Origin of the sequence: Paracoccus sp. S3-43, assembly GCF_029027965.1 — a bacterium.
GTDB lineage: Bacteria > Pseudomonadota > Alphaproteobacteria > Rhodobacterales > Rhodobacteraceae > Paracoccus.
In genome coordinates this window covers 2,850,626-2,960,146 of sequence record NZ_CP119082.1, presented here as the reverse complement: position 1 = coordinate 2,960,146, position 109,521 = coordinate 2,850,626, and the positions used below count along the sequence as shown (strand labels likewise).

Genomic DNA, 109,521 nt, shown 5'->3' with positions numbered 1-109,521 from the left:
ACACCCGCCGCGCCGCCAGCCAGGCGCCCGCGCGGCCCGCGCCCAGCCGCGCCAGCAGCCAGGCCAGCAGCCGCGTCAGCAGGAAGACCGGCGACAGCATCACGTTCAGCGGCGCGCGCAGCAGATCCAGCCCAAGCGCCGCGCGGTGCAGCCGCCACGTGCCGCGCGGCCCGTATCGGTCGCGGACGAATCGCGATACGGCGGCGCGGCGGCGGGCCATCGCCGTCTCTGTCAGGGTTGCGGGCACGCGGACGCCTTTCTATAGAGGTCGGCATGGAATTTCTGGCGTTCGGATCCCGAATTAGCAACCCGGTGGCGTGAGGTTTCGCGCCGCCGGGTCATGCCTGTCCGAAGCTCATCCCCGAAGGAAGCCCCGATGGCCGCCGATACGCCCGCCGATACCGCCACCTCCGCTGCCCCCGACTACCGCGACACCGTGTTCCTGCCGCAGACCGATTTCCCGATGCGCGCGGCCCTGCCGCAGCGCGAACCGGAATGGCTGGCCCGCTGGGACCGGATCGGCATCTATGACCGCCTGCGCGAGCGCGCCGCTGAGAAGGGGGGCCGCGCGCCCTTCATCCTGCATGACGGCCCTCCTTACGCGAACGGCCACCTGCATATCGGCCACGCGCTGAACAAGACGATCAAGGACATCGTGGTGCGCAGCCACCAGATGATGGGCCGCGATGCGCGATACATTCCCGGTTGGGACTGCCACGGGTTGCCGATCGAATGGAAGATCGAGGAGAAATACCGCGCCGAGGGCCGCGACAAGGACGCCGTGGACGTGGTCGAGTTCCGCCAGGAATGCCGCCGCTTCGCCGCCGACTGGATCGACATCCAGCGGGACGAATTCAAGCGCCTGGGCGTCACCGGCAAGTGGGACGATCCCTATCTGACGATGGACTTTCACGCCGAGGCGGTGATCGCGGCCGAATTCATGAAGCTGGTGATGAACGGCGCGCTGTATCAGGGGTCGAAGCCGGTGATGTGGTCTCCGGTGGAAAAGACCGCCCTGGCCGAGGCCGAGGTGGAATACAAGGATCACACCAGCCACACGATCTGGGTGCGGTTCCGGGTGGAATCCTCGCAGGGTATTTGGGCAAAGAAGCCCGCCAACGTGGTGATCTGGACGACGACGCCCTGGACCATTCCGCAGAACCGGGCGGTCGCCTTCAACCCGGCGATCGGCTATGGGCTTTATGAGGTCGGCGCGGTGGCCGAGGGCGCAACCGCCGTGGCGGGCGAGGTGCTGGTGCTGGCCGATGCGCTGGCCGAAAGCGTCATGAAGGCCGCGAAGGTCGAGGAGTTCAGCCGCCTGGGCGACGTGGCTGCGGCGGATCTGGAGGGCGTGGTGCTGGCCCACCCGTTCCGCGGCGTCGAGGGCGGCAGCGGCGAGTGGGACTATGACGTTCCCCTCCTTCCCGGCGATCACGTCACCGACGACGCGGGCACGGGCTTTGTCCATACCGCGCCCAGCCATGGCGACGACGACTATCAGCTTGGGCTGAAATACAAGCTGCCGATGACCTATAACGTCGAACCGGACGGCAGCTATCGCGCCGACCTGCCGATCTTCGGCGGACAGGCGATCATCGACGCCGAGGGCAAGGACGGCCCCGCCAATGTCAGCGTCATCAAGCACCTGGCCTATGCGGGCGCGCTGCTGGCCAAGGGCCGGATCAAGCACTCCTATCCCCATAGCTGGCGGTCCAAGGCGCCGCTGATCTATCGCAACACGCCGCAATGGTTCGCGGCCATCGACAAGCCGCTGACCGACGGCATGAACGACTATGGCGACACGATCCGCACACGGGCGCTGACCAGCATCGACAAGCTGGTGACATGGTGGCCGCAATCGGGGCGCAACCGGATCCATGCGATGGTGGAAAACCGCCCCGATTGGGTGCTGTCGCGCCAGCGGGCCTGGGGCGTGCCGCTGACCTGTTTCGTGCGGCGCGGCGCGAAGCCCACCGACGACGATTTTCTGCTGCGCGATCAGCGGGTCAACGACCGGATCATCGCCGCCTTCGAATCCGAGGGGGCCGATGTCTGGTATCGCGACGGCTTCAAGGCGCAGGTGCTGGAAGGGGTGGCGGATCCCGACCACTACGATCAGGTCATGGACGTGCTGGACGTGTGGTTCGACAGCGGATCCACCCATGCCTTCGTGCTGCGCGACCGCGCGGACGGGGCGGCGGACGGGATCGCCGATGTCTATCTGGAAGGCACCGACCAGCATCGCGGCTGGTTCCAGTCATCCTTGCTGCAAGGCTGCGCGACCAGGGGCCGGGCGCCCTATCGCAACGTGGTCACGCATGGCTTCACGCTGGACGAGAAGGGCATGAAGATGTCCAAGTCGCTGGGCAACACCATCGTGCCCGCGAAGGTGATCGAGCAATACGGCGCCGATATCCTGCGGCTGTGGGTGGCGCAGGCGGATTACACCGCCGACCAGCGGATCGGGCCGGAGATCCTCAAGGGCACCGCCGACAGCTATCGCCGCTTGCGCAACACTTTGCGCTTCCTTCTGGGGGCGCTCGACGGGTTCACGGATACCGAGAGGCTGGACCCGGCGCAGATGCCCGAACTGGAACAGTGGGTGCTGCATCGCCTGGCGCAGCTGGATCACGCGGTGCGCAAAGGCTATGATCAGTTCGATTTCCAGGGCGTGTTCCAGACACTGTTCCAGTTCTGCACCGTGGATCTGTCGGCCTTCTATTTCGACATCCGCAAGGACAGCCTGTATTGCGACGCGGTGGACAGCCCGCGCAGGCGGGCCGCGCGGACGGTGCTGGACATCCTGTTCCACCGCCTTGTCACCTGGCTTGCCCCGATCCTGCCCTTCACGACCGAGGATGTGTGGCTGTCGCGCTTTCCCTCATACGACGACAGCGTGCATCTGCACGATTTCCCCGACACGCCCGCCGACTGGCTGAACGAGCCGCTGGCGGTCAAGTGGGACCATGTGCGCCGCGCCCGCCGCGTGGTGACGGCGGCATTGGAGGTGAAGCGCGCGGACAAGACCATCGGCGCCAGCCTCGAGGCCGCGCCGATCGTCCATGTCGAGGATCGCGACATGCTGGCCGCGCTGAAATCGGTGGATTTCGCGGATGTCTGCATCACCTCGGACCTGTCGCTGACCGCCGACCCGGCCCCGGCCGAGGCCTTCCGCATGGCCGAGATCCCCGGCATCGGCGTGGTCTTCGAACTGGCCGAGGGCCAGAAATGCCAGCGTTGCTGGAAGATCCTGCCCGATGTGGGCACGCACCGGCATCCGGGCCTCTGTGCCCGCTGCGACGACGTGCTGGCCTGACCATCCCGACCCGCGCGAGGGGACAGTCCCGCGCGGGTCGCCTGCTTGACGTGGCCGAGCCCTCGCCCCATCCTGCCGCCGCGTGAACAACCGGCAGGATCCCGATGTACAAGCCCGACCCCGACCGTTACGACCGGATGCAATACCGCCGCTGCGGTCGGTCCGGGCTGAAACTGCCCGCGATCAGCCTGGGCCTTTGGCACAATTTCGGGCATGACACGCCGCACCAGACCAAGCGTGACATCTGCCGCACGGCCTTCGATCTGGGCATCACCCATTTCGACCTGGCCAACAACTATGGCCCGCCCCCCGGCAGCGCCGAGGAAGCCTTCGGGGAAATCCTGCGCAGCGATTTCGCGGGCCATCGCGACGAACTGGTGATCAGCAGCAAGGCGGGCTGGACCATGTGGCCCGGCCCCTATGGCGAATACGGCAGCCGCAAATACCTGATCGCGTCCTGCGACCAGTCGCTGAAAAGGCTGGGCGTGGATTACGTCGACATCTTCTATTCCCACCGCTTCGATCCCGACACCCCGCTGGAGGAGACCATGGGCGCGCTGGACCGGATCGTGCGGTCGGGCAAGGCGCTCTATGCCGGGATTTCCAGCTATAACAGCGCGCGGACGCGCGAGGCGGCGGCGATCCTGCGCGACCTGGGCACGCCCTGCCTGATCCACCAGCCCAGCTACAACATGCTGAACCGCTGGATCGAACGCGACGGGCTGCTGGATACGCTGGACGACGAGGGGATCGGCAGCATCGTCTTTACCCCGCTGGCGCAGGGGATGCTGACCGGCAAATACCTGAAGGGCATCCCGCAGGACAGCCGCGCGGCGCAGGGCAAGTCGCTGGCGCAGGACTGGCTGACCGACGACATGATCCGCCGCCTGAACGGGCTGAACGATCTGGCGGCCGCGCGCGGGCAGACGCTGGCGCAGATGGCGGTCGCCTGGGCGCTGCGCGACGGGCGCGTGACCAGTGCGCTGATCGGGGCGTCCCGCGCCTCGCAGGTGGCCGATTGCGTCGGCGCGCTGGACCGGCTGGATTTCAGCGCGGACGAACTGGCGCGCATCGACGACCTGTCGGCGGGCGGCGACGTGAACATCTGGCGCGGTTCGACCGAGGGCGCGGGCGAGGAGTGACAGACAGCGCGCCGTGATCGTGCTAGGCTGGCAACAGTCAGCGGGGGGATCGCCATGCCTGTGGTCAGCGTCAGCCTGATGAACGTGCCGGGGACCGAGGCCGCCGTCGGCTGGGCGGGCGGCCATTGCCTGATCGCCGACCGGCCCCAGGGCAAGGCGGGCGGCATGGGCCTGGGCTTCAACGGCGCGCAGCTGCTGGCGCTCGCCATCGGCGGCTGCTTCTGCAACGACCTGCGTCACATCGCGCATCGGCGCGGGGTGGGCATCGCCTCGGTCGCGGTCAAGGTGCATCTGACGATGGAGGGCGAGCCGCTGATCGCCACCGGCGCGGACATGATGGTGCAATGCGCCACCGAGGACGGGTCGGACCCCGCGCCGCTGATCGAGGAGGCCAAGGCCGGTTCGATGGTCGGCTGTTCCCTGCCGCGCGGGATCCCTGTGCAGGTCTCGGTGGGGCAGGGCTAGTCCCACCACCGGCCGCTTCCCAGCCGCGCAGCCGTTTCTTGATCCGGTCGGGCGCGACGGCGGCTTCCAGCACCGCCAGCGCCGCGTCGGGTTCGCGGGCATGGCGCAGCGGCAGGTTGCGGTAATGGCAGGTCATGCCGCCGTCCAGCCCCGCAAGGTCGGGGCCGGGGTTCGGCGACGATCAGGCGGCCGGTGAAGCCGGGGCGGAATGGCGCAGGCCGGCCGCGAAGATGATCGCCTGGAGTTCCAACCACCCGCCTTGCGCGACGATCAGAAGGTTCGGCGTCATCACCCGCCCAACAGGTCGAAGACGGTTTCCTTGGGGCGGCACAGCCGCGCACTCTGGGGGCCGAAGACCACCGGGCGTTCGATCAGCGCCGGATGATCCGCCATGGCCGCGATCAGCGCGTCGTCGGACAGCGACGGATCAGCCAGCCCCAGGTCGTCATAGGGCGTGTTCTTCCGCCGCAGCAATTCGCGGGGCGTGACGCCCAGCCGGTCCAGGGCGTTGCGCAGCTCATCGACCGAAGGCGGCTGCGCCTGATAATCGCGCACCGTCACGTCCGCCCCCGCATCCCGCAGGGCTTGCAGCACAAAGCGGGATGTCGAGCATTTCGGATTGTGCCAGATCGTATAGTCGGACATGCGGCCTCCTGCGGTCGCCGCGACCCTAGGTGTTCAGTCCCGGCATCTGGTGGATCGGGTTTAGGATGAATCTGTCTGGCTCTGATGTCCAGATCTTGCAGATGTATTCGTAGGGCGTGAGGCCGCCGAGGGTCTTGAGCCTACGCGCGAAGTTGTAGGCTGCCATGAAGTCGGCGAGATGCGTGCGGAGCTCGTCGTGGCTGGTGTAGTGAAAGCGTTTGACGGTGGCGTCCTTGATCGTGCGGTTCATCCGCTCGACCTGACCGTTGGTCCACGGGTGGTTGGGCTTCGTCAGGCGGTGCTCAATGCCGTTGGCCTCGCAGATCATGTCAAAGCGCATAGGTCTGGAATAGATGGTGTTCCGGTTCCGAGGCTGCTCGGCGAACTGAATACCGTTGTCGGTGAGGATGGTATGGACCTGATAGGGCACGGCTTCGAGCATGTGCTGCAGGAACTCCCAAGCTGTCTTCCTGTCCGCCTTGTCGACGAGCTGGGTCACGGCAAACTTGCTCGTGCGGTCAATGCCGACGAACAGGTAAAGCTTGCCTTCAGCAGTCTGCACCTCGGCGATGTCGATATGAAAGAAGCCGATAGGGTAGCGCTTGAACTTCGACCGTTTCGGCTTGTCGCCTTCCACGTCGGGCAGTCGAGAGATGCCGTGGCGCTGAAGGCACCGATGCAGCGCTGAGCGTGTCAGGTGTGGAATTGATGGCTGCAGGGCATAGAGGCAGTCGTCCAGCGGCAAAAGCGTGTGCAGCCTGAACGCGACGATGGCCGCCTCCTCGGCTTCTGTCAAAACCGTGGAGCGTGGCTCCTTCGGCCCTGTCTTGAGATCATCGACCGTCGCTCGCTTGCGCCACTTCGCCACTGTCTTGGGGTTAATGCCGAGCTCCCGGCTCAGCGTCGCGAGCGAAGCTTGCGATCGTTGTATTGCAGCTCTGACGGCGTGCGTGGTCGTGGCGCTCCCGTGACGAACCTGGCCCATAATGCTTCCCTCCATCCCTGAGAAAGGATCGCACCATCAAACCGTGGGATCAAACACCTAGCGCCCCACTTCCGGGATGGGAAGCGCGCTTGTCGCCTTGATCTCCTCCATCGACAGCAGGGCGGTGACGTTGTGGATCTTCACCTCGCCGATCAGGGACTGGTAGAAGCGGTCATAGGCGCGCGCGTTGCGCACCTGCACCTTCAGGATATAGTCGATGTCGCCCGCCAGCCGATGCGCCTCGATCACCTCGGGGCGGTCGCGCAGGGCTTTCAGGAAGCGCGCGGCCCAGTCCTTGTCATGTTCGCTGGTGCGGATCAGGACGAAGAAACAGGCCTCCAGCCCCAGGGCCTCGGGGTCGAGAATCGCCACCTGCCTGCGGATCACGCCCGCCTCTCGCAGCTTGCGGATCCGGTTCCAGACGGGGGTCTTGGACGCCCCCACGCGGTCGGCGATCTGGTCCAGCGACAGGCTCGCATCCTCTTGCAACAGGGACAGGATTTTGCGATCCACCTCGTCGAGCCGGAAATTTGTTTTCGCTGCACCTGCAATCTGTGGAAGCTGTTCCGACATGTCCGACCATCTGGGCTGAATGTCCTTATTTTCCAGACCCTATCGCAAAGATCCAGAACAAAATTCTATATTAGAGAGACCAATCCGAAAGGGTCCGACCATGAGCAAAGCCTTCGTTCCGACGGCCGCCAAGCCCGGCGTCATCACCGCAAACGATCTGCGCGAAGGCCATAACGTCTGGATGTGCGAGGACGGCTGGACCGCCGATCCCGCGCGCGCGACCCTGTTCGAGGACGAGGCCATCGCGGATCTGGCGCTGCTGAAGGCGGTGGGGCAGTCGAACATCGTCGTCGGCCCCTATCTGGTGGAAGCCCGGCGCGGCCCCAACGGCCCCGAGCCGACCCATTTCCGCGAGGCGTTCCGCCAGCGTGGACCGTCCAACTATTTCCACGGCATCCAGACCCTGAAGCAAGCCAAACTGACCGAGGCCAGCAATGTTTGACGTTCGTCCCGTCGAGACCGACTATGTGCGCCACCGGGCGGCTCAGTTCCGCGCCCAGGTCGAACGCCGCCTGGACGGCAGCCTGACGGAAGACGAATTCCGCCCGCTGCGCCTGATGAACGGCGTCTATCTGCAACTGCACGCCTATATGCTGCGGATCGCCATCCCCTATGGCACGATCAGCCCCGACCAGATGCGCATGCTGGCCCATCTGGCGGAAACCTATGACAAGGGCTATGGCCACTGGACCACGCGGCAGAACATCCAGTTCAACTGGCCCCGGCTGGTGGACATCCCCGACATGCTGGACAAGCTGGCCTCGGTCGGGATGCACGCCATCCAGACATCCGGCAACACCATCCGCAACGTGACGACCGACGCCTTCGCGGGCGCCGCCGCCGACGAATACATGGACCCGCGCCCCTATGCGGAACTGCTGCGCAGTTGGTCCACCGACCATGCGGAGTTCCAGTTCCTGCCGCGCAAGTTCAAGATCGCCATTACCGGCGCCGCGCGCGACCGGGCGCTTGTCGCCGCCCATGACATCGGCCTGCGCCTGCGCCAGCAGGACGGCAGGACGGGTTTCGAGGTCTGGGTGGGCGGCGGCCTGGGCCGCACGCCGATGCTGGGCAAGGTGATCCGCGACTTCCTGCCCGAGGAAGAGCTGCTGGCCTATATCGAGGCGATCATCTCGACCTATAACCTGTCGGGGCGGCGCGACAACAAATACAAGGCCCGCATCAAGATCACCGTCCACGAACGCGGGCTGGACGTGTTCAAGGCCGAGGTCGAGGAGGAATTCCAGAACCGCCGCCGCGACTTCCACGGCGCCGACCGCGAGGCCCTGGCGATCTTCCGCGACCGCTTCGCCGCCCCCGCCTTCCGCAACGGCGCAACCGACACCTTCGAGGCCGAGCGGGCGAAGAACGGCGCATTCCGCAGCTGGACGGACACGAACCTGCATCCGCACAAGGTCGACGGCTATGCCAGCGTGATCGTGACCTTCAAGACGCATGGCGCGACGCCGGGCGATGCGGGCGCGGACCAGATGCGCCTGCTGGCCGACCTGGCCGAGCAATACGGCCATGCCGACCTGCGCGTCAGCCACGACCAGAACGTCGTGCTGCCCCATGTCCACAAATCCGACCTGCCCGCCGTCTATGCGGCGCTGCAAAAGGCTGGGCTGGCGACGGCCAATGCCGGGCTGACCAGCGACATCATCGCCTGCCCCGGCATGGATTACTGCACGCTGGCCACCGCGCGCTCGATCCCCATCGCGCAAGAGATCGCGACCCATTTCAAGGATAACGGCCTGGAAGACGAGATCGGCAAGCTGAACATCCGCATTTCCGGCTGCATCAACGCCTGCGGCCATCACCATCTGGGCCATATCGGCATCCTGGGCCTGGACCGCGCGGGGGTGGAGAACTATCAGATCACGCTGGGCGGCGACGGCTACGACATCCCGGCCATCGGCGAACGCGCCGGCGCTGGCTTCCCCTATGACCAGGTCGTGCCCGCCATCGACCGGCTGCTGCGGGCGTATCTGGAGGTGCGGGCGGACGCGTCCGAACGCTTCATCGACGCCTATCGCAGGCTGGGCCCCGCGCCCTTCAAGGCCGCCCTCTATCCCGAGCCTGCCCATGCTTGACGATACCCTGGACAGCCGCGCCGCGCGGCTGAACGACCGCTATCGCCATCATGCCGCGACCGAGGTTCTGCGCCGCGCGGTCAGCGACCCCGACCTGGGCCGGGTGACGCTGGTATCCTCTTTCGGCGCCGAATCGGTGGTGCTGCTGCATATGGTCAGCGTGGTGGCGCCGGGCCTGCCGGTGCTGTTCATCGACACGCAGATGCTGTTCCCCGAGACGCTGGAATATCAGCGCGACGTGTCGGCGAAGCTGGGCCTGACCAATGTGCAGATGATCCGCGCCAGCGAGATCGAGGTCGCCCGCCACGATCCCGACGGCACGCTGCACCAGGTCGACGCCAATGCCTGCTGCGATTTCCGCAAGACGGTGCCGCTGGAACGCGTCCTGTCGGGCTATGACGCCTGGATCACCGGACGCAAGCGGTTCCAGAACAGCGACCGCGCCGCGCTGGAATTCTTTGAACCCGAGCCGCCGTCGCGCCTGCGCATCAACCCGCTGGCCCATTGGCGCAGCGAGGATGTGCAGGAATACATGGCCGAAAACAACCTGCCGCGCCATCCGCTGGTGGCGCGCGGCTATCCGTCCATCGGCTGCGCGCCCTGCACCTCGCCGGTGAAGCCGGGCGAGGATCCGCGCGCCGGACGCTGGCGCGGGCAGGCCAAGACCGAATGCGGCATCCACTTCATCGGCGGCAAGATCGTCCGCGGAAAGGTTCCGGCATGACAGACCGGCTGAACAGCGAACGCGTCCTTGCGCGCGACGACGGCTTTCACCCGCTGGTCCAAGAGGCCGAGGAAACCCTTGCCTCGGACACGCCGCTGGCGGAACTGGCCCAGCATCTGGACCGCGAGTTGATCGCCATCGACTTTCCGTCCTTCACCGACGGGCGCGGCTTTTCGCTGGCGCGCCGCCTGCGGGAACTGGGCTTCAAGGGCCGGTTGCGCGCATCCGGGCGCCTGATCGCGGACCAATATGCCATGGCCCGCCGCGTGGGTTTCGACGAGGTCGAGGTCGCCCCCGACATCGCCGCCCGCCAGCCGCAGGACCAATGGATCGCGCGGGCCGACTGGAAGGCCTTCGACCACCGCGCCAAGCTGGCGGGCTAGGGGTTTCGCCCCGCCGCCGCATCGACTAGAACACGCAGGACCGCAGATGACCCTGGACATTCCCGTGGCCGACGCCGCCCCCAAGCCCGCCCAGAAGACGCTTCCCGACGCGCAGACGGTCATGGCCGTGAAGCACTGGACGGACAGCCTGTTTTCCTTCCGCGTGACGCGCCCCGCGTCCTTGCGCTTCCGGTCGGGCGAATTCGTGATGATCGGCCTTCTGGGCGACAACGGCAAGCCCTTGCTGCGGGCCTATTCCATCGCCTCGCCCAACTGGGACGATGAGCTGGAGTTCTATTCGATCAAGGTGCCGGACGGGCCGCTGACCTCGAAATTGCAGCATATCCAGCCGGGCGACCAGATCATCCTGCGCCCCAAGCCCGTGGGCACGCTGGTCCTGGACGCGCTGCTGCCCGGCAAGCGGCTGTGGTTCCTGGCGACCGGCACCGGCATCGCGCCCTTCGCGTCGCTGATGCGCGACCCGGAAACCTACGAACGATATGAACAGGTCATCATGATGCACACCTGCCGCACGGCGGATGAGTTGAGCTATGGCCGCGAACTGGTCGAAAACCTCAAGAACGATCCCCTGCTGGGCGAGATCTATGGCGAGGATTTCGCCAGCCGCCTGATCTATTACCCCACCACCACGCGCGAGGAATCGCCGCGCATGGGCCGGATCACGGACAATATGACCTCGGGCAAGGTCTTCGCCGATCTGGGCCTGCCGCCGATCTCGCCCGAGACCGACCGGGCGATGGTCTGCGGCAGCCTGGCCTTCAACGTCGATGTGAAGGCGGTGCTGGAAGGCTTCGGCCTGCGCGAGGGCGCGAATTCCGAACCCCGCGAATTCGTGGTCGAAAAGGCTTTCGTCGGCGACGGCGTTTAGGCCCTGACTGGCATGGCATTTCGGCAAGGGCGCGGCCTAGGTGTTCAGTCCCGGCATCTGGTGGATCGGGTTTAGGATGAATCTGTCTGGCTCTGATGTCCAGATCTTGCAGATGTATTCGTAGGGCGTGAGGCCGCCGAGGGTCTTGAGCCTACGCGCGAAGTTGTAGGCTGCCATGAAGTCGGCGAGATGCGTGCGGAGCTCGTCGTGGCTGGTGTAGTGAAAGCGTTTGACGGTGGCGTCCTTGATCGTGCGGTTCATCCGCTCGACCTGACCGTTGGTCCACGGGTGGTTGGGCTTCGTCAGGCGGTGCTCAATGCCGTTGGCCTCGCAGATCATGTCAAAGCGCATAGGTCTGGAATAGATGGTGTTCCGGTTCCGAGGCTGCTCGGCGAACTGAATACCGTTGTCGGTGAGGATGGTATGGACCTGATAGGGCACGGCTTCGAGCATGTGCTGCAGGAACTCCCAAGCTGTCTTCCTGTCCGCCTTGTCGACGAGCTGGGTCACGGCAAACTTGCTCGTGCGGTCAATGCCGACGAACAGGTAAAGCTTGCCTTCAGCAGTCTGCACCTCGGCGATGTCGATATGAAAGAAGCCGATAGGGTAGCGCTTGAACTTCGACCGTTTCGGCTTGTCGCCTTCCACGTCGGGCAGTCGAGAGATGCCGTGGCGCTGAAGGCACCGATGCAGCGCTGAGCGTGTCAGGTGTGGAATTGATGGCTGCAGGGCATAGAGGCAGTCGTCCAGCGGCAAAAGCGTGTGCAGCCTGAACGCGACGATGGCCGCCTCCTCGGCTTCTGTCAAAACCGTGGAGCGTGGCTCCTTCGGCCCTGTCTTGAGATCATCGACCGTCGCTCGCTTGCGCCACTTCGCCACTGTCTTGGGGTTAATGCCGAGCTCCCGGCTCAGCGTCGCGAGCGAAGCTTGCGATCGTTGTATTGCAGCTCTGACGGCGTGCGTGGTCGTGGCGCTCCCGTGACGAACCTGGCCCATAATGCTTCCCTCCATCCCTGAGAAAGGATCGCACCATCAAACCGTGGGATCAAACACCTAGGGTCGCGCCCTTTTGCATTGGGATTCCCGCCCATCACCACCGGGTCACGCGCATGTTTGGAACCGGCAACTTCGGCTGCTGGTTAAATGCGCGACAGATCAATCCGTTCGAGGCAAGGGGATCCCGATGCGCCGCATGATCAACAACACGACCGCCATCGCGGCCTGCCTGTCGCTGCTGCTGCCGCCCATGGCCCAGGCCCAAGGCGCGCCTGCGGAAGGTGAACAGCCGCCCCCGCCGCCTGTCCAGGAACAGCAGGCCGAGCCGGCAGCCCCCGAGGCCGAGGCCGAGGCAGCGCCGGCGGAACCCGCCGCCCCGGAACCGGCAGCCGAGACCGCGGCCGAGACTCCAGCCGAGGCAACAGCCGAACCCGAAGCCCCGGCACCCGAATCACCCGCTGCGGAACCGGAAGCCGAGGCAGCAGCCGAACCCGAAGCCCCGGCGCCTGAACCTGCGGCCGACGCAACCCCCGCGCCGCAGGAGGCCGAGGCGCAGGCTGAACCCGCAGAAAGTCCGGCGCAGGCCGAGGCCCCGGCGGATGCCGAAGGCAAGTCGCAGCGGGCCGAGGAGCGCGCCGAACGCCAGGCGGAACAAGAGCAATCCACCGCCGATGCCCAGGCCGAACGCCCGGCCGAAGCCCCCCGTCAGCAGGATGAGCAACCCCCGGCCACGGCCGGGGACGCGCGTCAGCAGGACCAGGAACGGCCCGCCCCGGCCGCCCGCGAACAGCAGGCCGACCGTCCCGAACCCGCCCCCACCGAACCCGCCCCCACCGAACCCGTCCCCACCGAGGCCGGGGAAAGCGCCGATCCCCTGAGCGACGCCGACGCCTCGCAGGCCGAACAGTCCGCCCCCAAGGGCGAGGCGGCCGAAGCGGAACCGGGGCAGGCGCAGACGGACACCCCTGCGACGCCGGATCAGAATGACCTGGGCGACGCCCTGGCCCGCGAACAGGCGGTCCCCGAAGCCGCCGCCGAAGGCCAGCCCCCTGCGGCCGACCCATCCGCCCCGCCGTCCGAAAGCGCGCCCGAGGCCGATGCCCCCGCCACCGAAGGCGCCCAGCAGGCCGCCGAGGAGACTGGCGCGGCGACGGCAGCCGCTCTTGACGACGATCAGCAGGGCGAGGTCGCCGAACAGCAGATCACCAAGGAGAACAGCCGTTCCTCGTCCGAGGATTTCGCGACCAGCCTGCGCGATGCCCTGGCGCCGCAGCAGGCGCAGACGGCCGAACGCGGCGATGATGACGACGACAACGACCTGGCCAAGGCGCTGCTGCTGGGCCTGGGTGCCGTCGCGGTGGGATCCTATCTCAACAACAACCGCCAGGTGGCGCTGTCGGCGCCTGACCGGGTCGTCGTGACCCGCGCCGATGGCAGCCAGGAGGTGATCAAGGACGAGGTGGCCCTGCTGCGCCAGCCCGGATCGACCGTCGCGACCGAGAATTTCGACGACGGGTCGTCGCGCACGGTGGTGTCCCGCGCCGATGGAAGCCGCGTCGTCACCATCCGCGACGCCGATCTGCGGGTGCTGCGCCGCACGCTGGTCTCGGCCGACGGCACGCAGACCCGCCTGATCGACGACACCGCAGGGGTGGAACCGGTCGATGTCTCGACCCTGCCCGCGCCTGCACCCGCGACCGCCACCGGCGTGTCCCAGGACGAGGCTGCCCTGCGTGCGGCCTTGCGGCGCGAGGTGGATATCGACCGCCGGTTCAGCTTGGGGCAGATCCGGTCCATCCCGCAGGTCCGCGCCCTGGTCCCGCCGGTGACGATCGACGCGATCACCTTCGACACGGGGTCTGCGGCGATCTCGCCCGACCAGGTCCGGCAGCTGTCCGCCCTGGGCAACGTGATCCAGGACGCGATCGCGAAGAACCCCCAAGAGGTGTTCCTGATCGAGGGCCATACCGATACGGTCGGCCCCGACGCGGCGAACCTTGCCCTGTCGGACCGCCGCGCGGAATCGGTGGCCCTGGCGCTGTCGGAATATTTCCAGGTGGCGCCGGAAAACCTGGTCGTGCAGGGCTATGGCGAACAGTTCCTGCAAATCCGCCGGGAGGGCGATGTGCGCGAAAACCGTCGCGCGGCGGTCAGGCGGATCACCGACCTGCTGCAAACCGCGCAGGGGCAATAAGGACAAGGCCCCGGCGCAGCGCCGGGGCCTTTTGCGACGCCTTACAGGTGGCGCGGGAATTCGATCTTGGGGCAGCGGTCCTGGATCACGGTGATGCCCCGCGCCTCGGCCCGCGACGCCGCCGCGTCGTTGCGGATGCCCAGTTGCAGCCAGATCGAATTCAGGTGGGGAAGATGTGCCAGGGCTTCATCCACGATGGGACCGACGGCTTCGGATCTGCGGAAGATGTCAACCATCTGCACGGGAATCGTCGTCGGAATGTCCGACAGGCGGGCATAGACGGTCTCTCCCAGAATCTTGCCGCCCGCCGGGCCGGGATTGACGGGAATAACGCGATAGCCGTTCGCTTGCAGATACCGCGCCACGCCCCAGCTGGGCCGCGCCTCGTTCGGCGACAGGCCCACAACCGCAATGACCTTCACGCCACGGGCAATCCGGGCGATATCTTCGTCGTCCTTGAAATCGACTTCCATGACGGGTCTCCCCTCCTCGTCTAAAAGTTGTGGGCACCATTACACAGAAAAGGCGCCCGGTCCAGAATTCTGGCCGGGCGCAAGTCGCGGAACGAGGGACAGTGATCTGAACATGACGGTTCCGGGGTCATGTTCCAAATGGTAAATGGGCAACACCCCCGAAAAGTTCCAGACATATCGCGAATTCGTGATGGAATTTCGCCCGCACCCGCGTCACCGTTCCCAGCGTTCCTGGGCGCGCGCCAGAATGTCGCGCGGGGCCTGCTGCAACTTGCGGGCTGCCTTGCCGGATCCCACCAGATATAGTCTGTTGCCGATGATCAGGACATGACGCGGATCGCCCGCCACCCGCCGTCCTTCGGCCAAGGCGACGGGGCAGAGACCGCCGAAGGCCGGGGCAAAGCTGCGCGGATCGGCTTCGAACCGGCTGCGGTTCTCCTCGGTCGCGAAATGCCAGACCTGGCCTTTCCACAGCGTCGAAATGTCGCCCCGTCCGGGGACCGGGCGGCCGCTTTCCAGAAAGCCCACCGCGTCCAGCCCGTCGATGGCCCAGTCCTGGGCGATCGCCGGCAGGACGGGGGCCGAGGTCAGGATCAGCGAAAGAAGCAGCGGTTTCATGGATCGGGCGGTTTTGTGGCGGCAGGATGCCTCATTGGCAGCACCGGACCCGATTCTCAACGCCGCCGCGCCGATTGTCGCAGGGATGTGATCCCTATGCCGTGCTGGCCGCATACAGCCCCACGGCCGCGGCGTTCGAGACGTTCAGCGACCCGAAATCGGCGGCAAAGGGAATCCGCGCAACGTGATCGCAGCTTTTCAGCGTCAGGTCGCGCATCCCCGGACCCTCGGCGCCCAGGACCAGGCACAGGGCGCGGCCGGGCAGGGTGGCCAGCAGGTCGGGCAGGGGGGTGTCGCCGGTCCCGTCCAGCCCGATCAGCGTGAAGCCCATGCCCTTCAACTGCGACAGCGCCTCGGCCAGGTTGGGGACGCGCAGATAGGGCTGCCGCTCCAACGCGCCCGAGGCGGTCTTGGCCAGCGCGCCGGTTTCGGGGGCCGAATGACGGGCGGGGGCGATGACGGCGCGGGCGCCGAACACCTCGGCCGACCGCAGGATGGCGCCGATGTTGTGCGGATCGGTCACGCGGTCCAGCGCGACCAGCAGCGGCCGCCGCTCGCCCGGCGCCTGCCGCAGCACCACATCGCTGAGACCGCCCCATTTCAGCGGCTTCACCTCCAGCGCGGCGCCCTGGTGGACGCTGTCGGGGGTCAGCGGCACCGCCTTGCCGAAGACGCGGGGATCGGTGATGTCCGGCACGACTCCGTGAAGCTCGCCCAGCCGGTCCAGGGCATTGGGCGTCACCACCAGCCGCAGCTTTTCGCGCGCCGGATTGGCCAGCGCGTCGCGCACGGCGTGCAGGCCGAACAGCCACACGGTTTCCGCGGCCCCCGCGCGGCGGGCGCGTTCCTTGTCGATCACCCAGGCGGGTTTCTTGGGCTTTCCCGGTCGCTCGGACATGCGCAGGATCCTTTGTCGCTGGCCCCTTCATCGCGCGTCCCGCAGCCCGGACGCAAGGCCCGGAAATCCGCTTGACGCCCCGGCCCCTGCCCGTTAATGACCCCCCACGCCGAATGGCTCGGCGGGCGACGTGCTGCAAGGTGCGGCAGCGGACTGTAACTCCGCCGGGGAGACCCATGCCTGGTTCGATTCCAGGGTCGCCCACCACTTCTTCTGAAAACTGAACGAAATCAACGAAATGGTGTCCTGCATTCGTGCAATGCGGCAGCATGCAAATCAATAGGTTATGACGCAGGTGTCCCGCAGTTTGGGCCTCGCCTGCACAAAAGAAAACCGCCGGAGGAGCTGGCACTCCATCCGACGGCACTGTCAAAGGTCTTCTGACAAAAGAATATGTCACAGCTTCCCGCCGCGCAACCCCGTGGGGAGATGCGGCATGAGTTGGAAGGTTGCGGATCTTTGCGCCGGGCGGCGCTTCGGCAGTCCGGTCCGAAAGCAGATCATCATGTTTCTGGCCGACAAGGCCAGCGATGACGGGTTGGGCATCTGGTGTTCCAAGGGAACGATCCAACGGCATACCGAGCTTGGCGAAACCACCGTCAAGCGCACGATCAACGAGTTCCTGAAGGAAGGCATCCTGATCGAGACCGGCCGCCGTGCCTGCAAGAACGGTTTCACCGTTGTTTATCGCATTTCCCTTGCCGCCGTCCGCACCCTGGAGGGTATTGCCGAACCCGATGATGACGGGGTCCACAGAGGACGGGGTCTACCGTGAACCCGGAACCGGGTCCGCTGCGGACCCGGTACCCCGTCCACAGCGGACCCCAAACCATCCTGAAACCATCCATAAACCACCTTCGCGCGCGTGCGCACGCGAGGGGGCGGCAGAGTCTCTGGAGATATTGAAGGCCTATCCAACCGACCGATGTCGCGACGAGGCATCCAGTCTGCGCCATGTCGAAGCCGCGCTTCAGGAGGTCGGGCATGAAAAGCTTCTCTCGGCTGTAAAGCGCTATGCGCTGGAGACCGCAGGCTATACGCGCTCAAAGGTCTGCTTCTCTGATAACTGGTTCAGGGCGGGCCGTTGGCGCGATTACATCGAGGACGAGCCGGAACCCGCTCAGGTGCCCACCCCGGCACATGCGGCCAAAACTGCCGACTGGATCCAAATCCCGTCATCCCCTGTGCCGGACCCTGAGCGTTGGGCAGGTCCGCATGGCGCTGTACCTGGAGCTGGTTTCCCACAGCCAAGTGCGCGCCGCAGGCTTCAGCGAGGGATTGCGTTATGTCTGAGCGTACCGGGAAATCCATCTTCGCGCACAAGCAGACCTATTCGCGCAAGGGTAACAGCAAGAGCAGGTCTGTCAGCGAGGTCGCGGATGAGGCCGAGCGGCTGGACGGGGCCTGCCCGCATGTCGGGAATCCACAGCCGCCGGCCATCCTCGAAGGCATCCGGCCCTCGGAGGTGGTTGCGTTAATCGAGCAGCGCATCGCCGAACAGAACAAGCAGTTGCGTCGGTTGCGCAAGGAGCAGCCGGATCGAAAGGAGGCGCTGCAGACCATCCGCTCGGACACGCATGTGATGATCGGCAGCGTGTTCAGTTTCCCCGACCCGGTCGAAGATATGGATGAGGCCGATTACCTGCGCTGGCGCAAGGACGTGATCGCCTTCGCCAAGGACGATGCGGTTCGGAACCAGGCCGAAGTGCTGAGCATCGTCGAGCATCTCGATGAAGCCCACCCACATGTGCATGTGCTGGCCGTGCCCCTATGCGCCCCTTGGGTGTGGAGAGCTTGATGATGACTTATCTGCTCAGCGATTATCCGGTTCTGGCGCGGATCGCGGCCGACAGGACCATGGCCACGCGGCTTGACGTCCGCGCCTGCTGCCGGCTCTACGCACTGGCGACAGCCGCCGATCTGGGTGCGATGGGGCCGAAAGAGCGCCGGTTTTACGACAGTCTGGCCGTGAGCGAGCCGGTGCCGAGCTCCGGCGGGCCAATTGCAGCGCTTCAGGCGCAGGTCAGAGCCGCTGGCTTCCGCCGTATGCCTGACGAACAGGCCTTCCTGGACGATCTGTCCGGGGGCATCTGACCGAGGCGGATGCGGGCAGCATTCTCGTCCAACGCATAGCCCAGAGTGGCCTACCTTTTGCGATTTCGCTAAATATTAGTGACGGACTATTATTTTGCGGGGCCCGGTACTTTCGTACCACCCGCAAAATGTCGGACCAAGTGCTGCGCCCCGGTACCCAGCTTTCTCCGCCCGTGAAGAAGATCGATCCCCCCATACCGCCCTCTGGGCGACCGCATTGCTTACGGATGAAGTGCCAACAGATCCTGCCCGAACTGGTGCAGCGACATGACCTCGATGCCGTTCGGCAGCGGGAAAGCCTCGTCCCCCGGATAGACCACGATCCGCCGCGCAGGTTGCAGGTCTTCGCAGGCCGAGTGGAAGCCGCGCTCGACCTTCGGCGCCAGATTGCGCTTGACCTCGACGGCCCAGACCGCGCCGCCCGGCAGGATCAGCACCAGATCGACCTCGGCTCCCGCGCCGCTGCGGTAGAACTGGGCCTGAGTGCCGGCAGGCATCACGGCATGGGCGGTCTCGATGATCAGCCCCTCCCAACTGGCGCCCGCGACAGGGTGGCCGAGAACGTCATCCAGTGTCGCCAGCCCCAGAAGGGCATGCAGGATGCCGGTGTCGCGGACATAGATGCGGGGGGACTTGACCAGCCGCTTGCCGATATTCGCGTGCCAGGGCTCCAGGCGGCGCACCAGCATCAGATCGACCAGCAGGTCGAGATAGGAGGCGACGGTCTTGGCATCGACCCCAAGCGCGCGGGCCAGCTCGGCGGCGTTCGACAGGCCGGATTGCCGATTCGCCAGCATGGTCCAGAAGCGCCGCAGCGTCTCGGCCGCGATGCGGGGGCCGAGCGCGGGAATGTCGCGCTCCAGATAGGTGCGGATGAAGTCGCGCCGCCAGCGCAGGCTGGCCTGATCGTCGCGGGCGAGGAAGCTGTCTGGGAAACCGCCCCGGAGCCAGAGCCGATCCAGATCGGCAGCGGAAACCTCCAGCGTATCGAGGGGGGCAAGCTCGGCATAGGCGATCCGGCCCGCCAGCGTCTCGCCGGATTGCCGCAGCAGGTCGATGGAGGCCGAGCCGAGCAGCAAAAACCGACCCGCCCGCAGCCCCTTGCGCCGACTCCGGTCGATCAGGCCGCGCAGGTTCTGGAACAGGTTCGGCACGCGCTGGACCTCATCGAGAATGACCAGCTTGTCCTCATGCGCCGAAAGGTAGAGTTCGGGGTCCGAGAGCTTGGCCCGGTCGGCGCTGGATTCGAGGTCGAGATAGAGCGACGGCCGCTCTTCCCTCAGCTCCTGCGCCAGCGTGGTCTTACCCACTTGGCGCGGCCCCAGCAGGGCAACGGCGGGGCTGTCGTCCAGAAGGGACTTCACGGTTGCGGTGATACGGCGCTCGATCAACATCCTTGCAATTATGGATATAAATTCCCGATTTGCAAGGTTAATTGGAAGGATGTTCCCATTTTCTGCGGGGCTTACTTCAATCAGCCCAGCTGCCGGAAGGCCCGCTCCATTTTCTGGGGCTTGTGCAGGACACCAACGGTGCAGCGCCAGCGCAGCCAAGCCGGGTTGGAGATGGGAGATTTTTGACCGGCGGCGGCTTGAAGGGTGCCGCCCGTTGGGCGGCCGCAAACCGCTTTCCGCCCCAGCCTCGTGGGGGCGGTCGGAATGCGGTTTGCGCGCAGCCTGGCCCCGGCCCGCTCGCATCACGACGGGCCGTAGGGACGGGGTCAGGCGAATTCGCTTTCCCAGCAGGCCATCCTCCAGCGCTCATCGCTGTCGGGCAGGTCGATACCGTAGAATTCCAGCACCTGGGTGAGGTCGTAGATGCGCTCTTCCTGCTCCGGTTCGGTCAGCGCGGCCCACCAGTTGCGTGCCTTGACCTCATCCGACTGGAAGATCGATGCGGGCAGTTCGCCTTTGAACAGTTGCAGGGTCATCATGATCTCCTGTCATTTGTCGCTGGGTCGTATCGAGCGCTGCCGCTGATCCGGCGAGGCGGTGGCGGTGGCGGTGGCCCGAACCTCGCCTGAGCATTTCTTAGGCGGAAACCCTCGTTCAGCGCATCAGGTTCCTGCCCTCAGCTCTTCCCACGGAAGCGCCCGGAGGTCCTGGAAGATATCGCAGGGCCGCCAATGCCATCTCTGCATTCACGCCCGCCGGCAGATCGGCGGTATCTCCTTCAGCGATATGCATCAGCCGCGCCCGTAACCTATTCCAGCTGAGGGGGCGGCCGATCGTCATCTTGGCCATCACGACCCGGCTGATGGTGAACGTCACCATGCCCGGGCTGTTCAGGTAGTCAGGCCCACTGCGCCGATATCCGTTGGTTGCGTGTATGGTCCCATGGGAGGTCACTGCTTGTCTTCCGTCATCCACGGCCGGATCGCGTCCAGCACTGCCGCCGATCCGGCGAGGCTGAAGCGGTGGCGCTTGCCGCCCAAGCCGATTTCGACCCATTCCGCCTGTCGGACGTTGTGGACGAAGAGGTTGGTCACACCCATCCCAGCCGTGTCGAAATTGCTCAGCAAGATGTCGCCACCGTCTGCCACGAAATCCAGATTCTCGCCATTCGAGAACAGGATGCTGACCCGTTCGCCCGCCTCGGCGCTGCGGCCGTCCAGCGTCGAGCGGCCCCACACCCCCCGGATCGCCCCGCAAGCTGGGCAGGTCTAGGCCTCGGCGTGCATCTCGGTCATGCAATGCGGACATTGGCGGGGCATCGGTTAGCTCCTTGATGTCGAATGAATGTTAAAACAGGTAGAATTAAAAGCGTCGACGCACAATAGCATTGTGTATGAAGACGACCCCCAGAAGCCCTCTGCGAGACATCGTGGCGCGCAACATGCGCAGGCTGCGGGCCGAGCGCGGCTGGTCACAGGAGTATTTGGCGCATGAATGTGGGTTGAACCGGACCTACCTCAGCGCGGTCGAGCGGTCAGAGCAAAATATCTCTATCGACAACCTATATCGCGTGGCACAGGGGTTCGGTGTGGAGAGCTGGACGCTGCTGAAGGCCGAGTAGTCGGTGGTAAGGGCGGAAGGACTAAACCCGGACACCGGTGCCAGACCCGATCATGCCGCCTCCATCAGCCTGACGGCGGTGTAGCATGGCGCTCGCGGCGACTCCGACGAAGCGGTCGTTGATGCGCGTTGCAGCGATCACCCTGCCTGCGTCCTCGTAACGGACAAGAAGCAGCCGGATGGCGGAGCGAGGAGCATCTCAATGACCATCGAGGCACAGGTCGTCGAGTTTGCGTTGGCTGCGCAAGTGTTTGCTTTCCTTTAGGCTCACCCTCGCCGTGACTTCGCGATCCATGGTTGCCGTTCCGCCCCCCCGTGTGCTAGCGAAGCCAATCGACGGGCGACCGGAACCGGCATCGAAATTTCCTCATCTCTCACCTCCCTGCCTGAATGATGATGTTTCTGCCCACTGGAAGAAAAGCATTAGAGCGCGTTGCTGCTTTCCCGATTCAGGATACCCCTGTGGCTTGATCTGTGATTCCCTGCCCACATGACAGGTGGAGGGATGATATGGGCAGATCGCATCCTATGGCACTCCGGGAACGCGTTGTGGCGTTTGTGGAGGAAGGGAACTCGCACCGTTCAGCCGCTGCGCGGTTCCGGGTTTCGGTGAAGTTCGTCAACGACATGGTGATCCTGAAGCGCGAGACGGGCGGGCTGGAGCCGCGCGCGCAGGGCAATGGTGGTGGTCATGGCAAATTGGTTGGCGTGCGGGACTGGATCACCGCGCGAATGCAGGCGAAACCCGATCTGACACTGAACGACCTGGTCGGCGAACTGGCGGATCATCACGGGACCGCCATTCACCGTGTCTCGGTTTGGCGGTTTTTGCGCGGTCTCGGGCTGACACACGAAAAAAGACCTGCAAGCCGTCGAACGGAAGCGGCCTGAGATCCGGCAGGCACGCCATTTCTGGATCGCACGACGCCAACCGTTCATGCGCAACGCCTTGACGCGCATTGGTTTCACCGACGAGACGTCGCTGAAGACGAACATGGCCAAGGCCACCGGATGGTCTCCAAAAGGCGCGCGCCTTGTCGACCATGTGCCCTTCGGCCACTGGAACACTCAACCCTTCATCGCCGCGCTGCGCCATGACCGGCTGGATGCGCCCTGGGTGATCGACGGTGCCATGAACCGCAAACTGTTCGAGCTCTATGTCGAGACCCAACTGGCCCCGACACTGCGACCGGGCGATGTGATCATTCCGGATAACCTGTCATCGCACAAGAGCCCCAAGGCAGCGGCGACCATGAGCGCCGTCGGCGCGTGGTTCTTATGCTTGCCTCCCTACAGCCCGGATCTGAACCCCATCGAGATCATTCGGGCGTTCACTCGGACCAATGGCGTTCACGCCCTCAAATTCGCGAAACTCAAGGCGCTGATCCGGAGAGCCGCCGCTCGAACCTACGAGGCTTTATGGCAAGCTGTCGGGCAGGTCTGCGAGTTCTTCACCGTTGAGGAATGCTACAACTTCTTCATCGCCGCAGGATATGAAACCGATTAAACGCAACGCGCTCTAGATCCGCAACCGCGACCCAGGCCTGTACCATGCGCATCATCCTTCCGAACCTTGTCCTGCTGGCTGCCGTCGCCTTCGTCGTCTCGCCCATGCCGGGTGGCTCACGGCGGCGACGGGCGCGTCCTTCGGGATGGAGGGATGATGCGCCTGGAACGGGCCTGGGCCGGGTCCAGGATCACCAGGGGGATCACCGGCCCCGCTTGCGCGGCGGCGGCAAGCGCGGCCCGGTCGTCCAGGCGCAGCACGCGGCGAAACCAGCGGATGACGGTCATTGCGCATCTTTCGTTCAGGTCGCGGAACCCGGTTCGCGGCGGCGAAAGTTTCGCCGCCGCAGATTGCCTGGCCCGGCATGGGTGGTATAGCGGGGAAACCCCGGACGAAAGCCGCCCCCTTGCCTGATCCCGCCGCCCATCCCGGTTTCGTGTCCCTGGTCTCGGCCGGGCCGGGCGATCCCGAACTGCTGACGATCAAGGCCGCCCGCCGCCTAGCCGAGGCTCAGGTGGTGCTTTACGACGACCTGGCATCCGGCCCGGTGCTGGACCACGCCGGCCCCCAGGCCGAACTGATCGCGGTGGGCAAGCGCGCGGGCCGCCCCTCGGCCCGGCAGGATCACGTCAATGCGCTGCTGGTCGAACATGCCCAGGCCGGGCTTCGGGTGGTGCGGCTGAAATCGGGCGATGCCGGGTTCTTCGGCCGGCTGGAGGAGGAGCTGGTGGCGCTGGCGGCGGCGGGCATCCCGTTCGAGATCGTGCCCGGCGTCACCTCGGCCAGTGCGGCGGCGGCGGCGGCGGGGATCCCGCTGACCCGGCGGCTGACCGCGCGGCGGGTGCAGTTCATCACCGGCGCCGACGTGACCGGGCAGTTGCCGGGCGACATCAACTGGGCGGCCATCGCCGATCCGGCGGTCACGACCGTGGTCTTCATGGGCCAGCGCAGCTTTCCCGAACTGGCCGCCGGACTGCGCGCCCATGGCCTGCCCGGCGACACGCCCGCGCTGTTCGCGCAATCCGTGGGCCATCCCCATCAGCGGCTGGTCCGCACGACCGTCGACGGGCTGGCGCGGATGATGCAGGCGGCCGAGGTGTCCCAGCCGGGCCTGATCCTGTACGGGCCCTTGGCCTTCGATATCTGAAGACCGGCTGGATCTGCGCGCCATCGCCCTGGGCTATGTCGATGATGCCAGTCACTGCGGCCCGTCAGGCCCGCGCCAGCCGCCCAGCAGCCCAGCGGGCGGCATCGGCGACAGTGGGATCGGGATCCCCCGCCAGCCCGCGCGCCACGGGGGCCAGCCCCGCATCGCCCGAATTGCCGATCGCATACAGCACGTTGCGCACGAACCGATCGCGCCCGATGCGCTTGATCGGGCTGCCGGAAAACCGGTCGCGAAAGCCCGCGTCGTCCAGCACCGCCAACTCCGCCAGCGGCGGGGCGGCGACGATGCCGCGATAGCGCATCTCGGACCCGGCCTGGGCGAACTTGTTCCAGGGACAGACCGCCAGGCAGTCGTCGCAGCCATAGATGCGGTTGCCCAGCAGCGGGCGCAGTTCGGGATCGACCGGGCCCTTGTGTTCGATGGTCAGGTAAGAGATGCAGCGCCGCGCGTCCAGCTGATAGGGCGCCGGAAAGGCGCCGGTCGGGCAGGCGTCCAGGCAGGCGCGGCAGGATCCGCAATGCGAGATCTCGGGCGCGTCGGCGGGCAGGGGGACGGTGGTGAAGATCGACCCCAGGAAGAACCAGCTTCCCAGATCGCGCGACAGCAGGTTGGTGTGCTTGCCCTGCCAGCCCAGCCCCGCCGCCTGCGCCAGCGGCTTTTCCATGACCGGCGCGGTATCGACGAAGACCTTGATCTCTTCGCCCGGCGCCTGCTCCAGCAGCCAGCGGCCCAGCCGCTTCAGCCGCTTCTTGACCAGGTCGTGATAATCGCGTCCTTGGGCATAGACGCTGATCGCCGCCCGGTCGGGCTGGTCCAGAACCGCCAGCGGATCGTGGTCGGGGGTGTATAGCTCGGCCACGACGATCACCGATTTCGCCTCGGGCCAAAGCGCCGCAGGATCGCCGCGCCAATGGGCCCGTTCGGCCATCCAGCCCATCTGCCCGTGCCGCCCGGTATCCAGGAACTGCTGCAACCGCCCGGCCACCTGCGGCACCGCGTCCGGCGTCGTGATGCGCATCCGGGAAAAACCGACCGCCTCTGCCTCGGCCGCCAGACGCTCTTTCATCTTGGCCCAAATATCCTCGGGGGGTCCGGGGGGCGAAGCGCCCCCGGCCTTATCCAAAGTCAAGCTCGGCATAATGGGGGGCCGGATGGATCCCCGGCACCTGATCGGCCAGCACCGACCGGAAGGCCGGGCGCGACTTGATCGTCGCATACCAGTCGCGCAGCACCTCGGAGCGGTCCCAGTCCACGTCCGAGATGTAATCCAGGCAGGAAAAATGCGCGGCCGCCGTGAAATCGGCCAGCGACAGGCTGTTGCCCGCCAGCCAGCGGCGGGTTTCCAGCAGCGTCGTCAGATAGTCGATATGCTCCTTGATCGCGCGCAGCCCGTCCTTGACCACGCGGCTGTCGGGATAGCCCTGACGGGTGATCTTCTTCCAGACCCGCTCGGTCAGGATCGGGACCGTCACCTCGTCGTTGAACTTGTCGTCGAACCAGGCGCACAGCCTGCGCACCTCGTGGCGTTCCAGCGGCGTCGAGGGCATCAGCGCGGGCGAGGGGATGGCCTCGTCCAGGTATTCGATGATCGCCTGGCTTTCGGCCAGCATGTTGCCGCGATGGCGCAGCACCGGCAGCTTTCCGGCCGGATTGCGGCGCTTCAGGTCGGGCGGGCTTTCCCAGTAACGCTCCTCGACCAGTTCGACCTCGATCTTCTTTTCGGCCAGCACCAGCCGCACCTTGCGGCAGAAGGGCGACAGGGCCGAATGGTAAAGCCGGGTGGTCTGGGTGTTGGTATTCATCGCCTGCTTCAGGATTCCTTGCCGTGCAATCGGGCCTTGATAAGCCCGCGCCCGCCCCGTTTCAACCGGAAGGCGCGGCCCTTACAGGCAATCGGCGCGCCCGTCGCGCGCGATCGTCGCCGCGCCGTCCGCGATGGCGCGGGACCGGGCCGAGGCCCGCGCCGGGCTGCGGGTCTTGGGCGCGGGCAGGACGGCGGCAAGGCGCGCGGCCTGCACCGCGGTCAGCTTGTCGGGCGTGGTGCCGTAATAGTCGCGGGCCGCCGCGCCGATCCCGAAGATGCCGGGGCCGAACTCGGCCACGTTCAGATAGACCTCAAGGATGCGGCGCTTGGACCAGAAGGCCTCGATCATCGGGGTGAAGGCGGTTTCCAGAACCTTGCGCGTCCAGCTGCGGCCCTGCCACAGGAACACGTTCTTGGCGGTCTGCTGGGTCAGCGTCGATGCGCCGCGCGACGACCCCGAGGCCACGACCCGGCGGATTTCCACCATGTCGAAGCCCCAGTGCAGGCAGAAATTCGCATCCTCGGCCGCGACCACCGACCGGCGCATGACCGGGGCGATGTCGTCGATGTCCACCCAGCGGCGCGGCGCGGTCGCCTCGGCCACGACGGTCCAGGTGGTCGGCGGGTTGACCAGGGCATAGAACATCACCAGGGCCAGCATCAGCGCCAGGAACCGCAGGGCCAGCCAGCGCGCCCAGGTCAGCAGGCGCCGCAGCGGGCGCCAGCGGACCCGGCGCAGCGTCGAGGCCGGATCCTCGGCGGGGGGGCTGAACAGGATGCGCAGGACCATGGCGTGCCATGTCCCACGCAGGCCCGCCTTGCGTCAAGCGCCCGTGGCGGGGGGCGTCGCCGGGGGCGCCGGGGGCACCGGGGCGGCATCGCCCGACAGCGCGTCGCGCAGCCGGTCCTCGTCCTGCCGGGACAGCGAGGTCTGCAAGACCCGGCCCCGGCGGTGGAAGGATTGCAGCCGGTCCAGCACCTTGTCGGCGGTCATCTTGCGCAGCAGCACGAAGACCGCCGACCCGCCCGGCGGCAGGGCGCGGGCCGTGTCGCGCATGAAGTCGTCGTTGATGCCGATATCGGTCAGCCGCCCGGCAAGCGCGCCCGAGGCCGCGCCGACCGCCGCCCCGATCAGCGGGTTCAGGAACACCAGCCCCACCAGCGTCCCCCAGAAGCCGCCGCCAAGCGCGCCCGCGGCGGTCAGGTTCACCGCCTGATGCAGCTGGATGTCGTCCTCGGCCCGGCGGGTGACGACGACCGCGTCCTCCATCTCGATCAGATAGTCGCGCTGCATCTTCACCAGTTCGGCGCGCAGCTCGAATCCGGTGGCCTCGTCGTCGAAGGCGATCACGATCAGTTCCGACATGGTTTTCCCTTCCGTGCAGGATGTCCTTGTGCCGACCATGCTAGCCGCAGGTTTCACCATTGTGAACGAGGAAGGTGGAAAAGGCTTGATCGCCCAAGCCCCGCTGCGGCATAGCGGGGCCATCCGCAACGATCCGGCCCTGTTGGATGAAAGTTCTTGCCACATTGATGCTGATGGTCTCGCTTCTGGCGATGTCCGTCGCGGTGGCAAGCGCGGAGATCGCGCGGCCTCCATGCAGCGCCCAGATCCGCGCCGACGACATGTGCTATGCGGCGGCCCTGCCCGGCAGCCAGGCCGAGACGGCCAAGAAACCGGGCCTCTGCTTCGTCTGCCTGGCGCCCGGTGGCGGCGGCGCGGAACCGGCGCGGCCGGGTTTCCGGGTCGTCACGGCCTTCGGCGCGGCGGTGCCGGCCGATGCCCGCGGGACTTGTCCCTGGCGCCCGCCACAGGCCCGATCTTCCTGACTGCCTCAATCCTGCCCTTCGGGGCTGACGCCGTTATCCTTGCGCCGCAGCAGGCGGTCGCAAGCTGCTGGAGATCGACAATGACCCATTACGACACCACCACCGACACCCGCTTCATCATCCCTAAACTGCAAGGGCTTTATGCCGCGCTGTCGCCGCTGAGCGTGCTGTACATGCGCCTGATCGCGGGGATTGCCTTCATGGTCCATGGCTGGCCCAAGATCAACGCGCCGATGGGCGCCCTGGGCATGGTCGAGGGGCTGGGCTTCCATCCCGGCTGGTTCTGGGCGCCGCTGCTGGCCGCGACGGAATTCCTGGGCGGGCTGCTGCTGACCCTGGGCCTGCTGACCCGACCGGCGGCCTTCGCCACCTCCATCGTGCTGTGCGTCACCACCTATTTCCACTGGGTCGCCCAGGCCGAGGGCTTCGGCGGCGCGGAAAAATCGCTGCTGTGGCTGGCGATCACGCTGTATTTCGTGGCCCATGGCGGCGGCCGTTTCTCGGTCGACCGGGCCATCGGCAAGCAGTTCTAAGATCGGCGGGGCGGGCACCGTCCCGCCCCCTGGCCGCCCCCTGGCCAGGGTCCGCAACAGCAAAAAGCCCCCGGAAAACCGAAGTTTTCCGGGGGCTTTTTATGGTGCCCAGAAGAGGACTCGAACCTCCACGCCTTGCGGCACACGGACCTGAACCGTGCGCGTCTACCAATTCCGCCATCTGGGCCAACTGGTGTGAGGCGGGTCTCTAAAGCCAGTCGCGGGGGGCGTCAATGGGGTGACGCGGAAATCCTGCGAAAAACTGTCGCGCCGCCCCGGCGGGCCTGCCGCCGCCTTGCCGCGCGCCCCGCGCTTGGGTAAGGAACGGACGGATATCGGCATTCAGGAGGCGGGACGCCCATGGCGAAACTGGTCACGATTTACGGCGGATCGGGCTTTGTCGGCCGGCAGGTCGCGCGGCTGATGGCCAAGGACGGCTGGCGCGTGCGCATCGCCGTGCGCCGCCCGGACGAGGCGCTGTTCACCCGCACCTATGGCGCGGTGGGCCAGGTCCAGCCGGTGCTGTGCAACATCCGCGACGACCTGTCGGTGCGCGCCGCCATGGCCGGGGCCGATGCGGTGGTGAACTGCGTCAACATCCTTGCGCCCAGAGGCAAGAGCACCTTCCAGGCCGTGTTCCAGGACGGCGCCGAACGCGTCGCCCGGCTGTCGGCGGAGATGGGCGTGGCGCGGATCGTCCATATCTCGGGCCTGGGCGTCGATCCCGAATCGGCCAGCCCCTATATCGCGGCCAAGGGGCGGGGCGAATCGGCGGTGCTGACGCATCGCCCCGACGCGGTGATCCTGCGGCCCTCGGTCATGTTCGGGCCGGGCGACACATTCTATAACCGCTTCGCCGCGATGACGCGACTTGGCCCGCTGCTGCCGGTGATCGGCGCCAGAACGCGGATGCAGCCGGTCTTCGTCGACGACGTGGCGCTGGCCGCCGTCAAGGGCGCCACCGGCGAGGCCGCGCCCGGCATCTATGAACTGGGCGGTCCCGACGTGATGACCGTGAAAGAGGTGGCCGAGCAGGTGTTGCGCGCCACGATGCGCAGGCGCGCGGTGGTGAACCTGCCCTTCTGGGCCGCGACGCTGGGCGCGCGGGTGCTGGGCCTCGCGCAGCTTCTGACCGGCGGGCTGTTCACCAATTCCATCCTGACGCGCGACCAGATCGCCCTGCTGCGCGCCGACAACGTGGTCTCGGCGGGCGCGCGCGGCTTTGCCGATCTGGGCATCCAGCCCGTCGCGGCGGAAGCGGTGATCGAGGACTATCTGTGGCGGTTCCGCCCCTCGGGGCAATACGACGCGATCAAGCAGTCGGCCAAGAACCTGCGCGCCGAATGATGTCCGACAACACCATTGCCGCCGCGATCCTCGGGGTTCTCGAAGGGCTGACCGAGTTCATTCCGGTGTCCTCGACCGGGCATATCCTGCTGGCCGGGCATTTCCTGGGCTTCGATTCGCCCGGCCGGTCGTTCGAGGTGCTGATCCAGCTTGGGGCGCTGCTGGCGATCCTGGGCGTCTATTCCGCGCGGATCATCCAGATCCTGTCGGCCGCGCCCCGCGACCCCGCCGCCCGGCGCTTTGTCGGCGCGGTGCTGCTGGCCTTCACGCCCGCCGTGGTGATCGGGCTTCTGGCGCATGGCTTCATCAAGTCGGTGCTGTTCGAGACGCCGGTGCTGATCGCGGTGATGCTGATCCTGGGCGGGATCGTGCTGCTGTGGGTGGACCGCAGGGCCGACCATCCCGTCTATGCGCGGGCCGAGGATTTTCCCCTGTCGATGGCCTTCAAGATCGGGCTGTTCCAATGCCTTGCGATGATCCCCGGCGTATCGCGGTCCGGCGCGACCATCGTCGGCGGGCTGCTTCTGGGGGCGGACAAGCGCGCGGCGGCCGAATTTTCGTTCTTCCTGGCGATGCCGACGATGCTGGGGGCCTTTGCCCTGGATCTGTTCAAGAACCGCGACATCCTGGATGCAAGCGCCCTGGGCAATATCGCCATCGGCTTCATCGCGGCCCTTCTGAGCGCGCTGGTGGTGGTGCGCTGGCTGCTGAACCATGTGTCGCAGCATGGCTATGCCCTGTTCGGCTGGTGGCGGATCGTGGTGGGCTGCGTGGTTTTGCTGGCGCTTTGGGCTGGTTGGTAAGCTTTGCTGACCTAATTATGGCGGGCAGCCGCCATTTATTTGCCCTGCGCGCCAAAAATATGGGGTTTAGGTCAGCATAGCTGACTTTTAATGATTTCCGCCTTGGTTTATTGCGGCTGCACAAGTTCCCGTTCCGGAAGGTCGCGCAGCCATGGCCACGCAGAAGATGCTCAAATTCGTCTCGACCCCGCGCGAGATGCCGGTCAAGCGCCCGGCAACCGAACGCAGCGAGGACTTTCACGAGATTTACCGGGAATTCGCCGATGCCAAGGCGGCCGAGCAGGCGAGCCGGTGCAGCCAGTGCGGCGTGCCCTATTGCCAGAGCCATTGCCCGCTGCACAACAACATCCCCGACTGGCTGCGCCTGACCGCAGAAGGCCGGCTTGAGGAAGCCTATCGCGTCAGCCAGGCGACCAACACCTTCCCGGAAATCTGCGGCCGCATCTGCCCGCAGGACCGGCTGTGCGAAGGCAACTGCGTGATCGAGCAGTCGGGCCACGGCACCGTCACCATCGGGTCCATCGAGAAATACATCACCGACACCGCCTGGGAACGCGGCTGGGTCCAGCCCGCCGCCCCGGTGATGGAACGGTCCGAAAGCGTCGGCATCATCGGTGCGGGGCCGGGCGGGCTGGCGGCGGCGGACATGCTGCGCCGCCAGGGCTTCCAGGTCACCGTCTATGACCGCTATGACCGCGCGGGCGGGCTGATGACCTATGGCATCCCCGGCTTCAAGCTGGAAAAGGACGTGGTGATGCGCCGCAACGTGCTGTTGCAGGATGGCGGCGTGGACTTCGTGCTGAACTGCGACGTGGGCCAGGACATCAGCTTCGACGCCATCCGGGGCAAGCATGACGCGGTGCTGATCGCGACGGGCGTCTACAAGACCCGCGATCTTGACATCGACAACGCCGATGCGGGCGGCGTGGTCCGCGCCATCGACTATCTGACGGCTTCGAACAGGGTCGAGTTCGGCGACGAGGTGCCCGATTTCGAGGATGGCGAGCTGAATGCGCGGGGCAAGCGCGTGATCGTCATCGGCGGCGGCGACACCGCGATGGACTGCGTGCGCACCGCGATCCGCCAGGGCGCGCTGTCGGTGAAATGCCTGTATCGCCGCGACCGCGCCAACATGCCGGGGTCGCAGCGCGAGGTCCAGAACGCCGAGGAAGAAGGCGTCGAATTCGTCTGGATGTCGGCGCCCGGTTCCTTCATCGGCCATGTCCCCGGCGTTGCCATGCAGGCGCAGGAAGCCGATGTGGACGGCCCGACAGGCAGGCTGGCGCAGATCGCGCAGGTCCGCGTCCAGAAGATGCGGCTTGGCGCGCCGGACGTGTCGGGCCGCCAGACGCCCGAACTGATCGAGGGTGCCGATTACGACGAACCCGCCGATCTGGTCATCAAGGCCCTGGGTTTCGAGCCCGAGGATCTGCCCAGGCTGTGGGGCGTCGACGGGCTGGAGGTCACCCGCTGGGGCACCATCAAGGCCAATTTCCAGACCCACCAGACCAGCCTGCCCGGAGTCTTCGCCGTGGGCGACATCGTGCGCGGCGCGAGCCTGGTCGTCTGGGCGATCCGCGACGGGCGCGAGGCCGCCGAATCCATCGCCGGATACCTGACCGGCGAAGCCCGCATCGCGGCGGAATAGGGGGCGGTGATGCTGCGGATCCCTCTGATCCTGGGGCTGGCCCTGGCCGCGTCGGCGGGCCATGCCGCCAATTTCACGCCGCCCAAGGGCTGCCAGTTGCAGGCGACGGTGCAGAACCGGGGCTGTTCGGTCAGCCAATATTACCAATGCCAGGCCGACCCGGCGGGCCATCAGCGCACGGCGATCTTCGGCAAGGACGGGCTGCGCCACCTGTCGCGCATCGACGCCGAAACCCGCTGGATCGAAAGCAGCGATCCCAATACCGGGCTGGCCGATTTCCTGGTCGAACGGTCCAAGGATCACGCCAGCTTCAAGACGCTGCTGGAAACCGGCCAGGACGATTTCGATTTCTGGACCGAATCCAACACCGGCGAACGCCTGCGCAACGTGGGCCAGGACATCCTGACCGGCGAGACGGTCGAGATCGACGGCGAGACCCTGGAGGTCACGCGCTTCCAACTGAAGACCTATGACGCGAACGGCGAATTGCTGATCGAACGCAGCGGCCAGCAGTTCATCAGCCGCAAGATGGGCCGCTTTTTCGGCGGCGTCGAGGTGCAGTCCGACTGGACCGGCGCGCGTCAGGAAACCAATGACAGCCCCGTCACCTTCGCCTTTCCCGGCGAGGCAGGCTTCGGGGACGCCGAACCGCAATACGACTGCGATCAGTTGCTGACGCAGCTTCTGCACGAAAGGGCCTGGCGATGAGCAAGGATTGGCAGCAGGAAGAACAGGCCCGCCGCGACTGGATGGCCGAACACAGCCTCTATCGCGAGGAGGACGAGCATTCGTCCTGCGGCGTGGGGCTGGTGGTCAATATCGACGGCAAGCCCTCGCGCAAGGTGGTGCAGTCCGGGATCGACGCGCTGAAGGCGATCTGGCATCGCGGCGCGGTGGACGCCGACGGCAAGACCGGCGACGGCGCGGGCATCCATGTGCAGATCCCGGTGCCGTTCTTCTATGACCAGGTGCGCCGCACGGGTCACGAGCCTGACCACAATAAGCTGATCGCCGTGGGCCAGGTGTTCCTGCCGCGCACCAATTTCGCCGCCCAGGAAGCCTGCCGGACCATCGTGGAATCCGAGGTTCTGCGCATGGGTCATTACATCTATGGCTGGCGCCACGTCCCGGTGAACACCGCCGTGCTGGGCGAAAAGGCCAACGCCACCCGCCCCGAGATCGAGCAGATCCTGATCCGCTGCGAAAAGGACATCGACCAGGTCCGCTTCGAACGCGAGCTTTACATCATCCGCCGCCGGATCGAAAAGGCCGCCGTCGCGGCCCAGGTCGCGGGCCTGTATTTCTGCTCGCTGTCCTGCCGGTCGATCATCTACAAGGGCATGATGCTGGCCGAACAGGTCGCGGAATTCTATCCCGACCTCAAGGACGACCGCTTCGAGAGCGCCTTCGCGATCTATCACCAGCGGTATTCGACCAACACCTTCCCGCAATGGTGGCTGGCCCAGCCCTTCCGCATGTTGGCCCATAACGGCGAGATCAACACGCTGAAGGGCAACCTCAACTGGCTGCGCAGCCATGAAATCCGCATGGCCAGCAGCGCCTTTGGCGAGGCGGCCGAGGATATCAAGCCGATCGTCCCGGCCGGGTCGTCGGATTCGGCCGCGCTGGACGCGGTGTTCGAGGTGATGGTCCGGTCGGGCCGGTCCGCGCCGATGACCAAGACCATGCTGGTCCCGGAAAGCTGGTCCAAGGCCACCACTGACATGCCGCGCGCCTGGGCCGACATGTATGCCTATTGCAACGCCGTGATGGAGCCGTGGGACGGTCCCGCCGCCCTGGCGATGACGGACGGCCGCTGGGTCTGCGGCGGGCTGGACCGCAACGGGCTGCGGCCCATGCGCTATGTCGTGACGGCCGACAACATGCTGATCGCTGGATCCGAGGTCGGCATGGTCCCCGTCGACGAGATGAGCGTGCGCGAAAAGGGCGCGCTTGGGCCGGGGCAGATGATCGCCGTCGATATGTGGGACGGCAAGCTGTATCACGACCATGCCATCAAGGACCGCCTGGCGGGCAGCCAGCCCTTTGGCGAATGGCTGGAAAAGGTCGTGGATCTCAGCCACAAGATGAAGGATCTGCCCGAGAACGCCGCCTATACCGGCGAGGTTCTGCGCCGCCGCCAGCTTGCCGCAGGCTATACGCTGGAGGATATGGAGCATGTCCTGTCCCCCATGGCCGAGGATGGCAAGGAATCCATCGCGTCCATGGGCGATGACACGCCGCCCGCGGTCCTGTCGAACCAGTATCGGCCGATGTCGCATTTCTTCCGGCAGAACTTCAGCCAGGTGACCAACCCGCCCATCGACAGCTTGCGCGAAACGCGGGTGATGTCGCTGAAGACGCGGTTCGGCAACCTCAAGAACGTGCTGGACGAAAGCAGCGCGCAGACCGAAATCCTGGTGCTGGAAAGCCCCTTCGTCACCAATTCCGAACTGGACGACATGTGCCGGATGTTCGGCGAGGCCGTGACCAAGATCGACTGCACCTTCCCGGCGGGCGCCGGTCCCGACGCCCTGGGCGAGGGCTTGGCCCGCATCCGCGCCGAGGCCGAGGATGCCGTCCGGTCCGGCGCGGGCCATCTGGTGCTGTCGGATGAGGGGCAGGGCGACGACCGCGTGGCGATGCCGATGATTCTGGCGACAAGCGCGGTGCACAGCTGGCTGACGCGCAAGGGGCTGCGGACCTTCTGTTCGCTGAACGTGCGGGCGGCGGAATGCCTGGATCCGCATTACGTCGCCGTCCTGATCGGCTGCGGCGCGACCACGGTGAACCCCTATCTGGCGCAGGATTCCATCAGCGACCGGATCGAACGCGGGCTGATCGCCGCCGACCTGTTCGACGCGATGGAATCCTATCGCCAGGCGGTGGATGCGGGCCTGCTGAAGATCATGGCGAAGATGGGAATTTCCGTCATCTCGTCCTATCGCGGCGGCCTGAACTTCGAGGCCGTGGGCCTGTCCCGCGCCATGGTGGCCGAATATTTCCCCGGAATGCAGTCGCGGATTTCCGGCATCGGGTTGCACGGGCTGCAAGCCAAGCTGGAGGATCTGCACCGCCGCGCCTTCCACGGCGACAATGCGGATCTGCTGCCGGTCGGCGGCTTCTACAAGATGCGCCGGTCGGGCGAAAAGCACGCCTGGGACGCCAGCACCATGAAGCTGTTGCAGGTGGCCTGCGACAAGGCGTCCTATGACGTGTGGAAGCAATACAGCACGACCATGCGGGCCAACCCGCCGATCCATATCCGCGATCTGCTGGACATCAAGCCGCTGGGCAAGCCCGTGCCGATCGAGGAGGTGGAAAGCATCACCAGCATCCGGAAGCGCTTCGTGACGCCGGGCATGTCGCTGGGGGCGCTGTCGCCCGAGGCGCATATGACGCTGAACATCGCCATGAACCGCATCGGCGCCAAATCCGACAGCGGCGAGGGCGGCGAGGATCCGGCGCATTCCCATCCGCTGCCGAATGGCGACAACCCCTGCGCCAAGATCAAGCAGGTGGCGTCCGGCCGCTTCGGCGTCACCGCCGAATACCTGAACGCCTGCGAGGAGTTGGAGATCAAGGTCGCCCAGGGTGCCAAGCCCGGCGAGGGCGGCCAGCTGCCCGGCATGAAGGTCACCGACCTGATCGCCCGGCTGCGCCATTCGACCAAGGGCGTCACGCTGATCAGCCCCCCGCCGCACCACGACATCTATTCCATCGAGGATCTGGCGCAGCTCATCTATGACCTGAAGCAGATCAACCCGCGCGCCAAGATCACGGTGAAGCTGGTGGCGTCTTCAGGCGTCGGCACCATCGCGGCGGGCGTGGCCAAGGCCAAGGCCGACATCATCCTGATCTCGGGCCATAACGGCGGCACCGGGGCCTCGCCTGCCACGTCGATCAAGTTCGCGGGCCTGCCCTGGGAAATGGGCCTGACCGAGGCGCATCAGGTTCTGGCGATGAACCGCCTGCGCGAACGGGTGACGCTGCGCACCGACGGGGGCCTGCGCACCGGCCGCGACATCGTGATGGCGGCGATGATGGGGGCCGAGGAATACGGCATCGGCACCGCCGCGCTGATCGCCATGGGCTGCATCATGGTGCGCCAGTGCCAGTCGAACACCTGCCCGGTGGGCGTCTGCACTCAGGACGAACGCCTGCGCGCCATGTTCACCGGCAGCGCCGACAAGGTGGTGAACCTGATCACCTTCTATGCGCAAGAGGTCCGCGAGATCCTGGCCAGCATTGGCGCGCGGTCGCTGGACGAGGTGATCGGCCGCGCCGACCTGCTCACCCAGGTCAGCCGGGGGGCCGCGCATCTGGACGATCTGGACCTGAACCCGCTGCTGATCACCGTCGATGGCGCCGACAAGATCGTCTATGACCGGTCGAAGCCCCGCAACGCCGTGCTGGAAACCCTGGACGCCGAGATCGCCCGCGACGCCGCCCGCTTCTTCGAGGATGGCGAGAAGATGCAGCTGTCCTATGCCGTGCGGAACACCCATCGGACCATCGGCACCCGCACATCGTCGCTGATCGTGCAGAAATTCGGGATGCGCAACAGCCTGCAACCCGACCACCTGACGATCCGCCTGACCGGCAGCGCCGGGCAGTCGCTGGGCGCCTTTGCCGCTCCGGGGTTGAAGATCGAGGTGTCCGGCGACGCCAACGATTATGTCGGCAAGGGCCTGTCGGGCGGCACCATCGTGGTGCGCCCGCCGATGTCCTCGCCCCTGGTCGCGGCGGACAACACGATCATCGGCAACACGGTGCTGTATGGCGCGACCGACGGCTACCTGTTCGCGGCAGGGCGCGCCGGGGAACGCTTCGCGGTGCGCAACAGCGGCGCCACCGTGGTGATCGAGGGCTGCGGCAGCAATGGTTGCGAATACATGACCGGCGGCGTCGCGGTGATCCTGGGCCGGATCGGCGCCAATTTCGGCGCGGGCATGACGGGCGGGATGGCATACCTGTATGACCCGCAGGGGGTGGCGCGCGACTATATCAACCCGGAAACCCTGGTGATGTGCGCCGTGACCAGGCAGCATTGGGAAGACCAGTTGAAGGGCCTGGTGGAGCGGCACATGAGGGAAACCGGCTCGCGCCGCGCCGCCGACATCCTTCAGGACTGGGAGGTCGAGAAGGCCAACTTCCTGCAAGTCTGCCCGAAGGAGATGCTGATCCACCTGCCGCATCCGATCATGGACGTGGAGGAACCAGCCGCCGTCCCGGCCGAATAGGCCGGCGCTTGCCCACCACCCTCGGGCGCGTCCCTGCGGGCGCGCCCGATTGCGTTTCGGCCTATCTCTGGCGAAGGGAACCTTGCTGTAAGCCCATCGGCTGACCGGCGAGGGCCGGTTATCTCGAAAGCCGCTAAACCGCTGGCTGAGATAAAGTTGCGTGTTATTCGGAGAGGATTTTCCGCCGTTTTCGAAAATTGCTTGAAGCGCGCGAATCGAAAATATGGTGAGCCCGACAGGATGCCGAGAGGCGAGGCTTTATCCAAAAATTTCGAGGCCGAAAGGCGGGGCGCATGGGGCGTTTACTGCCCCTTGCAGGACAAAGCCATGCGGAAGTTCAGATCCGCATCGCACTCATGAACCGCTCTACATCACTCGGCACGCCCGAGACCGTCCGCATGCGCTGAATATAGACGGGAAAGGGATACTTCCGACCTCATCCCGAATAGCGCAACAAAGCCACGCGGCTTTGGAAACTGCGCCCATGGCCGCATAACCAACCGTAATCAGCCTCCGGCAAACCCGGAGCGGTTCAGTCCCGTGTTCAATCGGGCCATCCCGACGATTATCGGTTTCTCCCGTTTGCCGGAGAGGTGTGGCCCTCACGACGCGCAGAGGCGGTTAGCGTCACTTCTTTCCAGCGTCTCGCCCGCGCATCAGCCAACGGTCGGCTGCTTCCATCCTGGCGTAGACCAGGGGCATGAACTACGGTTTGCCGCTGAAGAATGGAATCAGGCGCGGTGGACGGAAATCGAAAGCCGTCCGTCCGGCTTCCTCGTTGCCGAGTATCTGCTGCGCCGCCGTCATGCCCAGCCAGCGCGCCCACACACCACGCCGGAGCCGCAATAGCCGGCGGCGTAGACCACCCCGTCCTTCCTGAAAACGCGCGGGATCAAGTCGCGGTGCATCGCCACGTAGCCGAACCAGCTATGGGAAATCGGCGTCTGCGCAAGTTCGGGAAAGATACGCGCCATCTCGGTCCTCAGGTGGTCGGTGGGCCAGGCGGGATCCCCCGAGACCGTTCCGTCGCGCCCGCCGAAGAGGATGCGCGTGCCATCGGGGGACGGGCGATAGCAATAGCTGAGTTCCCGGCCGTCGCTGTACATCATCAGGGGTGGCATAAGGCGTGCCATGACATCGGCCGGAAGCGGCTCGGTCGCGATGATGCGGCTGCGGATCGGCACCAGACGGCGACGCAGCCATCTGTCCGAAGCGTCGGTGTAGCCGTTCATGCAACTGAGCACCGCGCCTGCCCGGACAGAGCCGCGGGAGGTGGTCACGATGAAGCCGCCGCCGTTCCGTTCCGTCGACAGCACGGCTGTGCCGCCCTGAACGGCGGTGCCGGCGGCCTGCGCGACGCGCAACATGCCGGCGTGGAACTTCGCCGGATGAAGCCCGCCGATGTCCATGCGGACATTTCCGCCGCGATAAAAATCCGTGCTGATGTAGCGATGCTGTTCGGAAGGGGGAACCGCATAGGATTCGATGCCCAGCGTCTTCGCCAGCGCTTCCGCGCCGCGCGCACCCGCCTCGTACTCCTTTTCGGTGATCGCACCCGAGAAACGTCCGGACAACTGGTAGTCGCAGTCGATCTTTTCCTCGGTGATGAAGCGGCGAAGGTCTTCCCGCGCTTCCTTGCCCTCGGCCTGGATGTCGAGCGCGCGCCTCTCTCCGAAACTGCGCACGAGCGATGCGTGCGAAGGGCGGATATTGCCGCTGGTGATGCCGCCATTGCGGCTCGAGGCTCCTTCGCCGGGACGCTGGCGGTCGAGCACCAGCACCGAGCGGCCGCCGCGGGCGAGGGGGATTGCCGCCCCAAGTCCGGTATAACCGGCCCCGATGAGAAGGATATCGACCTGGGCTGGAAGGCTTTGCTCGGGCGGAACGGGCGGAGGCGCGGCTTCCCACCAGTATGGGGTGGACTTCACGGAGGAATCGGACATGGCGCAGAACCTTGGGCGAAGAACCTTGAAGCGAAAAACTCAGGCGGCGGTGAGCTTTTCAATGCCGTAGAGAGCGTTGACGACGAGAAGGGCGACCACTGCGATCAGCATCTGGATGGTCGAGATGGCGGCGATCGAGGGATCGAACTGGTTCTGCATGTAACTCAGCATCACCACGGGCAGGGTGTTGGTCGTGGAACTGCCGAAAAAGAAGGACAGCGGCAGGTTGTCGAGCGAGATCAGCACCGCGAACATGCCGCCGGCGAAGATTCCGGGGCGGATCATCGGCATCGTTACATGCCAGAACGTCCTCCAGCGCGACGCGCCGAGCACGGCCGCCGCTTCCTCGAAATCGGGCGGTACCGCGCGGTAGACCGCCAGAACGGTGCGCGCAATGTAGGGGATGGACACGACGGTATGGGTAATCAGCAGTGAGGTGAACGACACGCCCATGGCCAGCGCCGACAGCATGTAGAGCAGCGAGAAGCCGAGCACGATCGCTGGCACCGAGATCGGAACCAGCAGGAAGGTCGAGACGGCATTAGCGGCGAAGCTCGGCGTGCGCGCCGCACAGAGGGCTGCGGGGAGGCCCAGCATCGCTCCGATGACCGCCGACGACACGGCGATCTGGATGCTGACTTTCAGTGACTGCATGAAAGGTTCGTATTCGAAGGCGCGCGCATACCATTGCGGGCTCAGGCCCGGCATGGGAAAGCCGATATAGGTAGCGCTCGAAAAGGAGACGACGACTACGACCAGGATGGGCAGGAGAAGGAACGCCATGAAGGCGAGCACATAGAGGCCGAGTCCGAGGGCGACGAAGTTGCGCCGCTTGCGTCGCCGCGCCGGCGCGGCGGGTGCGTTCATGATTTTATTCCCTTGCGGCGGACGAAGCGCAACTGGACAACCAGTGCGATAACCGAGCACAGCAGCAGGATGTTGCCCATGGCTGCGGCGAAGGCCACTTCCTGCGTGAGCGTGAACTGCTGATAGATGAGCAGCGACAGGGTGGTGACCTTGCCTCCACCGAGGAGCAGCATGGTCAGGAAGCTGCCATTGGTCAGCACGAAGACGAGGATGCAGCCGGTGGCGATGCCGTCGAGGCTGAGCGGCAGCGTGATGCGGGTGAATGCCTGGAACTGGCTGGCGCCGAGAATCTGCGCCGATTCCTCCAGCCGCTGGTCGATGCCCTGTAGAACTGCGGTGATGGAAAGGGGAGTGTCCTGAACTTTGTGTATCCGGGCCGGTCCATGCGGTTTGGGATACTCAAGCGTCGAAGCGCTCGCCGAACATTATGGCGAACTGATTGCGGGCCGCAAACCATTCCCGGACATTTCGGCCGTCCTTCTCGAAGTTACGGATGGCTAGGTAGATCAGCTTGGTCGCGGCCTCGTCGGTCGGGAAGGAACCCCGCGTCTTGATCGTTTTCCGGATCACGCGGTTCAGGCTCTCGATGGCATTCGTCGTGTAGATGATCTTGCGGATCGCCGGATCGAAGCCGAAGAACGGGATCACTTCCTGCCAAGCCCTGCGCCAGGCCGGGGCGATGGACGGGTATTTCCCAGCCCATTTTTCCTCGAAGGCGTCGAGTTCGGCCTCGGCCATATCGGCCGTCGGGGCGCTGTAAATCCGGCGCAGATCGGCGGCCACGCCCTTGCGGTCCTTCCAGGAACAGAAGTTCAGGGAATGGCGCACCAGATGCATCGAGCCATGGGAACGCCACTGGTCCGAGTGACCATGGCGAGGGCAGGTCTGGACCATGGCGTTCGGGAAGGCCGCGCTGATCGCCTCGGGGAAACCCTTCAGCCCGTCCACGACCGCGATCAGGACGTCCTGCGTGCCCCGGTTCTTCAGCTCGTTCATCACCGAGAGCCAGAACTTGGCGCCTTCATTTTCGGCGACCCACAGGCCCAGAACCTCGCGCAGGCCGTCTCGAGTGACGCCGAGGGCGACATACACGGCCTTGTTCTTCACCGTCCGGCTGTCGGCATCGCGGATCTTCACCCGCAGGGCGTCGAAGATCACGATCGGATACATCCGCTCCAACGCCCGGCTCTGCCATTCCCGGACCTCGTCCAGGACGGCGTCAGTGACGCGGCTGATCAGGTCGGGCGAGACCTTCAGGCCATAGAGATCGAGCAGATGGGCCTGGATATCCCGGACTGTCAGCCCGGCCGCGTAGAGTCCGATGATCTTGCCATCCATCCCGTCGATTCCGGGTCTGGCCCTTCTTCACCAGTTCCGGTTCGAAGCTGCTGTCGCGGTCGCGGGGCACCGCAACCGGCATCTCGCCGTCCTGCCCCTTCAGCACCTTGGTCGAGGCGCCATTCCGGCGGATGCTCTGACCCGGAGGGGCTTCCTTGCCATCTTCATAGCCAAGATGCGCCGTCAGCTCCGCGCCCAGCATCCGCTCCATCAGCTTGATCTTCAACTCTTTCATCAGCCCGCTGTCGCCGAGCAGGTCCTCAGGGCGCTTTACTCCCTTCAGCAGTTCGTCCAGCAGTTCCTTGGAAATCGTCATGCATGCTTCCTTTCGAAGAAGCATGGACCGGATCTCTCATTGAATAGCCTCGAGTTTCTTAGACGCCTTCCCGTCTCATCATCTGCCGTCGCTCGAACTCTGCGGGCGACAGCATTCCGTTTCTCGCATGTTTGCGCTTCGGGTTATAGAACATCTCGATATAATCGAACACGTCCTGCCTTGCGTCTTCGCGGGTCCGGTAGGTCCTGCGCCTGATCCGTTCGCGCTTGAGCAGGTTGAAGAAGCTCTCGGCAACAGCGTTGTCGTGACAGTTGCCACGGCGGCTCATGGAATGCTCAAGATTGTGGGCGCGCAGGAATGCTGCCCAGTCCATGCTGGTGAACTGGCTGCCCTGATCTGAATGAACCAGCACCTTGGTCTTCGGCTTGCGCCGCCAGACGGCCATCAGCAGGGCCTGCAGAACGACATCTGTCGTCTGCCGACTTTGCATCGACCAGCCAACCACACGCCGGGAATAGAGATCGATGACCACCGCGAGGTAGGCGAACCCCTCTTGCGTCCGGATGTAAGTGATATCGGTCACCCAGACCTTGTCCGGGGCCTCGACGTTGAACTGCCGGTCGAGGGTGTTGTCGACCACGACCGACGGCTTGCCGCCATAACTTCCGGGGCGGCGCTTGTAGCCGATCTGCGCCTTGATCCCCGCAAGCTGCGTCAATCGGGCGACCCGGTTCGGACAAATGCTTTCGCCCTGTTCAACCAGATCATCATGCAGCTTGCGGTAGCCGTAGACCTTGCCGCTCTCGGCCCAAGCCTTCTGCAGCAGTTCGGTCTGGCGCCTGTCTTCCTGGGCTCGCGCGCTCACCGGCGCCTGCAGCCAGGCATAGAACCCGCTCGGCTGGATGCGCAGGCACCGGCACATCGCACGGATGGAAAACTGACCCCGATGCTCGGCCACGAACGCGTATCTCACTTTGCATCCCTGGCGAAATACGCGGTGGCTTTATTTAGGATGTCACGTTCCTCCGATACCCGGACCAGCTCTCGCTTCAGTCGTCAGATCTCGGCATCCTTTGCCGTCTCACCCGACACCGCCTTCGCGAACTTGCGCTTCCAGGCATAGAGCGAGTGCGTGCTCACCCCGAGCCGCTCAGAGACCTCCTTGGCCGGGTAGCCCCGCTCCGTGATCTGCGCCACCGCATCGCGCTTGAAATCGTCAGTGAAATTACCTGTGCCCATCATGGCCTCCTTGCCTCAAAGTTAGCGAAAAAGGCGTCCACGAAACATGGGGCTATTCATGTCCTTGGCCTGCCGGAGTCACCTACACCGGCCGGGGTGGTAGCGGGGCAGTTCGGCCGCATTGGGCAGTCGAGGAACGGGCCTGCCTCGCTTTGCAGAGCCTTGCTGTGGCGGCTGGCGTTGACCTGGAGCAGGTGGCCGAACGCATCAGTAAAGGAGGCGATGATGCTGACAATGACGCATGAGCCTATGAGCGGCCATTTCGCCAAATGGCACCTCGGGCGCGGCGAGACTGGTAACCCGCTGGTGCTGCATCGCTTCGCGGCTCCTGACAACGGGCCGCACCATGACCACCAGTTCGACTGCCGCAGCTACATCCTGCATGGGGGCTATTCCGAAGAGGTTTTGCACCCTGACGGCAGCATGGAGCTTCGGCACCACAGCCCCGGCGATGTGGTGGAAATCCCGCACGATCACACTCACCGCATTATTGATTTGCACGAGGGCGAGGCGATCACGCTGGATGAGGTGCTTGGCCCCAAGGTCCAGGAATCTGGTTTCTTCGAATGGAGAAACGGGCAGATGTGGCAACGGCGGTGGAACGAATCGGAGTTCGTGCCGGTTCGAGGAACCTAAAAGCACCCCCATAGTAACAAGTTAAGGCGTTGATCTAATTGGTGACCCCGACAGGACTTGAACCTGTAACCTGCCCCTTAGGAGGGGGCTGCTCTATCCAGTTGAGCCACGGGGCCGCCTGTGTCCTTTTGACCGCTGGCGGGCGGTTTGGCAAGGTTGTCGCGGGGTCCGATGGACGCTAACATCCGGCAAAGACCTGATCCATCCGGTGCCCGATGAATGTTCCGCGACCCCGCCGCCCCCTGACCCTGCGCGATGTTTCCGAAGCCTCGGGCGTGTCGGAGATGACCGTCAGCCGGGTTCTGCGCAACCGGGGCGACGTGTCGGCGGCGACGCGGGAAAAGGTGCTGACGGCGGCCAAGACGCTGGGCTATGTCCCCAACAAGATCGCGGGCGGGCTGGCAAGCCAGCGGGTCAACCTGGTCGCGGTGGTGATTCCGTCGCTGTCGAACCTGGTCTTTCCCGACGTGCTGGGCGGGGTCTCGGCCGAGCTGGACGACACCGGCCTGCAACCGGTGATCGGCGTCACCAACTATTCCCCCGCGCGAGAGGAGATGGTGCTGTATGACATGCTGTCCTGGCGCCCGTCCGGCGTGATCCTGGCGGGGCTGGAACACAGCAAGGCCTCGCGCGCCATGCTGGCCAATTCCGGCATTCCGGTGGTCGAGATCATGGATGTGGACGGCGAGGGGATCGACACCATCGTCGGCATTTCCCACCGCCGCGCGGGGCGCGAGATGGCGGCGCGGATCCTGGCCGCGGGCTATCGCCGGATCGGCTTCGTCGGCACCCACATGCCCGAGGATCACCGCGCCCGCAAGCGCCTGGCCGGGTTCGAGGAGGGCCTGGCCGAGGCCGGGGTGTCGCTGGAGGCGCGCGAATATTACCAGGGCGGATCGTCGCTGCTGAAGGGGCGCGAGCTGACCGAACGGATCCTGACCCGCGCGCCGGACTTGGATTTCCTGTATTTCTCGAACGACATGATCGGGGCGGGGGGGCTGCTCTACTGCCTGGACAAGGGCTATGACATCCCCAACCGGATCGGGCTGGCGGGGTTCAACGGCGTCGATCTGCTGCACGGGCTGCCGGTGCGGCTGGCCACGACCGATGCGCGCCGCGTCGATATCGGGCGGCGCGCGGCGCGGCTGGTCGCGGGCAAGGATGCGATCCCGGAGGACCGCATCGTCGCGCTGACGCCGACCTTCCTGCCGGGCGACACGATCCGCGACGCGTGACGCTTGTGATGGCGCGGGCGGGTGATTAAGTCTGCCGCCATGCGTATTCCCTTTCTCGACCGTCTGACGAACAAAGGCCCCCGCGTGTCGGTGATCCGCCTGCACGGCGCCATCGGCATGGCCGGGCGCGGCGGCGCGCTGTCCGATGCGGCGCTTGCCCCGGTGATCGAACGCGCCTTTCGCAGGGGCAAGCCCGCGGCGGTGGCGCTGTCGATCAATTCGCCCGGCGGATCGCCGGTGCAGTCGTCGCTGATCGCCGCGCGGATCCGGCGCCTGGCGGATGAGACGAAGACTCCCGTCCATGCCTTTGTCGAGGATGTGGCGGCCTCGGGCGGGTATTGGCTGGCCTGCGCGGGGGACCGGATCTGGGCCGACGAAAGCTCGATCCTGGGGTCGATCGGGGTGATCTCGGCCGGGTTCGGGTTCCAGGATCTGATCGCCCGCTGGGGGATCGAGCGGCGGGTGCATACGGCGGGCCGGTCGAAATCCACGCTGGATCCGTTCCGCCCCGAACGCCCCGAGGATGTGGAGCGCCTGCGCAACGTGCTGGAGCCGATCCACCGGGCCTTCAAGGATCACGTCACCGCCCGGCGCGGCGACCGTCTGGCGGCGGATCGCGACCTGTTCACCGGCGAATTCTGGGCCGGGCGGCAGTCGGTGGATCTGGGGCTGGCCGACGGCATCGGCCATCTGGTGCCGCAGATGAAGGCGCTTTACGGCGACAAGACCCGCTTCGTCGTCCACAGCCCCCGCCAGACGCTGTTCCGCAGGCTGGGCCTGTCCGCGGGGACCGTGCTGGACGCCGCCCAGGAACGCGCCGCCTTCGCCCGCTTCGGTGCGGGGGGATGAGCGTCCGCGTCGTCATCCTGTTCCTGCTGGTGATGGTCGGGCTGGCGCTGCTGCGCGGCCCGGCCTTCCGCCGCGCCATCGCGCGCCTCCTGGGAATCCCGCCCTCGCGCCGGGGTCCGCGCGGCTAGGCCGCGACAGGTTGTCCCCGCCGGGGCAAGATTCGGTAAGCAAGGGCCTGAAACTGCGCAAGTTTCCTTGCATGAAGGCGGCAGGATAAAGTTTTCTCATGAAATCAGACCCTTGAAAATTTGCTTAAAACATAGGCAAGGTCACGGTTTTGTAACGATTGCTGGACGGGACGGTCCTGCCTCACAGGACTCTCACAGAGTTATCCACAGCGGCGGTGGACAGCTTTGATCTTGTCATCGCGCCCAGGAACTTGCAGCCCGCGACGGGAATCACTTTGTTGACGGACATGACCCAAGGCACGCCCCCCAAGACCGGCCACGCGCTGATCCAGGACTATCTGCGCCAGCTGGACCGCAGCCCCGGCGTCTATCGGATGCTGGATGCGCAGGGCGGGGTCTTGTATGTCGGCAAGGCGCGGGATCTGCGCGCGCGGGTGTCGAACTATGCCCGGCCGTCGGGGCATTCGGCGCGGATCGCCCGGATGATCCGCGAGACCTGCTCGATGATGTTCCTGACCACGCGCACGGAAACCGAGGCGCTGCTGCTGGAACAGAACCTGATCAAGCAGTTGAAGCCGCGCTATAACGTGCTGCTGCGCGACGACAAGTCCTTTCCCAATATCCTGGTGGCCAAGTCCCACGCCTTCCCGCAGATCAAGAAGCATCGCGGGGCGAAGTCCGAGAAGGGCGATTACTACGGCCCCTTCGCCAGCGCGGGGGCGGTGAACCGGACCCTGACGCAGTTGCAGCGGGTGTTCCTGCTGCGCAACTGCACCGACGCGACCTTCGAATCGCGCACCCGGCCCTGCCTGCTGTTCCAGATCAAGCGGTGCAGCGCGCCCTGCGTGGGCCGGATCAGCGAAGCCGACTATGGCGCGCTCGTGTCGGACGCCGAGCGCTTCCTGCAAGGCAAGACCACCGTCATCCAGGCGAACCTGGCCCGCGACATGGCGGCGGCGGCGGAAAACATGGAATACGAACGCGCCGCCGCCCTGCGCGACCGGATCAAGGCGCTGACCGCCGTGCAGTCGGTCCAGGCGATCAACCCCAAGCGCGTGGCCGAGGCCGATATCGTCGCCCTGCACATGGACAGCGGCCAGGCCTGCGTGCAGGTCTTCTTCATCCGCGGCAACCAGAGCTGGGGCAACCGCGACTTCTATCCGCGCCTGGGCGGCGTCGAATCCCCGGCCGAGGTGATGCAGGCCTTCCTGTTGCAATTCTATGACGACAAGCCGCCGCCCCGGATGATCCTGCTGTCGCACACGCCGGACGAACCCGCCCTGACCCAGCAGGTTCTGTCCGAACGCGCCGCCCGCCGCGTCGTCATCGGCGTCCCCCGGCGGGGCGAGAAGTTCGAGCTTGTGGAAAACGCCCTGCGCAACGCCCGCGAAAGCCTGGCCCGACGCATGTCCGAAAGCGCCGCGCAACTGCGCCTGCTGGACGGCGTGGGCGCGGCCTTCGACCTGCCCGCCCCTCCGCGCCGGATCGAGGTCTATGACAACAGCCACATCATGGGCACCAATGCCGTGGGCGGGATGATCGTCGCCGGGCCGGAAGGCTATATCAAAAGCCAGTATCGCAAGTTCAACATCAAGGGCACCGAGATCACGCCGGGCGACGATTTCGGCATGATGAAAGAGGTTCTGTCGCGCCGCTTCACCCGTCTGCTGAAAGAGGATCCCGACCGCCAGACGGAGGCCTGGCCCGACCTGCTGCTGATCGACGGCGGGGCAGGGCAGGTGGCCGCCGTGGACGGCATCCTGGCGGAACTGGGGGTCGAGGATATTCCCATCGTCGGCGTCGCCAAGGGCATCGACCGCGACCAGGGCAAAGAGGAATTCCACCGCCCCGGCCGCCCGCCCTTCGCCCTGCGCATGAACGACCCGGTCCTGTATTTCATCCAGCGCCTGCGGGACGAGGCGCATCGCTGGGCCATCGGCACCCACCGCGCCAAGCGCGCCAAGTCGGTGATGGCCAATCCCCTGGACGAGATCGCGGGAATCGGCGCGGCCCGCAAGCGCGCGCTGCTGGCCCATTTCGGCAGCGCCAAGGCCGTCAGCCGCGCCGGCCTGGCCGATCTGCAGGCGGTCGAGGGAATCTCGGCCGCGATGGCGCAGAAGGTCCATGACCATTTCAACGCCCGCGGCTGATGCCGCGGCGCGGAAATCGGCAAATACCGACCGGATTCCTGTAGAATGATTTCCTGAAGTTCGGCGCGGCTTTGGAATACCGGATCGGCGACATTGATCCGTCATCCGTTTTTACAAGATATTACAGTGACTTGAGGAGGAAGCCGATATTCGCGCGGTGCAGCGTCGGCGCGGGCAGCTGGCCGCACGGTAGGAAATTACCGCTGCGCTGACGCAAGGTCACGCTAAGGTTGTGACTTGCTCAACCCAAGGAGGCCCTCATGCCCCGCGTGCTAGAACACAGCATCGCCGACTCACGGACCCCTGCTTTCGATCTGCCGAAGTCCTTCGACACTGATGACTGGGACGAGTTCAAACCCCATCTGACCCGGCTGGAGGCCGTGGTCACGGACAACTACATCTCGGGCAGCGATCCGGTGCTTTGCGTGCGCGACCGGGACGGTCGCAACTGGACGGTCGAACTGGCCAGCCGCGCCCGCAACACCGAAATCGGCCTGACCGACAGCGCCGCGCTGCCGGGCGATCCGGTGCGGGTCATCGGCCGCCGCACCCGCCATTTCGGGGAACAGCGCATCAAGGCGGTCCACCTGACCATCGCCGACCGCCCGTTCGAGCTTTATCCCGGCGCCCTGGGCTGACCGGCGGGATCGACCGGGGGGCGGCGCATTTCGGCGCGCCGCCCCTTCCAAAGCGCGGCGGCAACGACTAGCCTGCGGTTCATGCGCTGGACCGTCCCCAATATCCTGACCCTGCTTCGGCTGATCGCGGCCCCCGCCGTGCCGCTGATGTTTCTGTATTTCAGCCGCCCCTTCGCGGATTGGGCGGCGCTGGCGCTGTTCCTGCTGGCCGCAGCGACCGACTGGTTCGACGGTTATCTGGCGCGAAGCTGGCAGCAGGAAAGCCGCTTCGGCGCGGCCATGGATCCCATCGCCGACAAGGCCATGGTGGTGATCGCCATCGTCGTCATCACCGGCTATTCCGGGATGAACCCCTGGCTGATCCTGCCCGCCACGCTGATCCTGTTCCGAGAGGTCTTCGTGTCCGGCCTGCGCGAATTCCTGGGCGGCAATGCGCGCCTGCTGAAGGTGACGAAGCTGGCCAAGTGGAAGACCACGACGCAGATGGTCGCCATCTCGGTCCTGTTCCTGGGGACCGGGCTGGCCTATGTCCAGCATGGCCGCCCGCCGCTGGTGGGGGAAACGCGGCTGCCCTGGTTCTCGTCCTCCTGGGCGGATCTGGCGACGCAGGGCGGGCTGCTGCTGATCTGGATCGCGGCGCTTCTGACCGCCTGGACCGGCTGGGATTATTTCGTGAAGGCGCGCCCCTATCTGCGCGAACCGGGCCATGACGCTTGACGTGCTGTATTTCGCCTGGCTGCGCGAACGCATCGGCCAGCCGCGCGAGCGGATCGACACCGGCGCCGCCACCGTCCGCGAGTTGATCGCCGACCTGGCCGCCCGCGACGACTGGCACGCGGCGGCCTTCGCCGACCTGGCCGCCGTCCGCTGCGCCGTGGACCAGCAGCTTGCCGATCTGGACGCCCCCCTCGCGGCCGCCCGAGAGGTCGCGTTCTTCCCGCCGATGACCGGGGGCTGACCCATGTCGGCCCGCGTCCAGACCGCGCCCTTCGACCTGGCCGCTGAGCTGGCGGGCTTCGGCGCGGGCGCGGGGGCCGTGGTCACCTTCACCGGCATCGTGCGCGACGACACCGGCACCATGGCCGCGCTGGAGATCGAGCATTACCCCGCCATGACCGAACGGGCGCTGTCGGATTACGGCGCGGAAGCCGCCGCCCGCTTCGGCCTCCTCGACTGGCGGATCCTCCATCGCCACGGGCGGCTGGCGGTGGGAGAGCCGATCATGATGGTCGCCACCGCCGCCCGCCACCGCGCCGCCGCCTTCCAGGCCGCCGACTACCTGATGGACTGGCTGAAATCCCGCGCCCCCTTCTGGAAGCGGGAAATCGGCCATGACGGCGCTGCCCGCTGGGTCGATGCCAAACCCAGCGACGAAGATGCCCTGTCGCGATGGTAGGCTTCTTCTTCACTCAAATATCCCTGCTCGCTTGCCGCCCATGATCCGGTCCGATCTTCGCGCCTGGGCGGCCCGCCGGTCCGAGGCCCTGGTGGCCGGCGCGATCCTGCTGGCGGGCCTGTGGCTGGCCCTGCGCGGCGGCTGGTTCTTCGCGGCGCTTGGCGGGCTGGTCCTGCTGGTCGGCCTGTCCCTGCTGATCGGCGCCATCCGCAGGCTGCCCTTCCGCCGCCAGATCGCCGCCCCCGGCGTGGTCGAGGTGGACGAGGGCGCCATCCGCTATTACGGCGCGGCCGTCCTGGGCGGAGAGATCGCCCTGCGCGATCTGGTGGAAATCCGCCTGCTGCGGCTGAAGGGTCACGGCCACTGGCGGCTGCGCAGCGCCAATGGCGAGGCGCTGCTGGTCCCCGTGGACGCGGCTGGGGCCGAGGCCCTGGCCCATGCCTTCACCGCCCTGCCGGGGCTGGACATGGGAACCGTCTCCGCCGCCCTGGCCCATGTCGCCGACCAGCCGGATGCCGTGCGCACCGTTTGGCGGAGGGCCGGTTGAGGCGGGTTGACTTGGACAACGCCGCGCGTCACCTGTGACCGGCAACGTCTCGAAAGGCCCCGCCTCATGTCGATACCACAACAGGGCGGAGGCCCGATCGAAAGCCGCGACCAGCTTGCCGCCTATATCGCCAGCGGCGAAAAGCCCCGCGACGCCTGGCGCATCGGCACCGAGCACGAGAAGTTCGGCTATGACAAGGCGAACCTGCTGCCCTTGCCCTATGACGGCACCTGTTCCATCCAGGCGATGCTGACCGGCCTTCGGGATCGCTTCGGCTGGACCCCGGTCATGGAACAGGACAAGCTGATCGGCCTGGAACGCGACGGCGCCAATATCAGCCTGGAGCCGGGCGGCCAATTGGAACTGTCGGGCGCGCCGCTGGAGACCATCCACCAGACCTGCGACGAGGTGAATCAGCACCTGGCCGAGGTAAAGGAGGTCGCCGACCGCATCGGCGCGGGCTTCATCGGCTTGGGCGCGGCGCCGATCTGGTCCCAGGACCAGATGCCGATGATGCCCAAGGGGCGTTATCGGCTGATGACCGATTACATGGACCGGGTCGGCACGCTGGGCAAGCAGATGATGTATCGGACCTGCACCGTGCAGGTGAACCTGGATTTCGGCAGCGAAGCCGACATGGTGCGGAAGATGCGCGTGGCGCTGTCGCTGCAACCCGTCGCCAATGCGCTGTTCGCCAATTCGCCCTTCCTGGACGGCAAGCCCAACGGCTGGAAAAGCTGGCGCGCGCATATCTGGCAGAACCTGGACGCGGCGCGGACGGGGATGCTGCCCTTCGTCTTCCAGGACGGGTTCGGCTATGACGCTTGGGTCGATTACGTCCTGAACGTGCCGATGTATTTCGTCTATCGCGACGGCAAGTATATCGACGCGCTCGGCCAGTCCTTCCGCGATTTCCTGAACGGCCGCCTGCCCGCCCTGCCGGGCGAGGTGCCGACCCTGTCGGACTGGGCCGACCACATGACCACCGTCTTCCCCGAGGCCCGGGTCAAGAAATACATCGAGATGCGCGGCGCCGACGGCGGTCCCTGGCGCCGCCTGTGCGCGCTGCCCGCGCTGTGGGTCGGGCTGATCTATGACCAGACCGCGCTGGATGCCGCCTGGGATCTGGTCAAGGGCTGGGACGACGAGACCCGCGAATCCTGGCGGCGCGAGGCGGGGATCCACGCGCTCGACGCGCAGGTGGGCGGCACCCGGATGCTGGATCTGGCCCGGCAGGTGCTGGAAATCGCCGAGCAGGGCCTGAAGAACCGCGCCCGCGCCGGTGCCGGCGGGATGGTCCCGGACGAGACGCATTTCCTGAACGCGCTGAAGGAAAGCGTGGACAGCGGCAAGGTCATGGCCGACGAACTGCTGGAGAAATACCACGGCGACTGGGCGGGCGACCTGACCCAGATCTATCGCGAATATTCGTATTGAAAGGCGCCGGAACCCCGGCGCCTTTCTTTGCGGATACGATCAGGCGGCTTTCTTGCGGCGGCGCAGCAGCGCCAGACCGCCCAGGCCCGCCAGCAGCAGGGGCGCGGCAGCCGGCAGCGGCACCGGTGCGGGCTGCTGGGCGTCGACGACCGCACGGCCGAAATCGGTATAGTCGGTGAAGAATCCGTCCAGGCCCCAGTTCAGCATCGGTTCGATCATCGCGAAGGCCTGCTCCTCGCTCAGCGGGCGGAAGGTATAGGCGTGGACCTTCAGGCCCAGGTCATGCGCGGCCTTGATGAAGGCCTCGGTGATGCCGCCATAGCTGACGCCGACGCCATCGGCGACCTTGGCCAGATCCGCCAGCGAGACGCCGCCGACGCTGTAGACATCGTCCAAAAGCGAGACCGAACCCAGTTGGGCCAGTTCGGCCTCCATGCCGTTTTCGCCAAGCAGGCGGTCCAGTTCAAGGATCGACTTGTTGTCGAAGGATTGCAGGATGACCTTGTCGGCAGCGGCGGTATAGCCCTTGTCCTTCAGGGTCTTGATGATGGCCGCGTCCTTCACCGCGTCGAACGGAGCCTTCGATTCCGGGTAGATGCCGATGCTGGTGCCGTTGGCGGTGTTATAGGCCGTCAGATAGTCCAGAACCTCCTCGAAGGTCGGAACCTTGTAGGGATCGGCCATGCTGGGCGTGAAGTCCTTGTGCGGGTTCTTGTCGCCCGACAGCGCGCCGGTCGGCTTGACCGTCAGCGTCTTGATCTCGGCCAGGGTGAAATCGCCGACGCTGTAGCTGCTGCGGTCGGGGAAAAGGTCGCGCACGTCGGTGGTGCGGCTCAGCGTGCCGTCGTGCATCGCAACCAGATGACCGTCCTTGGTCAGTTGCAGGTCCGGTTCGATATAGTCGGCGCCCAGCTTGATGGCGAGCTCATAGCCGCCCAGCGTTTCCTCGGGCAGATAGCCGCTGGCGCCGCGATGGGCGACGACGAGCGGCGCCTCTCCGGTCAGGGTGTTGTAGCTGGCCGCATGGGCCGCGGGGGCAAGGGCGGCGAATGCCGAAAAGGCCGCGATGGCGGCGAACCGTAGGGTCATGACAAAATCCCGATATTTGATCATTACGTCCGCGGGGCCGGATGGCGCGCGGTCCCGGCAGTCTGTTCATAATGGTTAACGCTTCTGCGACACTTCTGTTTTATTTCGATAAAAATCTCTGGTTCCAGGGCGGGCGGCGCGGCGCACGACAATATGAAGGGCTGGCGTCTTGCGCGGCAGCCGCGCCGGTGGCAGGGCAGGGGGCGAACCGGAAAGGGGCGGGCGATGAAGGCGGACGGGATGGTTTGGGTGCAGCGCGTCGTGGGCGCGGTCTTCGCGGTGGGCGTCGTGGCGCTGATCGGGGCCGTCGTCACCCAGGTGGGCCAGGCCGAGGGTTGGCCGCCGCTGCCGATCTTTGTCGGTCTGCTGGGGATCGTGGTTCTGCTGCTGTTTTCGGCGGGATGCCTTGCGCTGATCTCGGTCGCGATCTCGGCCCGGCGCGGGGCCGACGCGCTGCGCCGCCTCGCCGGGCAGGGCCTGTCCGCCCCCGTTCCAGTCGCTGCCCCCGCCGCCGCTCCGGCCCGCCCGTTCAGCCAGCCGCCGCTGCGCGAGGCTGCCGGCGAACCGCAGCCGGAACCCGCGCCCGCCCGGCCCGCCCGTCCGGCGGGCCGGACCCTGGTGGCCGAACGCTAGCCCTTGCGGCCGATCCGCGGCTCGGTCCCGTCCAGCAGGCGGGCGATGTTCGGGCGGTGGCGAAGAAAGATCAGCACCGCCATGAACAGGCTGACGGCGATCAGCTCGGTGCGCCCCATCGCCCAGGCAAAGACCGGCGACAGTGCGGCGGCCAGCAGCGCCGAGAGGCTGCTGATGCGGCTGACGGCTGCGGTCAGCAGCCAGACCCCGCAGGCGATCAGGCCCAGCGGCCAGTGCAGCGCGATCAGCGTGCCCAGGAAGGTCGCGACCCCCTTGCCGCCCCTGAAGCCCAGCCAGACCGGGAAGCAATGGCCCAGGAAGGCCGCGCCCCCCGCCAGCATCGCCGCCGTGTCGCCGCCCAGATGCCGCGCGGCCAGCACCGCGATGGCGCCCTTGCCGGAATCCAGCAGCAGCGTCGCCAGCGCCGCGGGCTTGTTGCCGGTGCGCAGGACGTTGGTCGCGCCGATATTGCCCGACCCGATCTTGCGCAGGTCGCCCAGGCCCAGGGCGCGCGCGATCACCAGCCCGAAGGGGATGGATCCCAGCAGATAGCCGAAGATCGTCCACAAGATCATGGCGCACCCCCGAACACGCGCCGACCGGCCACCCAGGTGCCCAGGACGCGGCCCTCCAGACGCGCGCCGTCGAAGGGGGTGTTCTTCGATTTCGACAGCAGCGTGAAGCGGTCCAGCACGAAGGGCGCGTCCGGGTCGAACAGCACCAGATCGGCGGGGGCGCCTTTCGACAGCCGCCCGCCCGGCAGGCCCAGCCGTTTCGCCGGGTTCAGCGACATCGCCCGCCACAGTTGCGGCAGCGACAGCCCGCCCTGATGATACAGCCGCATCGCGGCGGGCAGCAGGGTCTGCAACCCGACGGCGCCGGGGGCGGCGGCCTCGAAGGGCAGGCGCTTGGATTCCTCGTCCTGAGGCGTGTGGAAGCTGGCGATCACGTCGATCAGCCCGTCCGCCACGGCCTGGACCATGGCCAGCCGGTCATCCTCGGACCGCAGGGGGGGCGTGAAGCGGAAAAAGGTGCGATAGTCGCCCACATCGTATTCGTTCAGCGTCAGGTGGTGGATCGAGATCCCCGCCGTCACGTCCAGCCCCGCGTCCCGCGCGCGGCGCAGGGCGGGCAGGGCGCGGGCGGTGGTGATCTGGTCGGCGTGCCAGCGGCAGCCGGTCATCGCCGCAAGCGCAAGGTCGCGGTCCAGTCCGATCACCTCGGCCATGGGCGAAACGGCGGGGATGCCATAGATCGAGGCGAACTTGCCGCTGGTCGCCGCCGTCCCGCGCGACAGGCCCGCATCCTGCGGATGGCCGACGATCAGCGCGCCCAGGCCCCGCGCATAGGTCATGCAGCGCGACAAGAGGCGCGTATCCGCCACCTGCCGCACGCCGTCGGTGAAGGCCACCGCGCCGGCATCGGTCAGAAAGCCGATCTCGACCATCTCGCGCCCCTCGCGGACCTTGGTCAGGGCGGCCATGTGGCGGATGTTGACCGGGGCGTCGGCCGCGCGGCGGGTCACGAATTCCAGCGATTCCGGCGTGTCGATGGGCGGCATCGTGTCGGGACGCGCGATGATGGTGGTCACGCCCCCCGCCGCCGCCGCAAGCCCCGCGCTGCGGAAGGATTCCTTATGCCGCTCTCCCGGCTCGCCGATCTTGACGCCCCAGTCGATGATGCCGGGCGCCAAGGCGCGGCCGTCGCATTCGATGACGGCGGCGCCTTCGGGGGCAGGGGCGTCGATGCCCTCGATCACGCCGTCGCGGACCAGCAGGCTGCCGGGGGCATCAGACTGCGCCTCGGGGTCGATCAGGCGGGCGTTGGTGAAGACTGTCGCGCTCATACCATCACCCCCGCCGCCTTGCGGCCGCGTTCGGCGCGCAGGTTCCGCGCCAGCAGGTCCAGCGCCGCCATGCGCACCGCCACGCCCATCTCCACCTGGTCCTGGATCACCGAGCGGTTGATGTCGTCGGCGAGGGTGCCGTCGATCTCTACCCCCCGGTTCATCGGGCCGGGATGCATGACGATGGCGTCGGGCGCGGCCAAGGCCAGCTTCTCGGCGTCCAGCCCCCAGCGGTGGTAATATTCTCGTTCGGACGGGATGAAGCCGCCGTCCATGCGTTCCTTCTGAAGCCGCAGCATCATCACCACGTCGGCGCCCCTCAGCCCTTCGCGCATGTCCTCGAACAGTTCGACGCCCATCTCGCCCGCCCCAGTTGGCATCAGGGTGGCGGGGCCGATCAGCCGCAAGCGGTTTTCCATCTTGCCCAGCAGCAGCAGGTTCGACCGGGCCACCCGGCTGTTGGCGATGTCGCCGCAGATGGCGATGGTCAGCCGGTGCAGCCGCCCCTTGGCGCGGCGGATGGTCAGCGCGTCCAGCAGCGCCTGGGTCGGGTGTTCGTGCCGCCCGTCGCCCGCATTGACGACCGCGCAATTCACCTTTTCCGCCAGCAGGTTGACCGCGCCGCTGTTCGGGTGGCGCACCACCAGCAGGTCGGGCTGCATCGCGTTCAGCGTCAGCGCCGTGTCGATCAGCGTCTCGCCCTTCTTCACGCTGGAATGCGCGACGGCCATGTTCATCACATCCGCCCCCAGCCGCTTGCCCGCCAGTTCGAAACTGGCCTGGGTGCGGGTCGAGTTCTCGAAGAACATGTTGATCTGGGTCATCCCCTGCAACGCGTCGGAATGCTTGACCGTGCGGCGGTTGAGGGCCACGTAATCCTCGGCCAGATCCAGAAGCGTGACGATCTCGGGCGGGGCAAGGTGGTCGATGCCAAGCAGGTGGCGGGCGCGAAAGGTCATGGCGGGCCTTTTGGTCGGGGTCGCGTTTCTATCGCAGATGCCCCGCCATGCGGCAAGCGGTCAGCCCAGCCGGACCCGCCGGGCGGGCAATTCGGCCATGATCCGGCGCCGGTCGTCATCGGGCAGCGATCCCCAGGCTGCGATTTCATCCAGTGTCCGCAGGCAGCCGGTGCAAAGCCCGGATGCGGGGTCGATCACGCAGACCTTGATGCAGGGGGATTCGATCATCGCGCCAGATAGCCCAGCCGGTCGAGCGCGCCTTGCAGGATGTATCCCGCCGCCACCTGGTCGATCACCTCGGCCCGTCGCTTGCGGGACGTGTCGGCCTCCAGCAACGCGCGTTCGGCGGCCACCGTGGACAGGCGTTCGTCCCAGAAGCCGATGGGCAATTCGGTCAGCCGTTCCAGGTTGCGGGCGAAGGCGCGGGTGGATTGGGCGCGCGGGCCTTCGCTGCCATCCATGTTGCGCGGCAGGCCCAGGATCAGGCCGACCAGCCCGCGATCCCCGGCAATCGCCAGCAGTTCCGCCGCGTCCAGCGTGAATTTCCGCCGCCGGATCACCGTCAGGGGGGATGCCACCTGCCGCAGCCCGTCGCTGACCGCGACGCCGATGGTCTTGGTGCCCAGATCCAGCCCGGCGATGCCGCCGGCCAGAGGCAGGGAAGCGGCGAAATCGGCAATCTCGGGGTGGATCATTCGGCAAGCCCCGACTGGACGGCGGCCTGGCGCACGATCTCCAGCGCCTCGGGCTGGGCGGCGAAGCGGGTCTGCGCCTCGGTCCAGATCTCGCGGGCGTGGTCCGTGTCGCCGATCACCACCAGCGAGGAAATCAGCCGCGCCCATTCCTCGGGCGTGCCGCCCTGCTGGGCCAGCCGGGCTTCCAGTTGCGACACCATCCCGGCGATCATCTGCTGGCGATCTTCGGGGCTCATGTCTTCGGCCGCGGCCATCGCATCGGCATCGGGGCCGGGCATCGCGGCGGGCGGCACATAGTCGGGCTGGCCCGCCAGCCAGGCCAGATCGGCGATGGCGGCGCGGATCGGCGCGATCCAGGGGGCATCCTCGGGGCCTTCCTCCAGCAGGCGGCGCCAGATCGGGAAGGCGCGGTCGGGGCGGTCGTTCTGCAATTGCAGCATCCCCAGCAGGTAGCGGCCCTGCGGATCGTGCGGGTCGGCTTGCAGGGCGCGGGTCAGAACGGCCTCGGCCTCGGGGGTGATGACGCCGCCCGCCGCCTCGATCATCAGCGCCGACAGGCGCACCAGGTCCGGGGCCGTGACCTGATCGCCGCGCAGATCCACCAGCCGCTGCTGCGCCTGCCGGGCGGCGGCGAAATTGCCCAGCCGGATCTCGTTCTGGACCAGCAGCGCCAGGCCCTGCGGATCGTCGGGGTTGCGGGCTACGGCCTCGCGCAGCTGGTCGATCAGGGCGGCGAAATCCTGGGGCACTTCGGGCACCATGGGGGCGGGGGCCCTGGCCTCGGCCTCGGCCTGGCTGGGGCGGTTTTCATAGACCCGCTGGGATTCGGCGATGCGCTGCATGATCGGCAGGTCGCCGCGCCCCGGCTGACCCTCGCGCAGATACAGGGCCACCGCCCCCGCGAACAGGACCGCCAGGATGGCCAGGGCCAGAGGCCCGCGTCCGGCCGCGCCGCCCGCTGCGGCCTGGGACAGGCGGCGGTCGGCGTCCAGAACCTTGCGCCCGATCTCGGTCCGCAGGCGGGCGGCATCCTCGGGCGCGATCACGCCGCGTTCCAGGTCGCGTTCGACCTCTTGCAGCTGGTCGCGATAGACGCGCAGGTCGAAGGCCGCCGCCGGTTGCGCGGCATGGGCGCGCCCCCGCAGCAGCGGGGCCATGATGGCAAGGCCCACGGCACCCGTCAGCGCGGCGCAGATGATCCAGAACATGCCACCCCCTGTGTTCGGCCCTGTCTTTTAGGGTGCTTTGGTCCCGACGAAAAGCGTCAGCCTGTCGCATTCCCGTGCCGGGCGGCGCAATCGGCGGTGCGGCGGATCGGCTACAAGTCCGCGCGCCGGCAATTCCGCGGGAACCGGAAGGGCCCCGCTCTCATTGTCCGGGTATCAAAAGGTTGACCGAAAGGGAACAGAATGGCCGAGCCGAACAGCAATCGCATGTATATCATCATCGGTGCCATCGTCGTTGTGGTGGCGTTGTTGTTCTTCTTCATGTCGGGCAGCGAGACCGCCACGGACGCCACCCCGGATGCGGCGGTGACGACCCCGGCCGATCCTGCCGTGGACGGCGCCGTCGATGTCGAGCCTGCCGACACCGCCACCACGCCCGCCACGCCGGCACCCGCCAACTGACCGTGTCGGCCCGAAGGGGCCTCTCATTCCGGCCCGAATATCCCGCAGCGGTCCGGGGGACGTGAAGTCCCCCGGCTTGCGTCGTTCCGCAGGAACCCGCCGGTTCCCCTTGCGTTGATCCGCCGAATGCGGGACTGTGCGCCCGACCATCGCCCAACCCCTTACGAAAGGACAGAAAATGGCTTTCACGCTTCCCGATCTTCCCTATGCGCATGACGCACTGGCCGAAGGCGGCATGTCCAGGGAAACGCTGGAATACCACCACGACAAGCACCACAAGGCCTATGTCGACAAGCTGAACGAGCTGGTCGCCGGGACCGAATGGGACGGCAAGTCGCTGGAGGATATCGTCAAGGGCACCTACCAGAAGGGCGCCGTGGCGCAGAACGGCATCTTCAACAACGCCAGCCAGCACTGGAACCACACGCAGTTCTGGGAATGGATGACCCCCAGGCCCGGCGCGATCCCGTCGGAACTGGAAAAGGCGATCACCGAATCCTTCGGCTCGGTCGACGATTTCAAGAAGAAGTTCACCGAGGCCGGTGTCGGCCAGTTCGGTTCGGGCTGGGCCTGGCTGGTCAGGAACGCCGATGGCAAGCTGGAGGTGACCAAGACCGAAAACGGCGTGAACCCGCTGGTCTCGGGCCAGACCGCGCTGCTGGGCGTCGATGTGTGGGAACACAGCTATTATATCGACTTCCGCAACGCCCGTCCGAAATACCTGGAAAACTTCCTCGACAATCTGGTGAACTGGGAAAACGTCGCCTCGCGGCTGTGAGCCCCGCCCTGACGGATGCGAAGGCCCGGCACAGCGCCGGGCCTTTTTCGTGGCGCAAGGCGGCATTGGCTTTCCGCCTCGCGCCGGTATAAGACAGGGCGCAGGAAAGCTGCGGAAGACGGGCATGGCCAACCAGAACGACAATTTCATCGACGAGGTTTTCGACGACCTGCGCCGGGAACGCCTGTTCCGGCTGTTCCGTCGCTGGGGCTGGGTCGCGGGGTTGGTGATCCTGGGCATCGTCGCGGGCGTGGTCTGGCGCGAATACAGCCAGGCGCGCGACCAGGCGCAGGCCCGCGCCTGGGGCGACGCGATCCTTGCGGCCGAGGCGTCGGGCGATCCGGCGGCGATCATGCAGGTCGATCCGCAGGGCGCCGAATCCCGCCGCGTCCTGGCCGCGCTGATCGCGGCCTCGGAATGGTCCGAACGCGGCGGCAGCGATGCCGCGGCCGATGCGCTGCGCGATGTCGCGGGCGACGCGGCGGCGGGCACGGTCCTGCACGACCTTGCGGAACTGAAGCTGGTGATGCTGCAAGGCGACCGGATGGACCCCGCTCAGCGCGACGAGATCCTGTCGCGCCTGTCGCGCGCGGGCGCGCCGTTCGAGCTGCTGGCCCTTGAACAGAAGGCCGTCGCCCTGATCGGCGCGGGTCGGCCAGACGATGCGGTCAACCTGATCCGTCAGATCCAAGACAAGGACGGCCTGTCCGAGGCCTTGCGCCTACGCCTGTCCGAGATGATGATCGCCCTGGGCGTCGAACCCGAACCGTCCGAGAACATGCCCGCCGGCTGATGGCCCGGCCAATGAACGATACGAGGGAGAGGCGAGGAATGACCGCCACGCTGCGACTGACCCTGGCCCTGGCGGCCACGCTGGGCCTGGTGGCCTGCGGCGAACGCGACACGATCCTGCCGGGGCAGCGGCTGGACCCGCTGGCCGTGACCTCGCCCGACGGTCCCGCGGTGGAAGCCCCGGCGCCCGTCGCCTCGACCGCGCTGCGGCTGACGGCGCCCGTGACCAATGGCGAATGGACCCATCGCGCGGGCAATGCCGCGCATCAGCCGGGCCATCTGGCGGTGGGCGCGGGGACGAACCGCCTCTGGACCGCGACCATCGGCCAGGGCAGCGACAAGCGCCACCGCATCAGCGCCGATCCGGTGGTGGGCGGCGGGCTGGTCTTTACCCTGGACAGCCGCACCCGCGTGACGGCGACCACCACCGGCGGCGCCATCGCTTGGACCAGCGACATCGCCCCGGCCCTGGAAACGCGCGAGAGCGTGTCGGGCGGCGGCCTCGCCTATGAGGGCGGGCGGGTCTATGCGACCGGCGGCTTCGGCGAGCTGGTGGCGCTGGACGCGGCCTCGGGGCGGGTGTTGTGGCGGCAGCGGGTCGATGCGCCGATCGGCGGCGGTCCTGCGGTGCAGAACGGCGTCGTCTATGTCCTGGGCCGCAACGACATCGGCTGGGCGGTGCGCGCCGCCGATGGCAAGGTGCTGTGGCAGACCTCGGGGACGCCCTCGACGGCGGGGGTGATGGGGGTGTCGGTCCCGGCGGTGCAGGGCGATAGGGTGATCTTTCCCTTCGCTTCCGGCCAGCTGCTGGCCGCCGACCGGGACACCGGGGCGACCTTGTGGACGGCGCAGATCGGCGGGATGCGCATCGGCCGGGCCATCGCCAATATCCGCGACGTGACCGGCGATCCGGTGATCGCGGGCAATGTGGTCTATGGCGGCACCTCCTCGGGGCGCATCAACGCCGTGGACCTGGACAGCGGCATCCAGGCCTGGTCGGCGCGCGACGGCGCCAACAGCCCGGTCGTGGTGGCGGGCGGGTCGGTCTTTGCCGTGAACGACGAGGCCGAGCTGATCCGCCTGGACGCCGCGACCGGCGGGGTGATCTGGCGTGTCCCCATGCCCTATTACACCACGCAGAAGATCAAGCGGCAGGACCGCATCCATGCCCATTTCGGCCCGGTCCTGGCGGGCGGGCGGCTGTTCGTCGTCTCCTCGGACGGGGTGATGCGGGTGTTCGATCCGAATTCCGGCAGCCTTGTCGGCCAGGCGCAGATCCCCGGAGGAGCCGCCGCCGCCCCCGCCGTCGCGGGCCAGACGATCTATGTCGTCTCGCGCAGCGGCCAGCTGCACGCGTTCCGATGACATTCACGCTCGCCATCGTCGGCCGTCCCAATGTCGGCAAATCGACCCTGTTCAACCGGCTGGTCGGCAAGAAGCTGGCTTTGGTCGATGACCAGCCGGGCGTCACCCGCGACCTGCGCGAGGGTGCCGCGCGTCTTGGCGACCTGCGCTTCGTGGTGATCGACAGCGCCGGCCTGGAAATGGCCGAGGATGACAGCCTGCAAGGCCGGATGCGCCGCCTGACCGAACGCGCCGTCGACGAGGCCGATATCTGCCTGTTCGTGATCGACGCCCGCGTGGGAGTCACGGCGGCGGACGAATATTTCGCCGAGATCCTGCGCCGCCGCGCCAGGCATGTCATCGTCGCCGCCAACAAGGCCGAGGGTCGCGCGGGCGAATCCGGCGCGATGGAGGCTTACGCCCTGGGCCTGGGCGAGCCGCTGCGCATCAGCGCCGAACATGGCGAGGGGATGGACGACCTGTATCGTGCCCTGGTCCCTCTGGCCGACCGGATCGAGGCCGAACGCCCCGCCCCCGTCGCCGCCGAGACCGATGTGGATCTGTCCGACGAGGATGCCGAGACCGGCGAGGGCGCCGAGGATTGGCGCCCCTCCGCCGCGCGTCCGCTGCAACTGGCGGTGATCGGGCGGCCCAATGCGGGCAAGTCCACGCTGATCAACAAGATCATCGGCGAGGATCGGCTGCTGACCGGGCCCGAGGCCGGGATCACCCGCGATTCGATCAGCGTCGGCACGGAATTCATGGGCACGCCCATGCGCATCTTCGACACCGCCGGGATGCGCAAGCGCGCCAAGGTCACCGACAAGGTCGAAAAGCTGTCCGTGGCCGACGGTCTGCGCGCCGTCCGCTTTGCCGAGGTGGTGGTGGTCCTGCTGGACGTGGCGATCCCGTTTGAACAGCAGGATCTGCGGATCGCCGATTTCGCCGAAACCGAGGGCCGCGCGGTCGTGGTGGCCGCGAACAAGTGGGATCTGGAGGATGACAAGCCCCAGAAGCTGAACGAACTGCGCGCGAACTTCGAGAAGCTGCTGCCGCAGTTGAAGGGCGCGCCGCTGGTCACGGTCTCGGCCCGCACGGGCAAGGGGCTGGACCGGCTGCATTCCGCGATCCTGAAGGCGCATGAGGTCTGGAACCGCCGCATTTCCACCGCGCGGCTGAACCAGTGGCTTTCGGCGATGACCGAAAGCCATCCGCCCCCCGCGCCGGGCGGACGGCGGATCCGGCTGCGCTATATGACGCAGGTCAAGACCCGGCCCCCGGCCTTCGTGGTCAAGGCCACCCATACCGACAAGCTGCCCGACAGCTATCAGCGCTATCTGGTGAACGGGCTGCGGGCCGATTTCGACATGCCCGGCACGCCGATCCGGCTGTTCTTCCGCGACCAGGGGGGCGACAACCCCTTCAAGGAAAAGGCCAGCAAGATCAGCCAGTCGGGCGCGCTGTCCAAGCACAAGAACCGGCAGAAGCCCAAGGAGGGCTAGGTCACCGCGCGCACCAGCATGACTTAAGTCGCCGCGCACAGCACGACCTAAGTCGCCGCGCGCACCAGCACGACGCCCATGCCCGATATGCCGATGATCGCGGCCAGGGCCACGCCGGGGCTGCTGCCCATGGTGGTCACCGCCACCGCGCAGAAGGCCCAGATCATCGCCAGCGAAAAGCCCAAGCTGCCGTCCAGCCGTTCCTGCGCGACCATGCCGATCACCGCGCCGGGCAGGATCGCCAGGATCGCCGTCTGCGAGGTGGTCAGCGACAGGGGTGCGCCGATCAGCGTGGCAAGGGTCGCGGTGCCAAGCGCAAGGCTCCAGCCCGCCAGGAACCCTAGGGCCGGGCGGTGCTGGCCGCACGCGCGGATGGCCCCGAACAGCGCCGCTGTCAGCATCAGCAGCGCCCCCAGCGTGGCAAGCGGCTTGTGAACGCCCACCAGCCAGGGCCAGACCGCCCCCCCGATCAGGCCCAGGCTGAGCGGCAGCCAGGCCCGAGGAGAGCCCCGGTCCGAGGGAGCCAGGTATTGGCCGATGGCGTCCGCCAGCAGCATCAGCCACAGCGTCACGAGCAGCGCCCACATCAGCAGGTTCTGCGGCTGGACATAGAGTTGCGGCAGGGTGACCGTGGGAAGCACGCGGGCCAGGTCCAGCGGGCCATCGGTCAGGGTCTGGGGCCGGATCGGCGCGGCAAGCTGGATGGCGGGGCGGCCCAAGGTCGCCAGCGTCAGGCCGCTGGCCACAAAGACCGTCACCGAACCCAGATAAAGGATCTCTGCCACGCGCGCCATGACTGCCAACGCGGCGATCGGCGGGCCAGTTTCGGGGCAAGCCGCCCCGAATGCAGATTCCGCATCCTGCCTGTCAGACCAGCCTGCCGTCCGCCCCCAGCCGCGTCGCCCCGCCCAGATAGGGGTGCAGCGCGACGGGCAGCAGGACCGAGCCATCCGCCTGCTGGCCGTTTTCCAAGACCGCGATCAGCGTGCGGCCCACCGCCAGGCCCGATCCGTTCAGCGTATGGACGAATTCCGGCTTGCCGGTCTTGTCGGACCGATAGCGCGCGTTCATCCGCCGCGCCTGGAAATCGCCGCAGTAACTGACGCTGCTGATCTCGCGATACTTGTTCTGGCCCGGCAGCCAGACCTCCAGGTCATGGGTGATGCGGGCGCCGAACCCCATGTCGCCGGTGCAAAGCACGATGGTGCGATAGGGCAGATCCAGAGCCTCCAGCACCGCTTCCGCGCAGCGGGTCATGCGGTCGTGTTCCGCCACCCCGGTTTCGGCATCGGTGATCGAGACCATCTCGACCTTCTCGAACTGGTGCTGGCGCAGCATCCCGGTGGTGTCGCGGCCGGCGCTGCCGGCCTCGGACCGGAAACATTGGCTGTGGGCGACCATGCGGCGGGGCAGGCTGGCATGGTCCACCAGATCGCCGTGGACGGTATTGGTCAGCGTGACCTCCGAGGTGGGGATCAGCCAATAGCCCTCGCGGGTCAGATAGCTGTCCTCGCCGAATTTCGGCAGTTGCCCGGTGCCGACCATCATGGTTTCCAGCACCAGGACCGGGGTCCAGGTTTCCTGCAAGCCGTGCTGCGTCACATGCAGATCCAGCATGAACTGCGCCAGGGCGCGATGGATGCGGGCCACGCCGCCCTTCAGCACCACGAAGCGGCTGCCCGACAGCTTGGCCGCCGTTTCGAAATCCATGCCGGGGCGGACGCCCGCGATCTCGAAATGCTCGACGGGGGTGAAGTCGAAAGGGCGCGGAGTGCCCCAGCGGCGCAGTTCGACATTGTCGGATTCATCGCGGCCATCGGGCACGCTGTCCAGCGGCAGGTTCGGGATCTCCATCAGTAGGTCGCGCAACCGGCCGTCCAGCAGCGAGGCCTCGGCCTGCAACTTGGTCACGTCGGATTTCTTTTCCGCGACCAGGGCGCGCAGGCGGTCGAATTCGGCATCGTCGCCGCGCGCCTTGGCGGCGCCCACGTCCTTGCTGGCGCGGTTCTGGTCGGCCTGGGCGGTCTCGGCCGCGACGATCCGGGCGCGGCGGTCGGCGTCCAGCGACAGGATGCGGTCGGACATCGGCGCAAGCCCGCGCCGCGACAGGGCGGCGTCGAAGGCTGCGGGATTGTCCCGGATGGCACGGATGTCATGCATGATCGTCACCGTCGCTTGAAATTGGCTGGCCGTTGCCTAGCCGATGCGGGGCCGGGGCGAAAGCCCGGTCATCGCGCCTGCGCCAGCAGGGCCGACAGGGCGGGCCAGAATTGCGCCGCCGTCATGTGGCCTTCCAGCCGCCCGACCTCGGACCCGCCGTCCAGCAGGATGAAGGTCGGCGTGACGAAGGGCCTGCGCGCCAAGGCCAGGCCATCGGGCCAGGGGCCGTGGATGTCCACCCGCATCAGCGGCGCGGCGCGGCCCGCCTCGGATGCCGCATAGCCCGGCCCGATATTGCGGTCCCAGGCGGCGCAATAGACGCAGCCGTGCTTTTCCACCATCAACAGCCGCAGCGGCCCGGCGGCCACGGGCAGGGCGGTCAGGATCAGGGCGAGCGCGGCAAGAAGGCGGATCATCGCGACATTATCGGGCCGCCGCGACGGCTTGGCAATCGCCGCGCGGCCCCCTATCCCTTTCCCCATGGACGAGCTTCTGGAACCCTTGGTCGCCAAGGATCGCCGCGCTTTGTCGCGGGCGATCACGCTGATCGAATCGACGCGCCCCGATCATCGCGCCCGCGCTGTGGCGCTGCTGGCCGACCTGCCGGACGGGCAGGCGCTGCGGATCGGGCTGTCGGGCACGCCGGGGGTCGGCAAGTCCACCTTCATCGAGGCCTTCGGGACGATGCTGACCGAACAGGGGCTGCGCGTCGCGGTGCTGGCGGTCGATCCGTCCTCGGCCCGGTCGGGCGGGTCGATCCTGGGCGACAAGACGCGGATGGAGACGCTGTCGCGCAACCCGTTGGCCTTCATCCGCCCCACGCCGTCCAATGCCCAGCTTGGCGGCGTGGCCCGCCGGACGCGAGAGGCGATCCGACTGTGCGAGGCGGCGGGCTTCGACGTGGTGCTGATCGAGACGGTGGGCGTCGGCCAGTCCGAGACCCTGGTGGCCGAGATGTGCGACCTGTTCGTCCTGCTGCTGGCCCCGGCGGGCGGCGACGAATTGCAGGGCGTCAAGCGCGGCATCATGGAGATGGCAGACCTGATCCTGGTCAACAAGGCGGATGGCGATCTGCTGGGCACGGCGCGGCGCACGGTCGCCGATTACGCGGGCGCGCTGCGGCTGCTGCGCAAGCGCCCGCAGGATCCGCAGGGCTTTCCCAAGGCGCTGCCGGTGTCGGCCACGACCGGCGACGGCTTGGCGAGGGCCTGGGACGAGATGCAGGATCTGGCCCGGTGGCGGCGCGAACAGGGCCATTTCGCGGCCAACCGGGCCGAGCAGGCGCGGCACTGGTTCCTGGCCGATGTGCGCGCGGGCCTGCTGGCGCGGCTGGACAGGCCCGCCGCGCGCGACCGGCTGGCCCGGCTGGGCGATGCGGTGGCGCAGGGCGGCAAGGCCCCGGCCGAGGCCGCGCAAGAGATGCTGGACTGGCTGGCGGGGCAGAAATAAACGCCCGATTTCGCGGCCCGGCGGGGCGGCGAATCGGCTAGGGTCGGGGGCATGAACAAGGTGAGTGACATGCTGGATCTGCCTGATACCGATACGCTCTATGCCGCGCTGCTGGCGCGCGATCCGGCCTGGGAGGGCCGCGCTCTGGTCGGCGTGATCACCACCGGGATCTTCTGCCGCCTGACCTGCCCGGCCCGCAAGCCTCTGCCCCAGAACTGCCGCTGGTTCGCCGATGCCGATGCCGCGCAGGCCGCAGGCTTCCGCCCCTGCCGCCGCTGCCATCCGCTGGGCGCGACGGCCGAGGGCGAGCCGCTGGTCCGCGACCTGATGGCCCGGCTGGAAGCGCGGCCCGACCATCGCTGGTCCGAGGCCGACCTGCTGGCCTTGGGCCACGACCCCTCGACCGTGCGCCGCGCCTTCAAGCGGCATTTCGGGCAGAGTTTCCTGGACATGGCCCGCGCGGCGCGGCTGCGGGGGGCCGTGGCCAGCCTGACGAAAGGATCGACGATGATCGAGGCGCAACTGGATGCGGGATTCGATTCGGCCTCGGGTTTCCGGGCGGCCTTCGCGCGGCTGTTCGGCCATGCGCCCCACCAGATGCGGCAGGGCGGCGGCCTGCTGGCCGACTGGATCGACACGCCGCTGGGCGGCATGATCGCCATTGCCGACGATCAGGCGCTGCACCTGCTGGAATTCATCGACCGCAAGGCCCTGCCCGAAGGGCTGCGGCGCCTGTCGGCCCATGTCGGGGGCCGCGTGGGGCTGGGCCGCACCCCTGTCCACGACCTGACCGAATCGCGGCTTGCCGCCTATTTCGGGGGCCGGGCGCCGCTTCTGGACGTGCCGGTGGTGCTGCATGGCACGCCCTTCCAGCAGCAGGTCTGGCGCGCCTTGCAGGAAATCCCGGCCGGGCAGACGCGCAGCTATCTGCAACTGGCCGCAGGGATCGGCCGCCCCACGGCGATCCGCGCGGTTGCCCGCGCCAACGCCACCAACCGCATCGCCCTGGTGGTGCCCTGCCACCGGGTGATCGGCGCGGACGGCACGCTGACGGGCTATGCGGGCGGGTTGTGGCGCAAGGAAAGGCTGATCGCCATCGAACGGTCCTATGCGTGAATTGCGTCCCGCGCGGTCGCCAGGGCGCTTCGCCCCCTCAGCCTGCCGCATGGTGGCAGGCGCTCGCCGCTGAAATAAGGTCCGGTGGGGGCTGTTGAAGAACCTCGATCAGAGGGTTGCCTGTGGCTCTCGCATGGCGCTGGCCTGGAAGGGCAGGCCGACGACGGGAAGGACCACAGCGGCTAGCTTCTTGAGGTTCATGGCGACGGCGGTGAGCAGGGCCTGGATTTTCATGTTGTCGAGGCCGCGTCGAATGGCTCTGTCCAATCCGTGGAGCGTCTTGGCGGTGCCGTGCGCGCCTTCGACGCGCCAGCGATGCCGGGTGTAGATCGCATGGTCATCCTCGCCCGATGCCAAGCGTTTGCGCCGGGCGCGCAGGATGGCCGCATGGTTGTCACCCTATGCACCCGGCGGGAAGGGGCGCCCTGGGGCAAGCACTGTGCCTTGAGAGGACAGCGCGCGCAGTCGCGACGATCTGCACGATACCATGGCCCGGCTTTGGTGACGTTTCTCGCGGTCAGCCGCCTCCTCGTCGGACACCGGACCACATCTTGATGAGGATCGAACGTGAACCGCTCGGTCGGAAAGCCCTGCGCCCCCTTGCGGCGGGGGCACGAAGAGGCGGGATGACGGCGTCGATCTGGCGGTCTTCAAGGGCGGCGTAAACCCGGCCCACGCCAGGGATCCTGTCCGCCGTGATCCGGCCCGGGGGAACCACCGAGGACATTTTCGATGGCGTTCAAGCGCTCCTCGAACCGGCCCGTGTCGTGCTCCTCGCCGGTGACGATCTCGACATCGACCATGACGCCCGCAAGGTCAACCATTGCCGAGCTGGGCAGAGCTTCTTGAACTTGCCGCTTGCGCGCGCCTCTCGCTCGGCGTCGTTGGTATCCTCGAGCGCATCGAGATGGCGCGCGACCAGTGCGTCCATGCTGGCATCGGCCCGGATCAGGCTGGCGTCGACATGCACCGTCTCGGCCGTCACCAGTCCAGTCGCCTGACACTGCTGCACGACGCGGGTGAAGACGGTGCGGAACACCGCCTCGCCTCAACGCTGCCGGATGCGCGTCAAGGAGGAATGGTCCGGCAGCGCCTCGTGAAGCCCGTAACCGATGAACCCGCGAATCCATTGTCAGAGCAATACAGTTCGGCCACCTCGGCGCACAGCCAGCTCAGATCGAGAACCGGAGCGATCCGGACGAGAACATGATCTTCGGGCAGAAGAGCGCGGAGCGGCCCCACAACGAACAGCTCAAGTTGATCCCGCTCCTTCCGACCCAGCATGCGCATCCCTCCGAAACCCGTCGACCGATCGAATCAGCGATACATGGCTTTTTCAACAGCCCCCGGGGGACCTTATTCAGCGGAGAAGGGGTCGGCGGACCCGAGCGGGGGACGTGAAGTCCCCGGCGGTCGCGGGACGCAATCAGCCTTGCGGGATCAGTTCAGCGCCTCGGCCGGTTCGGCCTTATCCGTCGCGGCGATCCCTTCGGGGCGGCCCACCAGCACGAAGCGCAGCCCGTCCGCGTCCAGCAGCCGCCCGGCCACGCGCTTCACGTCCTCGGCCGTCACCGCCTCGACCTTGGCGTTGCGGGTGTTCACATAGTCGATGGGAAAGCCGATCAGCTGCATCCCGGCCAGGATGGACGCGATCTTGCCGTTGCCGTCGAAGCGCAGCGGGTATTCGCCGGTCAGATAGGTCTTGGCGTCGTTCAGTTCCTGGTCGGTCACGCCCTCGGCCAGGCGGTCCCATTCCTGCCGGATCAGATCGATCGCCTGTCCGGTGGTGGCGTTCGACCCCGCCATGCCGCCCAGCCAGGTCTGGCCATAGAGCCCCGTCGCCAGCCCGGTTCCGACGCCATAGGTCAGCCCGCGCTTTTCGCGGATCTCCTCCATCAGGCGGGAACTGAAGCCGCCGCCCCCCAGGATGTGATTGGCGACATAGGCCGCGAAATAATCGGGATCGTCGATGGGCAGGCCCGGCCCGGCGAAGCTGACCACGGTCTGCGGGCTGTCCCAATCGATCACCGTGACGCCGCCGGTCAATTGCAGCGCAGCCGGTTCCGGCAGGGGCGCGGTGCCCTGCTCTGGCAGGCCCCCCAGCACCTTGTCCAGAAGCAGGCCCAGTTCCTCGGCCGAGATGTCGCCCGCCGCGCCCACCACCACGCGGTCGCGGGCCAGCACGCGGTTCTTCGCGGCCACCAGATCCTGCCGGGTCAGCCCGGCCACCGATTCGGCCGTGCCGTTGATCGAGGTCGCATAGGGGTGATCGCCCCAGGCCTGGCGGGCCATTTCCTTGGCGGCGATGGATTGCGGATCCGTCGCCTCGGATCGGATGATGGACTGCACCTGCGCGCGCACCCGTTCCACGGCGGCATCGTCGAAACGCGGCCGGGTCAGCGCCTCGGCCAGCAGGGCGGCGGCTTCGTCGCGGTTCTCGGACAGGGCGTGCATCCCCACCGACAGGGCGTCGTCGCTGACATCAAAGGAAAACCGCGCGCCCAAGCCCTCGACCGCCTGGGCGAAGGCCACGGAATCGCGCTGGCCCGCGCCTTCCTCCAGCGTGGCGGTCATCAGGTTGATGGCGCCGCGCCTGTCGGGCGCGTCCAGGCTGGCGCCGCCCTTGAAGTCGAATTCGACCGCGACAAAGGGGATGCTGTCGTCCTGGACCAGCCAGGCGGTGATCCCGCCGGGCGAGGTGACCTTTTGAATGTCGATGGCATGGGCGGGAACCGCGAGGACGGCGACGAACAGGGCGATGGCGGCGCGGATCATCCTTGCACCTCGGGCTTGGGGGTGGCGGTCGGGGCAGGGGTTCCTTGGGCGGCCTCTGGCGGCGGCGGCAGCAGCCAGCCGGTCACGCTGGCCTCGCTGCCCAGCACGTGGCGGGCGGCGGCCAGCACGTCCTCGGCCGTCACGGCGGCAAGGATGTCGGGCCAGTCGTTCACGTCCTGAACCGACAGCCCGGTCGCCAGCCCCTGCCCATAATCATAGGCCCGGCCATGCGCGGAATCGAGCGCATAGACCCGCGCGGCCTCGATCTGCGTCTTCACCCGGTCCAGATCGGCCGGGTCGGGGCCTTTTTCCAGGAAGGCCGCCAGCACCCGGTCCAGCTCGGTCTCGGCCTCCTCGGGCGTGATGCCCTCGGCCGGGACCAGAGAGATGCCGAAGCTGGTCGGATCGACCGAAAACCCGTCATAGCCCGCGTTCACCCACAGCGCCTTGCCCTCCATCGCCAGGTCGCGCCCCAGGACCGAGGTCTGCATGGACCCGCCCAGCAGTTCCGCCAGCACCGTCAGGGCGGCGGCGTCCTTCTGGTCGCCGGGATTGCGTTCAGGGGCCAGATAGCTGCGCGTCATCACCGGCTGCGGCACGCGGGGATCGGTCATCTCCATCCGCCGGGGCGACCGCTGGGTCGGTTCCTGCGGGCGGATGCGGGGTTCGGCCTCGCCCTTGGCGGGGATCGGGCCATAGTATTTTTCCGCAAGCTCGCGGGCCGCTTCGGGCGTCACGTCGCCCGCCAGGATCAGCACCGCCTCGTTCGGGGAATAATGGTCGTCATACCAGGCCAGCGCGTCGTCGCGGGTCATCCCCTCCATCTCGGCGCGCCAGCCGATCACCGGGCGGCCATAGGGATGGTTATAGAACAGCGTCGCATTGCGCTCCTCGGCGAACAGCGCGCCGGGGTCACTGTCCACCCGCTGCGCCCGTTCCTCCAGCACCACCAGACGCTCGGCCTGCCAGTCATCCTCGCCGATGCGCAGGTTGGCCATGCGGTCGGCCTCCATCTCCATCACCAGGGGCAGGCGGTCGGCGGCGATGCGCTGGAAATAGGCGGTGTAGTCATAGCTGGTAAAGGCGTTGTCCATGCCGCCATTGGCGGTCACGGTCCTGGACAATTCGCCCGGCTCCAGCTTTTCGGTGCCCTTGAACATCAGATGTTCCAGGTAATGCGCGATCCCCGACTTGCCGGGCTGTTCGTCGGCCGATCCGATCCGATACCAGACCATCTGCACCACGACCGGGGCGCGGTGATCCTCGATCACCACGGTTTCCAGGCCGTTGGGCAGGGTGAAATGGGTGACGCCGTTGGTTTCGGGGGCGGGCATCTCCGCAAGGGCGGGCAGGGCGCTGAGGGTCAGGGCCAGCAGGGCGGGCAGCGAGGGTCGAAGCATGGGGGCGGAACCTCCTTGGTCTCGGGCGGAAATCTGACCAAAGGCCGCGGGGCGCGCAACCTCCAACACGCTAATGTGTCGTCACAGAGAGGGGCATCCTCGGCCCCGGTCATCCCGGACATCAGGTCGTCGCGGGGACGGGCCGGGCGTTCCGGTTCCAGCATCGAAGGTCTGCACGAAGCGTTCGTGGAACGGCATGTCGTGGACATTCTCGGCCACCTGCCGGGCGGTCCGAGGCGATGGCGCGAACATCGTCAAGGCGGGATGACGGATGGAAGCCTTGCCACAGGATGGAAGCCTCCACGGCATCACCGGGGTCGGAAGCCCGCCGTCATTCCTCGGCGGGCGCGGGCGAGGTCTGGGTGATTGCCCCGGCGCGTTGCCAGCGTTGCTGCTCGGTCCGCGAATCAAGCGCCATGGGGCGATAGGCGCGCTGATAGACGGTGGTGCCGAACAGCGCCTCCAAGGGGCGGCGCTTGTTGCGCGACCGCCAGTCGGCATCGGATTGGGCCAGCGTCTCGCGGATGGCCGGGTCGGTGCCGCGCCGGTTGGCATGGGCGATCAGCGCGCCGTCGGCGGCGGCGATGCCCTGGTTGGCCAGCCGCGCGGGATTGCCGCCAAGCGCGGCCACGGCATCGGCATTCGGATTGGGATCGGTGATATTGGCGCCGCCCGGCGTCGGCGCGGGCAGCAGCGCGAGATCCGGCGGCATGGACAGCGGCCGGGTCGGCAGGATCGCGAATTCGTCCGGGCTGTTCTGGCCGGTCTCGATATTCATCAACTGGTTGCTGCCGCAGGCCGACAGCCCGATCACGGCCGCGATGGCGATGCCCCTGACGAAAGCCTGCATGTCCTGCCCCTTGCCTTGTTGCGTCCGTTCTAGCCGGATTTCCCCGCCCCGTCACGGGGATTGTCGGCGGCTTTCGCGCGGGGCTTGCGGGCGGGCTTTTCGGGCTGCTTCTTCTGCGGCACCAGCACCAGCCCGATGGCCCCCGCGAAGATCGCGATATCGGCCAGGTTGAAGCTGTAGGGGTTCTGCCAGCCCGGCAGCGACATGTTCAGGAAATCCGCCACCGCGCCATAGAGCAGCCGGTCGATCACATTGCCCAGGGCGCCGCCGATCAGCAGCCCCGCCGCGACGCGCGCGAAGGCCCCGGCATCGGAGCGCCAGATCCAGACCCAGACCCAGGCGACGATGGCCAGGGCCACCGCGATCAGGATCCATTTCGTGACATCGGTGTCGGACGCCATCAGGCCGAAATTCACGCCCTGGTTCCAGGCCATGCGCAGGTTCAGCCAGGGCGGCAGCACGTCGATTTCCCGCAGCCGGTCCAGTTGCAGGATATGGACGACCCAGTATTTCAGCACCTGATCGACCACGAAGATCGTCGTCGCGACCCAGATCACCAGCCGCATGTCGGTGCGGACCGGGCCCTTGGGCTTTTTCGGCGCGCGCGGACGCCGGGGCTTGGGCGCCGGTCGCGGCGCCGGTTGCGGCGCCGGTTGCGACGCTGCGGGGGGCGTCGGCTCCAGGGGCAGTTCCTGCTGCATCAGTGCCGGAAATGCCGCTGGCCGGTAAAGACCATCGCCAGCCCCAGGCGGTTGGCCGCCGCGATCGCCTCGTCGTCGCGCATGGAACCGCCCGGCTGGATCACGGCGCGGGCGCCCGCTTCGGCCAGCGCCTCGATCCCGTCGGCGAAGGGGAAGAAGGCGTCGGACGCCACCACCGCGCCGATGGTCGGGGGCTGGGCCAGGCCAAGCGCCTCGGCCATGTCCTCGGATTTGCGGCGGCCGATGCGGGTGCTGTCCACGCGGCTCATCTGTCCGGCACCGATGCCCACGGTGGCCCTGTCCTTCGCATAGACGATGGCGTTGGACTTGACGTGCTTGGCGACGGTCCAGGCGAACAGCATGTCGCCCAGTTCGGCGTCCGAGGGCTGGCGGTCGCTTACCACCTTCAGGTCTGAAAGGGCCACATGGCCGTTGTCGCGGCCCTGCACCAGGAAGCCGCCCGCGACCTGCCGGAAGGCAAGGCCCGCCGCCTGCGGATCGGGCAGCCCGCCGGTGGTCAGCAGGCGCAGGTTCTTCCTGGCGGCGAAGATGCGCTTGGCGTCCTCGTCGGCATCGGGGGCGATCACGACCTCGGTGAAGATCTTCACGATCTCCTCGGCCGTCGCGCCGTCCAGCGTCTGGTTCAGCGCGATGATCCCGCCGAAGGCCGAAGTCCGGTCGCAGTCGAAGGCCCGCCTGTAGGCATCCAGCGCCGAATCGCCCCGCGCCACGCCGCAGGGATTGGCGTGCTTGATGATCGCGCAGGCCGGGCCTTGGGCCGGATCGAACTCGGCGACCAGTTCGAAGGCCGCGTCGGTGTCGTTTATATTGTTGTAGGACAGCTCCTTGCCCTGCCACTGCTTCGCCGTCGCCACGCCGGGGCGGTTCTCGCCGGTGACATAGAAGGCGGCGGACTGATGCGGGTTCTCGCCATAGCGCAGGGGTTGCGCCAGCGTTCCGGCGAAGGCGCGGCGGCGCGGGGTTTCCTCGCCGATGGCGGCGGCCAGCCAGGTGCTGACGGCGGCGTCATAGGCGGCGGTGCGGGCGATTGCGATCTGCGCCTGCCGCTGGCGGAAGCCCAGCGTGGTGCGGTCGTCATTGGCGTCCAGTTCGGCCAGCAGGGCGTCGTAATCGGCCAGGTCGACGATCACCGTGACGAAGCCGTGGTTCTTGGCCGCGGCGCGGATCATCGCCGGGCCGCCGATGTCGATATTCTCGATGCAGTCGTCATAGCCCGCGCCCTTGGCGACGGTTTCCTCGAACGGATAGAGGTTCACGACCAGCAGGTCGATCGGGCCGATGCCATGGGCCTGCATCGCGGCCAGGTGTTCGGCATTGTCGCGTAGCGCCAGCAGGCCGCCATGGACGGCCGGATGCAGCGTCTTGACGCGGCCGTCCATCATTTCGGGAAAGCCCGTCACATCGGCCACGTCCACCACCGTCAGCCCGGCTTCGCGCAGGGTCTTGGCGCTGCCGCCGGTGGACAGGATCTCGATCCCGCGCGCGTCCAGCTTGCGGGCGAAGTCGATCAGCCCGGTCTTGTCGGAAACGGAGATCAGCGCGCGTCGGATCGGCACGGGACGGGACATGGGGGCCTCGGCATCTGTTCGGCGGTGGCTTAGCGCCATGCGCGCCGAAGGTCCAGTGGCGGACGCCGGGGGCGTTTCGCCCCCCGGACCCCCCGAGGATATTTGCACCAAGGCAAAAGAGCGTTCACCCCGCCTTGCGCAGGCGCGCCATGAAGAAGCCGTCCATGCCGCCCTTGCCGGGCCAGTAGTCGGGCCGGGTGCGCAACCCGCCTTCCGGGGTGATCCAGTCCGGGTCTGTGCCGGGCAGGTCGGGCGGTTCCACCATCAGCCCCGGATGGCGGGACAGGGCGGCGGCGATCTGTGCCTCGCCCTCGTCGGGCAGCAGCGAGCAGACGGCATAGACCATGCGCCCGCCCGGCGGGATCAGGGACAGCGCGTGGTCGATCAGCCGGGCTTGCAGGTCGATCAGCGCGGGGATCCCCGATCCGTCGCGCAGGGAGGGCAGGTCGGGATGGCGGCGGATCGTGCCGGTGGCCGAACAGGGCGCGTCCAGCAGGATCGCATCCAGCGGCGCGCCGGGCCGCCATTCGAGCGCGTCGGCCGCGACCAGGTCGGCGGTCATGGCGCAGCGTTTCAGGTTCTCGGCCACGCGCTTCAGGCGGGCGGGGCTGATGTCCACCGCCGCGACCTGCGCCCCGGCGGCGGCCAGTTGCAGGGTCTTGCCGCCGGGGGCCGCGCAGAGATCGGCGATTCGTTCGCCCGGTTGCGGGTCCAGCAGCCGCGCGGGCAGGGCGGCGGCGGCGTCCTGCACCCACCAGCCGCCCTCGGCATAGCCGGGCAGGGCGCTGACCTGCGCCGGGCCGTGAATGCGCAGGGATCCGGTCGGCAGGGGATCCGCGCCCTCGACCGTGACGCCGGGCTTCGCGGTCAGGTCCAGCGGAGCGCCCGCCTGATGCGCGGCCTCGATGGCACGGGCGGCGTCCTCGCCCCAGGCTGTGGCGACGGGGCCGCGCAGCCAATCGGGCATGGGCTGCGGCGGCAGGTCGGCCCAGCCGGGATGGCCCGCCGCCTTGCGCAGCACCCCGTTGACCATGCCCGAGGCGGCCTGGCCCTTTTGCCCCAGGCCGCGCGTCAGGGTCACGGCGGCATCGACCACGCCATGCGCGGCGCCGTCCAGGTCCAGCATCTCGACCACGGCCAGGCGCAGGATGTCGGCGACCTGCGGGCTGGGCTTGCGCCCGACATAGGCCGCGATCACCGCATCCGCGCGGGACTGGTGGCGCAGCACCGCCGCCGCAAGGCGCGCGGCGCGGGCCTGATCCGCTGGCGGCAACGCCTTCAGCGCGCCCGCCTGGTCCGCCAGCGACAGCCCGTCGCGCACGCCCGCCAGCAGGCGCAAGGCCCCCGAACGCGCCCTATCCACGCCACGCTTTGCCAAATCGCTTTCCTTTGCCTAAATCCGCTGAAAGACTGAAGCCGACCCTTACGTTCATTCGGGGACTGTTGCCATGACCGATCTGCCACAGGACGACCGCGACGACCTGCCGCCCGCCGCCCGCCGCGCCCTGGCCGAGGCCGCCGCGCGCCGCAAGGTCGCCGCCGCCGCGCATCCCCTGCCCAAGGAATACGGCGGGCGCGACGGGCCCGAGCCGGTGCGCTTCGGCGATTACGAGAAGAACGGCCTCGCGGTGGATTTCTGAGGATGGACTGGCTGCGCGCCCCCGCCGCCCAGCAGGGCCGTGCGATCATGGCGGGACTGCTGGATCCCCTGGACCAGACCGAGGCCTATCTGGCCGCCATCAAGGCCCATCCCGACGCCCGGCGCATCTATGCCCGCGTCACGGATGTCCGCGCCCGGTCCGAATCCGTGGCCGCCCATGACCGCGCCAAGCTGGAACTGCGGCGCGGGCTGCTGGACGGCGTGGCGATCAGCTGGAAGGACAATATCGACAGCGGCGGCACCGTGACCGAGGCCGGATCGAAGCTGCTGGAGGGCCGGGTGCCGCGCAAGGATGCCATCGTGCTGGCGCGCGCGGCGCGGCAGGGCACGATCTGCCTGGGCAAGACGCATATGACCGAACTGGCCTTTTCCGGGCTGGGGCTGAACCCGAATACCGCGACGCCGCCGAACGCGCTTGATCCCGATCTGGCGCCGGGCGGGTCGTCGTCGGGCGCGGCGGTTTCGGTGGCGCTTGGGCTGGCTGCGGCGGCGATCGGGTCGGACACCGGCGGGTCGATCCGCGTGCCCGCCGCCTGGAACGACCTGGTGGGATTCAAGCCCAGCCATGATTCGCTGCCCGAAAAGGGCGTGGTTCCCTTGTGCCGCAAGTTCGACGTCACCGGCCCCATCGCCCGCACGGTCGAGGATTGCGCCGAACTGTTCGCGCTGATGGCGGGGACGAGGGCGGCCGACCTGACCGGCGCCTCGGTCGCGGGGCGCCGCCTGCTGGTGCTGGACGGCCTGCCCTTCGAGGGCGCCGAGAAAGGCCCGGTCGCCGCCTTCGAGGATGCCGTGGACCGGCTGGCCCGCGAGGGCGCGCAGATCGACCGCGTGTCGAGCGACTGGGTGGCCAAGGCGATGCCCCTGTCGGCGTCGCTGTTCGCCCCCGAGGCCTATGGCATCTGGCGCGCCCAGATCGAGGATGCGCCGGAACTGATGTGGAAGCCGATCCTGGACCGCTTTCGCGGCGGGGCCGATGTCAGCGCCCCCGCCTATGTCGCCGCCTGGGAAAGCCTGGTGCGGATCCGGCGCAAATGGATCAAGGAGGTGGCGTCGCGCCGTGACGCGATCCTGCTGCCGACCGTGCCGATCCTGCCGCCCCATGCCGCGCGGCTGATGGCGGACGAGGCCGAATTCGTGCGCGCGAACCTGTTGACGCTGCGCAACACCCGCATCGGCAACCTGCTGGGCCTGCCGGTCTGCACCCTGCCCACCGGCCACCCGGCCTGCGGGATTTCGGTGATGGGCCATGCCGGGCGCGACACGCATCTGCTGCATATGGCCGCCGGGGTCGAGGCGGCCCTGGCCGTGGGGTAGCGCAAGGGGGCGCTCGCGCCCCCTCTTGGCCTGCGGCCAATTCACCCCCGAGGATATTTGCGCACAGAAGATGATCGCCTCGGGGCGGGCTTTCGCTGGACGCAAGGGCGCGATCACGCTAATGTTTCTTGTGATAAACGGGGCCGAAGACCCCGAAAGCGAGGCAGAATGGCGATCCCCGAGCGGTTCTCGAACCTGCCGGACTATGCGTTCCCGCGTCTGCGGGCGCTGTTGTCCGGCATCGAGCCGGGTCTGAAGAACGGCGAAACTCCGACGGTGCTGACCATTGGAGAGCCGCGCCATGCCATGCCGGATTTCGTGGCCGGGGTGATGGCCGCCAATATGGGCGGTTTCGGAAAGTATCCGCCGAATGACGGCACGCCCGGCCTGCTGTCGGCCATCGGCGGCTGGCTGGGCGGGCGCTACGGCCTGGACGTGGCGCCGGATCGGATCATGGCGCTGAACGGCACGCGCGAGGGGCTGTTCAACGCGGCGCTGGCCCTGTGCCCGGAACGCAAGGACGGCGCGCGGCCCGCGATCCTGATCCCCAATCCCTTCTATCAGGTCTATGCCGTGGCCGCCGCCGCCGTGCAGGCGGACCCGGTCTTCGTGCCCGCCACACCCGAGACCGGCAACCTGCCCGATTACGCCGCCCTGCCGCCCGAGGTGCTGGACCGCGCGGCCATCGCCTATCTGTGTTCGCCCGCCAATCCGCAGGGCGCGATCGCCGACCGCGATTATCTGGAAACGCTGCTGGCCCTGGCCGCGCGGCATGATTTTCTGGTCTTCGCCGACGAATGCTATTCCGAGATCTGGCGCGAGGCGCCCCCGCCCGGCGCCCTGGCCGTGGCGACCGACATGGGACTGGCCGATCGGGTGGTGATCTTCAATTCGCTCTCCAAGCGGTCGAACCTGCCGGGGCTGCGGTCGGGCTTTGTGGCGGGTTCGGCGGCCAATATCGCCCAGATCCGCCGGTTGCGCGCCTATGCCGGGGCGCCCCTGTCGCTGCCCGCCCAGGCCGTCAGCGAGGCCGCCTGGCAGGACGAGGCGCATGTCGCGGCCAGCCGCGCGCTGTATCAGCGGAAATACGCCATCGCCGACCGGGTGCTGGGCAATGTGCCGGGATACCGTCCGATCCAGGGCGGGTTCTTCCTGTGGCTGCCGGTGACGGATGGCGAGGATGCGGCCAAGACCCTGTGGGCGGAGGCGGGCATCCAGGTGCTGCCGGGGGCCTACCTGTCCCGAGAGGTGGATGGTCGCAATCCAGGCAAGGGGTTCATCCGCGTGGCTCTGGTGGCCGAGGCGGAACAGACGGATCCGGCGCTGCAACGGCTGCGCGCGGTGCTTTACGACGGAACGACGGGCGGGGAAGGCTGAGGGACCATGGCAAGCTGGCAGGCAAAACACCGCGATCCGCTGTTCGACCAGTCCACCCAGGCGGCGCTGGAACGGCGCGGCAAGGAGCTGCTGGGCACCGGGCTGTTGCTGGCGGGCATCCTGATGGCGATCATGCTGGGCACCTGGTCGTCCGAGGATCCCAGCTTCCTGTCGGCCACCGACGAACCCGCGCAGAACATGCTGGGCAGCTTCGGCGCCTATGTCGCCTCGCCCCTGATGATGATCGCGGGATACGGTTCCTGGATGCTGGTGATCGCCGCGCTTGTCTGGGGGCTGCGCTTCGTGCTGCACCGGGGCGAGGACCGCTTCATGCGCGCCCTGTTCACGCCCATCGCCGTGGCGCTTGCCTCGGTCTATTGCAGCACGCTGCTGCCGGGGGCCGGGTGGGAACAGTCCTATGGCCTGGGCGGGCATTTCGGCGACATGATCATGGGCGCCATGCTGAACCTGCTGCCGGTCAAGGCCCAGATCGGCATCCGGCTGGCGGGGCTGGCGACGGCCGTCGCGGTGCTGGCGATGACCGCCTTTTCGCTGGGATTCGCGCGGGCCGAACTGCTGGGGCTGTGGCGCCGCTTCGTGTTCGGGCTGCTGACCGCCCTGGACCTGGCGATGCGCGCCCTGGGCCGGGGGGCGGCGGCCTCGGTCGGGATGCGGCAACGGTTGCAGGCGCGGCGCGAGGCCAAGGCCGTACCCGCCCCGTCCGCGACGCGCGCCCCGGTCGTGGCCCGGCGCAAGCCTGCGGCCCCCGACGATCTGGAGCTGGAGGAAGACCTGCCCGAACCCGAGCTGATCGAGCGCGATTCCGATTACAACGGCGACGCCCCCTCGGCCGAGGAGGTCAGCGGCCGCATCAGCGACGCGATCCGGTCGCGTTCGGCCAAGCCCTCGGTCCTGGCGGTCGTGGCGGCCCGCCTGTCGCGCGAGGCCGGAAAGGACGGCCGCGCCGATCCGCCCCTGCCCGAAGCCCCCGCCGCCGCCGCGGACATGCCGCGCATGGCCGTCCCGCCGCCGAGAAAGCCGGTCGCCGCCCCCCAAGCGCCGCGCCAGGAATACGCGCCGGATCTGCAATTCGAAGACGTGCTGAACACCTATGAACGCCCGCCGCTGGCCCTGCTGACCGTGCCGCAGGCCGGCGACCAGCCGACCGTGTCCGAGGAAGCGTTGATGGAAAACGCCCGGATGCTGGAGGCGGTGCTGGACGATTACGGCGTCAAGGGCCAGATCACCGAGGTCCGGCCCGGCCCGGTCGTGACGCTTTACGAACTGGAACCTGCGCCGGGGCTGAAGGCGTCCCGCGTGATCGGGCTGTCCGACGACATCGCCCGGTCCATGTCGGCCCTGTCGGCGCGAGTCAGCACCGTGCCGGGCCGCACCGTCATCGGCATCGAGCTGCCGAACGCGCGCCGCGAAAAGGTGCTGCTGCGCGAGATCCTGGCCTCGCGCGCCTTCGGCGACGGCACCCAGCCGCTGCCGCTGGCGCTTGGCAAGGACATCGGCGGCGATCCGGTCGTGGCGAACCTGGCGAAGATGCCGCATCTGCTGATCGCCGGGACCACCGGGTCCGGGAAATCGGTCGCGATCAACACCATGATCCTGTCGCTGCTGTATAAACTGACGCCCGACGAATGCCGGCTGATCATGATCGACCCGAAGATGCTGGAACTGTCGGTCTATGACGGCATCCCGCATCTGCTGTCCCCCGTCGTCACCGATCCGAAAAAGGCCGTCGTCGCGCTGAAATGGGTCGTCTCCGAGATGGAGGAGCGGTATCGCAAGATGTCCAAGATGGGCGTCAGGAACATCGAGGGCTATAACGGCCGCGTCCGCGAGGCGCTGTCGAAGAACGAGATGTTCAAGCGTACCGTCCAGACCGGCTTTGACGAGGATACCGGCGAGCCGGTCTTCGAGACCGAGGAATTCAAGCCCGAGACCTTCCCCTATATCGTCGTGATCGTCGACGAGATGGCTGACCTGATGATGGTGGCGGGCAAGGAAATAGAAGCCTGCATCCAGCGGCTGGCGCAGATGGCGCGGGCGTCCGGCATCCACCTGATCATGGCGACGCAGCGGCCCTCGGTCGATGTGATCACCGGCACGATCAAGGCGAACTTCCCGACCCGGATTTCCTTCCAGGTCACCTCCAAGATCGATTCGCGCACCATCCTGGGCGAACAGGGGGCCGAGCAGCTTCTGGGCCAGGGCGACATGCTGTATATGGGCAACGGCGCGCGGATCACCCGGATCCACGGCCCCTTCGTCAGCGACGAGGAAGTCGAGGAGGTCGTGACCCATCTGAAATCCTTCGGCCCGCCGTCCTACAAGTCGGGCGTGGTCGAGGGGCCCGAGGACGAGGTGGCGTCCGACATCGACGCCGTGCTGGGCCTCGGCGGCGACGGCGGGGACGACGCGCTCTACGATCAGGCGGTGATGATCGTCGCCAAGGACCGCAAGTGTTCCACCAGCTATATCCAGCGGAAACTGGCCATCGGTTACAACAAGGCCGCCCGGCTGGTCGAGCAGATGGAGGAGCAGGGGGTGGTCTCGGCGGCGAACCATGTCGGCAAGCGCGAGGTGCTGGTGCCCGAGGTCTGAGGGCGCCGAGGCCCGGCACAGGAAACGGGCGTCTCCGGGGGGCGGCCGCCCCGGTTACGCCGCCAATTCTCCGCGCAGCGAATTGGACGCGCTTTCCACGATCCGCACCTGCACCAGATCGCCGACCTGCGCATGGGGCGCCTCGACAAAGACGGAATGCAGGTAATCCGACTTGCCGATCATCTGGCCCGCCTGCCTGCCCGGCTTTTCGAACAGCACGCCCAGCCTGCGCCCGACCATGCCTTCCTGCGCCGCCTTCTGCTGTTTCGTCAGCAGGGCCTGCAAGTCCTGCAAGCGCTGATCGGCGATCGCGCCGTCGACCTCGGGGCGGTCATAGGCGGGGGTGCCGGGGCGGGGCGAATACTTGAAGCTGAAGGCGGTGCCGAAACCCACCTCGGCCACCAGGCGCAGGGTGTCGGCATGGTCCTGGTCCGTCTCGCCCGGAAAGCCCACGATGAAGTCGCTGGTCAGCAGGATGTCGGGCCGCGCCTCGCGGATCCGGTCGATCAGGCGCAGGTAGTCCGCCGCCGTATGCTTGCGGTTCATGGCCCGCAGGATCCGGTCGCTGCCCGACTGCACCGGCAGGTGCAGATAGGGCATCAGTTGCGGAATGTCGCGATGCGCGTCGATCAGGTCATTTGACATGTCGTTGGGGTGGCTGGTGGTATAGCGGATCCGGTCCAGCCCAGGGATCTCGGCCAGGGCGCGGATCAGGCGGCCAAAGCCCCATTCGCCATCCTGTCCTTGCAGGGATGGCCCGGCGCCGTGCCAGCCGTTCACGTTCTGGCCCAGCAGGGTGATTTCCCGCACGCCGCGATCCACCAAGTCGCGGGCCTCGCGCAGGATGCGGTCCACCGGGCGGCTGACCTCGGCCCCGCGCGTATAGGGGACCACGCAGAAGGCGCAGAACTTGTCGCAGCCCTCCTGCACGGTCAGGAAGGCGGCGGGCGCGCGGCGGGTGGCGCGGCGTTGCGGCAGGTGGTCGAACTTGTCTTCTTCGGGGAAGTCGGTCTGGATCGCGGGCGCCTCGCCGCGCACCATCGCGGGCAGGCGGTGATAGGTCTGCGGGCCGACCACCAGATCGACCAGAGGCATCCGGCGCACGATCTCTTCGCCCTCGGCCTGGGCCACGCAGCCCGCCACGCCGATCTTCAGGTCGGGACGCTGGCCCTTGAGCGGTTTCAGGCGGCCCAGGTCGGAATAGAGCTTCTCGGCCGCCTTCTCGCGGATATGGCAGGTGTTCAGCAGGACCATATCGGCCTGCGCCTGATCCTCGGTCAGGACATAGCCTTCCGCGCCCATGGCCTCGGCCATGCGCTGGCTGTCATAGACGTTCATCTGGCAGCCATAGGTCTTGATGAAAAGCTTTTTCACTGCCGGGGGATTGGCTTGGTCGGTCATGCCGTGCTGTCCTAAGGGATCTTGCGCTGATACAGGAAGAACGGGGATTTGGAAAGGCGCGCGATGGACAGCGACCTGACGGCGATCACCAATATCGGCCCCGCGACGGCCAAGGCGCTGATCGCGGCGGGGGTGCCCGATGCCGCCGCCCTGCGCCGGATCGGCGCGCACGAGGCCTATCGCGCGCTTCTGGCGGTGGGCGAACGGCCGCATTTCATCGGCTATTACGTTCTGGTCATGGCCTTGCAGGGACGGCCCTGGAACGACTGCCGGGGCGCGGAAAAGGCGGCGCTGCGCGAGCGTTTCGATTCGCTGGTGGCCGAAGTTCGCGGCACCCCCTTGTCGGGGATCGAGGCCGAGCTTGACCTGATCGGGCTGCGGCGGCGTTAAATTTTTCTTGCCACACATACCGACTGGTTGGTATGGTTGCCGCATGACACGCAGAACCAACACTGATCCCGACCGGGGCGACGCGCGGACAAGGCTGCTGGACGCCGCCCGCGACATCGTGCGCCAGCAGGGCTTTGCCGCGACCAGCGTCGATCAGCTGTGCCGCGCGGCGGGGGTGACGAAGGGCGCCTTCTTCCACCACTTTCCCAGCAAGGAGGCCCTGGGCGTGGCCGCAGCCCGGCACTGGTCGGACATGACCGCCGCGCTGTTCGCCGCCGCCCCCTATCACGACCACGCCGACCCGCTGGACCGGGTGCTGGCCTATGTCGATTTCCGCCGCCAGATCATCGCCGGCGAAATCGAGGAATTCACCTGCCTGGTCGGCACCATGACGCAGGAAGTCTATCACGCCCATCCGGCGATCCGCGACGCCTGCGCCGCCAGCATCTTTGGCCATGCCGCCACGCTGGAATCCGACATCGCCGCCGCCATGGCCGCGCGCGGCGTCACCGGGTTCACCGCCGCCAGCCTTGCCGCCCACAGCCAGGCCGTGCTGCAAGGCGCCTTCATCCTGGCCAAGGCCGCCGACGACCCGGCGGTCGCCATCGACAGCGTCGATCACCTGAAACGCTATCTGATACTGCTGTTCCAACCGAAGGAGGAGACGACATGACCTGCCACACCGAAATGCCCGCCGAGACGCATGAACTGGTCCTGGACCGCGTCCTGGACGCCCCGCGCGACAAGCTGTGGCGCTGCTGGACCGATCCCAGGCTGATGGAGGACTGGTTCTGTCCCAAGCCCTGGCGGGTCAGCGACGCGGTGGTGGACCTGCGGCCGGGCGGCGAATTCTCGACCGTGATGCACGGTCCCGAGGGCGAGCGGTTCCCGAATGTCGGTGTCTATCTGGAGATCGTCGAGGGCCGCAAGCTGGTCTTCACCGACGCCTTCGCGCCGGGCTGGCTGCCCGCAGGCCGCCCCTTCATGGTCGCGGAAGTGACCTTCGAGGATGCCGGGGAGGGCCGCACCCGTTATGTCGCCAAGGCCCGCCACTGGACCGACGAGGCCCGCAAGGAACACGAGGAGATGGGCTTTCACGACGGCTGGAACACCGTGGCCGACCAGTTGGAAGCCCTGGCGAGAACGCTGTGAGGAGGATGACATGAAACCCACCATCTATCTGTTCTTCAAGGGCAACTGCCTTGAGGCGATGACCCATTACGCGAAAACCCTGGGCGGCCGCGTCACCGGCGTGTTCCGCAACGCCGACGCGCCCGCCGACAGCCGGATGCCCGGCGGCGGCGACATGGTGATGAACATGGGCGTGCAGCTTGAGGACACGCTGGTCATGGCCTCGGACAATTCGGACGAGACCTATGACCGTCCGCAGGGCTTCTATGTCTCGGTCGAGACGCCCTCGACCGCAGAATTCGACCGCGTCCATGCCGCGCTGTCCGAGGGGGCCGAGGCGATCGCCATGGAGCCGGGCGAGACCTTCTGGGCCGAACGCTTCGCGATGTTCCGCGACCGCTTTGGCACCCCGTGGATGCTGTCCTTCACCGGATCGAAGGGGACGGGACAATGAGCGCCAAGGTCAAGACCTGCTTCTGGTTCGACAGCCAGGCGATGGAAGCGGTGGATTTCTACGTCTCGATGCTGCCTGACAGCCGGATCGACGCCGTCAGCCACTCTGTCGAGGAACAGGGCATGGCGCCTGCGGGCACGGTGCTGGCCATCGACTTCACCCTGGCCGGAACGCCCATGCAGGCGATCAACGGCGGCCCGGAGTTCAAGCTGTCCGAGGCCGCGTCGATCAGCATCGCCACCAGGGACCAGGCGGAAACCGACCACCTGTGGAACGCGCTGCTGACCGGTGGCGGGACGCCTTCGCAATGCGGCTGGCTGAAGGACCGCTTCGGCATGTCCTGGCAAGTGGTCCCCGAACGGGCCGCCGAATTGCTGGCCGGGCCGCAGGCGGGCAAGGTCTGGCCCGAGTTCTTCAAGATGTCCAGGATCGACATCGCCAGGCTGGAAGCCGCGGCCGCGGCGTGACCCGCCCCATTGAACGCCCGCGTCGGCCCGGATAGCTTGCGGTGAAACCGATGGAGGCCCCGATGACCAAACCGCAAAGCTGGGAAGCCCGCGCCGACGAATTCTCGCTCTATGGCTTCACCGACCTGCCCAGCGTCCACAAGCGCGGCGCCGTGGTGCTGACCCATGGCGAGGGGCCCTATGTCGTCGATGTGAACGGCAAGCGCTATCTGGATGCCAATTCCGGCCTGTGGAACATGGTCGCGGGCTTCGACCACAAGGGCCTGGCCCAAGCCGCGAAGGCGCAATACGACCGCTTTCCCGGATACCACGCCTTTTTCGGGCGGCTGTCCGACCAGACGGTGATGCTGTCCGAAAAGCTGGTCGAGGTGTCGCCCTTCGATCGCGGCAAGGTTTTCTATACCAATTCGGGATCCGAGGCGAACGACACCATGGTCAAGATGCTGTGGTTCCTGCACGCCTCCGAGGGCAACCCGCAGCGCCGCAAGATCCTGACCCGCTGGAACGCCTATCACGGCGTCACGGTGGTGTCGGCATCCATGACCGGCAAGCCCTATAACGAGGTCTTCGGCCTGCCGCTGCCCGGCTTCATCCACCTGACCTGCCCGCATTACTGGCGCTATGGCGAGGCGGATGAGACCGAGGCGCAGTTCACCGCCCGCCTTGCGCGCGAGTTGGAGGACACCATCCAGCGCGAAGGCGCCGACACCATCGCCGGGTTCTTCGCCGAACCCGTGCAGGGCGCGGGCGGCGTCATCCCGCCGTCGCAGGGCTATTTCCAGGCGGTGCTGCCGATCCTGCGGAAATACGACATCCCGATGATCGCGGACGAGGTGATCTGCGGCTTCGGGCGCACCGGCAAGACCTGGGGCTGCCAGACCTATGGCTTCACGCCGGACGCAATCATTTCGTCCAAGAATCTGACCGCCGGGCTGTTCCCGATGGGCGCGGTGATCCTGGGCGGGGATCTGGCCGACCGCGTTCAGGCGGCGGTCGAGAAGATCGAGGAATTTCCCCATGGCTTCACCGCATCCGGCCATCCGGTCGGCTGCGCCATCGCGCTGAAGGCCATCGACGTGGTGATGAACGAAGGTCTGGCCGACAACGTGCGTCGCCTTGCCCCCCGGCTGGAGGCCGGGCTGCGCGCCATCATGGAACGCAGCGGCCATATCGGCGAGTTGCGCGGCGTGGGCTTCATGTGGGCGCTTGAGGCCGTGCGCGACAAGGCCACCAAGACGCCCTTCGACGCGCATCTGTCGGTCAGCGAACGCATCGCCAATGCCTGCACCGATCTGGGCCTGATCTGCCGCCCGCTGGGCCAGTCCATCGTGCTGTGCCCGCCCTTCATCCTGACCGAATCGCAGATGGACGAGATCTTCGACAAGCTGGAACAGGCGTTGCGGAAGGTGTTTGCCGAGGTGGCGTGACCGTGGCGGGGCGGGTCGCCCGCCCCTCAATGCACGATGGATTTTGAAAAGACGTTGATGATCACGACGCCTGCCAGAATGAGCACGAGGCCCAGAATCGCAGCAAGATCAAGGGCCTGACGATACCAGATCCAGGCGATGGCGGAAATCAGCACGATGCCCATGCCCGACCAGATCGCATAAACGATGCCGGTCGGCATGACCCGGACCGGAAAGGACAGCAGCCAGAAGGCTGCGGCATAGCCCGCCGCCGCGATCAGGCTGGGCGCCAGCTTGGTAAAGCTGTCGGATCGCGCCAGAGCGGTGGTGGCGATCACCTCGGCGATGATCGCCAGGAAAAGCAGGGCATAGATCCGGGTCATGAAAGGGCTACCGCCGCGCCAGCTTGCGTTCGATGTAATCCCGCAATTCCTCGATCTCGGTGCGGCTTTCGCGCAGGCCCTCCATCGCGGCGTCCAGTTCCCCCTGAGTCGTCGCCAGGCCGGCCTCGCGGTCCTTCAGCAGGGAAATGGCCATGTCGCGCTCGCGTTCGGTGTCGCGCAGCCGCCGGGTCAGGTCGCGGATATCCGCCTGGGACGGCCGGGTCAGGCGGCCGATCAGCCAGCTTGCGAACCAGCCCAGCACGAAGACGCCGAACAGGATGATCGTGGTGATGGTGACGAATTCCGTGCGGTTCATGCGGTGGCCTGGCTTGCGGTCAATCGGCGGGGGCTGACGCCGCGTCCGGCCGGGGCGAGGGGCGGGGCGTGTCCGGGGTCGGCGTCTGGACCGGCAGCCTAATGTTTTCCTCGCGTTCGTCCAGCGTCTGGAAGACCTCGCTGGCGCCGACCGTGGCGGGGGCCGTGGGACCGGCGGTGACGCGCGGCATCTGGGGCCCGAACAGCTGCGGCGGGGCAGGCGGCTGCATGGGACCGATCGGATCCGCCGGGGGCTGGTCGGCGGGGGCGGGTTCGGCGGTCACGCCCGACAGGGTGACGGGCGGCGGCAGCGGCGTGCCGCGCACCGGGTAATCCGACAGCAGGCGGAATTCGATGCGGCGGTTTTCCTCGCGGCCTTCCTCGGTCTCGTTGGTGGCGATGGGCTGGCTTTCGCCATAGCCCCGCGCGGTCATGTTCGCCACGTCGATCCCCGCCCCGGCCATGGCCGCGACCAGGGCCTGCGCCCGGCCGCGCGACAGGTCGGCGTTGAAGCCCTCGGACCCCTGCGAATCGGTATGCCCCCCGGCCTCGATCTGGAAATCGGCGCATTCGGCCATGACCGAGGCCAGCCGGTCCAGCGTCGGCGCGGGATCGCCCGCGATGGCGGATTTCGACGGCTCGAAGCCGATCTCGGATTCCGACATCACGATGTTCAGCCGGCGCACGCATTCCGCCCCGTCGGGCAGGTTCAGCGAGGCATCCAGCCTGCGGTCATAGCGGATCGACAAGTCATAGGCCGCGCCCGGACCCAGCCGTTCGGACAGCCGCGCGGCCGCCGCTTCGGCCGCCCCCGGATCGCCCGAGGTGCCGGTCACCCGGATCAGGTCGGGCGTGACCTGGACGCTGCCGGTTTGCAGGATGTCCAGGGCCTCGATGGCGCCGATGACGCGCACCGTCCAGCCCTGCGGCACCTGGGGGTTGTCGGTCAGGTCGGCCTGCACGGACGGGAAACGCGCGCGGGCCAGGCTGTCCACGGTCTCGGCCATGCGGGGGTCGCTGATGGCGCCGCGCATGGTCAGAACCTGCGCATCCGACAGGGTGGCGGTGAATTCCGCCGGGCCGGGGGCGGTGGCGTCCGGCGCCTGTTCCAGCGTGGCTTGCAGCGAAAAGTCCGGCGGCAGGGCCTGCTGCAAGCGGGCCACGGCGGCATCGAAGGCGGGCTTTTCGACCGAGGGCGGCGCGGTCAGCGCCACATCCGCATCCGACAGCGTGACCGCGCCCCGGCCCAGATCGGCCACCGCGCCGATCGCCGCCACGGCCGCGTCGGCCCAGTCGGGCGACGGCGATCCCAGGCCCAGCGTGCAGGCGGGCACGCCCGCCGCCTGCGCCGCCGCCACGATCCTGTCGCGCCCCTCCTCGGTCTCGGCCGCGCAGGCTTCGAACCGCGCGCCGTCCTTGTCCCGGACGAAGCGCAGGGTGAAGGGCGCGATCACCGGGCGGGGGGCCGAGATATCCGTGACCAGCGTCACCCCGTCGGGCAGCCCGCGCCGCAGCGCGGTCTCCAGCCGTCCCTTGTCGTCGCGGCTGTCGGCCAGCGCGGAAATCGCCACGCTGCCCGGCTGGATCGAGATCTTGGCGCGGGGCGCCATCTGCGCGGCGCGCAACCCGTATCGCAGCGCCGCGTCCCATCCATGGGGCACCGCATAGTCGGCGGTTTCCAGCAGGTCGGTGACGGAAGGGGCGGCGGTGTCGCTGCGAAGCCCCCGCAGAAGGCCCGCCCGGTCGGTCGAGGCCGGAACCAGCCCGATCAGCGAGATGTCCCGGTCGTTTCGCAGCAGTTCCACCTTGAACTCCGGCGGCGTCCCGCCATCTGCCGAGGCGACCGTCATGCGGTCCAGGACGCGGGACGGATCGACGGCGCTGCCCGCCTGGGTCACGGCACGAAAGCGGTCGACCTCGGTCGGGGCGGTGCCGGTCAGGCGGACCTGCAAGCCGTCGGTGGCGACCGTCACCCAGTCCTGGCCGGATGCGGCAAGCGCCTGTTCCACATCCTGCCGCGACCGGTCCTCAAGGTAACGGGCGGCGGCATCGGCGCCCAGCCAGCACAGCCCGCCCGCGGCGGACAGGGCAAGGATCGCGGCGACCGGCGGCAAAAGCCGCCTGCGGGATGACGCCATGGGGCATGACCTTGGGCTGTTTCCTGAACGCGGGGTGTAGCCTCAGGCGGCGGTCCGCGCAATCAGACCAGCCCGGCCAAGGCGAGAAACAGCGCAAGGATCAGCCCGGCGTCGCGGTTCGACCGGAACAGCCGCAGGCAGACAGCGCCCTGATCCGGCTGGAAATTCCGCAACTGCCAGGCCAGATGCAGGGCGAACCCGGCAAGCCCGGCATAGGCCATCAACAGATTGCGACCCGTCAGCGAGATCGCCACCGCCAGCAGCAGGACCGTCAGCACCGCAAAGCCCGCCAGGATGCGCGGGCTGTCGTCGCCGAACAGCCGGGCGGTGGATTTCACGCCGATCAGGGCGTCGTCCTCGACATCCTGATGGGCATAGATGGTGTCGTAGAAGATCGTCCAACTGATCCCCGCCAGCCAGGCCACCACCGGCGCCAGGTCGACCCGGCCCATATGCGCGGCATAGGCCAGCATCACCCCCCAGTTGAAGGCCAGCCCCAGGAACAGCTGCGGCCACCAGGTGAACCGCTTGGCAAAGGGATAGATCGCGACAAGCGCCAGCGACGCCACCCCCATCCAGATCGCCGCCCGGTCCAGCGTCAGCAGGATCGCCAGGCCCACCAGCCCCTGCGCCGCCAGCCACAGACAGGCCCCGCGCAGCGTCACCTGACCGCTTGGCAGGGGCCGCGACCGGGTGCGCGCCACCTTGTCGTCGATATCGCGGTCGGTGATGTCGTTCCAGGTGCAGCCCGCCCCGCGCATCACCAGGGCGCCCACGCCGCAGGCCGCCGCGATCCACAGGTCGGCCCAGCGGGGGGCGTCGGTCATCATCGCCAGCCCGATCCCCCACCAGCAGGGCAGCAGCAGAAGCCACGTCCCGATGGGCCGGTCGGCGCGCGACAGGCGCAGCCAGGGCCTCCAGGCCGGGGGGGCGGCGGTGTCGACCCAGTTTCCCTTCGGCGCGTCGATGACGGCGTCTGGTCTTTCGGTCCGGCTTTGCATAGCGTCTGTCCCCATGGCAAGGATCAGGCTGTTCATAGATCACCCGCTGGGCAGGGGACAACCCGTCCCGCTGGACGCCGCGCAGGCGCATTATCTGGGGGGTGTCATGCGCCTGTCGCCCGGCGCCGTGATCGAGGTCTTCAACGGCCGCGACGGCGCCTGGTCGGCGCGCATCGCGGCGGCGGGCAAGCGCGGCGGGTCGCTGGACGTTCTGGAACAGACCGCGCCGCAGCGGAACCCGCCCGACCTGTGGCTGGTCTTCGCGCCGATCAAGAAGGCGCGCACCGATTTCATCGTCGAGAAGGCAGCCGAGATGGGCGCCGCGCGGATCCTGCCGGTGCAGACCGATTTCACCAATTCCGAACGCATCCGCCAGGACCGGCTGCAAGCCCATGCGGTCGAGGCGGCCGAGCAATGCGGCGGCACCTTCGTGCCCGCCGTGGCCGACCTGGCCTCGCTGCCGCGCCTGCTGGACGGCTGGGACGCGTCCCGCCGGATCCTGTGGGCGGACGAGGCAATGGCTGGTCCCGCGGACACCCTGGCCGGTCTGCCGCGCGGTCCCTGGGCGATCCTGATCGGTCCCGAGGGCGGGTTTTCCGACGCCGAACGCGCCCGGCTGACGGCGCTGCCCTTCGTGAGTCGCATCAGCCTGGGACCGCGAATCCTGCGCGCCGACACGGCTGCCGTAGCGGCACTTGCGCTGTGGCAGGCGGCGTTAGGGGATTGGTAGGAAACGATTGCTGCAATGCGGCATTCCGCTGCGCAAAAGCGACATTCTGGTCGATTCAAGGCTTTCTCAATCTGCAATCCGCGCATAGCCGCCTTGCTCGGCCAACGGCTACTCTTAACAGGTTGCCCAATCTATATCCTGCTGCATGAAGCGAATGCCCGATGGTCGGGCACTTCTGAAACAGGTGATGAAAAATGTCGACGATGGAACTGAACCGCAGCCATGCTGTTGGGGGCGTTGGCAATGTCGCTGCGAACTTCTTCTCGATGCTGAGCGCGTGGAACGATGCCCGCGTGACCCGTCGTGAACTGAACCGCCTGTCGGATCGCGAGCTGGACGATATCGGTCTGTGCCGCGGCGACATCGAGCGGATTGCGCGCGGCTTCTAAGCCAGCACCACCGGTCAAGATGAACGAACCCCCAATGCGGATGCAGAGGGGGTTTTTTCTTGTCTGGCGAGTCCCGCCGGGATCAGTGCGGCTTGGCGACGGCTTGGAATCCCGCCGACCGGGCGGCATGGGTAAAGGCCCGTCGCGCCGTTCCGACCGGGGTCATGCAATGGGCCGCCGCATCCAGCATCTGCGCGGCATGGCGGCGCTGAACGTCGTCGACCGGCCATTTGCGGTCCAGCCAATAGGCGGCGGTTTCAAGGGTGGAAAAGGTCTTCACCTCGCCATCGGGCGAGATGACAAAGGACAGGGGCTTGCCCCAGTTTATTTCTATCAAAACGGATCTTTCATGGAATTCATCCGATCCCGCGCCAATGCGTCCGGTGATCGGGAAGGGAGGCAGCCAGTGCTGCCGCCCGATTTTCAGTGCAGAGGCGACTTAGGCCAGTGCCAGGTTCGTCGCCGATTCGCGGCCGTCGCGGCCACGTTCCACGTCGAAGGTCACGGCCTGGCCGTCCTTGATCTGCTGGAGGCCGGCGCGCTCCACTGCGGAAATGTGCAGAAACACGTCTTTGGTGCCATGTTCCGGCTGGATGAAGCCGAAGCCTTTGGTGGCGTTGAACCATTTCACGGTGCCATTGGCCATCGTGATATCTCCTGTCATGTATGCCACCCGCGAGATTGCGGTGGCGCGGCCCAGTCGTCGCAAGAACATCTGAAGCCGTGAAGCAGACAGAAGGTCGAAGGAAGAACATCAGCCACCGCTACATAGCCGATCGCGGCCGGTTTTTCAAGTCCGCCGTAGCGGTCAGGATCGCCGCGCCAGCGTCAGCGCCGACCAGTCGCCCAGATCGTCGCGCCGGTCCAGGTCAAAGCCCTGCGCGCCATAGACTTCCGTCACCTCGTCCGCCTGGGTGGTGAGGATGCCCGACAGGATGATCCGCCCGCCCGGCGCGACCATCTGGGCCATCTGCGGGGCCAGATCGATCAGCGGCTGCTTCAGGATATTGGCCAGCACCAGATCATAGGGCGCGTTGTCCTCCAGCATCTGATGGCCGAAGCCCGCGGCCTCAAGGCAGATCACCCGGCCGTCCAGCCCATTCGCGATGACATTGGCGGCCGCCGTGTCCACGGCCACCGCGTCGATGTCGCCGGCCAGAACCGTGACCGGCCACAGCCGCGCGGCCGCCATCGCCAGGACGGCGGTGCCGCAGCCGATATCGACGATGCGGTGGGGCTGAAACCCCTGCACGGCCAGCCGGTCCAGAGCCTCAAGGCAGCCCTTGGTGGTGTCGTGATGGCCGGTGCCGAAGGCCATCGCGGCCTCGATCCACAGGGCCTCGACGCCTTCGGGCACCTTGTCGGCATCGTGGCTGCCATGGACGAAGAACCGCCCCGCGCGCACCGGGGTCAGTTCGCGCCGCACATGCGCCACCCAGTCCACCTCGGGCAGTTCGGACACCGCGAAGGGATTGGCGCCATGGACGGCCGCCAGCAGGGCAAGCCCGATCTCGTCGGGGCGTTCGGTGAAATAGACGCCGACCTCCCAGCGGTCCGACCCGTCCTCGATCTCGAAGACGCCGGTGCCGACGGGTTCGGGATCCAGAGCCTCGCAAGCCTCGGCCAAGGCTTCGGCGGCCTGGCGGCCCCGAACATGGGTCAGCGCGGTAAAGGTGGTCATCAGATCGGATCCGGGTTGGGCAGGCTCGCCTCTACCCCGGTGCCCTTCAGGCCGCAATAACCGTCGGGGTTTTTTTCCAGATACTGCTGATGCGCGTCATGGGCGGGCCAGAAGGGGGCGGGGCCGACGATCCGGGTGGTGATCTTGCCGAAACCCGCCACGGCCAGGCGGTTGTCATAGTCGATCTTCGACGCCTCGGCCGCCGCGCGCTGGCTGTCGGTGAAGACCATGATCAGGCTGCGATACTGGTCGCCCACGTCGTTGCCCTGGCGGTCGCCCTGAGTCGGGTCGTGGTTTTCCCAGAACAGTTGCAGCAGGTGGTCATAGCTGATCTTGGAGCTGTCATAGACGACGCGCACGACCTCGGCATGGCCGGTGGCGCCGGACCTGACCTGCTCATAGGTCGGGTTCTCGGCGGTGCCGCCCGCGAAGCCCACCTGCGTCAGCCAGACGCCGCTCTGTTTCCAGAACAGCCGCTCGGGGCCCCAATAGCAGCCCATGCCGAAGATCGCCTGGTCAAATCCCGCCGGGATCGGCGCGTCCATCGGCCGGTTGAAGATCGCATGTGTGGTCATGGTGTCATCCTTCTGATCGGGCAGAACAAACGCGGCGGGGCGGGGCGGGGTTCGACCCTAGCCGCGCGGATGCGCGGCCTGATAGACCGCCATCAGATGGGCGTCGTCCACGCCGGTATAGACCTGCGTGGTGGACAGGCTGGCATGGCCCAGCAATTCCTGGATGGTGCGCAGGTCGCCCCCCGCCGCCAGCAGATGCGTGGCGAAGGAATGGCGCAGCGCATGGGGCGTGGCGGTCGGCGGCAGGCCCAGCGATGCGCGGACCTTCTGCATCGTCCCCTCGATCGCGCCGGGCGACAGCCGCCCGCCGCGCACGCCGCGAAACAGCGGCCGGTCCGGCGCAAGCTGCCAGGGGCATTGGCTCAGGTATTCGGCCACCGCGTCGCGGGCCACCGGCAGGACGGGGACAGGACGCTGCCGCCCGCCCTTGCCGGTGATGGTCAGGCTGTCGCGGAACGGCCAGTCCGCGCCGTCCAGGTTCAGCGCCTCGGAGATGCGCAGCCCGCAGCCCCACAGCAGGGTCATCACCGCCGTGTCGCGGGCCGCGACCCAGGGGGTGTCGTGCTGGACGGCGACCATCTCCAGCGTCTCCCGCGCCTGGTCGGGGGTCAGGGGGCGGGGTAGGGACCGGGTGTATTTCGGGCTGCGGGTGGACAGCGCGGCGGACAGGTCATGGCCCTCGCGGTCGGAAATCCAGCGCAGGAAGCTGCGCACCGCCGATTGCCGCCGCGCCAGCGACCGCGCGCCCAGGCCCCGCGCGCGCTCGGCGGCGGCGAAGGCGCGCATGTCGGTCTGGCGCAGAGCCCCCAGCGATTTCGGCGTCGCGGGCTGGCCGTGATGGCCGCCCAGGAATGCAAGGAAGGCCAAGAGGTCGCCGCGATAGGCGCTGACGGTGTGGCCGGACCGGTCGCGGGTCGCGGCCTCGACCTCCAGCCAGCGGGACAGGGCGTCGGCCATGGCGGGGGCCAGGGCCAGCGGCGCGGTCATCCGCGCAGCCGCGACAGCAGCACCAGCCGGAACACCTGGGCGAAGAAGCGCAGCAGGTCGGTGCCGTGGGCGGGCATGAAGCGGGACGCGTCGCCGCTGCCCATCAGCAGCATGGCGCGCGGGCGCCGGGCGCCCAGGTCGATGGGCAGCATCGCCTCGGACGCGACCTGGCGGCCGTGCAGCGGCTGGGTGATGGGCGAGGCGGGGCGCAGCACGATGTCGTCGCCGCGCGGCGTGCGCCGGCCGGCGGCGATGATCCGGCCGATGGCGCCTTCGGGAACGGTCACCGCGTCCTCGGGCAGGCCGGGGATGGCGGGGGCGGGTTCGACCACCAGCCGCAGCGTCTCGATCCGCAGCAGGGGGGCGATGTCGGATTGCAGGCTGTCCACCAGCTCGGCCAGATCGGCCGATTCCAGCAGCCCGATCACCGCGCGGTGGATGACCGCCGTGCCCGACTGGTTGTCATAGGCGGCGGCGATCACGCTTTCATGCTGGCTTTCCAGCCGGTCGAGGCGCGATTCCAGCACCTCCATCGCGCGGCCGCGAATGTCGATGACATTGTCGCCGACCTCGGCCTCGCGGGCGGCGACAAGCGCGCGCATCAGGTCGCGGTCGGCCAGGATGACGCCGGGATCGGCCAGAAGCCTGTCGCGCGTTTCCGAATCCAGAATCGCCTGCTGGTCCGCCGTCATGCCTGTCCCGCCCTATACCTGTTTCTGTGCGTTATCCGCCGATCTTCTGACCGGTCTTGGCCCAGTCGGCAGTGAACTGCTCAAGCCCCTTGTCCGTCAAGACATGCTTTGCCATCGACTTGATGACGGCAGGGGGCGCGGTGATCACGTCGGCGCCGATCTTGCCCACCTCGACGATATGGTTCACGGACCGGATGGATGCGGCAAGGATCTGGGTCTCGTACCCATAGTTGTCATAGATCTCGCGGATGTCGGCGATCAGGTCCACGCCATCCAGGCCGATATCGTCCAGCCGACCGATGAAGGGGCTGATGAAGGTCGCGCCCGCCTTGGCGGCCAGGATCGCCTGGGCGGCGGTGAAGCACAGCGTCACGTTGACCATGTGGCCTTCGTCGGCGAAGGTCCGGCAGGCCTTCAGCCCGTCCCAGGTCAGCGGCACCTTGATGGCGATGTTCTTGGCGATCTTCGCCAGGTGACGGCCCTCGCGGATCATGTCCTCGGCCGTCTCGGCCACGACCTCGGCGCTGACGGGGCCGTCGACCAGGGCGCAGATCTCGGCCGTCACCTCCTCGATGTCGCGGCCGGCTTTCAGGATCAGCGACGGGTTGGTGGTCACGCCGTCGACCATGCCCAGGTCGTTCAGTTCGCGGATGGCATCCACATCGGCGGTATCAAGGAAGAATTTCATGGCCAGGCTCCCCAAGGCGGTTCGCGGGGGTGATAGCGCAAAACCCCGCCCGCCGAAAGGGGCAGGGCGGGCTTGCAACGGGCGCGGGGCGGGGTTTTATCAGGGCGATGAAAAGCCCCCACGCCTTTTTCGCCGCGCGCGACCGCATCGCCGTCCTGACGGTCGAGCCGGTGGGCGTGCTGGATTACCTCGCGCCCGAGGACGGGGTGGCGCAGGGGCAGCTGGTGCTGGTGCCGCTGGGACCGCGCCGGGTGCTGGGCCTTGCCATGGGGCCGGGGACGGGCGATTTCGACCTGGCCAAGCTGCGCCCGGTTGCGCGGGTGCTGGATGCCGATCCCTTCGACGCGCGGTTCCTGGAGTTTCTGACCCGCGCCGCCGAATACACGCTGACGCCGCTGCCGCTGATGCTGCGCATGGCGACCCGCGCGCCGGATCTGGACCAGCCGCCCGCCGCGCGGCGGGTGATCGTGCCGGGGGGCGCGGCGCCGTCGCGCATGACCGAGGCGCGAGAGCGCGTGATGCAGGTCGTGGCCGATCACGGCGGGGCCAGCTTTGCGGCCTCGGAACTGGCGCAGCTTGCGGGCGTCGGCACGGCGGTGGTCAAGGGCCTGGTCGCGGCGGGCACGCTGGCCGAGATCCAGGCGCCCCGCGACCTGCCCTATCCGCGCCTTGACCCGTCCCGGCACGGCAAGCCGCTGGATGCCGACCAGCAGGCGGCGGCGGACGCCCTGCGCGCGGCCCTCGGGTCGGGCGGATATGGCACCACCCTGCTGCGCGGCGTCACCGGGTCGGGCAAGACCGAGGTCTATCTGGAAGCCGTCGCCGAATGCCTCTCGCGTGGCCGTCAGGTGCTGGTCCTGCTGCCGGAAATCGCGCTCTCGGCCGAATTCCTGGACCGGGTCGAGGCCCGCTTCGGCGCCCGCCCCGGCGAATGGCACAGCGGCATCACCCGCACGGAACGCCGCCGGTTGTGGCACATGGCCGGTCGCGGACAGGTCGGGCTGGTCGTCGGCGCAAGATCGGCGCTGTTCCTGCCCTTCCGCGACCTGGGCCTGATCGTCGTCGATGAGGAACACGACTCCAGCTACAAGCAGGAGGATGTGGTCTATTACAGCGCCCGCGACATGGCGGTGCTGCGGGCGTCGATCAACGGGGCGCAGGTGGTGCTGGCCTCGGCCACGCCGTCCCTGGAAAGCTGGGCGAACGCGGCCAGCGGCAAATACCGGCGGCTGGATCTGCGGTCACGCTATGGCGCCGCCGAACTGCCCGACATGGCCGCCATCGACCTGCGGGCCGAGGAGATGGCCTCGAACCGCTGGATCTCGCCCACGCTGGCGGCGGCGGTCGAATCGCGGATCGTCCGGGGCGAACAGTCGCTGCTGTTCCTGAACCGACGCGGATTCGCGCCGGTGACGGTCTGCCGGGCCTGCGGCGAACAGATCGCCTGCCACCAATGCGACGCGCGGATGGTCGAACACCGCTTCCAGAACCGCCTGGTCTGCCATCAATGCGGCGAGACGCGCCCGATCCCCATCGCCTGCCCCTCTTGCGGGGTCGAGGGCAAGCTGGTCCCCATCGGTCCCGGCGTCGAACGCATCGCCGAGGAGGTCGCGGCCCGGTTCCCCGATGCCAAGGCCACCGTCCTGTCCTCTGACCTGTTCCAGTCCGCCCGCGCGCTGAAGGACACCATCGCCGAGATCGCGAATGGCGACACGCAGATCATCATCGGCACGCAGATCGTCGCCAAGGGCCACAACTTTCCGCGCCTGACGCTGGTCGGGGTGATCGACGCCGACCTGGGCCTGCAAGGCGCCGACCTGCGCGCCGCCGAGCGCAGCTTCCAGCTGATGCGGCAGGTGGCGGGCCGGGCCGGGCGGGTGTCCGGCGCGGCGCCGGGCGTGGCGCTGCTGCAAACCCACCAGCCCGATCACCCGGTGATCCGCGCGATCCTGTCGGGCGAGGACGAGGCCTTCTGGAACGCCGAGGCCGCCGCCCGCCAGGCCACCGGAATGCCGCCCTTTGGCCGTCTGGCGGGGATCATCCTGTCCCATCCCGACCTGGGCGTGGTCAGCGACTTCGCCCGCCACCTGGCCGCCCATGCCGCGCCGCTGGAACAGGCGGGCGCGCAACTGTGGGGACCGGCGCCCGCGCCCATCGCGCGGATCCGGGGTCGCAATCGGATGCGGATGCTGGTCCACGCCCCCCGCCAGGCCCCGGTCCAGGCCGCCATCGCCGCCTGGCTGGCGCCGCACAGGCCGCCGACGAATTTGCGGCTGGCGGTGGATATTGATCCGCAGAGCTTCCTCTGAGGCCAGCCGGTTCAGGAATGCCCGATGAACGGCTTCTCGCGGATGAAGCTGGCCTGTTCGAGGCTGTCGAGGATGAACCGCGCGACCTCGGCACGGGTGATCGAGCGCAGTTGAAGCCCCCCTGGAATATCGGTGTGGATCTGCAACGGCCCCGATCCTTCCCTAGCGGCAAAGGGCGCGGGCCTGACGATGGTCCAGTCCAGGCCGCTTGCTTCGATGATCGCCTCTTGTCGATCCTTGTCGGCATAGCGGTCGCGGGTAAACAGCGGAAAGATGACGCGGTTGTAGAGCCAGCCGCCATGGCCCCGGCTGTCCCCGGCGCCGATCCCCGTCACCGCCACCAGGCGCCGCACCCCGGCCGCCGTCATCGCCGCCACGACCGCCTTGGCGGTATCCGAGAACAGGGTGGTCTTGCCCATCCTGTCGATGCCGGTGCACAGCACCACGGCATCGTGGCCGGCGACATGGCCGCGCAGGAATGCCTCGTCCGTCGGCGAACCGACGATGACGTCGACGCCCTCGGTTTCGGTCAGCCTTGCGGCGCCACGGGTCTGCGCGGTGATCCGGTGCCCCCGCGCGACGGCTTGCTGCAACAGGGACGATCCCACCCCGCCCGACGCGCCCAGAACGAACAATCGCATGACCACCCCCGATGATTGATGCCGGTCAGTTCCTCAACACGATGCACCGCCCGCCCAACTGCTTGAACCGGTTGCAGAAGGCCGCGGCCTCGCGCCGGCTGTCCCAGCCGATCTGGGCGGTATAGACGGCGCGCGGCATCCCCGTCAGTTGCTTCCTGACATAGCCCACCTGCTTGTCGCCCAGGATCGGGCGCAGGCTGCGGTTCAGGCGGGCGACCTGGCTGATGGCGCCCGACTGGTTGGGATGGCTGGCCACGATCACGCCCCAGGGAAAGACCTTGGGCTGGACCATGAATTCGCGCAGGCGGCGTTCGCCCGCCAGCTTTTCACAGGCGGGGCGGAACGCCATGTCGGGGTGCAGGGCCAGCTTCAATTCGCCCGCCGGGGGCGGGTTGTCGCGCCAGCGCAGCGCCTCGAACCCGGTGATCGCGGCGACGTAATCCTGGGTTTCATAGGGCAGCCCGCCGGTCTTGCCGATGAAGCGGGCGGCGCGGTTTTCCCCGCCGTTATAGGCGACGGCGGCCAGGCCGATATTGCCGAACATGTCGGTCAGGTGGCGCAGATACCAGGCGGATTTGTGGATCGCCTGGGCGGGGTTGAACGGGTCGTGCAGGTCGTAGAGATCGGCGGTCCCAGGCATGAACTGCGCGATGCCAAGCGCGCCCACGGGGCTGATCGCGCCCGGCTCGAAGCGGCTTTCCTTCCACAGCAGCCGGGCCAGGAAATTCGGATCCAGCCCGCGTTCCGCCGCATTCCGCTCGATCAGCTTGCAGACATCGGCGGCATAGTGGTCCAGCCGCACGCAGTCGCGCCCGTCATCGGTGCAGCGCAGCGTTTCCGACTGGCGGACGGGCGGGCGCCCGGCCAGGGCGTCCACGGCGGGAAAGGCCTGCGCGGGCAGCGCCAGCACCGCCAGGGCGGCGGCGGCCCGTCCCATCCGGCCGACCGCGCGGCGGCAAAGGGCGATCGGTCCCGTCATCCCCGGATCGGGATCAGGCGGCGTCCAGGGGGTCGGCGGCACGCGACTTGCCCGCCTTGCCCTTCCCGGGCTTGTCCTTATCCCCCTTGGCCTTGTCCTTCTTGGTCTTGGCTCCATCGGCCTTGGCGGCCTTTGCGGCGGCTTTCTCGGCCTTTTTTTCGGCCTTCTGGGCGGCCTTGGCCGCATCCTTTTCCGCCTTGCGCGCAGCCTTGCGGGCGTCCTTCTCGGCCTCTTTCGCGGCTTTGCGGGCGGCCTTGTCCTGGGGTTTCCGATCCGTGTCGGCCTTGTCCGCCACGACCGGCTGCGCCAGGGCAGGGGCGGCGGATTTGGCCGGGGCGGGCGCGGCGGTCGGCGCCACGGGGGGCTGCGACGCGGGTTCGGCGGGGGCGACGGTGGGGGCGGTGGCGGTGGCGGTGGCGGGCTTTGCCTTGGCGATGCGGCGCGATCCGGTTCGCAGGTCGGCCTTGCGCATCTCGGCCTTTTCGCGGCCCGCAGGCTTCCGGGCCGGAGAGGCAGGCTTGCGCCGGGCGGGCTTGGCGGCGGGCTTGGCGGCGGCAGGCTTCGGCTTCGCGGCGGCACCTTCCGCCGCCGTGCCCTGACCCCCCTGCGCGGCCTGACTGCGCCTGCGCCGTTCCGCCTTGGCCCGTCGCAGGGCCGCCGCCAGGACATCCGCCGCCGCGACCTGACCGTTCTCGCCCCTGGGTCCGGCCTGCCCCACGGCCCTGTCCAGATCGGCGATCAGCCGGGACAATCCGGGATCGTCCAGCGTCCCGAAGGCCGCGCCGCGGCTGTTTTCCGTCAAGGCCCGCTGTTCAGCGGTCAGCAGTTCCTGTTCCAGCTTGCTATAGTTGGGCATCGCTTCATCCTTGCCGCGGGCCTGATTTCGCGCGGATTTTGCGGAAGATCTGCGGGATTTGCAAACGGAAAGGCCCCGGCGCGGACCGGAGCCCTGGGGGGCCTTGGCAGGGCGGGGCGGCGCGGCGTTACCGGACCGCGCTTTCCACCGGCGAGACGGTCGTGACCGGCGCGCCGTAGGGCGTGGCGATGGTCGTGACCGCATAGGGATCGGTCACCTGCGCGGTGGCCGGGGCCGGGGACGCCGTGGCCGTCGGCGCCTGTCCGGCGGGCACCACATAACCCTCGGGCGTTTCGGTCATCGGCCCTTCATAGCGGATGCTTTCCGCCTGGCTGCGGACATGGACCGTGGTGCCGGTGCTGACCTGCGCAAACAGGTCGATGATGTCCTGGTTGAACAGCCGGATGCAGCCGGCCGAGGTCGCCTTGCCGATGGACGACGGGTCCATCGTGCCGTGGATGCGGTAATAGGTGTCGCGCCCGCCTTCGTAGAGATACAGCGCCCGCGACCCCAGCGGGTTGTGCATCCCGCCCGACAGCCCGCCCGAGAACTGCGCGTAAAGGTCCGGCTGGGTGCGGATCATGTTGTCGGTCGGGCGCCAGCTTGGCCAGGCCGCCTTGCGCGCCACGGTCGCGGTCCCCGCATAGCCCGTGCCCGCCCGGCCCACGGCCACGCCATAGCGCATCGCCTGGCCGCCCGGCTGCACGTGGTACAGCACGCGGGCATAGGGATCGACGACGATGGTGCCCGGCGCTTCCGGTCCGTTATAGGCGACCTGCTGGCGCTGGTTGCGTTCGTTCAGATAGGCGGCGCGGACGGCGGGAATCTGGATCGGCTCTCCGTTCGGGCCGGTATCGGTCCGCGCCTGATAGGTCGGGGGCACCGTGGGATTGGCCAGCGTGACCGGCTGGCTGCTTCCACATGCGGCAAGCCCCAGGGCAACCGCCGTGAACAGGGTCACAAGACGCATCATCATGTTCCTTCATGGCATCCGGCGGCCTGTCGCGGGCGCCGGCAGCATCCAAGATTTCGTATGAATCGCCCAGGCCCGTCGGGACGTGGGGTGATTCGCGCTGGGGTTCATCAGCCCGTCACAGACAGGGGTCGTCAAGCCTTGCGCCCCGGCCGGGATCGAAGCGGGGCGCGGGTTGTGGCGAAAGGGCGGCAGTTTGATCAAGTTCGGCTGACGGCGGAACAAATTCGCGTTTGTTTTGGTTTCATCGCCATGGAAAGAAGCGCGTCTGCCCCTGTCGTCCTCCCCCACATTGCCCCACATTGCCCCCTCGCGCGCCGCTGGCTAGGGTGACGGAAAGCCCAAAGCGACCGTATCCGTGACCCAGCAGCCGCCGCCCTCCCGTCCCTCTGCCCTTGCCCCGTTCCGCCACCGCGACTTCCGCCTGTTATGGAGCGCGACGCTGGTCTCGAACTTCGGCGGGCTGGTCCAGGCCGTGGGCGCGGCCTGGTTGATGACGCAACTGACCGACAGCGCCACGCTGATCGCCCTGGTGCAGGCGTCGAACACCCTGCCGATCATGCTGCTGGCGCTGGCCTCGGGCGCGCTGGCCGACATCTTCGACCGCAAGGCGATCCTGCTGTTCGCGCAATGCTTCATGGGCGTGGTGTCGGTCCTGCTGGCGGTCGTCGCCTGGCAGGGCTGGCTGACGCCCTGGCTGCTGCTGGCCTTCACCTTCCTGATCGGGGCGGGGCAGGCGCTCTATAACCCGCCCTGGCAGGCCAGCATGGGCGATCTGGTGCCACGCGCGGACCTGCCCGCCGCCGTCACGCTGAACTCGGTCGGCTTCAACCTGATGCGCAGCGTCGGGCCTGCCGCCGGGGGCTTCATCGTCGCCGCCTTCGGCGCGGCGGCGGCCTTCGCGGTCAACGCGCTCAGCTATATCCCGCTTCTGGGCGCGCTGCTGCGCTGGCGCCCGACCATCGCCCCGCGCACCGCCCCGCCCGAGGCGTTCCTGCCCGCCGTCGCCGCCGGGCTGCGCTATGTCTTTCTGTCGCCGAACCTGATGAAGGTGATCCTGCGCGGCGCGCTGTTTGGCTTTGCCGCCGTGTCGATCCTGGCGCTGCTGCCCCTGGTCGCCAAGGCCCACCCCGAGGGCGGGTCGATGCTGTTCGGCGGGCTGCTGGGCTGCTACGGCATCGGCGCCATCGCGGGTGCGGCGCTGAACCCGCGCATCCGGGCGCGTTTCGACAATGAAAACATCGTGCGCATGGCCTTTGCGGGTTTCGCCCTGTCCGCCGTCGTGCTGGGCCAGACCCAGAATGTCTGGCTGCACGCCTTGGCGCTGCTGCCTGCTGGGGCCTCCTGGGTGCTGGCCCTGTCGCTGTTCAATGTGACGGTGCAGCTTTCGACGCCTCGCTGGGTCGTGGCCCGCGCGCTGGCGCTGTATCAGACGGCGACCTTCGGCGGCATGGCGGCGGGATCCTGGGCCTGGGGCGCCGTCGCGGGCGCGCATGGCCTGGGCGAGGCGCTGACGGCGGCAGGCATCGTGCTGCTGGCGGGGGCGGTGATCGGGTTCTGGTTCAAGGCGCCCGATTTCGGCACGGCCGATCTGGAACCCCTCAACCGGTTCCGCGAACCGGCGCTGCGGCTGGATCTGCGGGGCCGGTCGGGGCCGATCATGGTGATGGTCGATTACCGGATCGCGCAGAAGGATACGACCGAATTCCTGCGCCTGATGCAGCTTCGCCGGGGCGTGCGCCGCCGCGACGGGGCGCGCAACTGGGCGCTGCTGCGCGATCTGGAACATCCCGACCTGTGGTCGGAAAGCTATCACCTCGCCACCTGGGACGAATATGTCCGCCACAACCTGCGCCGCACCAGGTCGGAGGCCGAAATCACCGTCGCCCTGCGCGCCCTGCACCAGGGCGAGGGCGATCCGCTGGTTCACCGCATGATCGAACGCCACAGCGTCGGACCCGAGGACGACCTGCCCCTGATCGGCAAGATGGAGGTCTGATGACAACCGCCCTGTTCACCCATCCCGACGCCGAGCGCCACATCACCCCGCCCGGCCATCCCGAACAGGTGGCCCGCCACGCCGCGGTGAGCGACGCGCTTGCCGACCTGCCCCTGGACCGGCGCGAGGCGCCCCGCGCCGATGAGGCCGAGATCCTGCGCTGCCACCCGCAGACCTATCTGGACCGCATCCGCGCCGCCGTCCCGGACGAGGGCTGGCGGATGCTGGACGCCGACACGCATCTGTCGCCGGGCAGCCTGGATGCCGCCCTGCGCGCGGCGGGGGGCGCGGTCGCGGCGGTGGACGCGGTGCTGGCGGGGGATGCGGCGAATGCCTTCGTCGCCATGCGCCCGCCCGGCCATCACGCCGAACGCGAAAAGCCGATGGGCTTCTGCATCCTCGGCAATGCCGCCATCGCGGCCAGACGGGCGCTCGACCATCACCGGCTGGACCGGGTGGCGGTGCTGGATTTCGACGTGCATCACGGCAACGGCACGCAGGATCTGCTGTGGGACGAGCCCCGCGCCTTCTTTGCGTCCACCCACCAGATGCCACTTTATCCGGGCACCGGGGCGGCGGCGGAACGTGGCGCGCATAGGCAGATGGTGAACCTGCCGCTGCGGCCCGGCTCGGACGGCGCGGCGGGGCAGGCGGCCTGGCGCGACATCCTGGCCCGCGCCTCGGACTTCGGGCCGCAACTGGTGATCGTCTCGGCCGGGTTCGACTCCCATGCCGCCGATCCCTTGGCGCAGCTTGAATGGGGCGATCATGATTTCGCCGCCATCACCCGGATGATCTGCGATATGGCGGCGGATCTGTCGGCCCCGGTGGTATCCTGCCTGGAAGGTGGCTATGATCTGGCCGCTTTGGGCCGGTCCGTCCGCGCCCATGTCGAAGTGCTGCTGGAGGCCGGAACATGAACGACATCGCGACCATGAGCTTCGAGGAAGCCATGAAGGAGCTGGAGGCCACGGTCGGCAAGCTGGAAACCGGCGACGCGACGCTGGACGATTCGATCCGCCTTTACGAACGCGGCGCCGCGTTGCGCGCCCATTGCGAGAAACGCCTGCGCGAGGCCGAGGACCGGGTGGAAAAGATCACCCTTGCCGCCAATGGCCAGCCCACGGGGACGGAACCGGCCGAGGGGCTGTGATGCAATCCCGACTGGACGCCGTGAAGGCGCAGGTGCAGGCCGCGCTTGACCGGGCGATCGGCGCCCTGCCTTCGGGCGACCTGCGCGACGCGATGGGTTATGCCTGCGCGGGCGGCAAGCGGATCCGGGCCTTTCTGGTCATGGAATCCGCCCGTCTGCATGGCGTTGCCGATGCCGCCGCCCTGCCGGTCGCGGCAGCGGTCGAGGCGCTGCACGCCTATTCCCTGGTCCATGACGACCTGCCCGCGATGGACAACGACGACCTGCGGCGCGGCCTGCCCACGGTGCATGTGAAATGGTCCCAGGCCACCGCGATCCTGGCGGGCGACGCGCTGCAATCGCTGGCCTTCGGGCTGCTGGCCGATCCCGACATCGGCGATGCCGCCACGCGCCGCCTGGTCGCGGCCTTCGCGCAGGCGGTCGGCGGGGCGGGGATGGTCTGGGGGCAGGCCCTGGATATTGCCGCCGAAACGGCGGCGCGGCCGCTGACGCTGGACCAGATCACCGAATTGCAGGGCGGCAAGACCGGCGCGCTGATCCGCTTTGCCGCTATGGCCGGGCCGCTGATCGCCCATGCCGATCCCGCGCCGCTGGCGGCCTATGCCGATGCGGTGGGGCTGGCCTTCCAGATCGCCGACGACATCCTGGACGTGACCGGCAACGAAGATGTGACCGGCAAGCGCGTCGGCAAGGACGCCTCGGCTGGCAAGGCCACATTCCTGTCCCTGCTGGGCCTGGACGGCGCGCGGGCCGAGGCGGCGCGGCTGGTCGCCGCCGCCGACGCCGCGCTGGCGCCCTATGGCGGGGCCGCCGGGAACTTGCGCCACTTGGCGCGTTTCGTTATCGAACGCGACACCTGAACGCCCGCCCCCTGCCTGCACAAAGGGCCAGCCCATGACCGACCTGACCAAGACGCCGATCCTCGACCGGGTGCGGCTTCCCTCGGACCTGAAGGCGCTGAGCGACCGGGAACTGCGCCAGCTTGCCGACGAGTTGCGGTCCGAGACCATCAGCGCGGTCAGCGTCACCGGCGGGCATCTGGGCGCGGGGCTGGGCGTCGTGGAACTGACCGTGGCGCTGCACGCGGTGTTCGACACGCCGCGCGACAAGATCATCTGGGACGTGGGCCACCAGTGCTATCCCCACAAGATCCTGACCGGGCGGCGCGACCGGATCCGCACCCTGCGCATGGGCGGCGGGCTGGCGGGGTTCACCAAGCGCGCGGAAAGCGCCTATGATCCGTTCGGGGCGGGCCATTCCAGCACCTCGATTTCTGCGGCATTGGGCTTTGCCGTGGCGCGCGATCTGGGCGGCGATCCGGGCGATGCCGTGGCGGTGATCGGCGACGGCGCCATGAGCGCGGGCATGGCCTTCGAGGCGCTGAACAATGCGGGCCATCTGGGCAAGCGGCTGATCGTGGTGCTGAACGACAACGAGATGTCCATCGCCCCGCCGGTCGGCGCGCTGTCGTCATACCTGACCAGCCTTTACACCCGCGCGCCCTTTCAGGATCTGAAGGCCGCTGCCAAGGGTGCCGTGGGCCTGCTGCCGCCGCCCTTCCAGGAAGGCGCGCGCCGGGCCAAGGAAATGCTGAAGGGCATGGCGATCGGCGGCACCCTGTTCGAGGAACTGGGATTCTCCTATATCGGCCCGGTCGACGGGCACGACCTTGACCAGCTTCTGCCGCTGCTGCGCACGGTGAAATCGCGCGCCACCGGGCCGGTGCTGATCCATGCGGTGACGAAAAAGGGCAAGGGCTATGCCCCGGCCGAGAATGCCGCCGACCGGGGCCATGCGACGGGCAAGTTCGACATGGTGACGGGCGTTCAGGCCAAGGCGAAATCGAACGCCCCCAGCTATACCGCCGTTTTCGCCAAGGCGCTGATCGACGAGGCCGGGCGTGATGACAAGATCGTGGGCATCACCGCCGCCATGCCCGACGGCACGGGGCTGAAGCAGTTCGCCGAGCGTTTCCCGCGCCGGACCTTCGACGTGGGCATTGCCGAACAGCACGCGGTGACCTTCGCGGCGGGGCTGGCTGCGGGCGGAATGAAGCCCTTTTGCGCGATCTATTCGACTTTTTTGCAGCGCGGCTATGACCAGGTGGTCCATGACGTGGCGGTCCAGAACCTGCCCGTGCGCTTCGCCATCGACCGCGCCGGGTTGGTGGGGCAGGACGGGCCGACCCATGCCGGGGCCTATGACATCGCCTTTCTGGCGAACCTGCCCGGCATGGTGGTGATGGCCGCCGCCGACGAGGCCGAACTGATGCACATGGTCGCCACCGCCGCCGCCCATGACAGCGGTCCCATCGCCTTCCGCTTTCCGCGCGGCGAGGGCACCGGGGTCGAGATGCCGGAACGCGGCCAGGTGCTGGAGATCGGCAAGGGCCGCATCGTCCAGCAGGGCAAGGGCGTCGCCATCCTGTCCTTCGGCACCCGCCTGTCCGAGGCGTTGAAGGCCTCCGAATCCTTGGCGGCGCGCGGGATCAGCCCGACCGTGGCGGATGCCCGTTTCGCCAAGCCGCTGGACCGCGACCTGATCCTGCGGCTGGCGGCAGGCCATGATGCGCTGATCACGCTGGAGGAAGGGGCGGTCGGCGGCTTCGGCAGCCATGTCGCGCAATTGCTGGCCGAGGAGCGGGTCTTCGACAGCGGCCTGCGCTTCCGCTCGATGGTGCTGCCGGATCGGTTCGTCGATCACGACGCGCCGTATGCGATGTATGACAGCTCGGCCCTGAACGCCGCCCATATCGAGGCGAAGGTGCTGGAGGTGATGGGCGTGGTGCAACTGGCGGGCAGGACCGCCTGAACGCCGCGCCCCGGATGCGGGGCGCGGCCTGTCTGGTGTCAGCGCGTCTTGCGGCGGCGCAGCGCGCCCATCCCGACGACGCCGGCGGCCAGCAGCGGCAGCGTCGCGGGCAGGGGAACCGGCGCCGGGGCGGGCATGTCGGCCAGCACGAACGAGGCGTTGTCGATATAGCCGTCGTTATTGGTGCCGCCGCCGACCCGGACGGACTCGATGGCAAAGCGCAGCAGGGCGGTGCTGGCGGGCAGGAAGCCGGTCAGTTCCTGATAGTATTTCCCGCCCGCATGGATGAACAGATCCCAGGGCATCCCCGTGTCGGGATAGATGTCGCGGGTATCCAGCGCGGCAAAGCCCATCAGCGTGTTCGCGCTGTCGAAGAAGGACACCGACAGGATCGAATAGTCGCGCTGCCCGTGCCAGCCGAACATGTCGGCCGAGAAGGCATAGCCCAGCCGTCCGGTCTGGGTCTTGGCGCGTTCCTCGGTGCTCAGGGCATAGTCCTGAGAGATGGAATGGGTCGGACCCGCGCCGGGAAAGTAATAGCTGCCGGTGTCGATCCAGGGATCGGCGATCCGGGTGGAATAGCTGCCGGTCCAGCCGGTCGTGTTGTTGTCGAAAGTGCCGTTGACGATGACGC

At 67.5% G+C, this 109,521-nt stretch carries 114 protein-coding genes, 3 tRNA genes and 2 pseudogenes (2 of these 119 only partly in view); 61 read left to right on the top strand and 58 right to left on the bottom strand.

Going from position 1 to position 109,521, the window contains the following annotated elements:
- Positions 1–247: the beginning of a DUF6635 family protein gene (locus PXD02_RS15340; RefSeq protein WP_275104690.1), read on the bottom strand. 578 nt of this gene lie to the left of the window's left edge; only the first 247 of its 825 coding nucleotides appear in the window; it begins with the start codon at positions 245–247; the stop codon falls past the left edge of the window.
- 129 nt (positions 248–376) lie between these two features.
- Between PXD02_RS15340 and ileS the strand changes: the two genes are divergently transcribed.
- The 3 genes from ileS (at position 377) to PXD02_RS15325 (ending at position 4,923) form a co-directional block, all read left to right on the top strand.
- A complete protein-coding gene (gene ileS / locus PXD02_RS15335; protein WP_275104689.1) occupies positions 377–3,316 on the top strand; it encodes an isoleucine--tRNA ligase in 2,940 nt (979 codons plus the stop codon).
- Between the two features lie 104 nt (positions 3,317–3,420).
- Positions 3,421–4,458, top strand: a complete 1,038-nt coding sequence (gene mgrA / locus PXD02_RS15330; RefSeq protein ID WP_275104688.1) for an L-glyceraldehyde 3-phosphate reductase — start codon at positions 3,421–3,423, stop codon at positions 4,456–4,458.
- 54 nt (positions 4,459–4,512) lie between these two features.
- A complete protein-coding gene (locus tag PXD02_RS15325) occupies positions 4,513–4,923 on the top strand; it encodes an OsmC family protein (RefSeq protein WP_275104687.1) in 411 nt (136 codons plus the stop codon).
- A gap of 288 nt (positions 4,924–5,211) precedes the next feature.
- On the opposite strand, the gene arsC is transcribed toward PXD02_RS15325, so the two are convergent.
- Genes arsC through PXD02_RS15310 form a run of 3 tightly spaced genes read right to left on the bottom strand, consistent with a single transcriptional unit; the run spans position 5,212 to position 7,126 of the window.
- A complete protein-coding gene (arsC, locus tag PXD02_RS15320) occupies positions 5,212–5,568 on the bottom strand; it encodes an arsenate reductase (glutaredoxin) (protein WP_275104686.1) in 357 nt (118 codons plus the stop codon).
- Between the two features lie 25 nt (positions 5,569–5,593).
- The gene (locus tag PXD02_RS15315) at positions 5,594–6,553 is read right to left on the bottom strand and encodes an IS481 family transposase (RefSeq protein ID WP_275103905.1); all 960 of its coding nucleotides are present in this window, start codon (positions 6,551–6,553) and stop codon (positions 5,594–5,596) included.
- 57 nt (positions 6,554–6,610) lie between these two features.
- Positions 6,611–7,126 carry an Lrp/AsnC family transcriptional regulator gene (locus tag PXD02_RS15310; RefSeq protein WP_275104685.1) on the bottom strand — a complete coding sequence of 172 codons (516 nt, stop codon included), beginning with the start codon at positions 7,124–7,126 and terminating at the stop codon, positions 6,611–6,613.
- Between the two features lie 100 nt (positions 7,127–7,226).
- On the opposite strand from PXD02_RS15310, the gene PXD02_RS15305 reads away from it, so the two are divergent.
- Genes PXD02_RS15305 through PXD02_RS15285 form a run of 5 tightly spaced genes read left to right on the top strand, consistent with a single transcriptional unit; the run spans position 7,227 to position 11,215 of the window.
- Entirely contained in the window at positions 7,227–7,568 is a 342-nt protein-coding gene (locus tag PXD02_RS15305) for a DUF2849 domain-containing protein (protein WP_275104684.1), read from the top strand.
- Positions 7,561–9,219: a nitrite/sulfite reductase gene (locus PXD02_RS15300; protein WP_275104683.1), complete on the top strand. Its 1,659-nt coding sequence runs from the start codon at positions 7,561–7,563 to the stop codon at positions 9,217–9,219. The genes PXD02_RS15305 and PXD02_RS15300 overlap by 8 nt, the downstream gene beginning before the upstream one ends.
- Complete coding sequence (locus PXD02_RS15295; protein WP_275104682.1) at positions 9,212–9,943, top strand: phosphoadenylyl-sulfate reductase; 732 nt, start codon at positions 9,212–9,214, stop codon at positions 9,941–9,943. Before PXD02_RS15300 ends, PXD02_RS15295 begins: the two co-directional genes overlap by 8 nt.
- Entirely contained in the window at positions 9,940–10,326 is a 387-nt protein-coding gene (locus tag PXD02_RS15290; protein WP_275104681.1) for a DUF934 domain-containing protein, read from the top strand. Before PXD02_RS15295 ends, PXD02_RS15290 begins: the two co-directional genes overlap by 4 nt.
- A gap of 46 nt (positions 10,327–10,372) precedes the next feature.
- A complete protein-coding gene (locus tag PXD02_RS15285; RefSeq protein ID WP_275104680.1) occupies positions 10,373–11,215 on the top strand; it encodes a ferredoxin--NADP reductase in 843 nt (280 codons plus the stop codon).
- A 36-nt stretch (positions 11,216–11,251) separates the two neighbouring features.
- On the opposite strand, the gene PXD02_RS15280 is transcribed toward PXD02_RS15285, so the two are convergent.
- Positions 11,252–12,211 carry an IS481 family transposase gene (locus tag PXD02_RS15280; RefSeq protein WP_275103905.1) on the bottom strand — a complete coding sequence of 320 codons (960 nt, stop codon included), beginning with the start codon at positions 12,209–12,211 and terminating at the stop codon, positions 11,252–11,254.
- Between the two features lie 187 nt (positions 12,212–12,398).
- On the opposite strand from PXD02_RS15280, the gene PXD02_RS15275 reads away from it, so the two are divergent.
- The gene (locus PXD02_RS15275) at positions 12,399–14,405 is read left to right on the top strand and encodes an OmpA family protein (protein WP_275104679.1); all 2,007 of its coding nucleotides are present in this window, start codon (positions 12,399–12,401) and stop codon (positions 14,403–14,405) included.
- Positions 14,406–14,446: 41 nt separating this feature from the next.
- Here the strand turns inward: PXD02_RS15275 and PXD02_RS15270 are convergent, their stop codons facing one another.
- The 3 genes from PXD02_RS15270 to PXD02_RS15260 all read right to left on the bottom strand — a co-directional run bounded on the left by PXD02_RS15270 (position 14,447) and on the right by PXD02_RS15260 (position 16,394).
- Positions 14,447–14,878, bottom strand: coding sequence for a CoA-binding protein (locus tag PXD02_RS15270; protein ID WP_275104678.1), 432 nt, complete (start codon positions 14,876–14,878; stop codon positions 14,447–14,449).
- Positions 14,879–15,091: 213 nt separating this feature from the next.
- Entirely contained in the window at positions 15,092–15,496 is a 405-nt protein-coding gene (locus tag PXD02_RS15265) for a YHS domain-containing (seleno)protein (RefSeq protein ID WP_275104677.1), read from the bottom strand.
- A gap of 94 nt (positions 15,497–15,590) precedes the next feature.
- A complete protein-coding gene (locus tag PXD02_RS15260) occupies positions 15,591–16,394 on the bottom strand; it encodes a TrmH family RNA methyltransferase (RefSeq protein ID WP_275104676.1) in 804 nt (267 codons plus the stop codon).
- Between the two features lie 123 nt (positions 16,395–16,517).
- On the opposite strand from PXD02_RS15260, the gene PXD02_RS15255 reads away from it, so the two are divergent.
- The 4 genes from PXD02_RS15255 to PXD02_RS15240 all read left to right on the top strand — a co-directional run bounded on the left by PXD02_RS15255 (position 16,518) and on the right by PXD02_RS15240 (position 18,488).
- Positions 16,518–16,601 (top strand) — tRNA-Tyr (locus PXD02_RS15255).
- A gap of 298 nt (positions 16,602–16,899) precedes the next feature.
- Positions 16,900–17,169 (top strand): hypothetical protein, encoded by a 270-nt coding sequence (locus PXD02_RS15250; protein ID WP_275104675.1) that lies wholly within the window; start codon positions 16,900–16,902, stop codon positions 17,167–17,169.
- Positions 17,170–17,679: 510 nt separating this feature from the next.
- Positions 17,680–18,192 (top strand): plasmid recombination protein, encoded by a 513-nt coding sequence (locus PXD02_RS15245; protein ID WP_275104674.1) that lies wholly within the window; start codon positions 17,680–17,682, stop codon positions 18,190–18,192.
- On the top strand, positions 18,192–18,488 hold the full coding sequence (locus PXD02_RS15240) for a hypothetical protein (RefSeq protein ID WP_275104673.1): 297 nt from the start codon (positions 18,192–18,194) through the stop codon (positions 18,486–18,488). The genes PXD02_RS15245 and PXD02_RS15240 overlap by 1 nt, the downstream gene beginning before the upstream one ends.
- Positions 18,489–18,709: 221 nt before the next feature.
- Here PXD02_RS15240 and PXD02_RS15235 read toward each other — a convergent pair whose 3' ends face one another.
- From PXD02_RS15235 to PXD02_RS15225, 3 genes are all read right to left on the bottom strand, one after another.
- The gene (locus tag PXD02_RS15235) at positions 18,710–19,882 is read right to left on the bottom strand and encodes an ATP-binding protein (protein WP_275104672.1); all 1,173 of its coding nucleotides are present in this window, start codon (positions 19,880–19,882) and stop codon (positions 18,710–18,712) included.
- A gap of 326 nt (positions 19,883–20,208) precedes the next feature.
- The gene (locus PXD02_RS15230; protein WP_275104671.1) at positions 20,209–20,421 is read right to left on the bottom strand and encodes a hypothetical protein; all 213 of its coding nucleotides are present in this window, start codon (positions 20,419–20,421) and stop codon (positions 20,209–20,211) included.
- 411 nt (positions 20,422–20,832) lie between these two features.
- Positions 20,833–21,120 carry a hypothetical protein gene (locus PXD02_RS15225; protein ID WP_275104670.1) on the bottom strand — a complete coding sequence of 96 codons (288 nt, stop codon included), beginning with the start codon at positions 21,118–21,120 and terminating at the stop codon, positions 20,833–20,835.
- A gap of 155 nt (positions 21,121–21,275) precedes the next feature.
- On the opposite strand from PXD02_RS15225, the gene PXD02_RS15220 reads away from it, so the two are divergent.
- The 3 genes from PXD02_RS15220 to PXD02_RS15210 all read left to right on the top strand — a co-directional run bounded on the left by PXD02_RS15220 (position 21,276) and on the right by PXD02_RS15210 (position 23,009).
- Positions 21,276–21,503 carry a helix-turn-helix domain-containing protein gene (locus tag PXD02_RS15220; RefSeq protein ID WP_058097352.1) on the top strand — a complete coding sequence of 76 codons (228 nt, stop codon included), beginning with the start codon at positions 21,276–21,278 and terminating at the stop codon, positions 21,501–21,503.
- 548 nt (positions 21,504–22,051) lie between these two features.
- Positions 22,052–22,393, top strand: coding sequence for a COG3415 family protein (locus tag PXD02_RS15215; RefSeq protein ID WP_275104669.1), 342 nt, complete (start codon positions 22,052–22,054; stop codon positions 22,391–22,393).
- Between the two features lie 46 nt (positions 22,394–22,439).
- Positions 22,440–23,009, top strand: a complete 570-nt coding sequence (locus tag PXD02_RS15210) for a transposase (protein WP_275104668.1) — start codon at positions 22,440–22,442, stop codon at positions 23,007–23,009.
- Positions 23,010–23,125: 116 nt separating this feature from the next.
- Here PXD02_RS15210 and PXD02_RS15205 read toward each other — a convergent pair whose 3' ends face one another.
- The gene (locus PXD02_RS15205; protein WP_275104667.1) at positions 23,126–23,296 is read right to left on the bottom strand and encodes a deoxyribodipyrimidine photo-lyase; all 171 of its coding nucleotides are present in this window, start codon (positions 23,294–23,296) and stop codon (positions 23,126–23,128) included.
- Between the two features lie 119 nt (positions 23,297–23,415).
- Here PXD02_RS15205 and cobA point away from each other — a divergent pair, with 119 nt between their 5' ends.
- A complete protein-coding gene (gene cobA / locus PXD02_RS15200) occupies positions 23,416–24,156 on the top strand; it encodes a uroporphyrinogen-III C-methyltransferase (protein WP_275104666.1) in 741 nt (246 codons plus the stop codon).
- 64 nt (positions 24,157–24,220) lie between these two features.
- Here cobA and queG read toward each other — a convergent pair whose 3' ends face one another.
- From queG to PXD02_RS15180, 4 genes are all read right to left on the bottom strand, one after another.
- A complete protein-coding gene (queG, locus tag PXD02_RS15195) occupies positions 24,221–25,243 on the bottom strand; it encodes a tRNA epoxyqueuosine(34) reductase QueG (RefSeq protein WP_275104665.1) in 1,023 nt (340 codons plus the stop codon).
- 49 nt (positions 25,244–25,292) lie between these two features.
- The gene (gene fzlA, locus PXD02_RS15190) at positions 25,293–25,979 is read right to left on the bottom strand and encodes an FtsZ-binding protein FzlA (RefSeq protein WP_275104664.1); all 687 of its coding nucleotides are present in this window, start codon (positions 25,977–25,979) and stop codon (positions 25,293–25,295) included.
- Between the two features lie 81 nt (positions 25,980–26,060).
- Positions 26,061–26,771, bottom strand: coding sequence for a monofunctional biosynthetic peptidoglycan transglycosylase (mtgA, locus tag PXD02_RS15185; protein ID WP_275104663.1), 711 nt, complete (start codon positions 26,769–26,771; stop codon positions 26,061–26,063).
- A 33-nt stretch (positions 26,772–26,804) separates the two neighbouring features.
- On the bottom strand, positions 26,805–27,347 hold the full coding sequence (locus tag PXD02_RS15180; RefSeq protein ID WP_275104662.1) for a DUF1269 domain-containing protein: 543 nt from the start codon (positions 27,345–27,347) through the stop codon (positions 26,805–26,807).
- A gap of 146 nt (positions 27,348–27,493) precedes the next feature.
- Here PXD02_RS15180 and PXD02_RS15175 point away from each other — a divergent pair, with 146 nt between their 5' ends.
- Together PXD02_RS15175 and PXD02_RS15170 are read left to right on the top strand one after the other, a co-directional pair.
- A complete protein-coding gene (locus PXD02_RS15175; protein ID WP_275104661.1) occupies positions 27,494–27,811 on the top strand; it encodes a hypothetical protein in 318 nt (105 codons plus the stop codon).
- Between the two features lie 80 nt (positions 27,812–27,891).
- Positions 27,892–28,344: a DoxX family protein gene (locus PXD02_RS15170; protein WP_275104660.1), complete on the top strand. Its 453-nt coding sequence runs from the start codon at positions 27,892–27,894 to the stop codon at positions 28,342–28,344.
- Between the two features lie 102 nt (positions 28,345–28,446).
- Here PXD02_RS15170 and PXD02_RS15165 read toward each other — a convergent pair.
- A tRNA-Leu gene (locus PXD02_RS15165) sits at positions 28,447–28,531 on the bottom strand.
- Between the two features lie 173 nt (positions 28,532–28,704).
- Between PXD02_RS15165 and PXD02_RS15160 the strand changes: the two genes are divergently transcribed.
- The 5 genes from PXD02_RS15160 (at position 28,705) to gltB (ending at position 37,385) form a co-directional block, all read left to right on the top strand.
- The gene (locus tag PXD02_RS15160; protein ID WP_275104659.1) at positions 28,705–29,691 is read left to right on the top strand and encodes a complex I NDUFA9 subunit family protein; all 987 of its coding nucleotides are present in this window, start codon (positions 28,705–28,707) and stop codon (positions 29,689–29,691) included.
- Positions 29,691–30,494 carry an undecaprenyl-diphosphate phosphatase gene (locus tag PXD02_RS15155; RefSeq protein ID WP_473092088.1) on the top strand — a complete coding sequence of 268 codons (804 nt, stop codon included), beginning with the start codon at positions 29,691–29,693 and terminating at the stop codon, positions 30,492–30,494. The genes PXD02_RS15160 and PXD02_RS15155 overlap by 1 nt, the downstream gene beginning before the upstream one ends.
- A gap of 151 nt (positions 30,495–30,645) precedes the next feature.
- Positions 30,646–32,142 carry an NAD(P)-dependent oxidoreductase gene (locus PXD02_RS15150; RefSeq protein ID WP_275104657.1) on the top strand — a complete coding sequence of 499 codons (1,497 nt, stop codon included), beginning with the start codon at positions 30,646–30,648 and terminating at the stop codon, positions 32,140–32,142.
- A 9-nt stretch (positions 32,143–32,151) separates the two neighbouring features.
- Complete coding sequence (locus tag PXD02_RS15145) at positions 32,152–32,850, top strand: hypothetical protein (RefSeq protein ID WP_275104656.1); 699 nt, start codon at positions 32,152–32,154, stop codon at positions 32,848–32,850.
- Positions 32,847–37,385 (top strand): glutamate synthase large subunit, encoded by a 4,539-nt coding sequence (gltB, locus tag PXD02_RS15140; RefSeq protein ID WP_275104655.1) that lies wholly within the window; start codon positions 32,847–32,849, stop codon positions 37,383–37,385. The genes PXD02_RS15145 and gltB overlap by 4 nt, the downstream gene beginning before the upstream one ends.
- Positions 37,386–38,188: 803 nt before the next feature.
- On the opposite strand, the gene PXD02_RS15135 is transcribed toward gltB, so the two are convergent.
- The 5 genes and pseudogenes from PXD02_RS15135 to PXD02_RS15115 form a co-directional block, all read right to left on the bottom strand.
- A complete protein-coding gene (locus PXD02_RS15135) occupies positions 38,189–39,328 on the bottom strand; it encodes an NAD(P)/FAD-dependent oxidoreductase (RefSeq protein ID WP_275104654.1) in 1,140 nt (379 codons plus the stop codon).
- A 39-nt stretch (positions 39,329–39,367) separates the two neighbouring features.
- On the bottom strand, positions 39,368–40,195 hold the full coding sequence (locus PXD02_RS15130) for an ABC transporter permease (RefSeq protein WP_275104653.1): 828 nt from the start codon (positions 40,193–40,195) through the stop codon (positions 39,368–39,370).
- Positions 40,192–40,536, bottom strand: a complete 345-nt coding sequence (locus PXD02_RS15125; RefSeq protein WP_275106449.1) for an ABC transporter permease — start codon at positions 40,534–40,536, stop codon at positions 40,192–40,194. Before PXD02_RS15125 ends, PXD02_RS15130 begins: the two co-directional genes overlap by 4 nt.
- Positions 40,537–40,594: 58 nt before the next feature.
- Positions 40,595–41,849, bottom strand: a pseudogene (locus PXD02_RS15120) (IS256 family transposase).
- Between the two features lie 58 nt (positions 41,850–41,907).
- Positions 41,908–43,049: pseudogene (locus PXD02_RS15115) on the bottom strand (IS3 family transposase).
- 222 nt (positions 43,050–43,271) lie between these two features.
- Here PXD02_RS15115 and PXD02_RS15110 point away from each other — a divergent pair.
- A complete protein-coding gene (locus PXD02_RS15110; protein ID WP_275104652.1) occupies positions 43,272–43,685 on the top strand; it encodes a hypothetical protein in 414 nt (137 codons plus the stop codon).
- Positions 43,686–43,724: 39 nt separating this feature from the next.
- Here PXD02_RS15110 and PXD02_RS15105 read toward each other — a convergent pair.
- Positions 43,725–43,801: transfer RNA gene (locus tag PXD02_RS15105), tRNA-Arg, on the bottom strand.
- Positions 43,802–43,900: 99 nt separating this feature from the next.
- Here PXD02_RS15105 and PXD02_RS15100 point away from each other — a divergent pair.
- The 10 genes from PXD02_RS15100 to PXD02_RS15055 all read left to right on the top strand — a co-directional run bounded on the left by PXD02_RS15100 (position 43,901) and on the right by PXD02_RS15055 (position 52,065).
- The gene (locus tag PXD02_RS15100; protein WP_275104651.1) at positions 43,901–44,920 is read left to right on the top strand and encodes a LacI family DNA-binding transcriptional regulator; all 1,020 of its coding nucleotides are present in this window, start codon (positions 43,901–43,903) and stop codon (positions 44,918–44,920) included.
- Between the two features lie 39 nt (positions 44,921–44,959).
- Positions 44,960–45,769, top strand: coding sequence for a S49 family peptidase (locus PXD02_RS15095; protein ID WP_275104650.1), 810 nt, complete (start codon positions 44,960–44,962; stop codon positions 45,767–45,769).
- Entirely contained in the window at positions 45,766–45,897 is a 132-nt protein-coding gene (locus PXD02_RS15090; protein WP_275104649.1) for a hypothetical protein, read from the top strand. Before PXD02_RS15095 ends, PXD02_RS15090 begins: the two co-directional genes overlap by 4 nt.
- Positions 45,898–46,184: 287 nt before the next feature.
- Positions 46,185–48,047, top strand: a complete 1,863-nt coding sequence (uvrC, locus tag PXD02_RS15085) for an excinuclease ABC subunit UvrC (protein WP_275106448.1) — start codon at positions 46,185–46,187, stop codon at positions 48,045–48,047.
- Positions 48,048–48,307: 260 nt separating this feature from the next.
- A complete protein-coding gene (locus tag PXD02_RS15080) occupies positions 48,308–48,685 on the top strand; it encodes a hypothetical protein (RefSeq protein ID WP_275104648.1) in 378 nt (125 codons plus the stop codon).
- Between the two features lie 81 nt (positions 48,686–48,766).
- Complete coding sequence (gene pgsA, locus PXD02_RS15075) at positions 48,767–49,402, top strand: CDP-diacylglycerol--glycerol-3-phosphate 3-phosphatidyltransferase (RefSeq protein WP_275104647.1); 636 nt, start codon at positions 48,767–48,769, stop codon at positions 49,400–49,402.
- On the top strand, positions 49,392–49,643 hold the full coding sequence (moaD, locus tag PXD02_RS15070; RefSeq protein WP_275104646.1) for a molybdopterin converting factor subunit 1: 252 nt from the start codon (positions 49,392–49,394) through the stop codon (positions 49,641–49,643). Before pgsA ends, moaD begins: the two co-directional genes overlap by 11 nt.
- 3 nt (positions 49,644–49,646) lie before the next feature.
- Positions 49,647–50,081 (top strand): molybdenum cofactor biosynthesis protein MoaE, encoded by a 435-nt coding sequence (locus PXD02_RS15065; protein ID WP_275104645.1) that lies wholly within the window; start codon positions 49,647–49,649, stop codon positions 50,079–50,081.
- A 40-nt stretch (positions 50,082–50,121) separates the two neighbouring features.
- A complete protein-coding gene (locus PXD02_RS15060) occupies positions 50,122–50,628 on the top strand; it encodes a hypothetical protein (protein WP_275104644.1) in 507 nt (168 codons plus the stop codon).
- 66 nt (positions 50,629–50,694) lie between these two features.
- Complete coding sequence (locus tag PXD02_RS15055; RefSeq protein WP_275104643.1) at positions 50,695–52,065, top strand: glutamate--cysteine ligase; 1,371 nt, start codon at positions 50,695–50,697, stop codon at positions 52,063–52,065.
- A 39-nt stretch (positions 52,066–52,104) separates the two neighbouring features.
- Here PXD02_RS15055 and PXD02_RS15050 read toward each other — a convergent pair whose 3' ends face one another.
- Entirely contained in the window at positions 52,105–53,154 is a 1,050-nt protein-coding gene (locus PXD02_RS15050) for a glycerophosphodiester phosphodiesterase family protein (RefSeq protein WP_275104642.1), read from the bottom strand.
- Positions 53,155–53,394: 240 nt separating this feature from the next.
- Here PXD02_RS15050 and PXD02_RS15045 point away from each other — a divergent pair, with 240 nt between their 5' ends.
- Complete coding sequence (locus PXD02_RS15045) at positions 53,395–53,787, top strand: hypothetical protein (RefSeq protein WP_275104641.1); 393 nt, start codon at positions 53,395–53,397, stop codon at positions 53,785–53,787.
- On the opposite strand, the gene plsY is transcribed toward PXD02_RS15045, so the two are convergent.
- Genes plsY through ccmI form a run of 6 tightly spaced genes read right to left on the bottom strand, consistent with a single transcriptional unit; the run spans position 53,784 to position 58,495 of the window.
- On the bottom strand, positions 53,784–54,362 hold the full coding sequence (gene plsY, locus PXD02_RS15040) for a glycerol-3-phosphate 1-O-acyltransferase PlsY (protein WP_275104640.1): 579 nt from the start codon (positions 54,360–54,362) through the stop codon (positions 53,784–53,786). The genes PXD02_RS15045 and plsY overlap by 4 nt on opposite strands.
- Positions 54,359–55,633, bottom strand: a complete 1,275-nt coding sequence (gene pyrC / locus PXD02_RS15035) for a dihydroorotase (RefSeq protein ID WP_275104639.1) — start codon at positions 55,631–55,633, stop codon at positions 54,359–54,361. The genes plsY and pyrC overlap by 4 nt, the downstream gene beginning before the upstream one ends.
- Positions 55,630–56,592, bottom strand: a complete 963-nt coding sequence (locus tag PXD02_RS15030) for an aspartate carbamoyltransferase catalytic subunit (RefSeq protein WP_275104637.1) — start codon at positions 56,590–56,592, stop codon at positions 55,630–55,632. Before PXD02_RS15030 ends, pyrC begins: the two co-directional genes overlap by 4 nt.
- Before the next feature lie 60 nt (positions 56,593–56,652).
- On the bottom strand, positions 56,653–56,820 hold the full coding sequence (locus PXD02_RS15025; RefSeq protein WP_275104636.1) for a DUF1289 domain-containing protein: 168 nt from the start codon (positions 56,818–56,820) through the stop codon (positions 56,653–56,655).
- Positions 56,817–57,287, bottom strand: a complete 471-nt coding sequence (ruvX, locus tag PXD02_RS15020; protein ID WP_275104635.1) for a Holliday junction resolvase RuvX — start codon at positions 57,285–57,287, stop codon at positions 56,817–56,819. Before ruvX ends, PXD02_RS15025 begins: the two co-directional genes overlap by 4 nt.
- Positions 57,284–58,495 carry a c-type cytochrome biogenesis protein CcmI gene (ccmI, locus tag PXD02_RS15015; RefSeq protein ID WP_275104634.1) on the bottom strand — a complete coding sequence of 404 codons (1,212 nt, stop codon included), beginning with the start codon at positions 58,493–58,495 and terminating at the stop codon, positions 57,284–57,286. Before ccmI ends, ruvX begins: the two co-directional genes overlap by 4 nt.
- A 201-nt stretch (positions 58,496–58,696) precedes the next feature.
- Between ccmI and PXD02_RS15010 the strand changes: the two genes are divergently transcribed.
- From PXD02_RS15010 to der, 5 genes are all read left to right on the top strand, one after another.
- Positions 58,697–58,915, top strand: coding sequence for a hypothetical protein (locus tag PXD02_RS15010; RefSeq protein ID WP_275104633.1), 219 nt, complete (start codon positions 58,697–58,699; stop codon positions 58,913–58,915).
- A 178-nt stretch (positions 58,916–59,093) separates the two neighbouring features.
- Complete coding sequence (locus tag PXD02_RS15005) at positions 59,094–59,693, top strand: superoxide dismutase (RefSeq protein ID WP_275104632.1); 600 nt, start codon at positions 59,094–59,096, stop codon at positions 59,691–59,693.
- Positions 59,694–59,817: 124 nt separating this feature from the next.
- The gene (locus PXD02_RS15000; RefSeq protein WP_275104631.1) at positions 59,818–60,486 is read left to right on the top strand and encodes a hypothetical protein; all 669 of its coding nucleotides are present in this window, start codon (positions 59,818–59,820) and stop codon (positions 60,484–60,486) included.
- Between the two features lie 38 nt (positions 60,487–60,524).
- Positions 60,525–61,850, top strand: coding sequence for a PQQ-like beta-propeller repeat protein (locus PXD02_RS14995; RefSeq protein ID WP_275104630.1), 1,326 nt, complete (start codon positions 60,525–60,527; stop codon positions 61,848–61,850).
- Positions 61,847–63,331: a ribosome biogenesis GTPase Der gene (gene der, locus PXD02_RS14990; protein ID WP_275104629.1), complete on the top strand. Its 1,485-nt coding sequence runs from the start codon at positions 61,847–61,849 to the stop codon at positions 63,329–63,331. The genes PXD02_RS14995 and der overlap by 4 nt, the downstream gene beginning before the upstream one ends.
- Positions 63,332–63,378: 47 nt before the next feature.
- On the opposite strand, the gene PXD02_RS14985 is transcribed toward der, so the two are convergent.
- The 3 genes from PXD02_RS14985 to PXD02_RS14975 all read right to left on the bottom strand — a co-directional run bounded on the left by PXD02_RS14985 (position 63,379) and on the right by PXD02_RS14975 (position 65,907).
- The gene (locus tag PXD02_RS14985) at positions 63,379–64,116 is read right to left on the bottom strand and encodes a hypothetical protein (RefSeq protein ID WP_275104628.1); all 738 of its coding nucleotides are present in this window, start codon (positions 64,114–64,116) and stop codon (positions 63,379–63,381) included.
- Between the two features lie 82 nt (positions 64,117–64,198).
- Positions 64,199–65,491, bottom strand: a complete 1,293-nt coding sequence (gene serS, locus PXD02_RS14980) for a serine--tRNA ligase (protein ID WP_275104627.1) — start codon at positions 65,489–65,491, stop codon at positions 64,199–64,201.
- 68 nt (positions 65,492–65,559) lie between these two features.
- On the bottom strand, positions 65,560–65,907 hold the full coding sequence (locus PXD02_RS14975; RefSeq protein WP_275104626.1) for a thioredoxin domain-containing protein: 348 nt from the start codon (positions 65,905–65,907) through the stop codon (positions 65,560–65,562).
- Positions 65,908–65,971: 64 nt separating this feature from the next.
- Here PXD02_RS14975 and meaB point away from each other — a divergent pair, with 64 nt between their 5' ends.
- Positions 65,972–66,940, top strand: coding sequence for a methylmalonyl Co-A mutase-associated GTPase MeaB (gene meaB / locus PXD02_RS14970; RefSeq protein WP_275104625.1), 969 nt, complete (start codon positions 65,972–65,974; stop codon positions 66,938–66,940).
- Between the two features lie 69 nt (positions 66,941–67,009).
- Positions 67,010–68,056, top strand: coding sequence for a bifunctional transcriptional activator/DNA repair enzyme AdaA (locus PXD02_RS14965; RefSeq protein WP_275104624.1), 1,047 nt, complete (start codon positions 67,010–67,012; stop codon positions 68,054–68,056).
- 108 nt (positions 68,057–68,164) lie between these two features.
- On the opposite strand, the gene PXD02_RS14960 is transcribed toward PXD02_RS14965, so the two are convergent.
- From PXD02_RS14960 to PXD02_RS14925, 8 genes are all read right to left on the bottom strand, one after another.
- The gene (locus PXD02_RS14960; RefSeq protein ID WP_473092033.1) at positions 68,165–68,413 is read right to left on the bottom strand and encodes a transposase; all 249 of its coding nucleotides are present in this window, start codon (positions 68,411–68,413) and stop codon (positions 68,165–68,167) included.
- A 382-nt stretch (positions 68,414–68,795) separates the two neighbouring features.
- Entirely contained in the window at positions 68,796–69,095 is a 300-nt protein-coding gene (locus tag PXD02_RS14955; protein WP_275104623.1) for a hypothetical protein, read from the bottom strand.
- Between the two features lie 401 nt (positions 69,096–69,496).
- Positions 69,497–70,831: a M16 family metallopeptidase gene (locus PXD02_RS14950; protein WP_275104622.1), complete on the bottom strand. Its 1,335-nt coding sequence runs from the start codon at positions 70,829–70,831 to the stop codon at positions 69,497–69,499.
- Positions 70,828–72,231 (bottom strand): M16 family metallopeptidase, encoded by a 1,404-nt coding sequence (locus PXD02_RS14945; protein ID WP_275104621.1) that lies wholly within the window; start codon positions 72,229–72,231, stop codon positions 70,828–70,830. The genes PXD02_RS14950 and PXD02_RS14945 overlap by 4 nt, the downstream gene beginning before the upstream one ends.
- A gap of 331 nt (positions 72,232–72,562) precedes the next feature.
- Positions 72,563–73,081: a DUF3035 domain-containing protein gene (locus PXD02_RS14940; RefSeq protein WP_275104620.1), complete on the bottom strand. Its 519-nt coding sequence runs from the start codon at positions 73,079–73,081 to the stop codon at positions 72,563–72,565.
- A 29-nt stretch (positions 73,082–73,110) separates the two neighbouring features.
- Positions 73,111–73,782: a signal peptidase II gene (lspA, locus tag PXD02_RS14935; protein ID WP_275104619.1), complete on the bottom strand. Its 672-nt coding sequence runs from the start codon at positions 73,780–73,782 to the stop codon at positions 73,111–73,113.
- Positions 73,782–75,371, bottom strand: coding sequence for a bifunctional phosphoribosylaminoimidazolecarboxamide formyltransferase/IMP cyclohydrolase (gene purH, locus PXD02_RS14930; RefSeq protein ID WP_275104618.1), 1,590 nt, complete (start codon positions 75,369–75,371; stop codon positions 73,782–73,784). The genes lspA and purH overlap by 1 nt, the downstream gene beginning before the upstream one ends.
- A 124-nt stretch (positions 75,372–75,495) precedes the next feature.
- Entirely contained in the window at positions 75,496–76,749 is a 1,254-nt protein-coding gene (locus PXD02_RS14925) for an RsmB/NOP family class I SAM-dependent RNA methyltransferase (RefSeq protein ID WP_473092032.1), read from the bottom strand.
- Between the two features lie 70 nt (positions 76,750–76,819).
- On the opposite strand from PXD02_RS14925, the gene PXD02_RS14920 reads away from it, so the two are divergent.
- The 4 genes from PXD02_RS14920 (at position 76,820) to PXD02_RS14905 (ending at position 82,338) form a co-directional block, all read left to right on the top strand.
- Complete coding sequence (locus PXD02_RS14920; protein ID WP_275104617.1) at positions 76,820–77,011, top strand: DUF1674 domain-containing protein; 192 nt, start codon at positions 76,820–76,822, stop codon at positions 77,009–77,011.
- Positions 77,012–77,013: 2 nt separating this feature from the next.
- Positions 77,014–78,348 carry an amidase gene (locus PXD02_RS14915; protein WP_275104616.1) on the top strand — a complete coding sequence of 445 codons (1,335 nt, stop codon included), beginning with the start codon at positions 77,014–77,016 and terminating at the stop codon, positions 78,346–78,348.
- A 168-nt stretch (positions 78,349–78,516) separates the two neighbouring features.
- On the top strand, positions 78,517–79,725 hold the full coding sequence (locus tag PXD02_RS14910) for an aminotransferase class I/II-fold pyridoxal phosphate-dependent enzyme (protein WP_275104615.1): 1,209 nt from the start codon (positions 78,517–78,519) through the stop codon (positions 79,723–79,725).
- Between the two features lie 6 nt (positions 79,726–79,731).
- Positions 79,732–82,338 carry a DNA translocase FtsK gene (locus PXD02_RS14905; protein ID WP_275104614.1) on the top strand — a complete coding sequence of 869 codons (2,607 nt, stop codon included), beginning with the start codon at positions 79,732–79,734 and terminating at the stop codon, positions 82,336–82,338.
- A 54-nt stretch (positions 82,339–82,392) separates the two neighbouring features.
- On the opposite strand, the gene miaB is transcribed toward PXD02_RS14905, so the two are convergent.
- Positions 82,393–83,739: a tRNA (N6-isopentenyl adenosine(37)-C2)-methylthiotransferase MiaB gene (miaB, locus tag PXD02_RS14900; RefSeq protein ID WP_275104613.1), complete on the bottom strand. Its 1,347-nt coding sequence runs from the start codon at positions 83,737–83,739 to the stop codon at positions 82,393–82,395.
- A gap of 63 nt (positions 83,740–83,802) precedes the next feature.
- Here miaB and PXD02_RS14895 point away from each other — a divergent pair, with 63 nt between their 5' ends.
- From PXD02_RS14895 to PXD02_RS14870, 6 genes are all read left to right on the top strand, one after another.
- Positions 83,803–84,129: a TfoX/Sxy family protein gene (locus PXD02_RS14895; protein WP_275104612.1), complete on the top strand. Its 327-nt coding sequence runs from the start codon at positions 83,803–83,805 to the stop codon at positions 84,127–84,129.
- Between the two features lie 43 nt (positions 84,130–84,172).
- Positions 84,173–84,802: a TetR/AcrR family transcriptional regulator gene (locus tag PXD02_RS14890; RefSeq protein ID WP_275104611.1), complete on the top strand. Its 630-nt coding sequence runs from the start codon at positions 84,173–84,175 to the stop codon at positions 84,800–84,802.
- Positions 84,799–85,281 (top strand): SRPBCC family protein, encoded by a 483-nt coding sequence (locus PXD02_RS14885; protein ID WP_275104610.1) that lies wholly within the window; start codon positions 84,799–84,801, stop codon positions 85,279–85,281. Before PXD02_RS14890 ends, PXD02_RS14885 begins: the two co-directional genes overlap by 4 nt.
- 10 nt (positions 85,282–85,291) lie before the next feature.
- On the top strand, positions 85,292–85,714 hold the full coding sequence (locus PXD02_RS14880; protein ID WP_275104609.1) for a VOC family protein: 423 nt from the start codon (positions 85,292–85,294) through the stop codon (positions 85,712–85,714).
- On the top strand, positions 85,711–86,181 hold the full coding sequence (locus PXD02_RS14875) for a VOC family protein (RefSeq protein WP_275104608.1): 471 nt from the start codon (positions 85,711–85,713) through the stop codon (positions 86,179–86,181). Before PXD02_RS14880 ends, PXD02_RS14875 begins: the two co-directional genes overlap by 4 nt.
- Before the next feature lie 62 nt (positions 86,182–86,243).
- A complete protein-coding gene (locus tag PXD02_RS14870; RefSeq protein WP_275104607.1) occupies positions 86,244–87,608 on the top strand; it encodes an aminotransferase in 1,365 nt (454 codons plus the stop codon).
- Between the two features lie 26 nt (positions 87,609–87,634).
- On the opposite strand, the gene PXD02_RS14865 is transcribed toward PXD02_RS14870, so the two are convergent.
- The 4 genes from PXD02_RS14865 to ubiA all read right to left on the bottom strand — a co-directional run bounded on the left by PXD02_RS14865 (position 87,635) and on the right by ubiA (position 91,424).
- Positions 87,635–87,970 carry a DMT family transporter gene (locus PXD02_RS14865; protein ID WP_275104606.1) on the bottom strand — a complete coding sequence of 112 codons (336 nt, stop codon included), beginning with the start codon at positions 87,968–87,970 and terminating at the stop codon, positions 87,635–87,637.
- A gap of 7 nt (positions 87,971–87,977) precedes the next feature.
- Positions 87,978–88,286 (bottom strand): hypothetical protein, encoded by a 309-nt coding sequence (locus PXD02_RS14860; RefSeq protein WP_275104605.1) that lies wholly within the window; start codon positions 88,284–88,286, stop codon positions 87,978–87,980.
- A 19-nt stretch (positions 88,287–88,305) separates the two neighbouring features.
- Entirely contained in the window at positions 88,306–90,423 is a 2,118-nt protein-coding gene (locus PXD02_RS14855; protein WP_275104604.1) for an OmpA family protein, read from the bottom strand.
- Positions 90,424–90,485: 62 nt separating this feature from the next.
- Positions 90,486–91,424 (bottom strand): 4-hydroxybenzoate octaprenyltransferase, encoded by a 939-nt coding sequence (gene ubiA / locus PXD02_RS14850; RefSeq protein WP_275104603.1) that lies wholly within the window; start codon positions 91,422–91,424, stop codon positions 90,486–90,488.
- A gap of 13 nt (positions 91,425–91,437) precedes the next feature.
- Here ubiA and PXD02_RS14845 point away from each other — a divergent pair, with 13 nt between their 5' ends.
- Together PXD02_RS14845 and PXD02_RS14840 are read left to right on the top strand one after the other, a co-directional pair.
- Positions 91,438–92,154 carry a 16S rRNA (uracil(1498)-N(3))-methyltransferase gene (locus PXD02_RS14845; RefSeq protein ID WP_275104602.1) on the top strand — a complete coding sequence of 239 codons (717 nt, stop codon included), beginning with the start codon at positions 91,438–91,440 and terminating at the stop codon, positions 92,152–92,154.
- 194 nt (positions 92,155–92,348) lie between these two features.
- Positions 92,349–92,543, top strand: a complete 195-nt coding sequence (locus tag PXD02_RS14840) for a DUF1127 domain-containing protein (protein WP_275104601.1) — start codon at positions 92,349–92,351, stop codon at positions 92,541–92,543.
- A gap of 82 nt (positions 92,544–92,625) precedes the next feature.
- On the opposite strand, the gene PXD02_RS14835 is transcribed toward PXD02_RS14840, so the two are convergent.
- From PXD02_RS14835 to fsa, 7 genes are all read right to left on the bottom strand, one after another.
- Entirely contained in the window at positions 92,626–92,880 is a 255-nt protein-coding gene (locus PXD02_RS14835) for a DUF982 domain-containing protein (RefSeq protein ID WP_275104600.1), read from the bottom strand.
- Positions 92,881–92,982: 102 nt separating this feature from the next.
- Positions 92,983–93,189, bottom strand: coding sequence for a cold-shock protein (locus tag PXD02_RS14830; protein ID WP_126153077.1), 207 nt, complete (start codon positions 93,187–93,189; stop codon positions 92,983–92,985).
- Positions 93,190–93,351: 162 nt separating this feature from the next.
- Positions 93,352–94,224, bottom strand: coding sequence for a 50S ribosomal protein L11 methyltransferase (locus tag PXD02_RS14825; protein WP_275104599.1), 873 nt, complete (start codon positions 94,222–94,224; stop codon positions 93,352–93,354).
- Positions 94,224–94,799: a peptide-methionine (S)-S-oxide reductase MsrA gene (gene msrA / locus PXD02_RS14820; RefSeq protein WP_275104598.1), complete on the bottom strand. Its 576-nt coding sequence runs from the start codon at positions 94,797–94,799 to the stop codon at positions 94,224–94,226. Before msrA ends, PXD02_RS14825 begins: the two co-directional genes overlap by 1 nt.
- A 57-nt stretch (positions 94,800–94,856) precedes the next feature.
- Positions 94,857–95,786 carry a tyrosine recombinase XerC gene (locus tag PXD02_RS14815; protein WP_275104597.1) on the bottom strand — a complete coding sequence of 310 codons (930 nt, stop codon included), beginning with the start codon at positions 95,784–95,786 and terminating at the stop codon, positions 94,857–94,859.
- Positions 95,783–96,478: a DUF484 family protein gene (locus PXD02_RS14810; RefSeq protein ID WP_275104596.1), complete on the bottom strand. Its 696-nt coding sequence runs from the start codon at positions 96,476–96,478 to the stop codon at positions 95,783–95,785. Before PXD02_RS14810 ends, PXD02_RS14815 begins: the two co-directional genes overlap by 4 nt.
- 31 nt (positions 96,479–96,509) lie before the next feature.
- Entirely contained in the window at positions 96,510–97,166 is a 657-nt protein-coding gene (gene fsa / locus PXD02_RS14805; RefSeq protein WP_275104595.1) for a fructose-6-phosphate aldolase, read from the bottom strand.
- Positions 97,167–97,273: 107 nt separating this feature from the next.
- On the opposite strand from fsa, the gene PXD02_RS14800 reads away from it, so the two are divergent.
- Positions 97,274–99,475 (top strand): primosomal protein N', encoded by a 2,202-nt coding sequence (locus PXD02_RS14800; protein ID WP_275104594.1) that lies wholly within the window; start codon positions 97,274–97,276, stop codon positions 99,473–99,475.
- Between the two features lie 11 nt (positions 99,476–99,486).
- On the opposite strand, the gene PXD02_RS14795 is transcribed toward PXD02_RS14800, so the two are convergent.
- From PXD02_RS14795 to PXD02_RS14780, 4 genes are all read right to left on the bottom strand, one after another.
- Complete coding sequence (locus PXD02_RS14795) at positions 99,487–100,116, bottom strand: NAD(P)-dependent oxidoreductase (protein WP_275104593.1); 630 nt, start codon at positions 100,114–100,116, stop codon at positions 99,487–99,489.
- A 25-nt stretch (positions 100,117–100,141) separates the two neighbouring features.
- Complete coding sequence (locus tag PXD02_RS14790; protein ID WP_275104592.1) at positions 100,142–101,095, bottom strand: lytic transglycosylase domain-containing protein; 954 nt, start codon at positions 101,093–101,095, stop codon at positions 100,142–100,144.
- A 13-nt stretch (positions 101,096–101,108) separates the two neighbouring features.
- Positions 101,109–101,951: a hypothetical protein gene (locus PXD02_RS14785; protein WP_275104591.1), complete on the bottom strand. Its 843-nt coding sequence runs from the start codon at positions 101,949–101,951 to the stop codon at positions 101,109–101,111.
- 127 nt (positions 101,952–102,078) lie between these two features.
- Complete coding sequence (locus PXD02_RS14780; protein ID WP_473092031.1) at positions 102,079–102,927, bottom strand: L,D-transpeptidase; 849 nt, start codon at positions 102,925–102,927, stop codon at positions 102,079–102,081.
- 355 nt (positions 102,928–103,282) lie between these two features.
- On the opposite strand from PXD02_RS14780, the gene PXD02_RS14775 reads away from it, so the two are divergent.
- From PXD02_RS14775 to dxs, 5 genes are read left to right on the top strand one after another with little or no spacing between them, the layout of a single operon-like run.
- Positions 103,283–104,923 (top strand): MFS transporter, encoded by a 1,641-nt coding sequence (locus PXD02_RS14775; RefSeq protein WP_275104590.1) that lies wholly within the window; start codon positions 103,283–103,285, stop codon positions 104,921–104,923.
- The gene (locus PXD02_RS14770; RefSeq protein WP_275104589.1) at positions 104,923–105,843 is read left to right on the top strand and encodes a histone deacetylase family protein; all 921 of its coding nucleotides are present in this window, start codon (positions 104,923–104,925) and stop codon (positions 105,841–105,843) included. Before PXD02_RS14775 ends, PXD02_RS14770 begins: the two co-directional genes overlap by 1 nt.
- Positions 105,840–106,076, top strand: coding sequence for an exodeoxyribonuclease VII small subunit (locus PXD02_RS14765; protein WP_275104588.1), 237 nt, complete (start codon positions 105,840–105,842; stop codon positions 106,074–106,076). Before PXD02_RS14770 ends, PXD02_RS14765 begins: the two co-directional genes overlap by 4 nt.
- Positions 106,076–106,936, top strand: a complete 861-nt coding sequence (locus tag PXD02_RS14760) for a polyprenyl synthetase family protein (protein WP_275104587.1) — start codon at positions 106,076–106,078, stop codon at positions 106,934–106,936. The genes PXD02_RS14765 and PXD02_RS14760 overlap by 1 nt, the downstream gene beginning before the upstream one ends.
- Before the next feature lie 34 nt (positions 106,937–106,970).
- Positions 106,971–108,887 (top strand): 1-deoxy-D-xylulose-5-phosphate synthase, encoded by a 1,917-nt coding sequence (gene dxs / locus PXD02_RS14755; RefSeq protein ID WP_275104586.1) that lies wholly within the window; start codon positions 106,971–106,973, stop codon positions 108,885–108,887.
- Between the two features lie 38 nt (positions 108,888–108,925).
- Here the strand turns inward: dxs and PXD02_RS14750 are convergent, their stop codons facing one another.
- Positions 108,926–109,521: the 3' portion of a hypothetical protein gene (locus tag PXD02_RS14750; protein ID WP_275104585.1), read on the bottom strand. The gene runs 76 nt beyond the window's last position; the window shows 596 of its 672 coding nt (coding positions 77–672); its start codon lies off the right edge, out of view; its stop codon occupies positions 108,926–108,928.

Excerpts from the sequence above, each read along its gene's own strand:
- PXD02_RS15310 (WP_275104685.1), bottom strand. The coding sequence starts at position 7,126 with ATGTCGGAACAGCTTCCACAGATTGCAGGTGCAGCGAAAACAAATTTC.
- PXD02_RS14785 (WP_275104591.1), bottom strand. The coding sequence starts at position 101,951 with ATGCCCAACTATAGCAAGCTGGAACAGGAACTGCTGACCGCTGAACAG.
- gltB (WP_275104655.1), top strand. The coding sequence starts at position 32,847 with ATGAGCAAGGATTGGCAGCAGGAAGAACAGGCCCGCCGCGACTGGATG.
- pyrC (WP_275104639.1), bottom strand. The coding sequence starts at position 55,633 with ATGAGCGCGACAGTCTTCACCAACGCCCGCCTGATCGACCCCGAGGCG.
- PXD02_RS14885 (WP_275104610.1), top strand. The coding sequence starts at position 84,799 with ATGACCTGCCACACCGAAATGCCCGCCGAGACGCATGAACTGGTCCTG.
- pgsA (WP_275104647.1), top strand. The coding sequence starts at position 48,767 with ATGCGCTGGACCGTCCCCAATATCCTGACCCTGCTTCGGCTGATCGCG.
- PXD02_RS15065 (WP_275104645.1), top strand. The coding sequence starts at position 49,647 with ATGTCGGCCCGCGTCCAGACCGCGCCCTTCGACCTGGCCGCTGAGCTG.
- PXD02_RS15090 (WP_275104649.1), top strand. The coding sequence starts at position 45,766 with ATGAGCGTCCGCGTCGTCATCCTGTTCCTGCTGGTGATGGTCGGGCTG.
- PXD02_RS14815 (WP_275104597.1), bottom strand. The coding sequence starts at position 95,786 with ATGACCGCGCCGCTGGCCCTGGCCCCCGCCATGGCCGACGCCCTGTCC.
- miaB (WP_275104613.1), bottom strand. The coding sequence starts at position 83,739 with ATGACCGACCAAGCCAATCCCCCGGCAGTGAAAAAGCTTTTCATCAAG.
- plsY (WP_275104640.1), bottom strand. The coding sequence starts at position 54,362 with ATGATCTTGTGGACGATCTTCGGCTATCTGCTGGGATCCATCCCCTTC.
- PXD02_RS15290 (WP_275104681.1), top strand. The coding sequence starts at position 9,940 with ATGACAGACCGGCTGAACAGCGAACGCGTCCTTGCGCGCGACGACGGC.
- lspA (WP_275104619.1), bottom strand. The coding sequence starts at position 73,782 with ATGCAGCAGGAACTGCCCCTGGAGCCGACGCCCCCCGCAGCGTCGCAA.
- der (WP_275104629.1), top strand. The coding sequence starts at position 61,847 with ATGACATTCACGCTCGCCATCGTCGGCCGTCCCAATGTCGGCAAATCG.
- mgrA (WP_275104688.1), top strand. The coding sequence starts at position 3,421 with ATGTACAAGCCCGACCCCGACCGTTACGACCGGATGCAATACCGCCGC.
- PXD02_RS14875 (WP_275104608.1), top strand. The coding sequence starts at position 85,711 with ATGAGCGCCAAGGTCAAGACCTGCTTCTGGTTCGACAGCCAGGCGATG.
- PXD02_RS15050 (WP_275104642.1), bottom strand. The coding sequence starts at position 53,154 with ATGACCCTACGGTTCGCCGCCATCGCGGCCTTTTCGGCATTCGCCGCC.
- PXD02_RS15025 (WP_275104636.1), bottom strand. The coding sequence starts at position 56,820 with ATGATCGAATCCCCCTGCATCAAGGTCTGCGTGATCGACCCCGCATCC.
- queG (WP_275104665.1), bottom strand. The coding sequence starts at position 25,243 with ATGAAAGAGCGTCTGGCGGCCGAGGCAGAGGCGGTCGGTTTTTCCCGG.
- PXD02_RS14760 (WP_275104587.1), top strand. The coding sequence starts at position 106,076 with ATGCAATCCCGACTGGACGCCGTGAAGGCGCAGGTGCAGGCCGCGCTT.
- PXD02_RS14920 (WP_275104617.1), top strand. The coding sequence starts at position 76,820 with ATGACCGATCTGCCACAGGACGACCGCGACGACCTGCCGCCCGCCGCC.
- PXD02_RS14840 (WP_275104601.1), top strand. The coding sequence starts at position 92,349 with ATGTCGACGATGGAACTGAACCGCAGCCATGCTGTTGGGGGCGTTGGC.
- arsC (WP_275104686.1), bottom strand. The coding sequence starts at position 5,568 with ATGTCCGACTATACGATCTGGCACAATCCGAAATGCTCGACATCCCGC.
- PXD02_RS15235 (WP_275104672.1), bottom strand. The coding sequence starts at position 19,882 with ATGTTGATCGAGCGCCGTATCACCGCAACCGTGAAGTCCCTTCTGGAC.
- PXD02_RS15275 (WP_275104679.1), top strand. The coding sequence starts at position 12,399 with ATGCGCCGCATGATCAACAACACGACCGCCATCGCGGCCTGCCTGTCG.
- PXD02_RS15265 (WP_275104677.1), bottom strand. The coding sequence starts at position 15,496 with ATGAAACCGCTGCTTCTTTCGCTGATCCTGACCTCGGCCCCCGTCCTG.
- PXD02_RS14865 (WP_275104606.1), bottom strand. The coding sequence starts at position 87,970 with ATGACCCGGATCTATGCCCTGCTTTTCCTGGCGATCATCGCCGAGGTG.
- PXD02_RS15130 (WP_275104653.1), bottom strand. The coding sequence starts at position 40,195 with ATGAACGCACCCGCCGCGCCGGCGCGGCGACGCAAGCGGCGCAACTTC.
- PXD02_RS15055 (WP_275104643.1), top strand. The coding sequence starts at position 50,695 with ATGTCGATACCACAACAGGGCGGAGGCCCGATCGAAAGCCGCGACCAG.
- PXD02_RS15030 (WP_275104637.1), bottom strand. The coding sequence starts at position 56,592 with ATGACCTTTCGCGCCCGCCACCTGCTTGGCATCGACCACCTTGCCCCG.
- PXD02_RS14940 (WP_275104620.1), bottom strand. The coding sequence starts at position 73,081 with ATGCAGGCTTTCGTCAGGGGCATCGCCATCGCGGCCGTGATCGGGCTG.
- PXD02_RS15300 (WP_275104683.1), top strand. The coding sequence starts at position 7,561 with ATGTTTGACGTTCGTCCCGTCGAGACCGACTATGTGCGCCACCGGGCG.
- PXD02_RS15285 (WP_275104680.1), top strand. The coding sequence starts at position 10,373 with ATGACCCTGGACATTCCCGTGGCCGACGCCGCCCCCAAGCCCGCCCAG.
- PXD02_RS14950 (WP_275104622.1), bottom strand. The coding sequence starts at position 70,831 with ATGATCCGCGCCGCCATCGCCCTGTTCGTCGCCGTCCTCGCGGTTCCC.
- PXD02_RS15135 (WP_275104654.1), bottom strand. The coding sequence starts at position 39,328 with ATGTCCGATTCCTCCGTGAAGTCCACCCCATACTGGTGGGAAGCCGCG.
- PXD02_RS14795 (WP_275104593.1), bottom strand. The coding sequence starts at position 100,116 with ATGCGATTGTTCGTTCTGGGCGCGTCGGGCGGGGTGGGATCGTCCCTG.
- PXD02_RS15260 (WP_275104676.1), bottom strand. The coding sequence starts at position 16,394 with ATGTCCGAGCGACCGGGAAAGCCCAAGAAACCCGCCTGGGTGATCGAC.
- PXD02_RS15210 (WP_275104668.1), top strand. The coding sequence starts at position 22,440 with ATGCGCAACGCCTTGACGCGCATTGGTTTCACCGACGAGACGTCGCTG.
- PXD02_RS14915 (WP_275104616.1), top strand. The coding sequence starts at position 77,014 with ATGGACTGGCTGCGCGCCCCCGCCGCCCAGCAGGGCCGTGCGATCATG.
- PXD02_RS14765 (WP_275104588.1), top strand. The coding sequence starts at position 105,840 with ATGAACGACATCGCGACCATGAGCTTCGAGGAAGCCATGAAGGAGCTG.
- PXD02_RS14830 (WP_126153077.1), bottom strand. The coding sequence starts at position 93,189 with ATGGCCAATGGCACCGTGAAATGGTTCAACGCCACCAAAGGCTTCGGC.
- PXD02_RS14995 (WP_275104630.1), top strand. The coding sequence starts at position 60,525 with ATGACCGCCACGCTGCGACTGACCCTGGCCCTGGCGGCCACGCTGGGC.
- PXD02_RS14790 (WP_275104592.1), bottom strand. The coding sequence starts at position 101,095 with ATGACGGGACCGATCGCCCTTTGCCGCCGCGCGGTCGGCCGGATGGGA.
- PXD02_RS15295 (WP_275104682.1), top strand. The coding sequence starts at position 9,212 with ATGCTTGACGATACCCTGGACAGCCGCGCCGCGCGGCTGAACGACCGC.
- PXD02_RS14855 (WP_275104604.1), bottom strand. The coding sequence starts at position 90,423 with ATGGCGTCATCCCGCAGGCGGCTTTTGCCGCCGGTCGCCGCGATCCTT.
- purH (WP_275104618.1), bottom strand. The coding sequence starts at position 75,371 with ATGTCCCGTCCCGTGCCGATCCGACGCGCGCTGATCTCCGTTTCCGAC.
- PXD02_RS15170 (WP_275104660.1), top strand. The coding sequence starts at position 27,892 with ATGACCCATTACGACACCACCACCGACACCCGCTTCATCATCCCTAAA.
- PXD02_RS15250 (WP_275104675.1), top strand. The coding sequence starts at position 16,900 with ATGTTTCTGGCCGACAAGGCCAGCGATGACGGGTTGGGCATCTGGTGT.
- PXD02_RS15095 (WP_275104650.1), top strand. The coding sequence starts at position 44,960 with ATGCGTATTCCCTTTCTCGACCGTCTGACGAACAAAGGCCCCCGCGTG.
- PXD02_RS14890 (WP_275104611.1), top strand. The coding sequence starts at position 84,173 with ATGACACGCAGAACCAACACTGATCCCGACCGGGGCGACGCGCGGACA.
- moaD (WP_275104646.1), top strand. The coding sequence starts at position 49,392 with ATGACGCTTGACGTGCTGTATTTCGCCTGGCTGCGCGAACGCATCGGC.
- PXD02_RS15180 (WP_275104662.1), bottom strand. The coding sequence starts at position 27,347 with ATGTCGGAACTGATCGTGATCGCCTTCGACGACGAGGCCACCGGATTC.
- PXD02_RS15110 (WP_275104652.1), top strand. The coding sequence starts at position 43,272 with ATGATGCTGACAATGACGCATGAGCCTATGAGCGGCCATTTCGCCAAA.
- PXD02_RS15315 (WP_275103905.1), bottom strand. The coding sequence starts at position 6,553 with ATGGGCCAGGTTCGTCACGGGAGCGCCACGACCACGCACGCCGTCAGA.
- ileS (WP_275104689.1), top strand. The coding sequence starts at position 377 with ATGGCCGCCGATACGCCCGCCGATACCGCCACCTCCGCTGCCCCCGAC.
- PXD02_RS15060 (WP_275104644.1), top strand. The coding sequence starts at position 50,122 with ATGATCCGGTCCGATCTTCGCGCCTGGGCGGCCCGCCGGTCCGAGGCC.
- PXD02_RS14860 (WP_275104605.1), bottom strand. The coding sequence starts at position 88,286 with ATGAACCGCACGGAATTCGTCACCATCACCACGATCATCCTGTTCGGC.
- PXD02_RS14975 (WP_275104626.1), bottom strand. The coding sequence starts at position 65,907 with ATGATCCGCCTTCTTGCCGCGCTCGCCCTGATCCTGACCGCCCTGCCC.
- PXD02_RS14780 (WP_473092031.1), bottom strand. The coding sequence starts at position 102,927 with ATGATGATGCGTCTTGTGACCCTGTTCACGGCGGTTGCCCTGGGGCTT.
- PXD02_RS15325 (WP_275104687.1), top strand. The coding sequence starts at position 4,513 with ATGCCTGTGGTCAGCGTCAGCCTGATGAACGTGCCGGGGACCGAGGCC.
- PXD02_RS14845 (WP_275104602.1), top strand. The coding sequence starts at position 91,438 with ATGGCAAGGATCAGGCTGTTCATAGATCACCCGCTGGGCAGGGGACAA.
- ruvX (WP_275104635.1), bottom strand. The coding sequence starts at position 57,287 with ATGATCCACCCCGAGATTGCCGATTTCGCCGCTTCCCTGCCTCTGGCC.
- serS (WP_275104627.1), bottom strand. The coding sequence starts at position 65,491 with ATGCATGACATCCGTGCCATCCGGGACAATCCCGCAGCCTTCGACGCC.
- PXD02_RS15155 (WP_473092088.1), top strand. The coding sequence starts at position 29,691 with ATGTCCGACAACACCATTGCCGCCGCGATCCTCGGGGTTCTCGAAGGG.
- PXD02_RS15010 (WP_275104633.1), top strand. The coding sequence starts at position 58,697 with ATGGCCGAGCCGAACAGCAATCGCATGTATATCATCATCGGTGCCATC.
- PXD02_RS14945 (WP_275104621.1), bottom strand. The coding sequence starts at position 72,231 with ATGCTTCGACCCTCGCTGCCCGCCCTGCTGGCCCTGACCCTCAGCGCC.
- PXD02_RS15100 (WP_275104651.1), top strand. The coding sequence starts at position 43,901 with ATGAATGTTCCGCGACCCCGCCGCCCCCTGACCCTGCGCGATGTTTCC.
- PXD02_RS15205 (WP_275104667.1), bottom strand. The coding sequence starts at position 23,296 with ATGACCGTCATCCGCTGGTTTCGCCGCGTGCTGCGCCTGGACGACCGG.
- PXD02_RS14880 (WP_275104609.1), top strand. The coding sequence starts at position 85,292 with ATGAAACCCACCATCTATCTGTTCTTCAAGGGCAACTGCCTTGAGGCG.
- PXD02_RS15220 (WP_058097352.1), top strand. The coding sequence starts at position 21,276 with ATGAAGACGACCCCCAGAAGCCCTCTGCGAGACATCGTGGCGCGCAAC.
- uvrC (WP_275106448.1), top strand. The coding sequence starts at position 46,185 with ATGACCCAAGGCACGCCCCCCAAGACCGGCCACGCGCTGATCCAGGAC.
- PXD02_RS15245 (WP_275104674.1), top strand. The coding sequence starts at position 17,680 with ATGTCTGAGCGTACCGGGAAATCCATCTTCGCGCACAAGCAGACCTAT.
- ccmI (WP_275104634.1), bottom strand. The coding sequence starts at position 58,495 with ATGTTCTGGATCATCTGCGCCGCGCTGACGGGTGCCGTGGGCCTTGCC.
- fsa (WP_275104595.1), bottom strand. The coding sequence starts at position 97,166 with ATGAAATTCTTCCTTGATACCGCCGATGTGGATGCCATCCGCGAACTG.
- PXD02_RS15145 (WP_275104656.1), top strand. The coding sequence starts at position 32,152 with ATGCTGCGGATCCCTCTGATCCTGGGGCTGGCCCTGGCCGCGTCGGCG.
- PXD02_RS14910 (WP_275104615.1), top strand. The coding sequence starts at position 78,517 with ATGGCGATCCCCGAGCGGTTCTCGAACCTGCCGGACTATGCGTTCCCG.
- PXD02_RS14770 (WP_275104589.1), top strand. The coding sequence starts at position 104,923 with ATGACAACCGCCCTGTTCACCCATCCCGACGCCGAGCGCCACATCACC.
- PXD02_RS15305 (WP_275104684.1), top strand. The coding sequence starts at position 7,227 with ATGAGCAAAGCCTTCGTTCCGACGGCCGCCAAGCCCGGCGTCATCACC.
- PXD02_RS15150 (WP_275104657.1), top strand. The coding sequence starts at position 30,646 with ATGGCCACGCAGAAGATGCTCAAATTCGTCTCGACCCCGCGCGAGATG.
- PXD02_RS15005 (WP_275104632.1), top strand. The coding sequence starts at position 59,094 with ATGGCTTTCACGCTTCCCGATCTTCCCTATGCGCATGACGCACTGGCC.
- PXD02_RS15000 (WP_275104631.1), top strand. The coding sequence starts at position 59,818 with ATGGCCAACCAGAACGACAATTTCATCGACGAGGTTTTCGACGACCTG.
- ubiA (WP_275104603.1), bottom strand. The coding sequence starts at position 91,424 with ATGCAAAGCCGGACCGAAAGACCAGACGCCGTCATCGACGCGCCGAAG.
- meaB (WP_275104625.1), top strand. The coding sequence starts at position 65,972 with ATGGACGAGCTTCTGGAACCCTTGGTCGCCAAGGATCGCCGCGCTTTG.
- PXD02_RS15230 (WP_275104671.1), bottom strand. The coding sequence starts at position 20,421 with ATGATGACCCTGCAACTGTTCAAAGGCGAACTGCCCGCATCGATCTTC.
- msrA (WP_275104598.1), bottom strand. The coding sequence starts at position 94,799 with ATGACCACACATGCGATCTTCAACCGGCCGATGGACGCGCCGATCCCG.
- PXD02_RS15240 (WP_275104673.1), top strand. The coding sequence starts at position 18,192 with ATGATGACTTATCTGCTCAGCGATTATCCGGTTCTGGCGCGGATCGCG.
- PXD02_RS15270 (WP_275104678.1), bottom strand. The coding sequence starts at position 14,878 with ATGGAAGTCGATTTCAAGGACGACGAAGATATCGCCCGGATTGCCCGT.
- PXD02_RS15080 (WP_275104648.1), top strand. The coding sequence starts at position 48,308 with ATGCCCCGCGTGCTAGAACACAGCATCGCCGACTCACGGACCCCTGCT.
- PXD02_RS14810 (WP_275104596.1), bottom strand. The coding sequence starts at position 96,478 with ATGACGGCGGACCAGCAGGCGATTCTGGATTCGGAAACGCGCGACAGG.
- PXD02_RS14800 (WP_275104594.1), top strand. The coding sequence starts at position 97,274 with ATGAAAAGCCCCCACGCCTTTTTCGCCGCGCGCGACCGCATCGCCGTC.
- mtgA (WP_275104663.1), bottom strand. The coding sequence starts at position 26,771 with ATGGTCCTGCGCATCCTGTTCAGCCCCCCCGCCGAGGATCCGGCCTCG.
- PXD02_RS14870 (WP_275104607.1), top strand. The coding sequence starts at position 86,244 with ATGACCAAACCGCAAAGCTGGGAAGCCCGCGCCGACGAATTCTCGCTC.
- PXD02_RS14905 (WP_275104614.1), top strand. The coding sequence starts at position 79,732 with ATGGCAAGCTGGCAGGCAAAACACCGCGATCCGCTGTTCGACCAGTCC.
- PXD02_RS15280 (WP_275103905.1), bottom strand. The coding sequence starts at position 12,211 with ATGGGCCAGGTTCGTCACGGGAGCGCCACGACCACGCACGCCGTCAGA.
- PXD02_RS14825 (WP_275104599.1), bottom strand. The coding sequence starts at position 94,224 with ATGACCACCTTTACCGCGCTGACCCATGTTCGGGGCCGCCAGGCCGCC.
- fzlA (WP_275104664.1), bottom strand. The coding sequence starts at position 25,979 with ATGAATACCAACACCCAGACCACCCGGCTTTACCATTCGGCCCTGTCG.
- PXD02_RS15160 (WP_275104659.1), top strand. The coding sequence starts at position 28,705 with ATGGCGAAACTGGTCACGATTTACGGCGGATCGGGCTTTGTCGGCCGG.
- PXD02_RS14895 (WP_275104612.1), top strand. The coding sequence starts at position 83,803 with ATGGACAGCGACCTGACGGCGATCACCAATATCGGCCCCGCGACGGCC.
- dxs (WP_275104586.1), top strand. The coding sequence starts at position 106,971 with ATGACCGACCTGACCAAGACGCCGATCCTCGACCGGGTGCGGCTTCCC.
- PXD02_RS15175 (WP_275104661.1), top strand. The coding sequence starts at position 27,494 with ATGAAAGTTCTTGCCACATTGATGCTGATGGTCTCGCTTCTGGCGATG.
- PXD02_RS14965 (WP_275104624.1), top strand. The coding sequence starts at position 67,010 with ATGCTGGATCTGCCTGATACCGATACGCTCTATGCCGCGCTGCTGGCG.
- PXD02_RS15045 (WP_275104641.1), top strand. The coding sequence starts at position 53,395 with ATGGTTTGGGTGCAGCGCGTCGTGGGCGCGGTCTTCGCGGTGGGCGTC.